Below are 115,343 nucleotides of genomic sequence, written 5' to 3' on the forward strand. Positions count from 1 at the left end.
ATGGTATCCCTCGATGCTTTATGGAACGAATTAAAAACTACTTATCAAAGAGATTTATCTCCTGCGAGTTACAATACTTGGATTGAAACTGCAACACCTCGTTCATTAGACAATCATCAATTTGTCTTAGAGGTTCCAAGTAAGATTCACAAAGAATATTGGGAAAAAAATCTAGCTACAAAAATTGTTGAAGTTGGCTATATGCTGACTGAAGATGAAATTATTCCACGTTTTGTCACTGGGGATGAGCTTGAACAAGAAGAAATCATTACTGAAAAAATGGAGAAGCCCACCATGGCTGCGCCAATCAAAAAAGCCATGTTAAATCCTAAATATACTTTTGATACATTTGTCATTGGTAAAGGAAATCAAATGGCACATGCTGCAGCATTAGTTGTAGCAGAAGATCCTGGATCAATTTACAATCCACTTTTCTTTTATGGTGGTGTTGGTTTAGGGAAGACTCACTTGATGCATGCGATTGGTCACCAAATGCTGTTAAGCCAGCCAAATGCAAAAGTAAAATACGTAAGCAGTGAAACTTTTGCGAATGATTTTATCAATTCGATCCAAAATAAAACTGCCGAAGAATTTCGTCAAGAATACCGAAATGTTGATTTACTATTAGTAGATGACATTCAATTTTTTGCAGAAAAAGAGGCTACTCAGGAGGAATTTTTTCATACATTTAATGCACTTTACAACGAGGGCAAGCAGATCGTCTTAACAAGTGATCGTTTGCCCAATGAAATTCCAAAACTGCAAGAACGACTAGTTTCGCGCTTTGCTTGGGGACTTTCTGTCGATATTACACCTCCAGATCTTGAAACTAGAACAGCTATTTTACGTAAAAAAGCTGCTGCCGAACAATTAGAAATTCCAGATGACACTTTAAGTTATATCGCAGGCCAAATTGATTCAAATATTCGGGAACTTGAAGGTGCTTTGGTTCGAGTTCAAGCCTTCGCTGCAATTAATAGCGCAGATATTTCAACTAGCTTGGCCGCTGATGCTTTAAAAACGTTAAAATCTGGAAAAGGTCATTCTCAATTGACTATTTTACAAATCCAAGAAGAAGTTGCTAAGTATTATCATGTCCAGCTAAAAGATCTAAAAGGAAAGAAACGTGTCAAGTCTATCGTTGTCCCACGTCAAATTGCGATGTATCTTGCACGTGAACTCACAGATAGCTCATTACCAAAAATCGGTGCTGAATTTGGTGGGAAAGATCATACAACTGTCATCCATGCACATGAAAAAATCCAACATTTAATGGATTCCAGCATGAGCATGCAAAATGAAGTTTCAGAAATCAAAAATTTCTTACTTAATTAGCTTGTGGATAAAGATAAAAGTTTTACTTTTTTTATCCACAGTTTGTCCACAGCGATTTTTTCTACGGACTATTATGTTTTTAATAGTTTTCCACAAAATTAACATGCCCTATTACTTTTATTATTTTAATTAACTAATAATAAATTAACTACGCAAAAGGAGATTCATCATGAAAGTTACTTTAAATCGAGCTAGCTTTATGCAAGAGCTACAAACTGTTCAAAGAGCTATTTCAAGTAAGACGACCATCCCAATTTTAACTGGGGTCAAAATTACGTTAACTGATGAAGGTTTAACGTTAACAGGGAGCAATGCAGATATCTCAATTGAAACACTTTTATCTGTTGAAAATGAAAAGGCTCAGATGCAAATTGAATCTACAGGTTCAATTGTTTTACAAGCACGCTTTTTTAGCGAGATTATTCGTCGTTTACCGGAAGAAAACTTTACTTTAGAAGTTTTAGAAAACAAGCAGGTAGCAATTACTTCTGGTAAAGCCAACTTTACTGTTAATGGATTAGATGCAGATAATTACCCACATTTACCAGTTATCGAAAGCCACAACCAAATGAAATTACCTGTTCATGTATTAAATAAATTGATCAATGAAACAGTTTTTGCTGTTTCTCAACATGAAAGTCGCCCAATTTTAACTGGAGTACATTTAATTTTATCGGATGAATCATTATTAGCAGTTGCTACAGATTCACATCGCTTGAGCCAACGTGTTATTCCAGTAGATCAAACAGCTGACCATTTTGATATTGTTATTCCTGGTAAAAGTTTGACTGAACTTTCTCGCTCGTTAACCAATGAAGAAGAAATTGTTGAAATTAGTATCATGGAAAACCAAGTGCTTTTTAAAACTGAAACAATGTTCTTCTATTCTCGTTTACTAGAAGGAAATTATCCTGATACTAATCGTTTAATTCCATCAAGCTTTAATACGGAAGTTGAATTCTCAGTACCAAGCTTATTAGCTGCGATTGAACGTGCTTCATTGTTGTCTCACGAAGGCCGCAATAACATTGTTCGTTTATCAATTAATTCAGATTCAGTTGTGTTATACGGAAACTCGCCTGAAATTGGTAAAGTAGAAGAAAGCCTAAATTATACGGCTAGCAGTGGAGATCCATTAGAAATTTCATTTAATCCAGACTACATGAAAGCTGCTCTACGTGCATTTGGAGATATGAGTATCAAAGTTAAATTCATTTCAGCTATCCGTCCGTTCACATTAGAACCTGCTGAAGAAGGTGTTCAATTTATTCAGTTGATCACGCCGGTTCGGACAAATTAATCTTTTTTTCATCCTTTTGAAAAATACTTTGAAAAAAATCAAAAAAATAAATTTTGAAACAGAAGGCCCTAAAATCAATTTTAAGGCTTTCTGTTTCTTTTTATTCAAAAGACCTTTTTAGAATCAAATCTTCTTATATTTGAAAATATGTAGGAAAATTTGTTTTATTCCTCAAAAAAAGGTATAATAATGCTATGTTTAATAATGAAAATGAGGGATGGATATTGAAACAACAAGTCATTTTAGAAACAGAATTTATGACGTTGGGCCAAATGTTGAAAGAAACTACTGTTATTGGCAGTGGTGGCCAAGCAAAATGGTATTTAGCTGAAAATACTGTTTTAGTTGACGGTGAACCAGAAAACCGTCGAGGAAGAAAACTTTATCCCGGAATGATGATTGAAGTTCCAGATGTAGGAACTTTTTTTATGGTAAAAAAAGGAAAAGTGAATAATGAGGCTGAATAAGCTACACCTTAAAAATTATAGAAACTATGATGAATTGACTATGGATTTTTCCAAGAATTTGATTATTTTTTTAGGTGAAAATGCTCAAGGAAAGACGAATTTGTTAGAAAGTATTTATGTACTTGCTATGACACGAAGTCATCGTACAACTAGTGAACAAGAACTAATTGGCTGGGAACAAGAACAAGCACTTGTTCAAGGTGAAATTAGTAAAGGTTCTTCTAAACTTCCTTTAGAGATTTTATTATCTAAAAAAGGGCGTAAAACCAAGATTAATCATATTGAGCAAAAAAAATTAAGTAGTTATGTTGGGCAACTAAATGTCATTTTATTTGCACCAGAAGATTTATCATTAGTAAAAGGTAGTCCTCAAGTACGTCGAAAATTTTTAGATATGGAATTAGGTCAAATTAATCCTATTTATCTATATAATTTGGTTCAATATCAGTCAATTTTGAAACAACGAAATCAATATTTAAAGCAATTAAGCGAAAAAAAGCAGTCAGATTTGCTTTATCTAGATATTTTATCGGAACAATTAGCAGATTTTGGAAGTAAAGTGTTGAAAGCTAGAAGCCAGTTTATTAAAAAGTTAGAGTTTTGGGCTAATTCACTACATCAACAAATCACGCATCAAAAAGAGCACCTTAAAATTGAATATGTGACGACGCTTAATTCTTTGGAGAGCCAATCGCAAGAGCAAATTCAAAAACAATTTTTAGAAGAATTAGCAAAAAATCAAAAAAAGGATCTATTTCGAGGTACGACAACTGTAGGACCACATCGAGATGACCTTCATTTTTTTATCAATGAAAAAAATGTTCAAGTTTATGGGTCACAAGGACAGCAGAGAACTACTGCTTTAAGTGTTAAATTGGCAGAAATCGATTTGATTAAAGAGGAAACAGGTGAGTACCCAATTTTGCTATTGGATGATGTGATGAGTGAACTAGATGATAACCGCCAATTACATTTGTTGGAGACAATCGAAGGGAAAGTCCAAACCTTTTTAACAACGACAACACTTGATCATGTAAAAAATAAAATGACCGTTGAACCAGAAATATTTTATGTTCAACAGGGAAAAATAAAAGGAGACGAAACTGAATGACGGAAGAAAAAAGTTTAGTGGATCGCGCTAAAGAATATGATGCCAGTCAGATTCAAGTATTAGAAGGACTGGAAGCCGTTCGTAAACGTCCAGGGATGTACATTGGAACAACAAGTTCTGAAGGATTGCACCACTTAGTATGGGAAATCGTTGATAATTCAATTGATGAAGTATTAGCTGGGTTTGCTACTTCTATCCACGTTATTATTGAAAAAGATAATAGTATAACAGTAGTTGATGATGGTCGTGGTATTCCTGTTGATATCCAAGCTAAAACGGGACGTCCAGCTGTGGAAACAGTTTTTACTATCTTGCATGCCGGAGGTAAATTTGGCGGTGGCGGATATAAAGTATCAGGTGGTCTTCATGGTGTAGGATCTTCTGTTGTAAATGCGTTGTCTACGCTATTAGATGTAAAAGTTTATAAAGACGGAAATGTTTATTATCAAGAATATCGTCGAGGTGCTGTTGTCGATGATTTGAAAATTATTGATACAACCGATCGTCACGGAACAACAGTCCATTTTATTCCTGATCCAGAAATCTTCACTGAAACAACTGTTTTTGACTTTAATAAATTAGCAACGCGTATTAGAGAACTAGCTTTCTTAAACCGCGGAATGCATATTTCAATTGAAGATAAGCGTGAAGAAGAACCAGTTATTAAAGAATATCATTATGACGGCGGGATTAAGAGCTACGTTGAATTTTTAAATAGCAGTAAAAATGTTTTGTTCCCAGAACCAGTTTATTTGGAAGGTGAACAGCAAGATATCACAGTTGAAGTATCAATGCAGTATACAGATGGTTATCATTCAAACATTATGAGTTTTGCCAATAATATTCATACATATGAAGGCGGAACACATGAATCTGGATTTAAAACAGCACTGACACGCGTTGTTAATGACTATGCAAGAAAACAAAAATTGATGAAAGAAAATGACGACAATCTAACTGGAGAAGATGTTCGTGAAGGGTTAACAGCTGTTATTTCAATTAAACATCCAGATCCACAATTTGAAGGTCAAACGAAAACAAAATTAGGAAATTCTGAAGTTCGTACTGTAACTGATCGATTGTTCAGCGAACATTTCATGAAATTTTTACTTGAAAATCCAAGTGTTGGACGACAAATCGTTGATAAGGGATTACTTGCATCTAAAGCACGTTTAGCTGCTAAACGCGCACGTGAAGTTACTCGACGTAAAGGCGCACTAGAAATTAGTAATTTGCCAGGAAAATTAGCTGACTGTTCAAGTAATGATCCTGAAAAATGCGAACTATTTATCGTCGAAGGCGATTCTGCTGGAGGATCAGCAAAACAAGGACGTGATCGTCAATTTCAAGCTATTTTACCAATTCGTGGGAAAATTTTAAACGTTGAAAAAGCAAGTATGGATAAAATTTTAGCCAATGAAGAAATTCGTTCACTGTTTACAGCAATGGGAACAGGATTTGGAGCAGATTTTGACGTAGCAAAAGCACGTTATCATAAATTAGTTATTATGACCGATGCCGATGTTGATGGTGCTCATATCAGAACACTGCTATTAACATTGTTTTATCGTTACATGCGTCCAATCGTGGAGGCCGGCTATGTTTATATTGCACAGCCACCTTTGTATGGAGTAAAACAAGGAAAGAAAATCACTTATGTTCAACCAGGTAAAAACGCAGAAGAGGACTTGAAAAATGTTATTGCTTCCTTACCTGCATCGCCTAAACCAAACGTTCAGCGTTATAAAGGTCTAGGGGAAATGGATGATCATCAATTATGGGAAACAACCATGGATCCTGCTAATCGAATGATGGCTCGCGTAACTGTAGACGATGCAATTGCTGCAGACCAGATTTTTGAAATGCTGATGGGAGATCGCGTAGAACCTCGTCGTGCGTTCATTGAAGAAAATGCACATTACGTTAAAAACTTAGATATTTAATCATGAAGGAGGAAAAGAATTGTGAGTGAAAAATTTAGTGAAAACATCCATGATGTCAATCTAACCAATGAAATGAAAGACTCCTTCATCGATTATGCAATGAGTGTTATCGTAGCTCGTGCATTACCTGATGTTCGAGATGGATTGAAACCAGTTCATCGTCGTATCTTGTACGGAATGAATGAATTAGGTGTTACACCAGATAAACCACATAAAAAATCAGCCAGAATTGTTGGGGATGTTATGGGTAAATACCATCCCCACGGTGATAGTGCTATTTATGAATCCATGGTTCGGATGGCTCAGCCATTCAGCTATCGCTATATGCTAGTTGACGGTCACGGAAACTTTGGCTCTGTGGACGGTGACGGAGCTGCCGCAATGCGTTACACGGAAGCCCGAATGAGTAAGATTGCTATGGAAATGCTAAGAGACATTAACAAAAATACAGTTGATTTCCAAAGTAACTATGATGATACGGAAAAGGAACCAGAAGTTCTTCCTGCTCGGTTCCCCAATCTTTTGGTCAATGGGACAACTGGTATTGCGGTAGGTATGGCAACGAACATCCCTCCACATAATTTATCAGAAGTTGTAGCGGCAATTGATTTGTTGATAGAAAATCCGGAAGTTACAACAAATGAGTTAATGGAAGTGTTACCTGGACCAGACTTCCCAACTGGCGGTCTAGTTATGGGTAAATCTGGAATACGCCGTGCCTATGAAACGGGTAAAGGATCAATTACTGTTCGAGCAAAAGTTGAAATCACTGAAATGCCGAATGGCAAAGAAAGAATTTTAGTCACAGAATTACCATACATGGTAAATAAAGCAAAACTAATTGAACGAATTTCTGAACTTCATCGTGATAAACGAATTGAAGGAATTACTGATTTACGGGATGAATCTTCTCGTGAAGGAATGCGTATTGTTATTGATATACGCCGTGATGCTAGTGCTTCTGTTATTTTAAATAACTTATATAAAATGACTTCATTGCAAAACTCGTTTGGATTTAATATGTTAGCAATTGAAAAAGGTGTTCCTAAAGTTTTAAGCTTGAAAGAAATTCTTGAAAACTATGTTGAACATCAGCGTGAAGTAATCACACGTCGTACAATTTTTGATAAAGAAAAAGCTGAAGCACGGGCACATATTTTAGAAGGTTTACGCATTGCGTTAGATCACATTGATGAAATTATTGCTATTATTCGTGGATCAAAATCTGATGATATTGCAAAAGCAACAATGATTGAACGATTTGCTTTGTCAGATCGTCAAGCACAAGCAATTTTAGATATGCGCCTTCGTAGACTAACTGGTTTAGAACGTGAAAAAATTGAAAATGAATATCAAGAATTATTAAAATTGATTGCAGATTTAACTGATATTTTGGCAAGACCTGAACGAATTACTGAAATTATCAAAACAGAACTTGCTGAGTTAAATCAACGGTTTGGTGATAAACGTCGGACAGAACTTTTAGTTGGTGAAGTCTTAAGCTTAGAAGATGAAGATTTAATCGAAGAAGAAGAAATCGTTATTACTTTGACAAATAATGGTTATATCAAACGTGTTGCTAATAATGAATTTAGAGCACAAAGACGTGGCGGACGTGGTGTACAAGGCATGGGTGTTCATAACGATGATTTTGTAAAAAATCTTGTTTCCTGTTCAACACACGACACATTATTATTCTTCACGAACAACGGAAAAGTATATCGTGCAAAAGGATATGAAATTCCAGAATATGGTAGAACTGCCAAGGGAATCCCCGTCATTAATTTACTTGGAATTGATTCTAGTGAAAAAATCCAAGCAATTATTGCTGTAACAGGGAAAGCAGAAGAAGGGCATTATCTATTCTTTACTACTCGTCTAGGAACTGTAAAACGGACAGCAGTGACCGCCTTTTCTAACATTAGAAGTAATGGCTTGATTGCCATTGGCTTAAAAGATGGTGATGAGTTAGTCAATGTCTTATTAACAAATGGCGAATCGAATATTATCATTGGAACGCACAATGGTTACTCAGTTACATTCAAAGAAGAAGCTATCCGTGATATGGGGAGAACTGCTTCTGGTGTAAGGGGAATTCGTTTAAGAGAAGAAGACTATGTTATCGGCGCAGCTTTGATGACAGAAAATCATGAGGTTCTTGTAATTACAGAAAAAGGATATGGAAAACGTACAAAAGTATCTGAATATCCTGTAAAAGGTCGTGGTGGTAAAGGAATTAAAACGGCCAATATTACTGAGAAGAATGGTCCTTTAGCTGGATTAACGACTGTTACTGGTGAAGAAGATATTATGTTGATTACAGATAAAGGCGTCATTATTCGTTTTAATGTGTCAACTGTCTCTCAAACTGGTCGTTCAACATTAGGCGTTCGTTTAATGAAAATGGAAGCTGATACAAAAGTTGTAACAATGGCGGCAGTTGAACCTGAAGCGACTGAAGAAGTAACAGAAGTAAATTCAGAAATTGATGCAGAAGAAACAACAGAGGAATAAAAATTTTTTTGAAAACAATCTATAATAAGAGTACCTTAAATTTTAAGGTGCTCTTATTTTTTTGTTGCGCAAAAGACGTAATGCGTGTATAATCAAAGATTGTGAGTAGTCTAATTATATTAGAAAACTCTCCTTGCTCTTGGAATAACAAGAGCCTAAAGTCCATAGGGAGGTGAAATCAATGGAAAATACGAAATATGAAATTATGTATATTATTCGTCCAAACATTGATGAAGAAGCAAAAACTGCTTTAATCGAACGTTTCGATACAATCTTAAAAGATAACGGAGCTGAAGTTATCGAATCTAAAGATTGGGAAAAACGCCGTTTAGCTTATGAAATTAACGGTTACCGTGAAGGTATCTATCACATCGTTAAAGTGTCTTCTCCATCAAATGCAAGTGCAATCAATGAATTTGATCGTCTTGCTAAAATCAACGACGATATCGTTCGTCACATGATTGTTAAAGAAGAAGCTTAATTTGTTTCACATGGAACAAAGGAAAACGATGAGAGGAGATGACTATTTTGATTAATAATGTTGTACTAGTTGGACGTCTGACTAAAGATCCGGATTTACGATACACATCAAACGGAACTGCAGTAGCAACGTTTACTCTGGCCGTAAATCGTAATTTTACAAACCAAAGTGGAAATCGAGAGGCTGACTTTATTAACTGCGTTATTTGGCGTAAATCAGCAGAAACAATGGCTAACTATGCACGTAAAGGTACACTTTTAGGTGTTACTGGTCGTATTCAAACACGTTCTTATGATAATCAACAAGGACAAAAAGTCTATGTTACAGAAGTAGTAGCTGATAACTTCCAATTATTGGAATCTCGTTCTGCATCAGAAAATCGTCAACAAAGTGGCGGTTTCCAAAGCTCAAACCAATCAACAAACACATTTGGTGGAAACAATAACTTTAATCAAACATCTCAATCATCCAACGGTATGCCTGATTTTGATCGTGACACAACTGATCCATTTGGTTCAAGTTCAACGATTGACATTTCAGATGATGATTTACCATTCTAAACGAATTGATAGGAGGGAAATAGAATGGCACAACAAAGAAGAGGCGGACGTAAACGTCGTAAAGTAGACTATATTGCTGCTAATCATATTGAATATATCGATTATAAAGATATCGAATTACTAAAAAGATTTATCTCAGAACGCGGTAAAATTTTGCCACGTCGTGTAACTGGTACAGGCGCTAAAAACCAACGTAAACTTACTGTTGCAATTAAACGTGCTCGTATTATGGGCTTACTACCTTTCGTTAGTGAAGACTAATAAATTGTAAAAAAAGAAGCAACAATCCTTTGGGATTGTTGCTTCTTTTTTATATAAAGGCAGAATTATAGTTTCTTTTTTTTGTTTAGGGAGCAGATATAGATGTTAGTCGCTTGTATTGACCAAAATATGGTAAAATTGAACTAATTATTAGTGGGAGGGAGAATATGGAAGATGAAAATTTAAACTTTACCCCCAGACCATTCTTCTTTTTTTTGTTTATTCTAATAGAAGTTTTGGTTATTCTAGTGTTTCCATTTCGATTAATTAGTGCATTAATTGTATTTATCATGAATGCACTTTGTTTCCGTTATTGGTTAAAGATGAGTCGATGGTTAGTTTTAAGAAACCGAGAGAAAATTCAACAAGCATCGACTGTGGCAGAAACTAATCTCGCATATGTTTCAGAGATTATGCCTGTAGGAGTAATCGCTTACCAACCAACGACACAAAAAATCGAATGGTTAAATCCTTTTGCTCTAGATATAAAAGATAAGAGTGCATTATCGGAAACTGAATTATTAGATGCCTTTTTTTCTGCTAAAGAAAAAAAGAAAAATCAATTATATTTAGCAGACAAAACCTTTCAGTTTGATCTAGATACGGTCAAAGGAGTTATCTACTTCAGTGATGTCACACAAAATCAATTATTAAAATTGCATCAAACAAATATACAGCCCGTAATCGGAATTTTATCAATTGATAACTATGCAGATGCAATTGATAAATTAGATGATAAAGAGATTTCTTATCTAAATTCATTTGTTACCACATTGATTTCTGATTGGATGGATGAATATCATATTTTTTATAAGAGAATAAATGCAGAGCGTTTCTTCTTTTTTGCACAAATGATTGATTTGAAAAAGATGATGGAAAAGAAATTTGACTTATTAGACCGGCTGAGAGCTGAAGCAGAAAAACAAAATTTACCGATTACGCTAAGTATGGGCGTTGCTTACGGGCAAAAAACGCTAGAAGAAATTGGCGACGAAGCACAGAATAATTTAGATATTGCTTTAGTTCGCGGGGGCGATCAAGTTGTTGTAAAAGAAGTCCAAGAAGGATCAAAACCAACTTACTATGGTGGTAAGTCAGCGAAAAATGTAAAAAGAACAAGAGTAAGATCTCGTGCAATGAGTACTGCGTTACGGAAAATATTTACAGAAACAAATGATGTGTTTATTATGGGCCATCGTTTTCCAGATATGGACGCTTTAGGTTCTGCTTTTGGTGTCAGTTGTTTGGCGCGCTTCAATCAGAAAAAAGCATACGTTGTGATTAATGAAGATGAAATTATTCCAGATGTTTCTAGGTGTTTAGAAGAAATTCACAAGCATCCAGAGCTAGAAGCTCAAATAATTTCGCCAGAGCGAGCGATGGAGATCAAACAAGACAATGACTTATTAGTTATGGTAGATTATCATAAACCATCATTATCAATCTCACAGAGCCTGTATGACCAATTTGATAAGATTGTGATCATTGACCATCATCGACGTGGAGAAGAATTTCCAAATAAACCATTATTAACTTACATTGAATCATCTGCGTCATCAGCCTCAGAATTGGTAACAGAATTGATTCAATATCAAAGTACGAGAACCAATAGACTTGATCGTTTTGAAGCAACACTTTTACTCGCTGGGATGACCGTAGACACGAATAGTTTTAATGTGAGAACTACGGCTCGAACATTTGATGTGGCAAGTTATTTGAGGTCTTGCGGAGCAGATGCGTCATTAGTACAATATTTATTAAGCTCTGATTTAGATACTTATTTAGAAATCAGCGATCTAATTGCTCACAGTGAGTATGTTACAAAAGATATTGTGGTAACAGCAGGAACAAATGAGAAAGAGTATAATAGTGTTATTGCCGCTAAAACAGCTGATACGTTGCTGTCAATGATTGATATTAATGCTGCCTTTGTTATCACTAAGCGAACAGATGGTTTGATCGGAATTAGCGCAAGAAGCAGTGGAACAATCAATGTCCAACTCATCATGGAGTCTTTAGGTGGTGGAGGTCATTTTACCAATGCAGCAACACAATTGGAAAATACAACAGTTGAAGAAACAAAAGAGCGGTTATTAGCAGCAATTCATGAGAATATAAATCAAATATATGACAAGGAGTAGGCCAAATGAAAGTAATTTTCTTGCAAGATGTAAAAGGAAAAGGCAAAAAAGGGGACGTCAAAGAAGTTCCAACTGGATATGCACAAAACTATCTATTGAAAAATAATTTAGCTAAGGAAGCTAATAAAGGTAGCATTAGTCAATTAGCTGGACAAAAAAAGGCACAAGAAAAGCATGAAGCCGAAATTTTAGCTGAAGCAAAAAAATTAAAAGATTTTCTTGAAAAAGAAGACACAGTTGTTGAAATTAAAGCAAAAGCTGGTGAAGACAGTCGTTTGTTTGGATCAATCCCATCAAAACAAATTGCAGAAGGATTGAACAAACAATATAAAGTAAAAATCGATAAACGAAAAATAGAATTGGAAACACCAATCAGAGCTTTAGGCTACACAAACGTACCAGTTAAGTTGCATCATGATGTAACTGCGACGATTAAAGTACATGTTGTGCAAGAATAAGAGTACAAAGAGATTGTGACGCAAAACGTTTAACTCTGACAAATAGTGAGGAGTTGTTTTGGAACACTGTTTATTCGGAAAAAGGAGGTATGACAAGATTTTTGTCACACCTCTTTTCTTATGCGGTGTACATTTCAGTTATTTTCTTGTAAAATGAAGCAACCGAAGACAAGGAGCGATAAGTATGAGTGAAGTGTGGCAGGATCGAATTCCACCGCAAAATATTGAAGCGGAACAAGCAGTCTTAGGCTCTGTTTTTCTTGATGCAGAAACGATCATTGATGCCATGGAATACATAGAGCCAAAAGATTTTTATCGTCGTGGTCATCAAATTATTTTTGAAACAATGATTGAGTTGAATGATCGAAATGAAGCGATAGATGTTGTAACTGTGAAGGATCGATTAGAGCAAGGAAATCTTTTAGAAGATGCTGGGGGATTAAGTTACCTCTCAGAACTTGCTTTGGCGGTCCCTACAGCTGCAAATGTGGCTTACTATGCCAAAATTGTTGAAGAAAAATCTCTGTTGCGAAATTTAATCCAAACAGCAACTGGAATTGTAACTAAGGGCTTTGAACAAGGTGAAGAAGTTCAGTCGATTTTGGACGACGCAGAACGAAGTATTTTAGAAGTATCTGAAAAAAGAAATCGTAGTGGTTTTTTATCAATTGCTGAAGTTTTGAACTCCACAATTGAAAATATTGATCAGCTAGCACAAAATAATGAAGAAATTACCGGGTTACCGACAGGGTATCAAGGGTTAGATAAAATGACTGCAGGTTTTCAAGCAGAAGAATTAATTATCATTGCCGCTCGTCCAGCGGTAGGTAAAACAGCTTTTGCTCTGAACATTGCTCAAAATGTTGGAACAAAAACAGATCGTGCTGTAGCAATTTTTAGTTTAGAAATGGGTGCGGAATCATTAGTAAATCGTATGCTTTGTGCAGAAGGATCCATTGAGGCTAGTCATTTACGAACAGGTCAATTATCAGAGGAAGAGTGGTCAAACTTAATTGTTGCTATGGGAAGTTTATCACGAGCCAATATTTATATTGATGATACTCCTGGTATCAAGATTTCTGAAATTCGTGCGAAATGTAGAAAACTAGCACAAGAAAAAGGAAATTTAGGATTGATTTTGATTGATTACTTACAATTGATTGAAGGGAGTGGGCGAGAAAATCGTCAACAAGAAGTGTCTGATATTTCGCGTCAGTTGAAAAAATTGGCAAAAGAGTTAAAAGTACCTGTAATTGCGTTATCCCAACTTTCACGTGGTGTAGAACAGAGACAAGACAAACGTCCAGTTCTTAGTGATATTCGGGAATCTGGATCTATTGAGCAAGATGCCGATATCGTAGCGTTCTTATATCGTGATGATTATTATGATCGTGAAAGCGGAGAAGACGGAGAAGCGACAGAACCACAAAATGATAATGTAATCGAAGTAATCATTGAGAAAAACCGGAGTGGTGCACGTGGGACTGTTGAGCTACTATTTATTAAAGAATATAATAAGTTTTCTTCACTCTCACCGAGGGAAGAATTCTAATAAATTTTTTTGAAAAAAGTTTGTTTTTATTGTGTAGACAGTAAAGCCAAGCTTTTTTTATTATGGAAATTTTTTAAATAATTTGCAAAACGTTCGTAAATAAACCGTTTTTACAAAAAAAAATAAAATATCATTCGAATTTTGTTTGAATATATAGGCATAACTTGGTACAATAGTTCAGGATCAAATAATATAAAATGAGGTGTTCGAATGTCATCTGTAGTAGTAGTAGGTACACAATGGGGCGATGAAGGGAAAGGAAAAATCACTGACTTTCTTAGTGAGAACGCAGAAGTAATCGCACGTTACCAAGGTGGCGATAATGCAGGACACACAATTAAATTTAGTGGTGTTACGTATAAACTGCATTTAATTCCTTCTGGGATTTTTTACAAAGATAAAATCAGTGTGATTGGGAATGGTGTTGTTGTTAATCCTAAATCTTTAGTAAAAGAGCTTGCCTATCTACACGAAAAAGATATTACGACGGACAATTTAAGAATTTCTGACCGTGCACATGTCATCTTGCCATATCACATTAAATTGGATCAATTGCAAGAAGATGCTAAAGGTGAGAATAAAATTGGAACAACGATCAAAGGAATCGGACCTGCATATATGGACAAAGCAGCACGTGTAGGGATTCGAATTGCAGATTTATTAGATAAAGAAATTTTTGAAGAACGTTTACGCATGAATTTGGAAGACAAAAACCGTCAATTTGTTAAAATGTTTGACTCTGAGCCAATTTCATTTGATGAGATTTTTGAAGAATACTATGAATATGGGCAACAAATTAAACAATATGTGACAGACACTTCAGTCATTTTAAATGATGCGTTAGATGCTGGAAAGCGTGTGTTATTCGAAGGTGCACAAGGAGTTATGTTGGATATTGATCAAGGAACTTATCCGTTTGTTACTTCATCTAATCCAGTTGCTGGAGGCGTAACAATTGGTAGTGGTGTTGGCCCATCTAAAATCAACAAAGTGGTTGGTGTATGTAAAGCTTATACTTCACGTGTAGGTGATGGTCCTTTCCCAACTGAATTATTTGATGAAACTGGTGAACAAATTCGTAAAATCGGTCGCGAATATGGTACAACAACTGGTCGACCACGTCGTGTTGGTTGGTTCGATACGGTTGTTATGCGTCATTCAAAACGTGTATCGGGGATTACAAACCTTTCACTTAACTCTATTGATGTGTTAAGTGGCTTAGACACAGTAAAAATCTGTACAGCTTATGAGTTAGATGGAGAGTTAATCTATCATTACCCAGCTAGCTTGAAAGAATTAAAACGTTGCAAGCCTGTATATGAAGAATTACCAGGCTGGTCTGAAGATATTACAAGTTGTAAAACATTGGCAGAATTACCAGAAAATGCTCGTAATTATGTGAGACGTATCTCAGAGCTTGTAGGCGTGCGTATTTCTACTTTCTCAGTTGGACCAGATAGAAACCAAACAAACATCTTAGAAAGCGTATGGGCGCAAATCTAGGACGTTTCAGCCCACATAGATAACTGAATCAGGACATTTCTTTTAGAAGTGAGTTATCATCTTGGGGAAACTTTTTAATAAAAAACAGCTGAAACTTGAAGTAACCTTGAATTTATTCATGTTGCTTCAAGTTTTTTTGTAAATACTGGCCATAAATTCCTTTTGATTGCAAGACGTTTGTTATAATGTAGTAGTTAGGCGGGTTAAGAATAAAAAGGAGTTGAATAATGTGTATCAAATAGTGACTGATTCTTGTTGTGATTTACCTTATCAGGTATTAGAAGAAATAAATGTCGATTTTTTATCAATGAAGATTCAGCTAAATGGCGAAGAATTAATTGACGACTTGGGAAAAACTTTTGATTATGAAAAATATATGAATGAATTAAAAGGCGAAGCAATGCCAACAACTTCTCAAATAAATGTGGGGGGCTATTTAGAATTTTTCCGATCATATGTTGAAAAAAAGATTCCTGTCCTTTATGTTGCTTTTTCTAGCTCAATGAGTGGCTCTTATAGTAGTGCAATGCAAGCTGTTGAGTTATTGAAGGAAGAGTATGAAAATCCAGAAATTTATGTTTTTGATACGAAAGCAGCTAGTGTTGGCGAAGGACTGTTGGTTTTAGCGGCAGCTCGATTAAAAGAAGAAGGCAAGCCACTTAAAGAAGTTTTAGAGTGGTTGAATAATAATTATTTAAAAGTGCGTTCTTGGGTAACTGTCGATGATTTAAAACATCTTGAGCGTGGGGGAAGAATTTCTAAGACAAGTGCAACCTTAGGAAGCATTCTAAGTGTAAAACCGATCATTACCGTTGATGAAGCTGGACGTTTAACAAATGTTGACAAAGTTCGTGGAAGAAATAAATCCATTCAAAAAATTGTTGATGAAACGGTCCAATCAATCGTAGCACCTCTTGAACAAACCATTTATATTGCATACGCTGGTGATTTAGAAAGTGCCGAAAAAGCTAAGAAACAATTAGAAGAAAAAATCCAAGTAAAAAACATTGTACTTTACCCCTTAGGACCAACGATTGCTAGCCATACTGGTTATGGTTGTATTGCTATCTTTTCAATGGGAACGAGTCGTTAATCAATATCAATAATCCATAACAAAAAAGCGTAGGACGGTTAAGTTGTCTCTACGCTTTTTGTGTTTATTTTATGAGAACAATGCATCCATACTTTTCTTAATATCAGGATTTTCTAAAAACTCATCGTAGGTTGTATCTGCACGATCAATTACACCTTTATCAGAAACAGCAATGATGCGGTTTGCTAGTGTTTGAATGAATTGGTGGTCATGGGAAGCAAATAGGATAGAACCAGTGAAAGCCATCAATCCATCGTTTAAAGCAGTAATTGATTCTAAATCTAAATGATTTGTCGGGTCGTCGAGTACTAAGACATTCGCTTTTGAAAGCATCATTTTTGAAAGCATACAACGAACTTTTTCACCACCAGATAAAACGTTAACTGGTTTTAGGACTTCTTCTCCAGAAAAGAGCATTCGACCTAAGAAACTTCTCAAGAATGTATTGTCATCTTCTTCTTTGCTTGCATACTGACGTAACCAGTCAAGAATCGTTAAGTCATTATTGAATTCTTTTGTAGTATCTTTTGCTAAATAAGAATGACTTGTTGTAACACCCCAGCGAACAGTACCAGTATCAGGCTTGATTTCACCCATGATTACTTTAAATAAGGTAGTGGTTGTAATATCATTATCTGCTATGAAAGCAACTTTATCTTCTTTATTCAAAGTAAATGATATATCTTTTAAGATTTGCTTACCATCAATGGTTACACTCACATTATCTACTTGTAAAAGATCATTTCCAATTTCACGTTCAGGTTTAAATCCAACAAATGGATAGCGTCTTGAAGATGGTTGAATATCATCTAAAGTAATTTTTTCTAACATTTTTTTACGTGAAGTTGCTTGTTTTGATTTTGAAGCATTTGCACTGAAACGCGCAATAAATTCTTGTAGCTCTTTGATCTGTTCTTCTTTTTTTGCATTTGCATTTGCTTGGAGTTTTGTTGCAAGTTGGCTAGATTCTAACCAAAAATCATAGTTACCGACGTAAAGTTTGATTTTGCCGAAGTCTAAATCTGCCATGTGTGTACAAACTTTGTTTAAGAAGTGGCGGTCATGGGATACTACGATTACAGTATTTTCAAATTCAATTAAAAATTCTTCTAACCAATTGATTGATTGGATATCCAGCCCATTGGTAGGTTCGTCAAGTAGTAATACATCAGGTTTACCAAAAAGTGTTTGCGCTAGTAAAACTTTGACTTTTTGACCAGCCGTTAATTCACTCATTGATTGATGATGTAATTCTTCAGGGATATTTAATCCTTGCAATAAAACTGCTGCTTCGGGTTCAGCTTCCCAACCATTTAGCTCAGCAAACTCTCCCTCTAATTCTGCGGCACGAATACCGTCAGCATCGGAAAAGTCTTCTTTCATATATAAAGCATCTTTTTCTTTCATTACTTCATATAATCGTTTATGACCCATAATAACAGTTTCTAAAACAGTATATTCTTCATAATCAAAATGATTTTGTTTCAATACTGCCATACGTTCATCAGGGCCTAAAGTAACGTTCCCAGTTGACGGTTGTAAATCTCCAGACAAAACTTTAAGGAAAGTTGATTTACCTGCTCCATTTGCACCAATCAATCCATAACAATTTCCGGGAGTGAATTTAATATTAACGTCATCAAATAGTTTGCGATCTGAAAAGTGCAAACTTACATCATTTACAGTAATCAATTTTTTTCCTCACTTATATCTATAGTAGTTTTGACGAATTTGAGTCTTATAGAATTATAAAGGGGAAAGGTAAAAGTTTCAAGGTAATACCAATTTTAATTGTGTTTCACGTGGAACGTAAAAAAATTGATCAAAAATTTTTTTGTCAGATAGACAGCATAAATTTTGACGTATATCGAAAGAGTGTTTAGTATTAGTTATGTAAATAAAAGAAAGAAGGTATGAAAATGAATGAAAATAGAAGATCGGTTGATTGGGGCTCCTTGCTGTTAGGGGTTTTGTTTGTGATTGTATCGCTATTATCATTTCAAGATCCTGTCGGAAATTTAGTGGCTATTGTTATGGTGTTTGCAGTGTTTGCTTTTTTAAAGGGAATTTTTGAAATTATTGGACGTAATCGATTGAAAGAGTTAACTGGTTATAAAGCAAAAATGCCTTTAGTAGTTGGGATTATTGATATTTTAATTGGGATTTTTTTCCTGTTTAATGTAAATGCAGGTGTGATGGCTTTACCATTTGTATTTGCTGTTTGGTTCATCATTGATTCGATATTTGCTTTATTTGTTACTGATTTGGCAAAAAATATTAGTACAGGATATTATTGGTTTACAGTTATTATCAATATTTTAGGAATCTTCTTAGGAATTGTGTTACTATTTAACCCAATTTCTTCAGCATTGACTTTGAGTTTTTTAGTTGGTTTTTACTTCATGATGTTTGGAATCACTCATATTGTTTATGCATTTAGATAATAAATGAAAAAATAGCGTATGCTTTTTGAGCATACGCTATTTTTTATAGTTTTATAGATTTTCGTAAATTTCATGAAGGACGGGCATGTCGTGTACTTCGTATTTTTGTTTAAAACTTTCAATTTCTTCAGCTGAATAGAGACGAGGATCCAAATGTAAATCTTCAACTGGTAGTGGACGTTTGTCTGAAATTTTGACATCAATGACGACTGGACGAGTTGATTTTGCTGCAGCATCAAATGCAGGGCGCAATTGTGAAAATTCAGTGATTGTGAAACCATCAGCACCTAGCGCTTCCCCTACTTTTCCGAAGTCAGCACCTTCCAAAAAGACACCAAATTTATTTTGTTCAGAATCTTCTTGCTCAGCTTCGATAAAACCAAAGGATTCATTTGAAAAAACAACATTGATAATAGGTAATTGATATTTTACTTGAGTAATAATATCTTGCATGACCATTGCAAAGCCACCATCACCACTAAGTGTAAAAACTTGTTGTTCAGGATAACTTAATTTTGCAGCAAGCCCGGCCGGAACAGCGTAACCCATCGTGGCAAACCAACCAGATGTTGTATGTTTTTGTTGACCATTTAAATCTAATAAACGAATAGATTGGATTGTGGTATTACCGACATCTGTTACAAAAATAGCTGATTCTTCTGCAATACGATTGATTTCATTGTACACAGCTTCGGGACGGATTGGCTTATCAGCTTTAGTTGCGAACGATTGAAGCCAATTTACCCAATTTTCTTTATTTTTTTGGTTAGCAAGCAACCAGTTATCTGAAGGTCGTGCTTCTCCAAGTTCAACCAACGTTTGCAATGTTGTGACGGCATCACCTAAAATGGCTAGCGAAGTTTGGTGCCGACGACCAAATTTTGAAGCATCAATGTCTACTTGGACAAATTTTGCATCAGGATTAAAGAAGTATTGGGCGAAAGGAAAATCACTTCCTACGAAGAAAATTAAATCTGCTTCAGCCAAAGCTTCGTTTGCAGGCTTGGTAGCAACACGACCAGCAAAACCAAGAAAATTAGGATAGCTATCTGGAACAATACCTTTTCCTAAAACAGAAGAAACAACAGGCATTGAAAAATGTTCTGAGAAAGCTTTGATCTGTTCAAATCCTCCACGAGTTCCTTGCCCAATATAAAGCACAGGCTTTTTCGCTTCGCTGATGTATGGTAAAGCTTTGATTACTTCATCTTTTTTTGGTAATAAAACATTATTTTGATAGGTGGAGGCTGTACTGAATTCTTGTTCTTCAATAGTTGCATAACCAAAATCAACAGGAATAGTTACCACAGCTACACCATTGTATTTGTAAGCAGCTTTAATTGCTTCATCAGCTACATGAGGGAGACTTTCTGGTGTCATTACTGTTCGGTTATAAACACTAACATCAGCAAACATAGGGTTTTCATTTAATTCTTGGAAAGCATTATAATTCATTGCACTTGAAGCGACTTGTCCAAGAAAGGCGACTACTGGTACATGATCCATTTGTGCGTCGTACAGTCCGTTGATTAAGTGTGTTGCCCCAGGACCAGCTGAGCCAAATACAGCCCCAACTTTACCAGTTAGTTTAGCGTCAGCTGCAGCTGCTAGTGCACCTACCTCTTCGTGACGAACTTGAATATATTTAATAGAGTGTTTTTCTTGATATAAAGCATCCATGATGGAATTAAAGGAACCACCAGGGATACCATAGATATGATCAATGCCCCAACTTTCTAAAACTTTGACCATAGCTACGCCTGAATTAATTGTTGACATATGATGTATCACTCCTTTTGCTTTGTTAGACACAGTATAACTCTTTCTTTGTTTTGTCCCAACTAATTCGTTTTTTCACATAATAAGTCGTGATAGGTGTCGAAAAACTCTTTTTTTTAGTATGATGAATAAGTAAATGAGAAAGGAGAAATCAATGGTTACCTGGTTATTAGGATTGGATTCATGGCAACAAGCATTAGTCGGAACAGGATTCACTTATTTTATGACAGCGCTAGGCGCAGCACTTGTATTTTTCTTTAAAGAGATTAAGAAAGAGTTATTGAATTTGATGTTGGGATTTGCTTCGGGGATAATGATTGCTGCTAGTTTTTGGTCATTGTTAGATCCAGCAATTTCAAAAGCAGAAGAAAATGGCGACATTGCCTGGTTGGTCGTAAGTATTGGATTTGGTTTAGGTGGCGTTTTTCTTTACATAGCAGATAAGACGTTGCCTCACATGCACTTTGGTCCAAAACATGAAGTAGAAGGGTTTCAAACACATTTGAAACGAACAATTTTATTGGTTTTTTCGATTACACTACACAATATTCCAGAGGGATTGGCAGTAGGGGTGGCATTTGGCGCAGCAGCCAATGCTAGTGATCCTAAGGCAGCAACGTTGGCGGCCATTTCGGTTGCTTTAGGAATAGGTATTCAAAACTTCCCCGAAGGTGCAGCAGTATCGATTCCATTGAGACAAGAAGGATTAAGTCGAAGAAAAGCGTTCTGGTATGGGCAGGCTTCAGGTGTGGTTGAACCAATAGCAGGTGTGCTAGGTGCACTGCTTGTAACGAAAGTATCACTATTGTTGCCTTATGCATTGGCTTTTGCCGCAGGCGCGATGATTTACGTTGTTGTAGAAGAGTTAATTCCAGAGGCACAACAAACATTATCAAGCAGACGACACTTTGCTGTATTTGGTGTCATGCTTGGATTTATGATTATGATGATTTTAGATGTAGCATTAGGATAAAATGAATGTAACGGCAGTTTTGCTCAAAGAAACAACCAGAGAAAATTTTTCTCTGGTTGTTTTCTGTTAAATAATGAATCATAAAATTGCAGCATTTTTAGTGATTGCTCGAAAGGGTCCTGTAAGCTATAGCCATTTTTTTCGTGCAATAACTAGTAGTATCGTCTATTGTTACCGGACGTTCCTGTAATCAATCGAACTAGCCAAATAGCAATAGCCAATGGGATAAGTAATTTGATTGCAAACCACAAGAATCCGCTTAATAAACCAACAAAAAGACTGATGATAGAGCTAGCGATGATTAGAAAAAGAATTAACAAGAATACTTTTCCAAGTATATTTTTTTGTCCCATGAACTATTCCCTCATTTCATATGTTTTTTTCTATATAGAAAGTTTAACAAATTTTTACTTTTTTCACGTCCAACTAAAGACTGATTATTTCATCAGACTTCAGATGATTATCTTTTGCTTTTTTTGAATGTTTCCATATAAAATAAGCGAAAGGAGAGAAAATTATGACAAAGAATCGTTTAGAAGCATTTACAGATGCAGTTATTGCAATTATTATGACCATCTTAGTTTTAGAATTACATCAGCCTGGTTCGGATACGTGGTCGGCGTTGATTGGACTCGAACATAAAATTTTAATTTATGTTATCAGTTTCTTTACACTGGTTATTTATTGGAATAACCACCATCATTTGTTTTTAGTGGTCAAAAAAATCAACGGACAGGTATTGTGGCGAAATAGTATCTTTATTTTTTCTTTATCGTTATTCCCTTTTGCGACTGCTTGGATCAGTGAATACATAAATAGTCTCGTGCCTGAGCTTATTTATGGTTTAGTCACATTGTTTGCTAATGTTACCTATTATTTTTTAGCGAGAGAACTTGCTAAAGTAAATAAAAAAGAAAGCATCGTGAAAGAACTGTTGATTGACTATCGGAAATCTTATCTATCTATTGGACTGAATATTTTAGGGTTATTATTGGGGTGGTTAGTCGCTCCTATTGCAGTTTTGATCGTGAATGTATTGATATTATTGATGTGGATTATTCCAATAAAAAAAGTGGAACAGTATTTTCGATGAAAAGAAAGGTGTGGGACAATAGTCTTACACCTTTCTTTTGTGGATTAAATAAAAGAACCAGAGTTTTCCACAGTGGATAACTCTGGAAGAATGACAAAATTCAGAAGTAAATATGCGTTATTTGTAAATGATTGAATAACGTTTCTTTACAGCATACAAGTGATAGACAGTTGGCAACAAGAGAATAAATAAGGGGATATATCAGCATTTCGCATACCATTAGGGGGTATTTAGATTGAGGATTAAACTAAGGTACTAAACACTAGAAAGGCTTAGTTGAAAGGGTACCAGGCTAGTAGAGAGGAGGGAACTGTTTTCTTATATTGAGATAGATGAGTTACAATAAACAAAAAGGAAGAAAATAATGAATAATTTACGTAAATTACGATTAGAACACCAATTAACCATTCGAGAGTTAGCTGATATTTTAGTTTGTGACTTCTCTTTGTATTCAAAATATGAACGTGATGAGCGGAGTATTCCGATTAAATATTTGGTCATATTATCAGATTTTTATGATACGAATAGTGATTTCTTACTGGGACGAACAGATTATCCTAAAAAACTTCCATCGTCTAAAGAACCATCTGAATATGATCGTACATAGAATTATTGATAAAATATAGCCAACCAAAATTTGATATATCAAATTTTGGTTGAGACGAGATAAGAAGAAAGTCAAAAATAGATAAAACAAAATAATAGTTTGATTTTTTATTTTTCATCAAATAGTGGAGAATTTTTATTAGATGTGTTGTTCCTTGAATGTTAAGTGGTGTAGAAATGACTTATAGTGGAAGTAAGTAATGATTCAACTGTTCGCTGAGTCAAAAAAGTGAGCGCAACAAAGCGTACATTGCCAAACTATTCTTCAAGGAGTACATTGATAGTAGAAATAGGAAAGAAAATAAAAGAATTAAGACAATCAAAAGAAATGACGCAAAAAGAATTAGCAGAAATCTTGAATGTCACACCTCAAGCAGTATCTAAGTTGGAGCAAAACGTTAAGTAATCCGTATCTTCAAATACGTTTAAGACTTAGTCGTTAGATGTTTCCGTTACTGATACTTCAGGTAATACTAAGCAGACACTTTTTGATTCTCTTTTTTCAAAAATGAAAAGGGGTAAGCAGATGGAAAATTCTCAAAACACGAATATAGAGCAAGTTTCAACTGATACAAAAGTCCTGATTTTTGATTTAAGTGGTAGTTTTATGAGTGATAAAGGCTTGTTACAGACACAAATTTTGAATAGTAAATTACAGTCACTAATGAATAAAAGTGGAAAAAAAGTCATAGTAGACACCTATGAATCTAGTCAAATAAATAAGTACGGAGAACAAGCAGATGTTATTCTATTGACACCGTCATTTAGTTTTGCGCAAAAAGACATTGAAAAACAATTTCCTAAAATTCCTGTGATTGAAATATCAAAGAGAGACTATGGTTTGCTGAATATTGAAAATATTTATCAAGAGATTCTCAACGTAGTTAAATAGAAAACAACTAAGTAAAAGAAAAGGCAGCCTTTGAGTAAACGACTCAGAGGCTGCTCTTTTTGCGAAGGGTTAGATCAGAGATGCAATACAATAAATAGTAAATTTACTAAAAGATAAATGACAAGCAGTGCTCTGCTTAACACCGTTTCTCTCTTTTTTTTGATTTTTAAGTGGTAGTAGGTTCCAAATGTCATCAGACAAATAAGAAACATTAGATACTTCGTTAGTAACATAAAATTACAACTTTTTGATTGGACTTTGAGTCGTTGTCTTTAAATTAGCAATTGGGAACTCATCGGTAAGAGTAATTCGGATTCCTCCTTTAGCTGAGCCAACACTAATCCATTTTTTCCTATCATTGTTACCATCTCTAAATCTTGATGCTAGAATGGTAGCTCCTACTAGTCCAATAAGAGCCCCCGCAGGTCCACCGGCAAGGGCACCACCTAATGTGCCATTTACTTGTAATAATGTTGCACTCGCACCTAGATTATCACGTAAACTTACCATAGCTGTTTTATTAGAAGCGAAAGCATTGTATCCACCGGAGAAAAATACTTCTGAAAAGGAGGCTCTACCATTGATATATACAGTAGATTCTGCATTATCATATTTATTGATTAAATAAAGAAGTTGATCTCTAGTCAAATCGAGTGTACCAGACTGGCGTAGTTGACTAGCCCGTAGATTATTAAACTCTTGCTCAAATCCAATCCATTGTTTATTCGATTCTCTAGTTATTGAATAGCTGTCTATGCTAGTTTCTGTTGCATATGTAGTAGTAATAGGTGACAAAATTATTGATGAAAAACTGAAACACATAACCATTGTAATTATCATTTTTTTCATTTAAACGTCCCTCGTTCTTTAACAACTAATTTTATGCTGATAAATAGGCCCAATTATCTACCAAGTTGGGTGGTGTTCTTTTTTATTATTAACTAAAAAAATGTTTATTTCATCCGTAAAAAATGTATCTTTTTTTCTCTATTTACGTATGCCATGTATTGAAGCGTGATAAAATATGACGTATTAAATGATTCTAAGGGGAGGGATGGGCAGCGAGACCAACTAATTTTTTGAACCACATTTTTGAAAAAGTGCACTGAGAGAAAAAGAGATATTGAGGTGTAAATAATGAAAGTAATTTTATTTGATGATCAAGAGTTATTTTCAAAAGGAGTAGAGGAAGTTCTTACACAAGAAGTCGCTAGTTTTCGTACATTTCCCACTTCTAGTAATATTATAGCCACAGTACATAGAGAGAACCCAGATGTTGTTTTGATGGACATCCATATGGAAGGAAAGGATGGATTTGAAGAAGGAAAGAAGCTAGTAGAATCAAATTCAGAATCGAAAGTGGTTTTTTTAACAGAGTATCCATTTAATCAATGCTATGAAGAAATGATTAGTATCGGTGCAGCTGCTGTTATTTCTAAGAGAAGCTCCAGAGAAGATTTTATTACAAAATTAAGGCTAGTTATAAAAGGGAACAGAATTTTTCCCAAGAAAGAACTTATGGTGGAAAGCTTAACTGCTAAAGAAAACAAAATCTTACAAATGATTACGGATGGCAAGACGCAAAAAGAAGTCGCTATTCAGTTGTACATGAGTCAAAGGACAATATCCACGCATATGCAACATATCTTAAATAAATTAGGTGTTCATTCTACCGTGTCAGCAGTTGTTAAAGCGCTTGAGCTAGGTGTTGTGAAAATTAAATCAGAAAAAAATCAGTAATAGTATTTTACCATCCGTTTTTGTTGTTACTTTTAAATATTTTTGAGAACCTAAATTCGAATAACAAATCTGATATACTAAAATATGGAAGCGGAAACAAATTATTGCTATAACTCAAAAGGGACTGATTTTATGAAGAAAGTTTTTTCTCGCGTATTTATTAAAGACACTGCTGGGGATTTTTTAATAATTAGAGATAGAGCAGATGTTTGGAATTTTCCAGGTGGTAAAAAAGAAATTGGCGAAACCACAATGGAATGTGCTATCCGTGAAGTATATGAGGAAACTGCCTTACGAATTTCTCAAGTAGAAGAAGTTTATCAAGCGGACTTCCTTTTTGAAGGGGTGGAATGGGAAGGACATTTCTATTTTGCTCATCAGGTTTCGGGGCGTCCAACATTAAATGAGCCTAATAAAATTAAAGGTGTACAATTTATTTCTGAGCTAAGTTCTGTTGAATTTTCTCCTAGTTTAGCTTCGTTATTTCGATGGCTTTCTAAACAAGATGATTTAAAGACAGAACATACAATTTGGTGTTAAAAAAGACGCAGTTACTTTATGTTTAACTTTTTAAGGATGTTATCCTCCTGACTGCATAGTCAGGTTTTTTTATTTTTATAGTAAATAAGTCACTCTATTTTTATCTTAGAAGAAAAGATGGTACGCTTGTTTTACTCGATAGAAGGCAAGGAGGAGCGACATGTTTTTAGCAATAAACGAAATCAGGTATTCAAAGTTAAGATATGCTTTGGTAATTGGAGTTATGTTTTTGATTGCTTATCTAGTATTTTTTTTAACAGGATTAGCATATGGATTAGCTCAGGACAATCGGACAGCAATAGATAATTGGCAAGCAGACGATATATTATTAGCAGATGAAGCTAATAATAATTTAAATATGTCGATGATTCCATTAACGAAATTTGAGGAGGTCAAGGCAGAAGAAAAGGCCTACCTAACACAGACTGCGGGTGTGATACAGAAAGAAAAAGGGAAAGAAAAAATTGATGTTACTTTTTTTGGAATTAATCAAGATCAATTTTTAGCTCCAAAAATCAGTGATGGGAGAATGTTCCATTCCGATGATGAAACAGTTGCGGATAGTAGTGTAAAAGAGCAGTATGAGCTGAGTTTAGGTGACACAGTTCAACTTGCGGGCAGTGATAAAAAATTAAAAATTGTAGGATTCACGAAGAATGCAAAGTTTAGTGTTGCCCCAGTTTTGTATACAACAGTGGGGGCTTATCAAGAAATTCGTTTTGAAACACAGGGCAGTCAAACTAGTGAAAAAACGAGAGTCAATGCGATTGTTACGAGAGGAAACGTAAGTAAAATTCCAGACGATCTAAAAAAAATAAGTATTAAGACATTCATAAATGATTTGCCTGGATATAGCGCACAAGTCCTAACTTTTGGCTTTATGATTGGCTTTTTAATTGTGATTGCTGCTATTGTGATTGGGATCTTTATCTATGTTTTGACTATGCAAAAAGCGGATGTTTTTGGTGTCATGAAAGCACAAGGAATTTCTAGTCGATACATTGCTAATTCAGTGATTGTTCAGACTTTTTTACTTGCAATTATCGGGGTGGCAACGGGATTAGTGGGAACGTTGGGGACAAGTTTACTGTTACCTGAAGCTGTGCCATTTCAAGTAAATCTTCTGTTCTTTTTAAGTATCAGTATTTTGATGATTGTGATAGCAGTTTTGGGTGCTTTGTTCTCTGTCAGAACAATTGTGAAAATTGATCCATTAAAAGCTATCGGATAGGAGAAAATAATGAAAGCAATTGAATTTAAACAAGTAAAAAAATCATTTAAAGATGGTGATTCTGTTATTGAGGCTTTAAAGGAAACGAATTTTTCAGTTGAAAAAGGAGAATTTGTGGCAATTATTGGCCCTTCTGGTTCTGGCAAAAGTACACTCTTAACAATTGCTGGGGGGCTACAGGCTCCTTCTGCTGGGCAAGTGCTGATTAACGATCGACCGTTTAGTGAAGAAAAAGAAAAGCAACGTGCAGCTTTACGCTTTAAAGAAATTGGATTTATCTTACAGGCATCTAATTTGGTTCCTTTTTTAACTGTAAAAAAACAATTAAAATTGGTCGATAAAGTTAGTAAAGAAAACCGACTAGATAATGGGATTAAGTTGTTAGAACAGTTAGGCGTAGGTAAGTTGCTTGATAAATATCCTGAAGAATTATCAGGAGGAGAGCGTCAGCGTGTAGCAATTGCACGTGCATTGTACCATGACCCAACAATTATTTTGGCAGATGAACCAACAGCAAGTCTTGACTCAGAGAAAGCTTATGAAGTAGTAAAAATATTAGCTGAAGAAACCAAAGAAAAACAAAAAGCAACGATTATGGTGACTCATGATACTCGTTTGATTGAACATTGTGATCGCGTGTTGGTGATGAAAGATGGTCAACTAACAGAGCAGAAGGAGTAATTAATTCCCGAATGCTAACAAAAGCTTGTTTTTAAAATAGAAAGAGCCTAGGAATCATTTTTCCTAGGCTCTTTCTATTTTTTAGTTACGAAGAGAGATCTGTTGAGTAAATTTCAGCAAAATAACGTACATACGCATAAAATAGGGAAGGCTACTTGGTATTTATTATTATTTATACAATTGAAATTCTCGAACAAAAGATACGCTCAACTCTTCAAATTTTTTAACGCCAACCCAAATCAGGGGCGACATCTTTTACAATGGATTCAAGCAAATGAACGTTGTATTCAACTCCCAGAGTGTTTGGAATAGTTACAAGAACAGTATCCGCTTCTTTGATTGCTTCGTCTTCCGCTAATTCTTTTACGATTTGATCTGGCTCGCCAGCAAACGTTTTACCAAAAATTGTTGGATTTTGATGATAAGCTAAGAAACCAACTTGATCGTATTTAGAATCATCATTTCCACCAAATAAACGACGATCTAAGTCACTTGTAATTGGCTGAATGGAACGAGTAACGAGCGTTCTTGGTTCAAAATCATGACCCGCTTCTTTCCAAGCTTCTTTGTATGCACGTAGTTGTTTTGCTTGTTGAACGTGGAAAGGTTCATTTGATTCGTTATTAACAAGTGTTGATGATTGAAGATTCATTCCGTGTTTAGCCGCCCAAATGGCTGTTTCTTGTGAGCCTGCTCCCCACCAAATCCGTTTTTCTAAACCTTCTGAATAAGGTTCAATACGCAATTTTCCTGGTGCTTGTGGGAACATTGGCATTGGATTTGGTTCAGCAAAACGTTCACCTTTCAATAACTCTAAAAATTCAAGTGTTCGTTCACGTGTAACTTCTTTGATTTCTTCTTCGCTGTAATCATAACCAAAGTATTTCCAACCATCGAGAACTTGTTCAGGTGAACCACGACCGACGCCTAATTGCACTCGTCCTTGGGTAATGATATCTGTTAATCCAGCATTTTCTGCCATGTAGTAAGGATTTTCGTAACGCATGTCGATTAATCCTGTTCCAATCTCGATTTTACTTGTTTGTGCACCAATTGCAGAAAGTAGTGGGAATGGTGAGCCAATTTGTGGTGCAAAATGATGGACGCGGAACCAAGCACCATCAATGCCGAGTTTTTCTGCTTCGACAGCTAGCTCAATTGATTGTAGATAAGCATCTTGAGCGGTTTTTACTAAAGAACCTTGATCCATCCAATGACCGAAACTTAAAAAGCCAATGTTTTTCATAATTGAAATCCTCCTTAACCTTGAATAATTTCACTTACTTTTAATAAGTTGAATTTATTCTACTACTTTTTATTTTAAAAGGCGAATAATTGTTCCGGCTGTGATTCTCAAATGAAAAGAAGCGATTCTCCCTAGTATTTACTTTACAGTGAAAAAGGAAAAAGTCAGCCTTTAATTAGCTGACTTTTGATAATCTATAGTAAAAAATAAAAGTAAGAAATTTATTTGATTTTTTTAGCAGAAACCAGTAGCATCATTGGACGTCTTAATTCATCTTTCATTCCGGGAACACTATCCAATAAATGTTTGTCTGGTATTGGTTCTACAATTGCGGTAATGCTCAATCCATGTTTGATTAATGTATTTAAATAAGTTGTCAGTGTTTTATGGTATTTGGTGACAGTTTCTCCCAAAAATACTGCTTTACGCTGATTTTCCAGAAAATAATTGTCAACAGGCCAATGATCAGGTGTCCCATCTTCGTTATAGATCCAGTCTTGATTCCCATATGCGGTAAAAACAGGGTGTTCTACCGAAAATATGAACTCACCATTTACACGAAGAAAAGAAGAAATTTTTGAGCAAATTCGATCAAAATCAGGGGTATAGTGAAGTGCCAATGAACTGATAATGATGTCGAAACTTTCAGGTTTAAAATCTAAGTCTTCCATTGCAATCTGTTGATACTCAATATTGGCAAGGTGTGTTCGTTCGCGTGCCCCAGCTAACATTTTTGTTGAAATATCTGTCCCAATTACTTTATCTGCACCGCGTTCTGCAGCGTAGATACAGTGCCAACCAAAACCACAGCCAATATCTAAAACAGTTTTCCCTTGAAAGTCTGGCAGCATTTTTTTTAATTCATGCCATTCGCCAGCAGCACTGAGTCCAGCTACGGATCTTGGAAAATGGCTGTATTTATCAAAAAAGCGATTATTATCGTAAATATTTTCTTTCAATTATGTTCACTCCTAAAATGTAATCAATTGTTGTGTGCTTGCTGTAATTAATCTTCACCCATTCATGCCAAAGGCTCATAATTTTTTTACAATGATAAGGGGTCCTTTTTTACGAATATTTTAAGTAAGCTTACAATAGCAGCAACATTTAGTCCAGAATTTTCAAAGTGAATGTTTGTTTTTCCAAACTGTTTTTATATAGAAAAAGCGGTTTGTTCAATTTTTTCTATTAGCAAGTTTTGCTGTTGCAGAATCCTCAAATAATTATATAAAGATTGAATTACCAGAGCTTAGTAAAAGATGTTAAAAATCAATTTCAGAAATAAAAGAAGCAACTGTGATAAAAGTATGATTATAAAAAAATAAAGAGCCAACAAACATTGATTTAACAATGTTTGTTGGCTCTTTTTATTATTCCCACTCAATATGAGTAGCTTCCTAAAAATGCTGTTATATCAGCATTTTTTCAGTCTATTCTTCATTTAGGTAGGGAAATGGTAGGGTTAGATTTTTACTGCTTGATTCCCGTTAAAGTTTGTTAGATTAGATTTTGTTGCGTAAGTAAATTTGATATTTCCGGTCATTTGTTCGGCAATTCCTTCATCATTACGGCTCCACAGATGAGCATAGTGTTTCAAAGTAATCTCAGGGCTAGAATGACCTAGCCGTTGAGATACGACTAGAATATCTGCATTGAACTCATTAATTAAATAACTGACGTGAGAATGTCGTAACCCCTTTCCTTGAATTATCGGAACTTTAGCTAATTTGGCATAGCGCTGAATAATTCGCTGAACAGTTGAACGATAGAGCGGGAGGTCGGTATAGCTAAGGATAAATTGTTCTACACCATGTTTTTTTTGAACAACTTTCCACTTTTTTAGCACTTCAATTGTATCATCGTCCAAAGAAATGATTCGCAGACCGCTTTCAGTTTTTGTGTAGGGTTTCCGAATAAAATCTTTTTGATTTGTCATTTCCAAGGTGTGATGAACTCTCAATTTTTTACGTTTAAAATCCACGCCATTCCAATTAAGTGCTAATCCCTCGCTCACACGTAGCCCAGTCATGTAATATAGCCAAATCATTACAAAACACATATGTTCGTAGAAATCATCTTTATAGATTTTTGCCAAAACTTTTTCAAATTCTTCTTTTGTCCAGTAGGGAACGATTGATTTTCCTTTTGGAATTGCTTTTGTTCTTTTGGAAATATTTTCTTTCAAAAATTGCAAGGTGACCGCATAGTCTATTGATTTACGAAACATACCATACATAAGTGAGCTGTAAGCTTGTGAGTATCCGCTATCGTTCAATAACCAAATTCGATAATTTTCGCAATCTCGCACATTGATTTCACGAAGTTTTTTATCACCAAATAATTCAGTAATCTGAACTAATCCACACTCACGCGAACTCCAAGTACTTTTTTGTACACTAGCTTTGTAGTGTGGAATGTAAGACTGTTCCATAAATTCTTTGTAAGTTAAATCATAATTCGCAAACCCATTTACAACCATGTATTCATTTTTGATACGCATGACTTCTTTGTGTGCTTCACGAGCTGATGAAAATCGTTTACCTAGAGAGTCTTTTGTTCCTTTCTTCTGAATCCTCTTTCCAGTTATTTGATCTGTTCCTAATTCAACTAGATAGAAAAAGCGACCATTTTTATCTTGATATACACAAGGGTATTTTGTTTTCATAGTTATTCCTCCTGTGAAAGAGGAACACCTATAATTTCTTCAATTACTTGTCGGGGGACAACCCCAACTCTTTTATTATTATAATATGGATATCCCTGAGTTACCATTTTTGTTTTCGCTTGGCGGATTATTGTAGCTGCTTGATGTGTTTTAAATCCAAGCGCTTCTAAATCTTTTCGACAAATTGTATTCTTCATTTTATACACTCACTTTCAAAGAAAACACTAGCATTGAGTAATAGTGTTACTTTCTTATTTTTGTATAATGAACGGTGCTTTCTTGAAAATCCATTACTTGTTCAGGACTTCCAAACTCATTTAAAGCATTGTAAAAAAATGGACGTCTAGCTATATATTCGCTTGTGTAGAGTACGTCTTGGTTCGTGGAATCATAAGGTTTCTTCACTATCTTTTTAGTAACAATTGGTAGTCTGAGATTCCGTGACTTGAAAAAAGCTTTTTTCTTATGCTCTTTCAATTCCAACTCTTTATCGAAATATTTGCTGATATAGCGCCCACGATTTTCGATACTATCCACATCGATCTTGTTGATCCTGACGAAACCGCGACCCCAAATCGTGGTTAAGCGGTCAAAAGAGACAAAAGGAAAGCCAAACAAGATAATATGGTAGTGAATAGCACCGCGTTGTTGCTTTTCCCACGTGGCGAGATACTTCAAATTTGCTTTTTTAGTTTTATAGAGGTCGTAATTCAGTCGTTTGATAAATTTTTTAAATTCATTATTTGCATACTCAATGTCTTGAATGTTTTCTTTGAAAGTGAGGGTTAAAAATTTCGTTTGATTGTCAAAATTCGTGTCTACAAGGCGGGCAATCTCAAATCGCATACTTTGATAATGCTTCTGTTTGCGTTTTAAACTGTCATATTGTCCTTGAGCGGATAGTTCATCATAGTTTTTTCTTTTTTCAATAGTAGTCTCATCTTCATAAAGCCAAGCTAATTGTTGTTTTCGTTCTGAATTTACTTCATTTTCTATCGTTTTACATTTTGGGGTAATGATTGCTTCATAATCATAAATTTCAATATACGTGGGAGTTTCAATGATTTTCTGATTATAAGCTTGCAAAAATCATCACTCCTTGTTGCATATTCAATTGTCAAAGAGCAGTCGATTTTCTCCTGATGTTGTTCTATAAATCAAGTTAAGTAGGAAGAAAGCCTACGCCTTTCTTCCAGAGCAATCATCCATCGTGTGGTTGATTTTCGAGCGGAAAGCGGCTTGAGCTTTGATGGCTCTACCGCTTCCGTCGAAACCACCCGCTGGAAGGCTGCTCTTGGGTGGATAGTGATTCTTCAAGTTGAGCCAAGCGTTGTTCTAATGTTTGATAACTTCTTTCCAATTGTTGGTACTTTTTTGTTAATGCTTGAAATAACACCTCTTTATTTGCCAACTTAACTTCAATTTGATTGATGATTTCAGTTAGTAATTCACTATGATTCATGGTATCTAAATGGTGTTTCTGATCAAAAAATTTTCGTAAAGAAGAGTCTCTACCCAATATAGGGATCAGTTCTATTACTTTTTGAAATTTTTGAATTTCTTCTAGTGAAAACATTCTGGTTTTACGGTGATTGATTGTTCTTTTGGTTTTTGTGTGACTGGCAAAACGAATATAATCATAGTGAAATTGGTAATCGCACTCTTTTTGAATAAAATTTGCCCATTTGTTTAAGGTCGAGAGGGAATTCAGCCCCTCTACTTTTTTAAGCACGTCATGGGCGGTGAAGTACTCAGTCATTTGTTTGGAACTAGTGTGGCTTTATCGGCTGTAGCAGTTAGTCCATAGCTAACAAATTGTCCGTTTACACGACCCCAAGGAGTAATCATAAGATTATCAAATCGAACGATTGCCATACCTTTTTCATCTAATGCTTCTTTCGTGATTACAGGAGCTTCACTTTTAACTTTGACACTGATTTTTTCAAATCGGAGTTTTGGAAGTACACATTCATACGTCCAACCCAACACCTCGCCGTCTTTTTGCCAACGGGAGACCTGGACTACTTGATATTCATTTTCAAGCTTTTCTTTTGGTAAAGTTAAATCATTAATTTTTACTGCCATTTCATATCCCTCGCTTTCTTTTAGTACGTTTTTTAGTACAAATATAGTCTAATGGAGCTAGAAATATTTGTCAATATTTTTTAGTACAAAAATTAGTACAAAAATATTTTACTCTTAGTGCATTATTTGTTATGATTATTTTGATAAAAAATTGGCTTTTAACCATTGAGGAGATTGAGCTTTATGAAACCAAACAAAAAAAAAGTAGGCGAAAGAATTCGAGAAATTAGGACAAATCTAGGCTACAGTATGGACGAATTTGGAAGTTTATTAGGTGATTCTCCACGAAGTTCTGTCAACAATTGGGAAAAAGGGGTCAGTATTCCTAAAAGAGATAAACTAGAAAAAATTGCGATATTAGGGAATATGTTACCAGATCAAATATTGTATGGTCGAGCAGATGAATATTTATATGATTTAATTGATAGCAGTTTCAATGTTAAATTCAGTGATAATATTCTTTATGAAATTTTTGAAAGTGTTCCGCCTGAAAAGCGATCTTATGATGATTTGATGTGGTTAGCCGTTGCAAAATATTTTATTGATAATGGTACATATGGAAAAGTTGTTGGAAAATTCAATTATAGTTCAATGCTAGGTATACCGAACCTTTATACAGGAAGCTATCAAAATGAATTTATTGAACAACGTGAAGATTATAAACAACAAGAAGTTAAATACTATGTATATGCAGATCCGGGAAAAAATATATTACACATTATGCCATTTGTTCTTAATGAGAAGAATATAGAACTGCTTTATGAATGTCCTGAATTATTAGAACAAAAAGCAGATCATGAAGTATTTACTGCAAATTTTGAACAAATTGGGCTTACCTTAAAAGATTCAACTATTATCTATTATGGAATCGATAAACAAAAATTGGAAGCTAAAACTCAGGCCTATAAATATGATGAAGCGGCTGATTTATATAGAGTAACTCAACTACCGGAAACTTTACCAATGTTTGATGATGAAATCCGAAAGCAAATTTCTATTTTAAAAAGTAAATAATTGCATACAAAAAGAAGTCAACAGTGTTTTATAACTGTTGGCTTCTTTGTTTTGCTATTCAGCTTATAAGCTAGACCGGAATAAAACATATTATAAGTCTAAACTTTAACTTTTTCTCTAGTTTTTAACTTTTCAAGTTGTTTCTCTAAACTATCAGTTCGTTGTAGAAAATCATTGAGAAAGATTTTGAATATTTGAGCATTTGCATGATATTTTCGAATGATATTTTTTTTATTAATTGTTTCTTTTTCAAAATCAAAAAATTCGTTTAATACTCCTAGTGTTGATGTCCATGATTGAAGTTGTTCAAGCGTTATTTCTAGCGCATTGATATCTTGTTGAGTAATGGTTTTAATCGGTTGGTTCTTCTTTGTTAGTAATTCTTTATTTTCTTTTTCCGATCTCATAAGGGTTCCTCCTGCTATTTTACAAAAACCATGTCTATACGAACAACAGTCTGAATTTATTATACTATACCATGTTTATATAGACAACACAGGGAGGAAATATAAATGAACGAAAATGAAGGTGGTAGAAAAGTGGAAGTGCTGATCAACGATTTATTAGCAGAACGTCAAATGTCTTTAAGAGAACTCGCAAGATTGTCGGGAATTGAGCCTTCAAATTTAAGCAATTTGGCAAATGGAAAAAGACAAAAAATTTATTTAGAACACATTGAAAGAATTGCGGATGCATTGGAGATTGATGATATATCGAGGATTATCAAATTAACTAAGAAATGACAATCAATAGGGGATGATAAGGGTGCCATATGAAAAAGGTGGAAGAGCAGATAAGGATGGTAACAGATTTGAAATAAGATGGGTAGTATATCAATTGTTACAAATTTTAGAAGAGAAAATTGAATACGTTATTTTAGAAGCACTTGGTGATGATGAAAAAGGAGTAGATATATGGGTTGGGAAAAAAAATGGAATAAAGGAAGGTCAACAATGTAAAGGGAGAAATGGAAGTAAAGAATATTGGGATTATGCGAGTATCAATGCTAAAGGTATCTTCGATCATTGGAAATATCATTTAGATAGAGATGACGCAAATACAGTTTCTCTCATTTCTCCTTTAACCTTTACTTTTTTAGAAGATTTGATTGAAAGAGCAAGGAGTAGTGGTGGAGATCCAGATAATTTTTATTCAGGACAAATACGTACTTCTAGTAAAAAATTCATTAATTTTTTCGATAATTTTTGTAAAGCAATGTCTATAAATAAAGATATAAAGTCAGAACTAGCTAAAGGTATTTCTTATTTAAATAGAATTTTTTATCGACAAACTCCAGATGCTAGTTTAAAAGAAACTATTTTAGATAAAATACGTTATCTTTTAATAGGAAATGAAGAAGAAATATATAATTTATTCATTTCTTGGATAGTTGAAGGTGATATTTTAGGGAAAGAAATTAACTATTCTAATATATATTCATTTCTTGAAAGTAAAAAAATACAATTAAGAAATTTAACTTCGGATAAGCGAATACTACCTAGAATTAAAGAATTAAATGTGGAATATGAAAAAGGATTCTCAAAAATTGATGACACATTGATTATTAGAGATGAATTTTCGCTATGTAGAAGAAGGATAGATGCAGGAGAATCTATTATAATACATGGAAGAGCTGGTCGTGGGAAAAGTGGCTGTACAGTAGATATTATAAATTATTGTCAAGAGAAAGAGATACCCTATTTAGCAATTAAATTAGACAAGCGAATTCCTAAAGGAACTGCTGAAAATTGGGGGAAAGAGATAGGTTTACCCGCATCTATTGCACATTGTATGCATAGTATTTCAAAAAACAAACATGCTGTTATTATTTTAGATCAGTTGGATGCGTTACGTTGGACACAGGCTCATTCTAGGGAGTCACTACTAGTATGTGAACAAATTATAGATCAAGTGCTGAAATTAAATTCTGAAAGAAAGCACAATATTTCTGTTGTTTTTGTTTGTCGCACCTACGATTTGGATAATGATAATAATATTAGTTTATTATTTAGAGAGTCAGATACGGAAGTTAATTCAATTAAATGGAACAAAATACAAATCAATGATTTAAGCGAGGAAATTGTTCGTCCTATTATTGGAGAAAGATATAATCAAATAACGAATAAGTTGAAGGAAGTATTAAAGATACCCAGCAATCTTTATATATGGAAGCAATTAGATCCTAGAAAAAATTATGCCGAATGTTCTTCTACTAGTAACTTAGTATCAGAATGGTGGAATCAAATATCTGAAAAGTGCTCTATTTCAGGGCTTGATGAAATAGAATTAAATAAAATAAAGTCAGAAATAGTAAGTTGGTTAGAAAAAAATGGTAGAATATATTTTCCTTTGAAAGCACTTAATATAAGTAAATCGTATATAGATTTTTTAGCATCAAATTCTTTTTTTGTTATTCAAGGTAATAAAGTATCCTTTGCCCATCAATCTATTTTAGATTGCTTTCTTGCCGATGAATTAGTAAAAAGATATTTTGATGGAGAGAGTATTATAGACCTAATTGGGCCTAAGGATAAACAGACTCCAAGTAAGAGATATCAAATTCAAATGTTTTTAGAAATGCTGTTGGAATATGATAGTTGGGATTTTTTAGAAGTAGGACAAAAAATTTTTGAAACTGATAAAATCAGATATTTTATAAAATTTGTTTTTTTAGAAATATTGAATCAAGTAGAATTTTTAGATGAAAATATACAAAGGTTTATTCTTGATAAATGTGAAGACAAATTATATGAAAAACATTTTACTAGAAGTGTTTTTATGACTAAACCCCAATATGTTAGGTTATTGCAAAAAGAAGGTTTTTTGGATAAATGGTTTGAAGATTCTGAAAGAAAAGAAATAGTATTTAACTTATTAGAAAGCATATCTCCAGAATACAGTTCAGAAGATATATTATTTATTGAAAAGAATGCTTTTAAATCAGAAGAAGATGACAATCGATTTGTAAGGTGTTTCCCATTTGATTTGAATGAAGATACAGATGAGTTATTTGAATTAAGAATGAAATTCTATGAAAAATATCCAGAAAAATCAGAAGCTTATATTGATATAAGAAAAATGATGAAAAATACGGAAATGAGAACTATAAGAATATTGGAATTTTTTCTTAAAAATAAGCTTAATAAACATGAGAAAAGTATCTACAGATATGAAGAAGAATTTCTTGATAGTGTGTCTGAAATAATTATAAGCAATGGCATGGAGATTATTGATTTATTAGTTCCATATATTCCAGCCCAAAAAGATAGGATATTAACTATTGGTGAATGGTCAGGTCGTTATGAGCATAACAATGGGCTGGAAAGATCCTGTATTCAGATTGTAAAAAAAGCAAATGCAAATATTATTTCTTCTGATCCCTCAATATTTTGGGAATATTATCAGAAATTTATGGGACAGGGATTTTATTTATTTAATGAAATTCTTTTAGATGGATTTGTACAATTGCCTAAATCATATAGTGACGTAGTAATAGAATACTTAATTCAGGATTTTGATAATAATATCTTTGTATTAACAGATGGAAGTAAGGGTGAATTAGCACTTGCTAAAAAAGTATTAGTTAAGCATGCTGAGCACTGTAGCCAAGAAATTTTTAGTAAATTAGAGAATAAAATTTTGAAGTATTTTCCTTCGAATGCGAAAGAGCGTTATAAAAGAAGGATTGAATATAATAAAGAAGAAAACGGTATGCGAGTTTATTGGAATTTTTGTGGAGACTTACAAAAGGAACTTTTAGAGGTTTTACCCACTAATCGTATGAGTAATCAAGCTATTGATATGATTAAGGTTTTAAAACGAAAATTTTCTGATGGTACAAATTATTACACACAGCATGGAATTCAATCAGGTAGTGTAGTATCTCCAATTTCTGGGAAAAAACTTGGTGAGAAACAGTGGTTAGCAATTTTAAAAAGTAAAAAGATTAAGGGTCGTGATCGCTCATTTTGGAATGATGATTTTGTAGACAACACTATTAATGGATTTTCTAGTAGTTTTAGAAGTGTAGTATCAGAAGATCCTAAGAGATTCATAGAGTTGGTTATTCATCATAAAGAAGGAATTTTTGTTGAGTATATCGATGCATTGTTTAGTGGAGTTGCTTTTAGTGGGAATATTGAAGAGGTACCAGTTGAGCTTTTAGAAAAACTGATTTTAACTTTTTCATATGATTATACCTCATATAGGGCAAATGATATTTGTGAGATTATAAGTAAAAAAAGTAATAATGTTTGGTCTTCAAGTATCATAGATATTATTGTGGATATAGCAATTAATCATAGAAATCCTGAAATTGGGCAAGTAAATGTAACTACTTATGATGATAAAGAAATGAAAAGTTTTAATATGCTACAAAGTAATTCAATTAATTGTGTAAGAGGTTCTGCTGCTCAAACTATAGGGAGATTGTTGTGGGATCATGAGACTTTATTTGGTTCATTTAAAACAGCGATCGAATCATTAGTCTCCGATCAAAATCCAGCAGTGAAATTAGCATCTTTATATGCTCTATGGCCATCCTATAATATTGATAGAGATTGGGCGTCAGCCCAAATTTTGGATTTGTATGAACAAGATTGTAAATTCGCTGGCTTTTCTGAAACAAAAGATATGCTATTTTATTTATATCCTAAATATCGTGAACGAGTATTATCAATTATTATGAGTTGCTATGAATCAGAAGATAAAGATATTCTTAAAATGGGATCATATTGTCTTTGTGAAATGTATATTCTTCACAATGAATTTGAAAATATATTAGACAATATTGATATTATGAGTGAAGAGCAAGCTAAGTGCATTCTTGAAATGGCAAATCTTTATTTTAATAAGGATGGATTTAATAATATTGCCAAAGAAATAATTTTAAATTTTAAAAATAGTGAATTAGATTTAGAAGTACCGTTCTCGTCTCTTTTCTATAATAATCGTATTGATTTGAATAGAGACAAAGAATTTTTGCTTGAAATAATGGACTCAAATATGAGTGGTAGAACGGTACATGGTTTTGTACGTTATCTAGAACAAGAATCAAAATCAATAATTGATTATAAAGATATTGTTCTCTCAATGAGTTATCAGATAATAGAAAATAGGAATATTAATAATTATGTTTGGGGTATTGACAATGAAATCTCTAAATTAATAATCGGATTATACGATGAAACTTCCGGTTCATCATTAGATGAAATGAAAATAGTAGCAGAGGAATGCCTTAATCTGTGGGATTTAATGTTTGAGAAACAAATTGGTTCTATTAGGAGTTTGAGTCAAAAAATAATGGAAAGATAGTTACAATATCGTTCTGATTCACGCATATTTTTTGGGTACGTCTTTAGGTACGATGGTCTTAAATGTGGTGAAATCCATTAAAACCGTATCTGTTGAAAAGTTGCTCAACCTATTGCTATTAAAAGGTTATCCAACTCCTTCAAAAACTATGTCACAGAATCAGGTCTTAAAAAGTAGAGAACAAAAGAAAAATCCCTTGTCAAACGTTAATCTGACAAGGGATTTTTGGTAGGGAAAATGGTAGGGAACCATATCATTTTTAATGAAAATCAAGCTATTTAGCAACTGAAGAATGTTGATTTATAGGCGTTCCCCATCCATATTATGTTAGCTCTTTATTCCCACTCCACAGTTGCAGGTGGCTTAGAAGTAATATCGTACACGATGCGGTTTACGTGTGCGACTTCATTTACGATGCGAACAGAGATTTTTTGCAAGACATCCCAAGGAATACGAGCAAAGTCAGCTGTCATTCCATCAATCGAAGTAACTGCACGGATACCGACTGTGTAATCATACGTACGGCCATCACCCATAACACCAACTGAACGAATACCAGGTAAGACAGTAAAGTATTGCCAGATGTCACGATCAAGACCAGCTGCTGCGATTTCTTCACGCAAGATAGCATCTGATTCACGAACGATTTCTAATTTGTCTTCGCTGATTTCACCTAAGACACGGATACCAAGACCAGGTCCAGGGAATGGTTGACGCCAAACGATTGAGTCAGGCATTCCAAGTTGAGTTCCTAATTCACGTACTTCGTCTTTGAAGAGTGTATTTAAAGGTTCGATTAATTCGAATTGCATATCTTCAGGTAGTCCACCAACATTATGGTGAGATTTGATTGTTTGAGCTGTTTCAGTACCACTTTCGATAACGTCTGTATAAAGTGTTCCTTGTGCCAAGAAAGAAATACCTTCTTCGCCAGCTAATTTTGTTGCTTCATCATCAAAAACATAAACAAATTCATTACCAATGATTTTGCGCTTTTGTTCAGGATCAGAAACACCTTTTAGTTTGTTTAAGAAACGATCACGTGCATCTACTTTGATGATGTTTAGGCCGAATTTTCCACCTAAGCTTTCCATTACTTGATCTGCTTCATTTTTGCGTAACAAACCATGGTCAACAAAAATTGATGTTAATTGGTCGCCAATCGCTTTTTGTAAAAGGACACCAACAACACTTGAGTCAACTCCGCCAGAAAGGCCAAGCAAGACTTTTTTGTCGCCAACTTGTTCACGGATTTTTTCAACTTGCATATCAATGAAGCTATCCATTGACCAGTTACCTTGGCAATGGCAGACATCGAAGGCAAAGTGACGTAATAATTCGATTCCGTATTCAGAATGACGTACTTCAGCATGGAATTGGATACCATAAAAGTTACGTGTAGTATCTTGAATAGAAGCGATAGGACAGTCTTTGCTTGTACCGACAACTTCAAAACCTTCAGGAACTTTCGTTACTAAGTCGCCATGACTCATCCAAACCGTTTGTTCTTTTGGTGTATCAGTGAATAACACCGCATCATCTGTTGTAACTTCCAATAAGGCTTTTCCGTATTCACGGTTTTTAGCAGGTTCAACTTTCCCACCAAGATTGTACGTAATCAACTGCATTCCGTAACAAATTCCTAATACAGGTATACCTAAATTGAAAATCTCAGGATCAATACTAAAAGCACCTTCGTCATAAACACTGTTTGGTCCACCAGAAAGGATAATTCCTTTTGGATTCATAGCTTTAACTTCTTCTGCAGTAATTCGGTGGCTCAATAATTCAGAAAAGACCCCTAAATCACGGATGCGTCGTGTAATCAATTGATTATACTGGCTACCATAATCTAACACGATAATCTTTTCAACGTTCGTCATATCGGCAACGTTTGTCACATTTATTACCCCTATCCATTTAAATTTATCTCAAAATAGTTTTACTATTTTAAAATGCTAATATTTGCGCATGAAAATCGAATCGATGATATGATTTTCAGTTTTATGGAGAATTATATCTGCTCTACCACGTGTAGGCAAGATATATTCCTCTAAATTTTTCAAATTCACATTTTTCCAGACTTCTTTGGCCATTTGAAAGGCGTCTTCACGATCACCGATTGCAAAACGATAATAATAATTCTCAGGATTTTGAAAAGCTGTGTCTAACAGCGCAGCAAAACGATCGAGATACCATTTTTCAATCAAATCAGGTTCGGCATCAACAAAAACAGAAAAATCAAAAAAGTCACTAACGTAAATTTGTTGGTTAGCTGGGAGTTGTAAGGTATTGATTCCTTCAACGATTAAAATATCTGGTTGCTGGATCACTTCATACTCGTCGGGAATAATATCATAAACATCATGAGAGTAGATAGGAACTTTCAACTCGTCTTTTCCAGACTTTACTTGATTTAAAAAATCAATGAGCATTTCCATGTCATAGCTTTCAGGAAATCCTTTGCGATCCATGATTCCTTTTTCACGCAAGACCTTATTAGGATACAAAAAACCATCAGTCGTAATCAATTGAACGTTTCGTCGTTTTAGCGTACGAGACAAGATTGTTTGCAACAAACGTGCAGTTGTACTTTTTCCAACAGCAACGCTCCCCGCAATGCCAATAATGAAAGGCGACACAGGTACATATTTATGGAGAAAGAGTCCTTTACTTAATGATAAAGATTCAAATTCTTTCATATAAAGATGAATGAGGTGCGTTAAAGGAACATAAATATCTTGAACATCTTGCATCGAGATTCGATCATTCAAGCTTTTGATGCTGTCTAATTCCGCTTGTGTCAGTGGTGCTTGTCCATTACGATAAAATTCTTGCCATTCTTCCCTTGCAATACGATAGTAGTTCATTGGGTCGTTCATAATAGCCTCCTGCGTTCTCTCCCGTCAATGGATTTATTCTAACATAAAATAGTGCTAAACCCTACCTCTTATAAAGGGAATGAGAAGACTTTTTCACGAATTTGAAAACATGGCTTTATCCAATAGGTTCGATTTGCTAAAATCAAAGAAAGAAACGAGTTAAATGAACTGATTTTGAATGGATAGTACTTGTTTGTTTTTGAAGAAAAAGGTAGACTATGTGCAGCATAATAGAAGAAGGATGGAAAAGATGACAGATCATTATTATACAGAGCGTCCCAATGTTGCCCATGACTTTGAGCAATGGTCGTTTGAGTTAAAAGGAAAATTATTTCACTTTGTGACAGATGCCGGGGTATTTTCACGTGAAACGGTAGACTATGGTTCGCGTGTGTTAATCGACGCGTTTGATTGGGAAGAAATTCCAGCTGAAGGAAACGTGTTAGATGTTGGCTGTGGTTATGGACCAATTGGGTTAGCCATTGCGTATGCTAGCCAACGTACGATTGAAATGATTGACATTAATTTACGCGCAGTGGAATTAGCACAAGGAAATGCGAATCGTAATCAACTGGCGAACGTAGACATTCATCAATCAAATATTTACGAAGATGTGCATCAAGAAAAGTACGCAGCGATTATTAGCAATCCGCCTATTCGTGCTGGAAAAAAAGTTGTTCACGAAATTTTGACAGGCGCCTATCCACTTTTAGAAACAGGTGGCACGTTGACAATTGTCATTCAGAAAAAACAGGGCGCACCAAGTGCACAAAAGAAAATGGAAGAAACTTTTGGCAACGCAACAATCGTTACCAAAGACAAAGGTTATTACATTATTAAAAGTGTAAAAGAATAAGTTTGGCCATCAATTTTTATTGCAATAGATATTCGAGTGTGGAATATCTATTGCAATTTTTTTGTTTGCAAAATTATTTTCATTTTAAGAAAGTGCTATCAATTAACTATTTTTTTAGAAAAGGTTTTGTTACACTGATTAAAAGTTCAAGTTGAGGGGGAGAAAAAGTGAAGTTAACAATTAGAGATATTGCTGAGATGGCTGGTGTATCAGTTACAACTGTTTCGCAAATTTTGAATAATAAAGGAAGTCGCTTTAGTGACAAAACTAGAAAAAAAGTTTTGAACATTGTTAATGAACATCATTATAAGCCAGATTATTTTGCTTCAAATGTAATCAACCGTCATTCAAAAACAATTGGAATGATTGTTCCAGATGTAACAGACTTTTTTTTCTCAAAACTAATTGAAGGTGTCGAAAGCTATTTAAATCCACTTGGGTATGTAATTATGTTGTGTAATTCAAGACACAAGCAAGAAAATGAAATCAAATATTTACGTGAATTAGCGCATCGTTCAGTCGATGGGATTTTATTAGCTACACCAAACGTTTTACCAGAGGCTTATGCTTTAGACAGTGGATTTTATAAAAATATGCCGATTATCTTGATTGATCGTGGTTTAAATCGTCGAGATAGTGGCCGCTTAATTGTTAAAGAATATGAGGGAGCGTATCAAGCTGTTTCATTATTTATCAAAGAAGGGCACACAAAAATTGGCATGTTAAAGGAAACAACTGGCTACTATCAACTAGAAGAACGGTTTAATGGCTATCGACATGCACTAAAAGATCATGGAATATCGTTTAATGGGAAATTCGTTGAGCATGGCGAACTAACGGTTCAAGGTGGGTATGACGCAACTAAAAGATTATTGGAACACAAAGATATCACAGCGATTTTTTGTGGAAATGATGCAATGGCAATCGGTTGTTATCAAGCTATTCATGAAATGGGTAAAAAAATTCCGGATGATATTTCTGTCATCGGTTTTGATGGATTAAAATTATCTGAGTACATGATTCCACAATTAACGACGGTGCGACAACCTAGTTTTGATATTGGATTTTATGCGGCTCGTTTTCTAATCGATACGATTGAATTCCCTCAACGCAAAGTTCCGAACAAAGTCTTCGAGACAAAATTAATTATTCGTGAGAGCGTAAAAGCATTGACAAATGGCTAAGTGGGCGGTATATTGCTTATGTAAGTGTTTACAAATGCAAGGCAAAGCCTTTTGCATTTTTAGTAAACCAGTTTACTAAAGTGGTTTACCTTTTATAAAAATAATGTATAATACCGAATGAAGGCTAGGAGGATCAAGCGATGCGAATGGTAGATTTGATTGAAAAAAAGAGGGATGGAAAAACCTTAACAAAGAATGAGATTGATTACATAATTACTAATTATACAAACAATCAAATTCCAGATTATCAGCTCAGCGCATTATTGATGGCAATCTTTTATCAAGATATGACTGATGAAGAAATTACAAACATGACTTTAGCAATGGCAAATTCTGGTGATGTGATCGACTTGACTTCATTGAATGGTATTAAAGTAGATAAACATTCTACGGGTGGAGTTGGAGATACAACTACTTTGATCTTAGCACCGTTAGTTGCAAGTGTGGGTGTAACTGTGGCGAAAATGTCAGGACGTGGGCTTGGTTATACTGGCGGAACGTTAGACAAATTAGAAGCAATTCCTGGATTTAAAATTGAACTTTCAGATGAAGAATTCATTCGAATTGTTAATGAAAGTCAAGTTGCTGTTATTGGACAATCAGGGAATTTAGCCCCAGCGGATAAAAAGCTCTACGCTTTACGTGACGTAACGGCGACTGTAGATTCAATTCCTTTAATTGCTAGCTCAATTATGAGTAAGAAAATTGCAGCTGGTGCGGATGCAATTGTTCTAGATGTAACAACTGGTGACGGTGCCTTCATGAAAAACATTGAGGATGCGAGACGCCTCGCAAAAACAATGACAAGTATTGGCAAACTTGCTAATCGTCAAACGATTGCCGTAATTTCTGATATGTCCGAGCCATTAGGTGAGGCAATCGGTAACAGTTTAGAAGTAGTTGAGGCAATTGAAACATTGCAAGGGAATGGTCCAGAAGACTTAATCGAAATGTGTTACGTATTGGGTAGTCAAATGGTTGTTTTAGCTAAGAAAGCTGACTCTGTAGAAGAGGCTCGTGTAATGCTACAAGAAGCGTTAACTTCAGGTAAAGCCTTAGAAAAATTCAAGGAAATGATTCAAAACCAAGGCGGAGATATTCGCGTGGTTGAAAAACCAGAACTGCTTCTGACAGCACGATATCAAGTAGAACTTCCCGCAAAATCTGCTGGGTTAGTTTCTAAAATCGTTGCTAACGAATTGGGTATCGCGGCGATGATGCTGGGTGCCGGTCGTAAAACGAAAGAAGATGCGATTGATCACGCAGTTGGTTTGAAATTGCATAAAAAAATTGGCGATTCAGTACAAGAAGGCGAATCTTTATTAACTATCTATAGTAATACAGAAGATCTTTCTCAAGTTGTCGAATTATTATATCAAAACATTGAAATCAGTGATTCAGCTAAAAAACCAATTTTAGTACACGATATTATTACTGAGTAGGAAGGAAGAAAAAAATGGAATTAAATCGAATGATTGACCACACAATTTTAAAGGCAGATGCGACAGAGGAAGATGTGTTACGCATCATTGAAGAAGCAAAAAAATATCATTTTTATTCTGTATGTATCAATCCAACTTGGGTTTCATTAGCAAAAGAACAGTTAAAAGGTGAACCTGTTGCAGTCTGTACAGTAATCGGCTTTCCTTTAGGAGCAAATACTTCTGCTGTTAAAGCCTATGAAACGACAGATGCAATCAATAATGGTGCTGACGAAGTGGATATGGTCATCAATATTGGTGCATTGAAATCAAAACAGTTCAATAAAGTTCAACAAGATATTGAGGCAGTAGTCGAAGCGGCAAAAGATCGCGCACTTGTTAAAGTAATTATTGAGACAGCACTGTTAACAAATGAAGAAATCGTCAAAGCTTGTGAACTTGCAAAAATTGCAGGAGCAGACTTTGTTAAGACATCGACTGGGTTTTCAACTGGTGGCGCTAAAGTAGAAGATATACGTTTAATGCGCGCAACTGTTGGTCCTGAAATGGGCGTGAAAGCTTCTGGTGGTATCCACAATGAAGAAGAAGCTGTAGCAATGGTTGAAGCAGGAGCAACACGAATTGGTACGAGTGCTGGAGTTGCTATTATCTCTGGCTCAGTTGGTGAAGGATACTAAAATGAGTGAAGTGGCAAAACAAGAATGGATTGACATTGCTGTAACAGCATTGGAAAAAGCATATGTCCCATATTCACATTTCCCAGTTGGTGCGTGTTTAGTAACAGATACAGAAAAGACGTATCAAGGCGTAAATATTGAGAATGCTTCTTTTGGATTAACCAATTGTGCTGAACGAACGGCATTTTTTAAAGCTGTGTCAGAAGGCGAAAAACAATTTTCTCATTTGGTTATTGCTGGTCACACGCCAGAACCAATTTCACCATGTGGGGCTTGTCGACAAGTAATGGCAGAATTTTGCTCACCAGAAATGCCAGTTACGTTGGTTGGCGATGATGGTGTGACAAAGACAATGACGGTTAGAGAACTACTACCGTATGCATTCACAGAAAAAGATTTATAACCTATGTTCATTCAGTCAGCTGACTGTTGAAAAAACAATTATTTTAGGGGGCTTTACAGAAATGAAAAAAGCAAAATTATTTGGTTTGGGTGCCGTAGCATTAACAGCTGGATTACTTCTAACTGCATGTGGCAATGGCAATAGCGGAACAGATTCAACTGATGGTGGAAGTGGAAGCTCATCAGCAGGAACAACTGCAGCATTAATCACAGATACAGGCGGTGTCGACGACCGTTCATTCAACCAGTCAGCTTGGGAAGGTCTAGAAGCTTGGGGTAAAGAACACAAGCTTTCACGTGGAAACGATGGCTACCAGTATTTCCAATCTTCAAATGAATCAGATTATATTCCAAATATCGACCAAGCTTTAACAGCAGGATTCCAAACAATCTTTGGAATTGGGTATAAATTACAACCTGCCATTAAAGAACAAGCAACAAATAATCCTGAAACAAACTTTGTTATTATCGATGATGTTATTGATGGCTTAGACAACGTAGTTTCTGCAACATTTAAAGACAACGAAGCTTCTTACTTAGCAGGGATTGCTGCAGCTTACACAACTGAAACAAATGTTGTTGGTTTCATTGGCGGAGTAAAAGGTGAAGTTATCGACCGTTTTGATGCTGGATTTACAGCCGGTGTTGAAGCAGGGGCGAAAGAATTAGGTAAAAAAATTGACGTGAAAAACCAATATGCTGGTGATTTCTCTGCACCAGACAAAGGTCGTTCAATTGCACAAGGTATGTACGCACAAAATGCAGACATTATCTTCCATGCTTCAGGCGGAACTGGTAATGGTGTATTCCAAGAAGCAAAATCATTAAATGAATCTGGCGACAAAAAAGTTTGGGTAATCGGTGTTGACCGTGACCAATCAGACGAAGGCGGCTACACATTAAACGGCGAAGATAAAAACTTCACATTAACATCTACACTTAAAGGTGTGGGCACTGTTGTTGAAGACTTAGCTCAAAAATCTGCAGATGGTGACTTCCCTGGTGGAGAACATACTGTTTATGGCTTGAAAGAAGACGGTGTTGGCTTAACAAAAGGTCAACTTTCTGATGAAGCACAAAAAGCAGTTGATGCTGCTAAAGAAAAAATCATTGCAGGCGATGTAAAAGTTCCTGAAGTTCCAGAAAGCAAATAATAATTTTTCTATAGCCTTGTTAGACAACTGTTTGACAGGGCTATGGTTCAATTTTAGTAGTTGTTTGTTTATTCAAGTGGTCAAAATTTGACTGTTTGAATAAGGGAACACCCCCTGAAGTGAATTTACTTCAATTTGCGAGGACGGATTTCCGATAGTCAGAAATCTTTACTCATCGTTGCCCTAGATAGAAATCGTTAGGATGTGAAAAATGTGGTTCAAGAAAATATTGTCATCGAAATGCGGAATATTACCAAGCAGTTTGGAACATTCAAAGCAAATGACAACATCAATTTGCAAGTAAAAGCTGGGGAGATCCATGCGTTACTTGGAGAAAACGGTGCTGGCAAGTCAACATTAATGAACGTTTTATCTGGCCTTTTAGAACCAACATCAGGAGAAATTTTGATGCATGGGAAAAAGGTTCAAATCACAAGCCCAACTAAAGCCAACCAATTAGGGATTGGAATGGTTCACCAACATTTTATGTTAGTTGATGCGTTCACTGTTACTGAAAACATAATTTTAGGTAGCGAGCCAAGTCGGATGGGAATTGTTGATCGCAAAAAAGCACGTGAAGAAATTCAAAAAGTATCAGAACAATATGGACTGTCAGTTAATCCAGATGCTTACGTTCGTGATATTTCTGTTGGAATGGAACAACGTGTCGAGATTTTAAAAACACTTTATCGTGGTGCAGATGTCTTGATTTTTGATGAACCAACAGCTGTTTTGACACCACAAGAAATTGATGAACTAATTTTGATTATGAAAGAATTAGTTAAAGAAGGTAAATCTATTATTTTGATTACCCATAAATTAGATGAGATTAAAGCCGTAGCTGATCGCTGTACAGTTATCAGACGAGGTCAAGGAATTGGAACTGTCAATGTAAAAGATGTTAGTTCACAGCAACTTGCTGATATGATGGTTGGCCGAACGGTTTCATTTAAAACGGATAAAAAAGAAGCTCGCCCTCAAGAAGTTGTCCTAGCGATTGAAGATTTAGTTGTAAATGAAAATCGTGGATTAGAAGCAGTAAAAAGCTTAAATCTAGAAGTTCGTGCAGGAGAAGTTTTAGGAATTGCAGGAATTGATGGCAATGGTCAATCTGAGTTGATTCAAGCATTAACTGGTTTGCGAAAAGTTGAAAGTGGAAGTATTCGCTTAAAGGGTGAAGAAATTAGTAATAAACGTCCAAGAAAAATTACGGAGTCTGGCGTCGGCCATGTCCCAGAAGATCGCCATAAATATGGTTTAGTTCTAGACATGACGTTATCTGAAAATATTGCTCTTCAAACATATTATCAATCTCCTTATAGCAAAGTTGGACTATTAAATTATTCAGTTATCAATGAACATGCGAGAGAATTGATTGATGAGTATGATGTTCGTACGACGAATGAATTAGTTCCAGCTAAGGCGCTATCTGGTGGGAATCAACAAAAAGCAATTATTGCACGCGAAATTGATCGCGACCCAGATTTATTGATTGTTGCGAATCCAACACGTGGACTAGATGTAGGAGCCATTGAATTTATCCATAAACGTTTGATCGAACAACGAGATAAGTTCAAAGCAGTATTGTTAGTTAGTTTCGAATTAGAAGAAATTTTAAATGTGTCTGATCGAATTGCTGTGCTTCACCAAGGTAAAATCGTTGGGGTTGTTGATCCAAAAGAAACATCTGAAAATGAATTAGGTCTATTAATGGCGGGCTATTCTTTAGAAGAAGCAAGAAAAGAGTTAGAAAAGGCGGGTGGCGCACATGAATGATCGTAGCGAAAAACTCCGTAATTTACTTGTACCTATTTTTTCAGTAATTTTAGGATTAATTTTAGGTGCATTATTAATGGCAGCTTTTGGATATAACCCAATTCAAGGATACTCTTCTATGTTGGAAGCTGCGCTAGGTTCACAACGAAGTATTGGTGAAACTTTACGACAAGCAACACCGCTCATTTTTACAGCGTTAGGATTTTCAGTGGCGAATTCAGCGGGTTTCTTTAATATCGGGCTTTCTGGACAAGCGCTATGTGGCTGGATTGTTAGTGTGTGGTTTGCGTTGGCCTTTCCAGATCTGCCGAAGGTGATTTTGCTTCCAGCTTGTGTCATCTTAGGTGCTTTGGCAGGGGCGATGGCTGCGGCAATTCCCGGATTATTACGCGCGTTCTTTGGAACCAGTGAAGTAATCGTCACAATTATGATGAATTATATTTTATTGTATTTAAGCACTTATGCTTTACATGATGTGATGCCAGAAAGTTATCGTTCAAGTTTAGACTCATCCAATTTAATTAGTCAAAATGCTTCATTAAGAGTTCCTTGGTTAACCCAAATGTTTGGCGGTTCTCGGGTAAACGCTGGTTTGTTCTTAGCTCTAATTGCTTTGTTCCTTGTGTGGTTACTTATGAAAAAGACAACTTTGGGATATGAAATTCGTTCAGTTGGTCTAAATCCTTTTGCGTCAGAATATGCAGGAATGAGTAGCAAACGAACAATTGTTTTATCAATGGTTATTTCTGGTACACTTGCAGGATTAGGGGGCGTTGTTGAAGGTTTGGGAACGTACCAAAACTTTTTTGTTCAAACAACTTCTTTAGCAATTGGCTTTGACGGAATGGCAGTATCTTTACTGGGCTCTGGTTCAGCAATTGGTGTGTTGCTATCAGCAATTTTATTCAGTATTTTAAAAATCGGTGGTTTGGGAATGCAAACAGGTGCCGGTGTGCCATTTGAAATCGTGAATGTATCAATTGCATTGATTATCTTCTTTATTGGTATTAACTTCTTAATCCGTTTTATTATGGCAAAATTTTTCCAAGGTAAAAAACAAGTAGCTGTAGTTGAAACAATTGAATCTAAATCAACGCATCAAGATCAAGAAGGAGGGAATTTATAATGACAGCTGTAGAATTGATTGCTTTAATCCTTACGTCAACATTAGTTTATTCCACACCTTTGATTTTGACATCGTTAGGTGGAACATTTTCTGAACGAAGCGGAATCGTTAACGTTGGTTTAGAAGGAATTATGGTAATGGGCGCTTTCAGCTCAATCGTATTCAATTTAACGATGAGTCCATCTTTAGGCGCGATGACACCTTGGATTGCCATTCTAGTTGGTGGGATAGTTGGTGTTTTATTTTCATTACTTCATGCAGTGGCAACAGTTAGTCTTCGTGCAGACCACATTATTAGTGGTACGGTAATCAACTTGATGGCACCTGCGTTAGGTGTGTTCTTAGTTAAAGCGTGGTATGGAAAAGGACAAACAGATAATATCACACGAAACTTAGGTTATTTCTCATTTCCTGGGTTATCAAAAATTCCTGTGATTGGTCCAATTTTCTTTAAAAATACATTCTTACCAGCCTATTGTGCTATTTTAATTGCTGTAATTGCTTGGTTTGTCATTTTTAAAACAAGATTTGGTTTACGTCTGCGTTCTGTCGGAGAAAATCCACAAGCTGCAGATACTTTAGGCATCAATGTTTATGCGATGCGTTATTCAGGCGTTTTGCTTTCAGGTTTATTAGGCGGTATGGGTGGTGCAGTATTTGCTCAATCAATCTCAGGTAATTTCTCTGCGGGAACGATTGTTGGCCAAGGTTTCATTTCGATGGCAGCAATGATTTTTGGTAAGTGGAATCCTTTGGGTGTAATGGGTGCATCATTATTCTTTGGTTTTGCACAAAGTTTGAGTATTATAGGAGCACAGCTTCCAGTGATTTCTTCCATTCCACCAGTGTTATTACAAATTGCACCTTACTTGTTAACAATTATCGTCTTAGTTGTTTTCTTAGGACAAGCATCTGGTCCGAAAGCAAATGGGAAGAACTATATCAAATCCAAATAATTTTTAGTTAATAAAAAGGGTGGGACTATGGGAAGTGTTTCTTCGTCTCGCCTTTTTTGTTTAGTTTAAAGTAGAAAAGATGAAAAGAAAGAAGGAATCGAAATGTTTAAACGCGTACACTTAATTGTAATGGATTCAGTCGGAATTGGTGAAGCACCTGATGCAGACAAATTTAATGATGTTGGATCAGATACGCTAGGTCATATTGCAAAAGAAGCAGGTTTAACAATTCCTCACTTAGAAAACTTAGGCTTAGGTGCAATTCGCCCATTAGAAGGAGTAAAGACTGTAACAGATCATCAAGGCTATGCAACAAAATTAGAAGAAGTTTCTGTTGGTAAAGATACGATGACAGGTCACTGGGAAATTATGGGCTTGAATATCAAGACACCATTTCGGGTATTTCCCAATGGATTTCCTGATGAATTATTACAACAAATTGAAGAATTCTCTGGACGAAAAATTGTTTGTAACAAACCTTATAGTGGAACAGCTGTAATTGATGATTATGGTGAACATCAAATGAAGACAGGTGACTTGATTGTTTATACGTCTGCAGATCCTGTTTTGCAAATTGCTGCACATGAAGAAATTATTCCTTTGGAAGAGTTGTATCGTATTTGCCAATTTGTTCGTGATATTACGAAAGATGATCCATACATGATTGGAAGAATTATCGCACGTCCTTATATTGGAGAACCAGGAAACTTTACTCGAACAAGTAACCGTCATGACTATGCTCTTGATCCATTTGGACATACAGTTTTAGACTCATTAAAAGAAGCTGGTAAAGATGTGATTGCTGTTGGCAAAATTAATGACATCTTCAACGGCCAAGGAATCACTCAATCTGTCCGTACTAAAAGTAATATGGATGGTGTAGATCAACTATTAAATGTGATGAAGCAGGATTTCAACGGACTAAGCTTTACTAATTTAGTAGACTTTGATGCTTTATTTGGTCATCGTCGTGATGTTGTTGGTTACGCACATGCAATTGAAGAATTTGATTTACGCATTCCGGAGTTACTTGATGCAATGAATGATGATGATTTATTGTTGATCACAGCAGACCACGGAAATGATCCAACATTCCCAGGAACAGATCATACGCGTGAATATGTACCATTATTGGCTTATAGTAAAAAAATGAATGAACAAGGAAGCTTACCACAAGGGTACTATGCAGATATCTCAGCAACGATTGCTGAAAACTTTGAAGTACCAGCAACTGAAAATGGTGAAAGCTTCTTGAAATTGCTGAAATAATAGTTACTAAAAACCATAACTTAGGAGAAAAAGAATGAAAAAATTAAGCGAAATGTTACAAGAAACAACTCAATTCATCCTTGATCAAGGAGTAAAAGAAATTGAATTTGGTATGATTCTTGGCTCAGGTCTTGGTGAGTTGGCAGATGAAATTGAAGATGCAATTAAGATTCCATATGACAAAATTCCTTTCTTCCCAGTTTCAACAGTTGTTGGACATGCGGGACAACTAGTTTACGGTACATTATCAGGCAAAAAAGTCTTAGCAATGCAAGGACGTTTTCATTTTTATGAAGGGCATTCCATGCAAACAGTTACTTATCCAGTCCGAGTAATGGGCGCTCTTGGTGCACATTCAGTGATCGTAACAAATGCTTGCGGTGGTGTAAATGAATCTTTTGTACCAGGTGATTTGATGTTGATCAGTGATCATATTAATTTTACAGGCACTAATCCGTTGATTGGACCAAATGAAGATGAAATCGGCCCACGTTTCCCGGATATGAGTCAAGCTTACACACCTGCGTATCGAGAATCTGCAAAAGAAGTTGCTAACAAGTTAGGGTTAGACTTAAAAGAAGGTGTCTACATGGGTTATTCAGGTCCAACTTATGAAACGCCAGCAGAAATTAAAATGTCACGTGTCATGGGTGCTGATGCAGTTGGAATGTCGACTGTACCGGAAGTAATCGTTGCGGCACATGGTGGATTAAAGGTGTTGGGTATTTCTTGTATCACAAACTTAGCGGCAGGAATGCAAGCAAATTTAAACCACGAAGAAGTAGTGGAAACAACGGAACGTGTTAAACAATCATTTAAAGCTTTAGTGAAAGAAACCCTGGCAGTATTATAAAAAGAGTAGTAGTTGAAAATGAAGGAGAGATAAACTAAATGAGTGTTCATATCGAAGCAAAACAAGGCGAAATTGCTGATAAGATTTTACTTCCAGGAGACCCACTACGTGCAAAATATATTGCAGAAACTTTTTTAGAAAATCCGGTTTGTTATAATCAAGTTCGTGGAATGTTAGGTTATACAGGAGAATATAAAGGTGAGCGTGTTTCTGTACAAGGTACAGGGATGGGGATGCCTTCAGCGACTATTTATGCGCATGAACTAATTAATTCTTATGGCGTGAAAAAATTGATTCGCGTTGGGACTTGTGGTGCGTTATCAAAAGATGTTCATGTGAGAGATTTAGTGATTGCTCAAGGTGCAGCAACAAGTTCATCTATGATTGAAAAGAATTTTCATCAATTCCATTTTCCACCAATTGGTGATTTCGATTTACTATTAAAAGCTTACGAATTTGCTAAAAGAAAAGGGTACACGACTCATGTAGGAAATGTTTTGTCAGAAGATACCTTTTATAAAGATGATTTAACTGAAACACTAAAGCTAGCTGAACTTGGCGTTTTGGGTGTTGAGATGGAAGCTGCAGCACTTTACTATTTGGGTGCAAAATATAAAGTGCAAACATTAGGAATTATGACAGTTAGTGATCATTTGATTACTGGAGAAGAAACAACGGCACAAGAACGTCAAACAACGTTTAATGAAATGATTGAAGTCGGTTTAGAGACAGCAATCGCAAAATAATTGTAGAAAAAGCTTGGAACGACTATTATTAATGTTGGTTCCAGGCTTTTTTAATAGGTAAGGAGGAAAAGAAAAATGGAAAACTTTCGCTTTGATGTAGCAACAGATATTCGTTTTGGTAAAGATCGTTGGGACGAATTACCAGAGGTCTTAAATCAGTTTGGAAAAAATATTTTACTTGTTTATGGTGGAGGAAGTATTAAAAAAAATGGTGTTTATCAAAATATTATGAGTCGTCTGCAAGAACATGATTTCAATGTGACAGAACTAAGTGGGGTAGAACCAAATCCTCGTATTGAAACAGTTAGAAAAGGGATTGCTCTTTGTCATGAAAATCAAATTGATGTAATTCTTCCAGTCGGCGGAGGTTCAACAATTGATTGCGCTAAAGTGATTGGTGCTGGCGTTTTCTATGAGGGAGATCCATGGGATTTAGTCATCAAAAAAGCAAACGTCGGGAAAGTATTACCATTAGTAACAGTTTTAACACTTGCGGCAACCGGAAGCGAAATGAATCGAGGAGCGGTCATTTCAAATCCCAAAACAAATCAAAAACTAGGTCTAGGTGGTTGGGAAATGTTACCCAAAGTTTCATTTCTTGATCCAACAACGACATTCACTGTACCAAAGAATCAAACGGCGGCAGGCTCAGCAGATATTTTCAGTCATCTAACTGAAAATTATTTTAAGCGGACCGCTGGAACAGATATTCAAGATTTCGTTGCAGAAGGAATTTTTAGAACAGTCATTAAAAATTGCCCAATTGCATTGAAGTATCCAGATGATTATGATGCACGAGCAAACTTAATGTGGGCTAGTACCTTAGCTCTAAATGGATTAACTGGTAATGGAAAGACGGGTGCGTGGTCCTGCCATCCAATTGAACATGAATTAAGTGCATTTTATGATATTACGCATGGCGTTGGCTTGGCTATTTTGACGCCACGCTGGATGAATTATGCATTGAATGAAGAAACTGAAGAAAAATTTGCACAATTTGCTCGTAACGTGTGGGGAATTCAAGAGTCAGTAAATCATCTTGCTGCAAAAGAAGGAATTCAAAAAACATATGATTACTTTAAAGCATGCGGCATACCTATGACTTTGCCTGAGGTAGGGATTGATGAAACCAAATTTTCTTTGATGGCAGAACAAGCTGTTAAGCACAGTCAAATTGCTACAGATGCGTATGTTCCATTGGATGAACAAGCAGTCGAAAAAATTTTGCGCGAGTGTTTGACAGAATCTAATTATTTATAAGTAAAAAAGGAGTGGCGATTTTATCGCCACTCCTTTTTTTGCTTATAATCAATGAAAATTATAAGTAGTATTTTTTAGCAACAGTTAGATCATCATTCAATTCATAAACAAGTGGTTGACCTGTTGGAATTTCAAGATCCATAATGTCTTCGTCAGAGATTCCTTCGATATGTTTTGCTAAAGCGCGTAATGAGTTACCATGTGCAGCTACTAAAACAGTTTTGTCGTCTAGTAATGCTGGAGCAATATGATCTTGCCAGAATGGTAAAGCACGTTCCAAAGTAACTTTTAAGTTTTCGCCACCAGGAATATCGCGTTTGTCTAACATAGCGTAACGACGTTCGTTTGCAGCTGAACCTTCGTCAGTTTCGTCCAATAATGGAGGAAGAGTGTCGTAAGAACGGCGCCAAATATGAACTTGTTCATCACCATATTTTTCAGCAGTTTCTTTTTTGTTCAAGCCTTGTAATTTACCATAATGACGTTCGTTTAAGCGCCATGATTTTACTTGAGGTACCCAAAGTTGATCTGAGTATTCTAAGATAAGGTTACAAGTTTTGATGGCACGAGTTAAAACAGAAGTGTAAGCAATATCAAATTCGATTCCAGCTTCTTTGATTTTGCGTCCGCCTTCTTTTGCTTCTTCGATACCTTCTGGTGCTAAGTTTACATCAGCCCAACCAGTAAATTGGTTTAAAGCGTTCCATTCACTAAGACCGTGACGAGAAAAAACTAATTTTGGCATGTTGTGTGCTCCTTTTTAAAATGTATTTATTTCTGAAAATTTCAGTTCTTGTTTATTGTACAATTTTTTTGAAAAGATTTCCATTGAAAATGATAGAAGATTGAATTCAGATACACAAAAAAATAAGTAATCTTCGGAAAGATTACTTATTTTTAATTAATTATATAATTGCTCAATATCTTTTTCTGGAAGATTTATATATTTATAGCAAGTTCCAACTGAAACACCACATTTTGATGAAATAAATTGAATTGTTTCTTTCTTCTCATAATAAAGGCGACGAATTTTTTTGATGGTTTTGGCATCAATTTTAGGACGGCCGCCAATTTTCCCTTTTTTACGTGCTTCATTCAAGCCAATTAAAGTGCGTTCTTTAATCAATGAGCATTCCATCGTAGCTAGACCTTCCATTAATTGAAAGTAAACCTTGCCCATTGGTTTACGAGTATCGATTTCTTCAGCGATACTTACTAAATGGAGCCCACGATCGTTAAAAAGTTTTGTGAATTCCGTTAATTGTCTTGTTGATTTGCCAAGACGATGAAGTTGGCAAATGACAAGAGTATCTCCTTGTTGCATTTGTTCAATGACGGATTGTAATTTGATCATTGTCTCAGCATCTTTTGCTTCGTACGTTTCATGGAAAATTTCCTGACAACCAAAGGTAGATAGTTGTTCAACCTGAGTTGTTAAATCAACATCGTTTATGGTTGTGCGTGCATAACCAATAATTTTCATGATGATTCCTTTCTAGCGGTGAATTTTAAACAGAATACAATAGTAAAAATTTAGCATAAAGCCCACTAAAAAGATAGTATTTTAGTGGATTTTATCTAGAAGCTTTATCTGAAAATACTATGCTTTAGGGGCATGTGGTGTATCCAAAATTTTCACACCATTTTCGGATCCGACAACTACTTTTGAAACAAGATTCAAGAATAAGCCATGCTCAACAACACCAACGAGATTATCTAAGTAGTCAGCAAGTATTTCTGGTTGTTCAATAGTTTGAAGGTGTAAATCAATAATGAAATGACCACTATCAGTTTTAAGTGTTTCACCATCAGCTGTTTTTCGTAAAACTGGATGAAAATCTTTTGCTTCAAATAGACGTAATAGTTGTTGCGAACCATAAGGGATAACTTCAACAGGAAGAGGGAAATCACCAAGGTTTTCGACTAATTTTGATTCATCAACGATCCAAATCGTTTCTTTTGAATAAGTAGCAACGATTTTTTCGAATAGTAAGGCTGCACCTCCACCTTTAATCCCTTGGAAATCAGTACTAATTTCATCTGCGCCATCAATTGTTAAGTCAACCTCAACAACATCATCAATACTCTTTAATGGAATGCCAAGTTTCTCAGCTTGTTCTTTCGTAGCGTTTGATGTTGTTACACCTATGATATTTAAGCCTTCTTCTCGCATACGACGACCAAGTTCTTCTACCATATAGTAAGCAGTAGATCCTGTTCCAAGACCAACGATCATACCATCTTTGACAAATTTTGCGGCTTCGATACCAGCTTGTTGTTTTAGATTCATGTTTGCTTTTCCCCTTTTTTGAGTTTGAGCTTTCCTGCTTATTTTAGCGTTTATTTTAGTAAAAAGATACCTTTCTTTGGTACCAATTTGAATGATTTTCAAAAAAAATATGGAACAAGTTGACATGGGTTTTCATTCGTGCTATTCTAACGAAGGTGCTTTATCTACAGGTCTCTGTAAAGAGACGTGCTGACTGTTTATCAAAGCATATTTGATAAAGATGCAGACATTGCATTTATTTTTTATCGCAAAAAAAGAACCACCTGGATGTGTGGAACTAGATGCGAATGAGGGAAGGAGGAAACAAGGAATGCCTACAATTAACCAATTAGTACGTAAACCTCGTAAATCAAAGGTGGAAAAATCAAATTCACCTGCTTTGAACAAAGGATATAACAGCTTTAAGAAAACTCAAACTAACGTGAACTCTCCTCAAAAACGTGGGGTAGCAACTCGTGTGGGAACTATGACACCTAAAAAACCGAACTCAGCTTTGCGTAAATATGCTCGTGTTCGTTTGTCAAACTTGATTGAAGTTACTGCTTATATCCCAGGGATTGGTCATAATTTACAAGAACATAGCGTTGTATTATTACGCGGTGGACGTGTAAAAGACTTACCAGGGGTACGTTACCACATCGTTCGTGGTGCACTAGATACTGCTGGTGTTAACGATCGTAAACAAAGCCGTTCTAAATACGGTACTAAGAAACCTAAAGCTTAATTTTAATTAATTAGCCAAACAAACAATTAAACTTTACTTCTATATAAAAGGAGTAAATACTAAGAACTATATTTCGGAAGGAGGAGTTACGGATGCCACGTAAAGGTCCTGTTGCAAAACGTGATGTTTTACCAGATCCTATTTATAACTCAAAATTAGTAACTCGCTTAATCAACCGTGTAATGGTTGATGGAAAACGCGGGATTGCAGCTAACATTATCTATAATGCCTTTGATTTAATCAAAGAATCTACAGGTAACGATCCATTAGAAGTGTTTGAACAAGCAATGAAAAATGTAATGCCTGTTCTTGAAGTTAAAGCACGTCGTGTTGGGGGTTCAAACTATCAAGTACCAGTTGAAGTTCGCCCTGAACGTCGTACAACTCTAGGTCTTCGTTGGGTAGTAAACTACGCTCGCTTGCGCGGTGAACACACAATGGAAGAACGTCTAGCTAAAGAAATCATGGACGCTGCAAACAACACAGGTGCTTCTGTTAAAAAACGTGAAGACACTCATAAAATGGCAGATGCTAACCGTGCGTTTGCTCACTACCGCTGGTAAGATTCTCTCTGTTTGGTCGGCTTTGTGCCGACCTCAGAAGATATCCTTATTTTTAGCAACTAGATAGTAAAGAGAGGAGAAACAAGGAGAATGACCAGAGAATTTTCTTTAGATAATACTCGTAATATCGGTATCATGGCCCATATTGATGCTGGTAAAACAACTGCTACTGAACGTATCTTGTACTATACTGGTAAAATCCATAAAATTGGTGAAACTCATGAAGGAGCTTCACAAATGGACTGGATGGAACAAGAACAAGAACGTGGAATTACGATCACTTCTGCTGCAACAACTGCACAATGGAAGGGTCACCGAATCAACATCATCGACACACCAGGACACGTAGACTTCACTGTTGAAGTTGAACGTTCATTGCGTGTACTTGATGGTGCTGTTACAGTCCTTGATGCACAATCAGGTGTAGAACCTCAAACTGAAACAGTTTGGCGTCAAGCTACAACTTATGGTGTACCTCGTATTGTATTTGCAAACAAAATGGATAAAATTGGTGCTGACTTCTTATACTCAGTATCAACTTTACATGACCGCTTGCAAGCAAATGCTCACCCAATTCAATTACCAATTGGTGCTGAAGATGACTTCACAGGAATTATTGACCTTGTAACAATGAAGGCTGAAATCTATACAAATGATTTAGGTACTGAAATTGAAGAACGAGAAATTCCAGAAGAATATCGTGAATTAGCTGAAGAATGGCGTGAAAAATTGGTTGAAGCAGTTGCTGAAACTGATGAAGAACTTACTTTAAAATACTTAGAAGGTGAAGAAATCACTGAAGCTGAGTTAAAAGAAGGTATTCGTCGCGCAACACTTGGCGTAGACTTCTACCCAGTATTATGTGGTTCAGCATTTAAGAACAAAGGGGTTCAATTATTATTGGACGCTGTTCTTGACTACTTACCATCACCATTAGATATTCCTGCTATTAAAGGGATTGATCCTAAAACTGACGAAGAAGTTTTACGTCCTGCAGACGATGAAGCTCCTTTCTCAGCATTAGCATTTAAAGTTATGACTGACCCATTCGTAGGTCGTCTAACTTTCTTCCGTGTGTACTCTGGTGTCTTGAAATCAGGTTCATACGTACAAAATGCAACAAAAGGCAAACGCGAACGTGTTGGTCGTATCTTACAGATGCATGCTAACTCACGTTCAGAAATCTCTGAAGTTTACGCTGGAGATATCGCTGCTGCTGTTGGTTTGAAAGATACAACAACTGGGGACACTCTTTGTGATGAAAAGAATTTAGTAATTCTTGAATCAATGGAATTCCCAGAACCAGTTATCCAAGTCGCTATTGAACCTAAATCAAAAGCTGACCAAGATAAAATGGGTGTTGCTCTTCAAAAACTATCTGAAGAAGATCCTACTTTCCGCGCTGAAACAAACGTGGAAACAGGCGAAACTATTATCGCTGGTATGGGTGAACTTCACTTAGACATTATCGTAGACCGTATGCGTCGCGAATTTAAAGTTGAAGCTAACGTAGGTGCTCCTCAAGTATCTTACCGTGAAACTTTCCGTTCTGGCACTCAAGCCGAAGGTAAGTTTGTACGTCAGTCTGGTGGTAAAGGTCAATACGGTCACGTATGGGTTGAATTTACTCCAAACGAAGAAGGCGGCGGCTTTGAATTTGAAAATGCAATCGTTGGTGGGGTTGTTCCTCGTGAATATATCCCAGCTGTTGAAACAGGTTTGAAAGATGCTATGGAAAATGGTGTCTTAGCTGGGTATCCATTAGTTGATATCAAAGCAAAACTTTACGATGGTTCATACCATGATGTCGATTCAAATGAAACTGCCTTCCGTGTTGCTGCTTCTATGGCATTGCGTGCGGCAGCTAAGAAAGCTAATCCAGTTATCCTTGAACCAATCATGGGTGTTGAAGTAGTTATTCCAGAAGATTACTTAGGTGATGTTATGGGACACGTTACTGCACGTCGTGGTCGCGTTGAAGGTATGGAAGCTCGCGCTGGCGGACAACAAGTTGTTCGTGCTATGGTCCCTCTTGCTGAAATGTTTGGTTATGCTACAACTCTTCGTTCAGCTACTCAAGGTCGTGGTACATTTACTATGACATTTGACCACTACGAAGATGTACCAAAATCAGTTCAAGAAGAAATCATTAAGAAAAACGGCGGAAAAGCTGAATAATTTCTTAAAAACTTGATAATCACGTAAAGAGATTATCTAAAGAGACTATATTTTTAATATAGTTTCGTGTAAAATAACTATCGATGATATGGGCATGTGATGTACGTTGAGTACATCATGTTCCTATCAGATAAATAAAAAATTATATTGTATTTTGGGAGGACATTTTAAAATGGCAAAAGAAAAATTTGACCGTTCTAAACCACACGTTAACATTGGTACTATTGGCCACGTTGACCATGGTAAAACTACATTAACAGCTGCAATCACAACTGTACTATCTAAGAAAAACGGCGGCCAAGCTATGGCTTACGATCAAATCGATGGTGCTCCAGAAGAACGCGAACGCGGAATCACTATTTCAACAGCTCACGTTGAGTATGAAACTGACGCACGTCACTACGCTCACGTTGACTGCCCAGGACACGCGGACTACGTTAAAAACATGATCACTGGTGCTGCTCAAATGGATGGAGCTATCTTAGTAGTTTCTGCTGCTGATGGCCCTATGCCTCAAACTCGTGAACACATCCTATTGTCACGTCAAGTTGGTGTTCCTTACATCGTTGTATTCTTGAACAAAGTTGACATGGTTGACGACGAAGAATTATTAGAATTAGTTGAAATGGAAGTTCGTGACTTATTAACAGAATACGAATTCCCTGGTGATGATGTTCCTGTTGTTGCTGGTTCAGCTTTAAAAGCTCTAGAAGGCGACGCTTCATACGAAGAAAAAATCCTTGAATTAATGGCTGCAGTTGACGAATATATCCCAACTCCAGAACGTGAAAACGACAAACCATTCATGATGCCAGTTGAAGATGTATTCTCAATTACTGGTCGTGGTACTGTTGCAACTGGTCGTGTTGAACGTGGACAAGTTCGCGTTGGAGACGAAGTTGAAGTTGTTGGTATTGCTGAAGAAACTTCAAAAACAACTGTAACTGGTGTTGAAATGTTCCGTAAATTATTGGATTACGCTGAAGCAGGCGATAACATTGGTGCATTATTACGTGGTGTTTCACGTGACGATATCCAACGTGGTCAAGTTTTAGCTAAACCAGGTACAATTACACCTCATACAAAATTCTCTGCAGAAGTATATGTGTTGACTAAAGAAGAAGGTGGACGTCATACTCCATTCTTCACTAACTACCGTCCACAATTCTACTTCCGTACAACAGATGTAACTGGTGTTGTTGAATTACCAGAAGGAACTGAAATGGTTATGCCTGGCGACAACGTAACTATGGAAGTTGAATTAATTCACCCAATCGCTATCGAAAACGGTACTAAATTCTCAATCCGTGAAGGCGGACGTACAGTTGGTGCCGGTGTCGTTACTGAAATCAAAGCTTAATTTTTTAAGCCTAATTAATGCAACATTATATTCGGACCTAAAAGCTCGAAGCAATCATTATTTAGTGGTTGTTTCGAGCTTTTTCTTTTCTTTATGAAAAAATATGAAAATAAATTGAATTTCCAAAGAAAAAGTCTTGCGTTGTGTGTTTGAATATACTATAATTACAAAGGTGCGTTTACCTTGGTGAATTGCACAGACGGAATCAATTTGATTCTTGTCGGCTAAGAAACGAGAGGTTGCGACACGCCCGGACGCTTTGCCACGAACGAGCGTGACGGAAATTTTCGTGGAGCTATGTCTACTTTTCAAAATAGGCGAAGGAGGGAACAAGATGGCAAAACAAAAAATTCGTATCCGTTTAAAAGCGTATGAACACCGTATTTTAGATCAATCAGCGGATAAAATTGTAGAAACTGCAAAAAGAACTGGAGCTAGTGTATCTGGTCCAATTCCATTACCAACAGAACGTAGTCTTTACACTGTTATTCGTGCGACTCATAAATACAAAGATTCTCGCGAACAATTCGAAATGCGTACTCACAAACGTCTAATTGACATTGTGAACCCAACACCAAAAACTGTTGATGCTTTGATGAAGCTAGACTTACCATCTGGTGTAAACATCGAAATCAAACTATAAAAAAACTAAATTAATGGAGGTGTACTCATGACCAAAGGAATCTTAGGGAAAAAAGTGGGAATGACACAAATCTTCACTGAATCTGGTGAATTAATTCCAGTAACTGTTGTAGAAGCTACTCCAAACGTAGTACTACAAGTGAAAACAATGGAAACTGATGGCTACGAAGCTATTCAAGTTGGTTACCAAGATATGCGTGAAGTTTTATCAAACAAACCTGCGAAAGGTCATGTTGCAAAAGCAAACACGGCTCCTAAGCGCTTCATTCGTGAATTCAAAAATGTTGAGCTAGGAGAATATGAAGTAGGAAAAGAAGTTACAGTAGATGTTTTCCAAGCAGGAGACATTATTGATGTAACAGGTACTACGAAAGGTAAAGGATTCCAAGGGGTTATCAAACGTCACGGCCAAAGCCGCGGACCAATGGCTCACGGTTCTCGTTACCATCGTCGTCCTGGGTCAATGGGTCCAGTTGCACCTAACCGTGTATTCAAAAATAAACGTCTTGCTGGCCGTATGGGTGGCAACCGCGTGACAATCCAAAACTTGGAAGTTGTACGCGTTGATGCAGAAAGAAACGTAATCTTAATTAAAGGTAACGTTCCTGGAGCTAAAAAATCACTAATCACTATCAAATCAGCTGTGAAAGCTAAATAATAGTAGGAAGAAAGGAGGAACTAAGGAATGCCGAATGTAGCATTATTCAAACAAGATGGTAGCCAAAACGGTGAAATCACACTTAACGAAGAAATTTTCGGAATCGAACCTAATGAAAGTGTTGTTTACGATGCAATCGTTATGCAACGTGCTTCATTAAGACAAGGAACACATGCGGTTAAAAATCGTAGTGCTGTTCGCGGCGGTGGACGTAAACCATGGCGTCAAAAAGGAACAGGTCGTGCTCGTCAAGGATCTATCCGCTCACCACAATGGCGTGGAGGTGGCGTAGTTTTCGGACCAACACCACGTTCTTATAGCTACAAACTTCCTAAAAAAGTTCGTCGTTTAGCAATGAAATCTGTTTTATCAGAAAAAGTTGCTTCAAATAACTTGGTTGTTGTTGACGCATTAAGCTTTGACGCACCAAAAACAAAAGAATTTAAAGAAGTTCTTGCTAACTTATCTGTAGACGCTAAAGTATTAGTAGTTTTAGAAACTGGCAATGAGTTCGCTGCTTTATCTGCACGTAACTTATCAAACGTTTCTGTAGTAACTTCTGATAATGTTAGTGTTCTAGACGTTGTTTCTAACGTGAAAGTATTAGCAACACAAACTGCTCTTACTCAAATTGAGGAGGTGCTTGCATAATGAACTTACTAGACGTAATTAAACGCCCAGTGATCACTGAAAAATCTATGCTTGCTATGGATGATAAAAAGTATACTTTCGAAGTTGACACTCGCGTAAACAAAACTTTAGTAAAACAAGCGGTTGAAGCTGCTTTTGACGTTAAAGTCAAAAACGTGAACATCGTGAACGTTCGTGCGAAATTCAAGCGTATGGGCAAACATGCGGGATACACTAAAAAACGTCGCAAAGCGATTGTTACATTAACAGAAGATTCAAAAGAAATTCAATTATTCGAAGCTGCTGAATAAGCACTATCTTGAAAACTTATTATAAATAGGAGGGAAAAACGTGGCGATTAAAAAGTACAAACCTACCTCAAATGGTCGTCGTAACATGACAGGTTCTGATTTTGCTGAAATCACAACATCAACACCTGAAAAAACATTGTTACAACCATTGAAAAACCATGCTGGTCGTAATAACAACGGTCGCATCACTGTACGTCATCAAGGCGGCGGACACAAACGTCAATACCGCGTAATCGACTTCAAACGTAACAAAGATAACGTTGTTGCTACTGTTCAAACGATCGAATATGATCCAAACCGTTCAGCAAATATCGCGTTAGTACACTACGAAGATGGAGTGAAAGCTTACATCTTAGCACCAAAAGGACTACAAGTTGGAATGAAACTTGTTTCAGGTCCAGATGCAGATATCAAAGTTGGGAATGCTCTTCCTTTAGCAAACATTCCAGTTGGTACTGTTATCCATAACATCGAAATGAAACCTGGTAAAGGTGGACAATTGATTCGTTCTGCTGGTACAAGTGCTCAAGTACTTGGTAAAGAAGGCAAATACGTATTGATCCGCTTAAACTCTGGTGAAGTTCGTATGATTTTAGCTGCATGCCGTGCAACAATCGGTTCTGTAGGTAATGAACAACATGAACTTATTAACATCGGTAAAGCTGGACGCTCTCGTTGGATGCGTAAACGCCCAACAGTACGTGGTAGCGTAATGAACCCTAACGATCACCCACACGGTGGTGGTGAAGGTAAAGCTCCGATCGGACGTAAAGCACCAGTTTCTCCTTGGGGTCAACCAGCTCTTGGTTACAAAACTCGTAACAAGAAAGCCCAATCAGATAAACTTATCGTACGTCGTCGCAAGACTAAATAATTTCTTTGACCATGTGTCGCACATTTTGAGAGGAGGTTCACCATGGGTCGTAGTTTAAAGAAGGGACCTTTCGTCGATGAGCATTTAATGAAAAAAGTTGAAGCTCAAGCGGGGGTTGAAAAGAAAAAAGTTATCAAAACTTGGTCACGTCGATCAACAGTATTCCCAAGTTTTGTTGGATATACCATCGCAGTTTATGATGGACGTAAACATGTACCAGTTTACATCCAAGAAGACATGGTAGGACACAAATTAGGTGAATTTGCACCAACAAGAACTTATCGTGGCCACGCTGCAGACGATAAGAAAACTAAACGCTAATTTGAGGGGAGGATAAATCCAAATGGCAGAACAAATCACATCAGCTAAAGCAACTGCAAAAACAGTTCGCACTTCACCTCGAAAAGCCCGTTTAGTAATTGACCTTATCAGAGGTAAAAGTGTTGCGGATGCAATTTCAATTTTGAAATTCACACCGAACAAATCTGCTGGAATCATCGAGAAAGTCTTGATGTCAGCAGTTGCAAATGCAGAAAATAATTTTGACTTAGACGTTGAAAATTTAGTAGTATCTGAAGCTTTTATTAACGAAGGACCAACAATGAAACGTTTCCGTCCACGTGCAAAAGGGTCAGCTTCTCCAATCAACAAACGTACAAGTCATATTACAGTAGTCGTATCAGAAAAATAAGGAGGGATAATCAGTGGGTCAAAAAGTACATCCAATTGGAATGCGTGTAGGCATCATCCGCGACTGGGATGCTAAATGGTATGCTGAAAAAGAGTATGCTGAATTCTTACACGAAGATCTAAGAATCCGTAAATTTATTTCAACTAAACTTGCTGATGCCGCTGTGTCAACTGTTGAAATCGAACGTGCTGCAAATCGCGTAAATATTTCAATCCACACAGCTAAGCCAGGTATGGTTATTGGTAAAGGCGGTTCTGAAGTTGAAAGCCTAAGAAAAGAATTAAACAAATTAACTGGTAAAAGAATTCACATCAACATCGTGGAAATCAAAAAACCAGATTTAGATGCTAAATTAGTGGGCGAAGGAATTGCACGTCAATTAGAAAACCGTGTAGCTTTCCGTCGTGCACAAAAACAAGCTATCCAACGTTCAATGCGCGCAGGCGCTAAAGGAATCAAGACTCAAGTATCTGGACGCTTAAACGGTGCTGATATTGCACGTTCAGAAGGATACTCAGAAGGAACTGTTCCTCTTCATACATTGCGTGCGGATATCGATTATGCATGGGAAGAAGCAGATACAACATACGGAAAACTAGGAGTTAAAGTGTGGATCTATCGTGGAGAAATTCTTCCAACTAAAAAAAACACTGAGAAAGGAGGGAAATAATCATGTTAGTACCTAAACGTGTAAAACACCGTCGTGAATTCCGCGGAAAAATGCGTGGTGAAGCTAAAGGTGGTAAAGAAATCGCATTTGGTGAATATGGCTTACAAGCTGTTGATTCACATTGGATTACAAACCGACAAATCGAAGCTTCTCGTATCGCAATGACTCGTTACATGAAACGTGGTGGGAAAGTATGGATTAAAATTTTCCCTCACAAATCTTATACTGCCAAAGCAATTGGGGTACGTATGGGTTCTGGTAAAGGGGCACCTGAAGGATGGGTTGCACCAGTAAAACGTGGTAAAATCATGTTTGAAATTGCAGGCGTTCCTGAAGAAGTAGCTCGTGAAGCGTTACGTCTAGCTTCTCACAAATTACCAATGAAAACTAAGATCGTAAAACGTGAGGAAATGGGTGGTGAATCGAATGAAGGTTAAAGAAATCAGAGAATTAACCACTGCCGAAATGCTTGATCAAGAAAAACAATTGAAAGAAGAATTGTTTAATCTTAGATTCCAATTAGCAACAGGTCAATTAGAAAACACTGCACGTATTAAAGAAGTACGTAAATCGATTGCACGCATCAAAACTGTATTGCGTGAACAAGCTAAGTAATTACGGAAGGAGGCCATTAAGCGTATGACTGAAGAAAGAAATCAACGCAAGGTTTATCAAGGTCGTGTAGTTTCAGACAAAATGGATAAAACAATTACCGTTGCTGTCGAAACTAAGAAAAATCACCCTATCTATGGCAAACGCATGAACTATTCTAAGAAATACAAAGTGCATGATGAAAACAACACTGCCAAAGTTGGAGATATCGTGAGAATTATGGAAACTCGTCCATTATCAGCTACAAAACGTTTCCGTTTACTAGAAGTAGTCGAAGAAGCAGTTATTATCTAATAACACGAGATTTTCCTATATAGATTGAATGCAAAATCTGAAAGGAGGATACACAACGTGATCCAAGCAGAAAGTCGTTTAAAAGTCGCTGACAATTCAGGCGCACGTGAAATTTTGACGATCAAAGTCCTTGGTGGATCTGGTCGTAAAACTGCTAATATCGGTGATGTTATCGTTGCTACGGTTAAACAAGCAACGCCAGGTGGGGTTGTCAAAAAAGGTGACGTCGTTAAAGCCGTTATCGTTCGAACAAAATCAGGAGCTCGTCGTACAGACGGTTCATACATTAAGTTTGATGAAAATGCTGCAGTGATTATTCGTGATGATAAAAGCCCTCGTGGAACACGTATCTTTGGGCCAGTTGCACGTGAACTACGTGAAAACAACTTCATGAAGATCGTTTCACTAGCACCAGAAGTTTTATAATCTTGAGACACTTATCAAAGGAGGTGCGAAACAGTTATGTTTGTTAAAAAAGGCGATAAAGTTAAAGTTATCACTGGAAAAGACAAAAATAAAGAAGGCGTTGTATTAGCAGCGTTTCCTAAAAAAGATAAAGTCATTGTCGAAGGTGTGAATATTGTCAAAAAACACCAAAAACCTTCTCAGGCTGCTCCTCAAGGTGGTATTGTTGAGATGGAAGCTCCAGTTCATGTTTCTAACGTGATGGTGATCGACTCTACTGGTGTAGCTGGCCGAGTTGGCTACAAAGAAGTAGATGGCAAAAAAGTCCGTGTTTCTAAAAAAACCGGTGAAGTTCTAGATAAATAATAATTTTAAGGAAGGAGGGTCTTACTGAATGAACCGCCTAAAAGAAAAATATCTTAAAGAAATTACTCCATCATTGATGGAAAAATTCGACTATAGCTCTGTTATGCAAACACCTAAAGTTGAAAAAATCGTCATCAACATGGGTGTTGGTGATGCGGTATCAAACGCTAAAAACTTAGACAAAGCAGTTGAAGAATTAACTTTAATCACTGGACAAAAACCAATGATTACTAAAGCTAAAAAATCAATCGCTGGATTCCGTTTACGTGAAGGAATGCCAATTGGTGCAAAAGTCACTTTGCGCGGAGAAAGAATGTATGAATTCTTAGACAAATTGGTTTCAGTTTCACTACCACGTGTACGTGACTTCCATGGTGTAAGTAAAAAAGCCTTTGACGGTCGTGGAAACTATACTTTAGGTATTAAAGAACAATTGATCTTCCCAGAAGTAGATTATGATTTAGTAGATAAAGTACGTGGTATGGACATCGTTATTGTAACAACAGCTAACTCAGATGAAGAATCTCGTGAGTTGTTAACACAATTAGGTATGCCATTCCAAAAATAATTAAAGGAGGCGAACTACGTGGCTAAAAAATCAATGATTGCTAAAAACAAACGTCCTGCAAAACATTCAACACAAGCTTATACTCGTTGCGAACGTTGCGGACGTCCACATTCAGTTTATCGTAAGTTCCATCTTTGCCGTATTTGCTTCCGCGAACTTGCCTATAAAGGTCAAATTCCCGGCGTGAAGAAAGCTAGCTGGTAAAAAGTAAATTCGCATAAGAAGGAGGTAATTAGTTCAATGGTCATGACAGATCCAATTGCAGATTTTCTAACTCGTATCCGTAATGCAAACATGGTTAAACATGAGTCTTTAGAAGTACCTGCATCAAAAATCAAACGTGACATCGCTGAAATCTTGAAACGTGAAGGTTTCGTCCGTGATGTTGAATATATCGAAGATGACAAACAAGGCGTAATCCGTGTTTTCCTAAAATTTGGTAAAAACGGTGAACGTGTTATCACAAACTTAAAACGTATTTCTAAACCAGGATTGCGTGCTTATGTCAAAGCTGACGAAGTACCAAAAGTATTGAATGGTTTAGGTATCGCAATTATTTCGACTTCTGACGGTGTTATCACTGACAAAGAAGCTCGTGAAAAAAATGTCGGCGGCGAAGTTATCGCTTACGTATGGTAATTAAGTAGAATCTACAAGGAGGTGTCTTTAAGTGAGCCGTATCGGAAATAAAATCGTAGTCATTCCTGCAGGAGTAACTGTTACTCAAGATGGAAATGATATTACAGTTAAAGGACCTAAAGGTGAATTAACACGTACTTTTTCTTCAGATATTACTATGAATATTGAAGGAAACGAAGTTACTTTCACTCGTCCAAACGACAGTAAAGAAATGAAAACAATCCACGGAACAACTCGTGCTAACTTCAACAACATGGTTGTCGGTGTTAGTGAAGGTTTCCAAAAAGCATTAGAACTTATCGGGGTTGGGTACCGTGCACAATTACAAGGTTCAAAACTTGTATTGAACGTTGGTTACTCTCATCCAGTAGAAATTACACCACCAGCTGGTGTTACAGTTGAAGTTCCTGCCAATACACAAGTGATTGTTAAAGGTGCGAACAAAGAAGCAGTTGGCGAATTAGCTGCGAACATTCGTGGTACTCGTCCTCCAGAACCTTATAAAGGTAAAGGTATTCGCTATGTTGGTGAATATGTACGCCGTAAAGAAGGTAAAACTGGTAAATAATCGTAATTTATTTAAATTACGATTCGCGGCCTAATGGCTAGCATTATTAAAGAGGTGACAATTGTGATTACAAAACCAGATAAGAATAAAACACGTCAAAAGAGACATCGTCGTGTACGTAATAATATCTCTGGTACTGCTGAGCGCCCACGCTTGAACGTTTTCCGTTCTAACAAAAACATCTACGCGCAATTAATTGATGACGTAGCGGGTGTGACGCTAGCAAGTGCCTCTACCTTGGATAAAGAAATTTCAGGTGGAACAAAAACAGAAACAGCTACTGCTGTGGGTAAATTAGTTGCTGAACGCGCAGCTGAAAAAGGCATTAAAGTAGTAGTCTTTGACCGTGGTGGATACCTTTACCATGGCCGTGTGCAAGCTTTAGCTGAAGCTGCTCGCGAAAATGGACTAGAATTTTAGAAGAAGGAGGAATACCATTCATGGTTTACATTGATCCAAAACATTTGGAATTAGAAGACCGCGTTGTTGCAATCAACCGTGTAACAAAAGTTGTTAAAGGTGGACGTCGTCTACGTTTTGCTGCTTTAGTTGTTGTCGGTGACAAAAACGGACACGTAGGTTTCGGTACTGGTAAAGCTCAAGAAGTACCAGAAGCAATCCGTAAAGCAATTGAAGATGCGAAGAAAAACTTAGTTGAAGTACCAATGGTCGGTTCAACAATCCCACACGAAGTTATCGGTACTTTTAGTGGTGGTAGAATCCTAATGAAACCTGCTGTAGAAGGTTCTGGGGTTGCTGCTGGTGGACCAGTTCGTGCCGTATTAGAGTTAGCAGGGGTAGCTGATATCACTTCTAAATCATTAGGCTCAAATACACCAATCAACGTTGTTCGCGCAACTGTTGAAGGTTTGAAACAATTGAAACGTGCTGAAGAAGTTGCAGAACTTCGTGGCAAATCAGTTGAAGAAATTATCGGATAAGGAGGACAAAAATAATGGCTGAATTAAAAGTTACTTTAAAACGCAGTATTATCGGACGTCCTCAAAACCAACGTGACACTGTCAAAGCGTTGGGTCTTACAAAGATTAACAGTTCAGTGGTTAAGCCTTCTAATGAAGCTATTAAAGGTATGATCAATACTGTTTCTCACCTAGTGGACGTTGAAGAAGTCTAATAATTAAGAACTAGATTATTTAAGGAGGTGCCAAACCTATGAAACTTCATGAATTAAAACCTGCAGAGGGTTCACGCCAAGTACGCAATCGTGTTGGTCGTGGTACTTCATCTGGTAACGGAAAAACTTCTGGACGCGGACAAAAAGGTCAAAAAGCTCGTTCAGGCGGTGGTGTACGTTTAGGATTCGAAGGTGGACAAACTCCATTATTCCGTCGTTTACCAAAACGCGGTTTTACTAACGTAAATCGTAAAGAATATGCTGTCATCAACTTAGATGTTTTGAACCGTTTTGAAGATGGTGCAGAAGTAACACCTGTTGCTTTAGTTGAAGCTGGAATCGTTAAAAACGAAAAAGCTGGAATTAAAGTATTAGCTAACGGTGAATTAACTAAAAAATTAACTGTTAAAGCAGCTAAATTCTCGAAAGCAGCTCAAGACGCTATTGAAGCGGCTGGTGGTTCAATCGAGGTGATCTAATGTTTAAACTATTAAAAGATGCTTTTAAAGTAAGAGACATTCGATCTAAAATTTTCTTTACTGTATTTGTACTATTTGTTTTCCGTCTGGGTGCCCACATTACGGTACCAGGCGTGAATGCTAGTACATTACAAAATCTTTCTTCTTTACCATTTTTCAACATGTTGAACTTGGTAAGTGGTAGTGCAATGCAAAACTTTTCTATTTTCTCAATGGGGGTTTCACCATACATTACTGCTTCAATCGTCATTCAATTATTACAAATGGACATTGTTCCTCGTTTTGTTGAGTGGTCGAAACAAGGAGAAGTCGGTCGTAAGAAATTAAATCAAGCAACTCGCTATTTAACATTAGTTTTGGCTTTTGTTCAATCAGTAGGGATTACCGCTGGATTTAATCAATATGCTCAATTAGGTTTTGTAAGCAATCCAAACGTGTCTACATATGTAACGATTGGTTTAATTTTAACTGCCGGTACAATGTTTGTTACATGGTTAGGGGAGCAAATTACAGAAAAAGGAATTGGGAACGGCGTATCAATGATTATTTTCGCAGGGATCATTTCTCGATTGCCTGATAGTATCAAAGAAATTTATGAAGATTATTTTGTAAATATTGATTCTTCTGATATTTGGAAATCTGCAATTTTTATTGCCGTTTTACTTGTCGCGGTTTTATTGATCGTGACATTTGTAACATTTTTCCAACAAGCTGAACGCAAGATTCCAATTCAATATACGAAGCGTGTGGCAGGTGCGCCAACAAGTAGTTATTTGCCATTAAAAGTAAATGCAGCTGGTGTTATTCCAGTTATTTTTGCTAGTTCGTTTATTGCAACCCCTAATGCTGTTTTACAAGCTTTAAGTGGTAGATTTGGGTCTGAAAATTGGTATAAAATCATGATGCAAATTTTCAACTATAATACGGTGCCTGGTGCAACAATTTATACTGTTTTGATTATTGCATTTACATTCTTCTACGCTTTTGTTCAAGTTAACCCTGAGAAATTAGCGGAAAACTTACAAAAACAAGGAAGTTATATACCTAGCGTGCGCCCTGGTAAGGGGACTGAGGAGTATGTCTCAAGCTTATTAATGCGATTAAGCACAGTTGGTGCAATCTTCCTTGGACTTGTGGCTTTATTACCAATTATCGCTCAGATGATTTGGGATTTACCACAATCTATTGGGTTAGGTGGTACAAGCTTACTGATTGTCATTGGTGTAGCTTTAGAAACTGCGAAACAGTTAGAAGGCTTAATGCTGAAACGCAAGTATGTTGGCTTTATCGAATAAGTAAGAAAGCGTGTTGAGGTTTCTCCTCAACACACGTTCTCACATTTATTAGGAGGGAAAGCAATGAACCTCATTTTAATGGGGCTACCAGGTGCGGGTAAAGGAACACAAGCTGAGAAGATTATTGATGCTTATGGTATTCCTCATATCTCAACTGGAGACATGTTTCGTGCGGCTATCCAAAATGAAACAGCTCTAGGCTTGGAAGCAAAGTCTTATATGGATAAAGGTGCATTAGTTCCTGATGAAGTAACAAATGGAATCGTGAAAGAGCGCCTAGCAGAATCTGATACAGAGAAAGGCTTCTTATTAGATGGCTTTCCTCGTACAATTGAGCAGGCTGAAGCTCTGGATGCAATGCTAAAAGATTTAAATAAAAAAATTGATGCTGTCATTGATATCCATGTTGGTGAAGAAGTTTTGGTTGAGCGATTAGCTGGCCGTTTCATCTGCAGCAATTGTGGAGCAACTTATCACAAAATTTTCAATCCTACAAAAGTTGAAGATACATGTGATCGTTGTGGGGGGCATGAATTCTATCAAAGAGAAGATGATAAACCTGAGACGGTTAAAAATCGTCTGGCTATCAACATCAAAAATAGTGAACCAATCCTTGCTTTTTATAAAGAACATGGTTTGCTTCATACTATTGATGGTGATCGTGAAATCGATGCTGTATTTACTGATGTACAAAAAATCATTGAAAAATAGCATGATTGCCCGTAGCCAACTTGCTTTATGCAGTTACTCTTGTAAAGTTCAATAAATTATGATAGAATATGTCAGTCCGACTTCTAGAGATTCCTCTAGATGATCCATTTTGAGAATTTTGAGGTGGGAACTGCAGTTTCCGCCATTTTATCGTGTGAAAATGCGAAACAAGTACAAGGAGGTACTGTGCGTGGCAAAAGAAGATATGATTGAAGTCGAAGGTACAGTCGTCGAAACTTTGCCGAATGCAATGTTTAAAGTTGAACTAGAAAACGGACACCAAGTTCTTGCTACTGTTTCAGGTAAAATTCGTATGCATTACATCCGTATCTTACCTGGTGACAAAGTAACGGTTGAATTGTCTCCATACGATTTAAGCCGTGGCCGTATCACTTATCGCTTTAAATAATTGTACTCCGTAAAACTACAGGAGGTATTATCATGAAAGTAAGACCATCAGTAAAACCAATGTGTGAACATTGTAAAGTAATTCGTCGTAAAGGACGCGTTATGGTGATTTGCCCAGCAAATCCAAAACATAAACAACGTCAAGGATAATTGGAGGTGTAACAAGTATGGCTCGTATTGCAGGAGTAGATATTCCTCGTGATAAACGTGTAGTAGTTTCACTTACTTATATCTATGGTATTGGTAACACTACTGCTCAAAAAATCTTGGCTGATGCTGGTGTATCTGAAGATGTTCGTGTTCGTGATTTAACGAATGAACAAACAGATGCTATCCGTGCTGAAGTTGATAAATTAAAAGTTGAAGGTGATCTTCGTCGTGAAGTGAACTTAAACATCAAACGTTTGATGGAAATCGGTTCATACCGTGGTATCCGTCACCGCCGTGGTTTGCCAGTTCGTGGACAAAACACAAAAAACAATGCACGTACTCGTAAAGGTCCAGCTCGTTCTATCGCTGGCAAGAAAAAATAATTCTTAAGTGAAGGAGGTTAGAACTTCATGGCAGCAAAAAAAGTGAATCGTAAACGCCGTGTGAAAAAGAATGTAGAAGCAGGGATTGCACATATCCACTCTACTTTCAACAACACAATCATCATGATCACTGATACTCACGGAAATGCATTAGCGTGGTCATCAGCTGGTTCATTAGGTTTCAAAGGAAGCAAAAAATCAACTCCTTTTGCCGCTCAAATGGCAGCAGAAACTGCTACTAAAGCAGCAATGGAACACGGATTAAAAACTGTTGAAGTGACAGTTAAAGGACCTGGTTCTGGACGTGAAGCAGCAATTCGTTCATTACAAGCAACAGGTTTAGAAGTGACTGCAATTCGTGACGTGACTCCAGTTCCTCATAATGGTGCCCGCCCTCCAAAACGCCGTCGTGTTTAATGAGTGCCGCTCATTTTGAGTTTCTATAGTAACGTCATTGAACAAGACACTTTTCGTTTTGAAAGGGGTAAAGATAAGAATGATTGAGTTCGAAAAACCAAGAATCGCAAAAATTGATGAAGAAAAAGATTATGGCAAGTTCATCGTTGAACCTCTTGAAAGAGGGTATGGGACTACTTTAGGGAATTCCCTACGTCGTATTTTATTATCTTCTTTGCCAGGTGCTGCCATCACTAATATTCAAATCGATGGTGTACTGCATGAATTCTCTACTATTAAAGGTGTTAGAGAAGACGTCACTCAAATCATCTTGAACATTAAAGGCTTAGCGCTTAAAATGTATGGCCAAGAAGAAAAAACCCTTGAAATCGATATTACCGGACCTGCTACAGTAACTGCTGGCGATATTATCGTTGATAGTGATGTAGAGATTCTGAACAAAGATATGTATATCTGTAGTGTCTCTGAAGGAGCTACGTTCCATGCTCGCTTAACTGTGAAACCTGGACGTGGTTATGTTCAAGCAGATGAAAATAAAAAAGAAGATATGCCAATCGGTGTTCTTCCAGTCGATTCAATCTACACACCAGTTCGTCGTGTGAACTATCAAGTAGAAAACACACGTGTTGGACACCGTGAAGATTTTGATAAATTGACGATGGAGATTTGGACAGATGGTTCAATTGAACCATTGGAAGCAATGAGTTTATCTGCAAAAATCATGACTGAACATCTAGATATTTTTGTGAATTTAACTGATGAAGCAAAAAATGCTGAAATCATGGTCGAAAAAGAAGAGACACAAAAAGAAAAAATGTTGGAAATGACAATTGAAGAATTAGACTTATCTGTTCGCTCTTATAATTGTTTGAAACGTGCAGGAATTAATACTGTACAAGAACTTACGAATAAATCTGAGCCAGAAATGATCAAAGTCCGTAATTTGGGCCGTAAATCATTGGAAGAAGTTAAGGCAAAATTGCATGACTTAGGTTTAGGTTTACGTAAAGAAGATTAAAACCTTTTACGAAGGAGGGAAACCAACGTGAGTTATCGTAAACTAGGACGCACATCTAGTCAACGTAAAGCGATGTTGCGTGATTTAACAACTGATTTATTAATCAACGAACGTATTGTGACAACTGAAGCTCGTGCGAAAGAAGTTCGCTCAACTGCAGAAAAAATGATCACTTTAGGTAAGCGTGGAGATTTGCATGCTCGTCGTCAAGCGGCTACTTTTGTACGTAATGAAGTTGCTAGCGTGCGCGAAGAAAACGAAGACATCGTTATTGAATCAGCTTTACAAAAATTATTCAATGACATTGCACCTCGTTATGCAGAACGTCAAGGTGGCTATACTCGTATCTTGAAAACAGAACCAAGACGCGGTGATGGTGCACCAATGGTTATCTTAGAACTTGTCTAAAATCACACTAATAACATCACTTTATAGATGATTCTTTTAGAGTGTTATGATGTTGGAGCTTTGCTCCGAGTCTAGCTCAGCGCTACTCCCCAAGTTTTTAGCTTGGGGAGTATGCACTCATCATAAAGTGTTTTTTTGTACCTTTAATTAACTGTCTTGACAGGTTTTATTGAAGGTACAAAAAAACATTTTATTCAAACAATAAATAATTGAAAATTTAGTTTTTTTTTGATAGTGTTAGAAAGAACTTTAGGATGAAGAAGGAGTAAGCATGGAGCCAATTATTGATTTGAAAAATATAAATTACACATATCAGCCTGATGACCTTCGACCAGCGTTAAAAGATGTTTCTTTTACAATTAACAAAGGAGAATGGGTTGCAATTATTGGGCACAATGGTTCTGGAAAATCAACTCTTGCTAAAACGATTAATGGTTTGATTTTACCAGAGTCTGGTACAGTAGCAGTAGAACAGCAAACACTTAATGAAGAAAATATTTGGACGATTCGACAAATGGTTGGGATGGTATTTCAAAATCCAGATAATCAATTTGTTGGTTCAACTGTGGAAGATGATGTTGCTTTTGGATTGGAAAATCAAGGTATTCCTCGTGAAGAAATGCTCGTACGTGTAAAAGATGCATTAGAAAAAGTTCGTATGAGTGAGTTTGCAACTCGAGAACCTGCTCGCTTGTCTGGTGGACAAAAACAACGTGTAGCAATTGCTGGCGTAGTTGCTTTACGACCAGATATTATTATTTTAGATGAAGCAACTAGTATGCTTGATCCTGAAGGTCGAGAAGAAGTTATTTCAACTATCAAAAAAATTAAAGAAGAAAGCCAATTAACTGTCATTTCTATTACGCATGATATTGATGAAGCTGCAAATGCGAATCGTATTTTAGTAATGCGTGAAGGTGAACTAGTTGGCGAAGGAACACCAGAAGAAATTTTTTCTGCCGGTCCAGATTTGATTCGTCTAGGACTAGACTTACCATTCCCTGAAAAATTAAAAAGTGCGTTAAAAGTGCGTGGAATCACTGTTCCTGATGAATACATGACGGAAGAAAGGATGGTGAATTGGTTATGGACATCCATTTTGAAAAAGTAAGTTTTACTTATCAACCCAATACACCATTTGAACAAAGAGCATTATTTGACATTGATCTGTTAATCAAAGAAGGAAGTTATACTGCGTTAGTTGGGCACACAGGCAGTGGAAAGTCGACATTATTACAACACTTGAATGCTTTGGTTAAACCAACGAGTGGTTCTGTACAAATTGGTGATCGAAAAATAACTCCTGAAACGGATAACAAGAATCTAAAACCAATTCGTAAAAAAGTGGGAATTGTATTCCAGTTTCCAGAAGCACAATTATTTGAAGAAACAGTTGCTAGAGATATCGCATTTGGACCAAAAAACTTTGGCGTAGGTGAAGAAGAAGCGTTAGAAATTGCTAAGGCATCCTTAATTCAAGTTGGTTTAGATGAAACATACTTGAATCGCTCACCTTTTGAACTTTCTGGTGGACAAATGCGTCGAGTTGCCATTGCAGGAGTTCTTGCAATGAAACCTGAAGTGTTGGTTTTGGATGAGCCTACTGCGGGTTTGGATCCTCAAGGAAGAAAAGAAATGATGGAGATGTTTTGGCAACTTCATAAGGAACAAAATATTACTATTGTATTAGTCACTCATTTAATGGATGATGTGGCTAACTATGCAGACTTTGTTTATGTTTTGGAAAAAGGGAAAATCGTTAAAAGTGGTGAACCAAGGAAAGTCTTTCAAGATTTAAATTGGTTAAAAGAAAAACAACTGGGTGTGCCTACTGCAACGGAATTTTCAGAGCTATTGAGTGAAAAAGGAATTGAAATGGCTAAGCTACCTTTAACAGCTGAGGAATTAGCGGATGAAATTGTACGCTTGTCTGGAGGAAATGCTCATGATGAATAAATTGATTTTTGGGCGGTATATGCCAGGTGATTCATTCATTCACAGATTAGATCCTCGAGCAAAGTTATTAGCTAGTTTTTATTTTATTGGGATCATCTTTTTAGCAAATAATTGGCAAACATATCTTTTATTGGCAATGTTTACTTTATTTGCTGTTTCATTATCAAAAGTGGATATGAAATTTTTCATCCGTGGTATTCGCCCATTGATTTGGTTAATTTTATTTACTGTTGCACTACAAGTTTTATTTACAAGCGGAGGCGAAGTTTATTGGCACTGGGGAATTTTTAATATCACTCAGTTTGGTGTATTGAATGGACTCTTTATTTTTTGCCGATTTGTTTTGATTATTTTTATGTCAACATTACTTACTTTGACAACTCCACCGTTAGAATTATCTGATGCAATTGAATATTTATTGCGTCCGCTAAAAGTTGTTCGTTTTCCAGTCCATGAAATCTCGCTGATGTTATCCATTGCATTGCGTTTTGTTCCAACATTAATGGATGAGACGGAAAAAATTATGAATGCGCAACGCGCACGTGGTGTTGATTTCGGCGAAGGTAGCTTAGTTCAAAAAATGAAGGCAATTATTCCTTTATTGATTCCTTTATTTGTAAGTAGCTTTAATCGAGCGGAAGATTTAGCAACTGCTATGGAAGCTCGAGGTTATCAAGGGGGCGAAGGACGCACGAAGTATCGAGTGCTTCATTGGCACAATCAAGATACTCTGGTTATGATCGCCTTTGGTTTATTAACAGTTATTTTAGTATTTTTACGTGGTTGATAAAAATCAGTAAATTAATTATTATATGAAAAAAGAGAGGCGCCGTGACGATGTCACAGCCTCTTTTTTATGGGAAGATAAGGAGAGAAAAAATGGTACGTTACAAAGCAATCATTGCGTACGATGGTACAAATTTTCATGGTTTTCAAAAGCAACCAAATGGTCGAACTGTTCAAGAAGAGTTGGAGAAAACATTAAAAAAAATGGCAAATGGACAAAGCATTACAGTTTTTGGTTCTGGTCGAACGGATTCTGGTGTTCATGCAGTTGGACAAGTTATTCACTTTGATTATCCGCAAGAACGACCTTTAGAACGTATGCGATTTGCTCTAGATACTCAATCGCCAGAAGATATTGCAGTTAAGAAAGTGGAAATTGTTCCCGAAGATTTTCATGCACGTTATATGGTTCATGAAAAAACGTATCAATTTCGAGTAGATATTGGTAAACCAAGAAGCCCGTTTCGTCGACATTACGCGAGTTACTATCCTTATCCATTAGACTTGGAGAAGATTGAACGAGCTTTGCCAGATTTAATTGGAACGCATGACTTCACTTCATTTTGTGCTGCAGGAAGTTCCATTGAAGATAAAACGCGGACGATTTATGAAGCAACAATGCAAGTAAATGATGCAGGAGACGAACTGCTATTTACATTTAGAGGGAACGGATTTCTGTACAAAATGATTCGTATTTTGGTAGGTACATTATTGAAAATTGGAAATGGTCGAATACCAGAAGATGCAATTCCAGAAATTATTGCAAAAAAAGATCGCAATTTAGCAGGTCCAACGGCACATCCAGAGGGCTTGTACTTGTACGAAGTGAAATATGAATAAATAGTATTACACTTCGTTAAACAGTTAATAGTACACTAAAAAGCACACCAAACAACTTTGTTTGGTGTGCTTTTTTTATCTAAATGATTTATTTAAGAGAATCTGTGCCATCTAAAATTCTTTTTCGAGCTAAAAGATAAGAATAAAGAGCAAAGAGTAAGATACAAATTACGAATAACATACTTCCGAGCTTAAATCCTTTTGGCAAGTAGCTAAAAGTAATCGTATGTTTGCCTTTTGGAACTTTGACCATTACAAAAGCATTTTGGAAACTTTCAATAGCGACAGCCTTTCCGTCAACTTTTGCTTGCCAACCTTCATCATAAGGAATTGTTGTTACAAGCATGGCGTCTTGGTCTGAATTAACTGTGCCCGTGGCTTTACGACCTGAAGTGGTTAAATCGACACCTTTATTTTTAATCTGATTCATCGCAGCTTGATAGGCAATAAGATTTAGTCCAACCACTTCTGGTTCCATGAAGCTGACTTCTTTTGTTCCATAAAAACTAGCTGTAAAAGTTACTGTAGTATCAGTAGGGTAGTAACCTAGATCGTAATATTGACCAGAAATATTGATTTGTGTTTGTCTTGAAGTTCCATTTACCGTAATAGTTGCGCTCGAACTTTCTAACTGAGCGTAGTTCGTTGGGAATAAACTTAAGTAAGCTTGTGTATTTGCAGGAACTTGAACTTCCCAAGTTAATTCTTTTGCTTGGTTACTGGTTATTTCAGAGTAAGTGACACCAGTTGTTGTATTTGTGATTTTCGTATTCGTTTGTTTTTTCAACGTAGGCTTATAGAAAGAGTAATAATCTTCTTGTAAACCAGAAAGTTCATTGATTAAGTTTGTTTGACTTGTTAAATTATCAGTTGCTGGTTGCTCGACGTCATCAATTGTCAATGGAGCAGTGAAAGCAAGTGGTAGAGCATTAATATTTTCATAGAGTGTGTAATCACCACTTTGTCCAACTTGATTGAAGCCGTATTTGCTAAATGTATTTTCGTTTTTGCTGATGTTATATTTAATACCAGTAAACCCATCCATTAGCAATGTATTATTTGCATAGCGAATATTTAGATTGGTACCGCGTGAACGAAAGCCAAGTCGATCAAGATAAGAAGAAGAGTTACGATTACGGATGGAAGAAAACATACTGATACCACTATATCCATAGTTTAATGAATCATTGGCAGAAACAGGATCTAAATTTTCTAATCGATAAAATGTATCGGATTCTTTTTTCGTTTTTGTTACTAGCTCTTGGATGTTCGGATAAGGATCTGTAAATAAACTGCGTGAAGCATAGTTCCAATCGTCTAAAATACCATGAATCATGCTGTTCGTATTGACTATCGCCTCAGAAGACATTAGAAGTAATAATAAAATGCTTAACTGTTTCATAGGGATTTTTTTGAGTTGGAAAAATCCAACAGCAATAGCATAAAGAACTAAAAAGACAACTGTTAAAATAAAGGACGTTGTCGTTACATAAGTGTAACTTTCAGCTGGCTTAAGCGCCCAAGAAATTGAGAAAATAGCAGCTAAGATAAGTGTGATGCCGACAAAAAGTCCGTGATCGTTCTGTTCCAATTTTTCCCAACCATAACCGGCAAGCAAAATGACCAGAAAAGAAAACAAGTAGGCGTAACGGAATAAGAACATATTCGGTGCATGCATACCATGCCAGAATAGATTTAATGGAACTAGATAAAAACTTGCGATTAAAATTATGAACAAACTTCCAAACAAAAGTTTATTTTTTAATTGGATTTTTCGACTAACAAAGTAAAAAATACAAAGAACTAGTGGAAATAATCCCGCGTAGACAAATGGAATTGATCCATATTTCGTTGTGTCATAGACGCCAATCATGTTTTTCATTGCTAGATCTAAGAAAGAAGTTGCTTCTGTTTTTAAAGCAGTTATTTGGCTCAGCTCTTCACCATTAGATCGTAAATCAAGTATAGCAGGTAAGATGATGATCATTGATGCCCCACCAGCTAATAACGAAGTAATTCCATAAGGTAGAATGGTTTTCTTGTATTTGGACCAGTTGGTAAAAAGTCTCGCAAAGAAATAAAGAAAAGAAAAGACACCAATCATGAAGCCCATATAAAAGCTAGACAAAAATAGTAATAAGTAACTAACAAATAAGACAAGCGGTTTTTTTAAATCCATCACACGATGAATACCTAAGATGATTAATGGTAGGTATACGAAGGCATCTAACCACATAATGATTTCTGAGTGCGCGGTGACAAAAGAAATCAACGCATAGCTGATACTTAACGCCACTTGCCCCCAGCGTGGGATTTTAAAAGTTCTTCCTAAAAACCAAAAAGCTAAACCAGCACTGGCTACTTTGATTAAGGTTAAAAAGTAAAGTGCATCAGGCATGTATTGATTTGGAAAAAAGAAAACTAAGGGTGTAAAAATACCTCCAAGATAGTAGGAGATCAAGGATAAGTAATTTAAACCTAATGAAGCGTTCCACGTGTAGAAAATACTTTGTTTTCCAAAAAGCATATTGCGGAAGCTGGCATGGAAATTCGAAAATTGTGAGAATGCATCACTCGCTAAAATACTTCTGCTACTACCAGGATAAATTCCAATACTTAAATAAATAAGTGCCAGAATAATTAGTGGAATGAAAAAGCTAGCAGCCATGTATGGCCAATTTTCTTTGAAGAATAGTTTATAATTTTTTTTCATTTTATCTTTCACCAAATTTCTATGAAGTTGTTTTAAGTTTATCATACTCAGGTTTTTCTCCACCAAAAATGAGCCTAATTTTCATTAAAAAATAAAAAAATGAAATAAATAACGATGGTAAGTTTAAAAAACCTAGGAATTTACGATTTTTTAAAAAATAAACAAATCAATATTTTAGTTAATTTTACAAGCTTTTTTCTATTGACAGCGTTTGTATATAAGCGTATATTTTAGTTGTAAAAAAAACATATATTACTCGCTTGCATTAGAGGCAAGTGGCACATAAAAAAGAACTTAGAACAGCTATCTCAATGGATAATTGCTCTAAGTTCTTTTTCTTTTGGAAAAATGTGTTTTAGCTGAATCATATATGTAAGAACGGTTTAAGAGGTTGTGCTTAAAGCACAACTTCTTTTTTGAGGAATCAATAATAATCTTGGACATAAATCCAAGAAAAAAACCGTTCATACGATGAACGGTTCGCAGTCCTGATTCAATTAAACGCGTTCAACTTTTCCTGATTTCAAAGCACGAGTTGACACCCAAACTTTTTTAGGTTTACCGTCGATCATAACGCGAACTTTTTGTAAGTTAGGTTTAACAGTACGTTTTGTTGAGTTCATAGCGTGTGAACGGTTGTTTCCACTTGAAGTCTTGCGACCTGTAAAGTAACAAACTTTAGCCATGTAAATTTCCTCCTTTGCCTTGATATTGGAGCAATAGAATAATTAAGCTCATACCAAACTAACTTATCATATAAGAAGGCAATTTGCAAGCATATTTATCGAGTTATAATTGACATTTCCGCATAATAATTGTAAATTATACAGGGTTGCTAATAAACATTTTGAGGGTTTTAAGGTACTTTGAAAGTAACTGCCTTTTATTTCACGTTATGCTATGATAAAATATTATAGAAGAAAAATGGGCTATTTGTGCCCGTTAAGGAGGCTTATTCATGGCTGTAAAAATTCAAACTTCAGCTGGAACCATTGAAATTACCAATGATGTGATTGCAACAGTTGTTGGTGGCGCTGCAACGGACGTTTTTGGTGTTGTTGGTATGGCCAGCAAAAATCAAATTAAAGATAATATTACTGAGATTTTGCGCAAAGAAAACTATTCTCGTGGAGTAGTTGTTCGTCAAGAAGAAAATGGTATTGCAGTTGATGTATATACAATTATTAGTTATGGAACAAAAATTTCTGAGGTTTCACGTAATGTTCAGGAAAAAGTAAAATACAACTTAGAGGCATTATTAGGTGTAACAGCCAATTCAGTTAATGTCTTTGTACAAGGTGTTCGTGTACTGCCAGACTAGGCAGGAGACTTGCTAGTAACTCAGCAGTCGATCTGAAGGAGGATTATCCAGGTGAGTGTAACAGAAATCAGTGCAAGCCAGTTCCAAGAAATGGTTCAGGCCGGTGCGAATCGTCTGCAAGCAAATGCAGAATATGTCAATTCATTAAATGTCTTTCCAGTACCAGATGGAGATACTGGAACAAATATGAACTTATCAATGACTAGTGGCGCAAAAGCCGTAGTCGACTCAACTTCTGAAAAAGTTGGCGAATTAGCCGCTGTGCTTTCTAAAGGACTTCTTATGGGAGCTCGAGGAAACTCAGGAGTTATTTTGTCTCAACTATTTCGTGGGTTTTCAAAACAAATCCCAGAAGTAGAAACATTGAATGCAACAAACTTAGCAGCAGCTTTCACACATGGGGTCGAAACTGCTTATAAAGCAGTAATGAAACCAGTTGAAGGAACGATTTTAACTGTTGCCAGAGAAGCAGCCAAAGCAGGTGAAAAGAAAGCAAAATCTACGGATGACGTAATCGAAGTAATGACTGCTGTTGTTAAAGGTGGAAAACGCGCATTAGCGAAAACACCTGATTTATTACCTGTATTAAAAGAAGTTGGAGTAGTAGATAGTGGCGGTCAGGGTTTGTTATTTGTATATGAAGGTTTCTTGAGTGCATTAAATGGTGAATTCCAAGTCGATGACATCTATGAACCATCTCCTGCAGAAATGGATGAAATGGTTAATGCAGAACATCACCGTAGTGTACAAGGACAATTGGCAACGGAAGATATCCATTTTGGTTATTGTACAGAAATCATGGTTAAAATTGGCGAAGGTCCAACTGTTGACAGCCAGTTTGATTATGAAGGCTTCCGTAACTACTTGGACGGACTTGGTGATTCATTATTAGTTGTAAATGATGATGAGATCATCAAAGTGCACGTTCATACAGAGCATCCAGGTGAAGTAATGAATTATGGTCAAAAATTCGGTTCATTGATTAAAGTAAAAGTGGATAACATGCGTCTACAACACGAAACAATTTTAGAACATGATGAAGATGTCCAAGAATTTACAGAAGAAAAAGTACGTGTTCCTTATGGCGTGGTAGCTATCGCAGCAGGCCAAGGAATCCAAGAACTTTTTGAAAGTCTAGGTGCCAACTATGTGATTAGCGGTGGGCAAACAATGAATCCAAGTACAGAAGATATTTTGAAAGCAATTAAAGATGTTAATGCTGATCAAGTAATTGTTTTACCAAATAACAAAAATATTTTCATGGCTGCAGATCAAGCAGCTGAAGTTGCCGAAATTCCTGTAGCAGTTGTTCCGTCACGAACAATCTCTCAAGGCTTGACAGCGATGTTATCATTCAACGATCAAGTTTCATTAGAGGAAAACAAAGCAACGATGACTGATGTATTAAGTAGTGTCATAAGTGGTCAAGTAACACATGCTATCAGAAATACTTCAATTGATGGAGTAGAGATTGTCGAAGGCGACTTTTTAGGAATGATTGATGGAAAAATCGTTATTTCAAATCCTGATATTGTGGATACTTCTTTAACTACTTTAAAACAAATGATTAATGAAGATACTGAAATTGTGACAATCCTTGCTGGTGAAGGCGGTACAGTCGCACAGGCAGAGGAGTTGGCAGCAACGCTAACAGAAAAATATCCTGATTTAGAAATCGAGATTCACCAAGGAGACCAACCAGTCTATCCTTATCTGTTTTCTGCTGAATAGGAAAGTTTGTCACAAAGCCATCATTTCATGGTGCAGAAAGTATGAAGGACCTCGGTTTTCGATTAACTTTGATCGAAAACCAAAGTCCTTTTTTTGTTAAGAAAGGAGTGAAGTCGATGCGAGCGTTAACGGATCCAGTTACTGTGCTAGCTGGTGTAGGACAAAAAAGAGCAGAGAGTCTAGCTAGTTTAGGTATACATACAATTGAAGATTTGCTGACGTACTATCCTTTTCGTTATGAAGATATACAAGAAAGAAATTTAACAGAAATCCAAGATCAAGAAAAAGTGACGTTAAAAGGATTGGTTGTTTCACCACCCGTATTGAGTCGCTTTGGATACAAAAAAAGTCGATTGCAGTTTCGAATGATGCAAGATCATGCTGTTTTTAATGTTTCTTTTTTTAACCAGCCTTATCTTAAAGATAAAATTATTTTGTCTGAAGAAATTGCAGTGTATGGTAAATGGGATTCAAAAAGAAAAGCACTAAGCGGGATGAAAGTTCTTGGCTCGCAGACGTTAGATGATTTTTCACCAATTTACCATGTCAATAAGTCAATCAGACAAACAACGTTGGTTGATTTGATCAAAAAAGGGTTCGACGAGTATGGTGACTTAGTTGAGGAAAATCTTCCGTATACATTAGTGGAGAAGTATCGTTTGCTTGATCGTCAAACGGCAGTTAGAAGCATGCACTTTCCCAAAAATCATGAAGAAAATCATCAAGCCAAGCGCCGAGTTGTTTTTGAAGAATTTTTCTTATTCCAAATGCAGCTGCAAGGACTTAAACATGCAGAAAAATCTGAAAAAAATGGAATCGAAGTTTTATATGATGTTCAAAAGCTCAAAGAATTCACTCAAAGTTTGCCATTTGAATTAACTGATGCTCAAAAACGAGTAACAAATGAAATTTGTCGTGACTTACGGAGTCCTCAACATATGCAACGTCTCTTGCAAGGGGATGTTGGTAGCGGAAAAACAGTGGTAGCAGCAATTGCATTGTACGCAGCTGTTACAGCAGGGTTCCAAGGTGCGCTGATGGTTCCAACTGAAATTTTAGCCCAGCAGCACATGGAAAGTTTTGTACAATTGTTTTCAGATAAGCTTTCTGTTGCCCTGTTAACGGGTTCAACAAAAGCAAAAGAAAGACGTGAACTATTAGAGCGTTTGGAAAGTGGCAAAATAGATGTGGTGATTGGTACCCATGCATTGATTCAAGAAGGTGTAGAATTTAAGAACCTTGGACTAGTTATCACGGATGAACAACATCGTTTCGGTGTTAACCAACGAAAGGTTTTACGAGAAAAAGGATGGCGACCAGATGTTTTATTTATGACAGCGACACCGATTCCGAGAACGCTTGCTATTACTGCTTATGGTGAAATGGATGTATCCATTATTGATGAACTTCCTGCAGGGCGAATACCGATTGAAACTAGATGGATTCGTACGCCGCAATTAGATAGTGTCTTAGAGTGGACCAGAAAAGAGTTAGGCAAAGGACATCAAATGTATGTAATCTGTCCGTTGATTGAAGAATCCGAAGCACTAGATGTTAAAAATGCTGTAGAAATTTATGAAAAACTCAATGATTTATTCGCGCCAGAGTACGAAGTAGGTTTATTACATGGAAAAATGAAGAATCAAGAAAAAGAAAGAATCATGGAAGACTTTAAAGAAAATCAAACACAAATTTTGGTTTCTACCACAGTAATCGAGGTTGGGGTGAATGTTCCAAATGCAACGGTTATGCTAATCATGGATGCAGATCGTTTTGGTTTGGCACAGCTGCATCAATTGCGTGGTCGAGTTGGTCGTGGAAGTGACGCTTCATTTTGTATTTTAGTTGCTAACCCGAAAAACGAAATGGGTGTGGAACGGATGAAAATTATGACGGAAACGAATAATGGTTTTGTTTTAAGTGAAAAAGATTTAGAATTACGAGGACCAGGTGAAGTTTTTGGTTTCCGTCAATCTGGGTTACCACAATTTGCAATTGCAGACTTGGTAGCAGACGGAAATATTTTAGAAGTAGCTCGGGATGAAGCCACACAAATTTGGCAGAAGGCTAATTGGCAAATTTTGCCAGAATATCGAGTATTAGTCCAAAGCTTACAATTAGAAAGTCAAGACAATCGTTATTTTGATTAGCGGATGTGCTATACTTTGAAATGATGAACGAAAGAGGAGTGAAGACAATGAGAATTGCGGTAGATGCAATGGGCGGTGATCATGCACCACAAGCAATTGTGGAAGGTGTTGCTTTAGCTCAACAAGATTTCCCAGAAGTTGAATTTTTATTGTATGGGAAAGAGTCAGAAATCAAAAAATATTTAACAAATGAAAAAAATATTACAATTATTCATACAGATGAAAAAATTAGTAGTGATGACGAGCCAGTGAAAGCAATCCGTCGTAAAAAAACGGCCTCAATGGTTCTTGCTGCACAAGCTGTTAAAAATGGCGAAGCAGATGCGGTTTTTTCAGCAGGAAATACGGGTGCGCTACTTGCCGCTGGTTTATTTATCGTTGGCCGAATCAAAAATGTTGAACGTCCTGGCTTGATGTCAACCTTACCAGTCATTGGAAAAGAAAATGCGGGCTTTGATATGTTAGATTTAGGTGCGAATGCTGAAAATAAACCAGAACACTTACTCCAATATGGGATTTTAGGTTCATTTTACGCACGAAAAGTTCGTGGAATCGGACGTCCTCGCGTAGCCTTATTGAATAATGGAACAGAAGCGACAAAAGGTAGTGAGTTAACGAAACGTGCTTATGAGTTATTGCAAAATGAAACAAGCTTGAACTTCATTGGAAATGTAGAAGCACGTGAATTGTTGAATGGTGTTGCTGATGTGGTTGTGACAGATGGTTTTACTGGAAATGCTGTTTTGAAATCAATTGAGGGAACAGCATTAAATATGATGGATTTATTGAAATCTGCAATTTTGAATGAAGGAATCAAAGGGAAGATGGGCGCTTTATTATTAAAAGATGGGTTACGTTCATTAAAATCTGAGATGGATTATTCAAAACATGGCGGTGCGGTTTTATTTGGATTAAAAGCTCCTGTGATCAAAACACATGGCGCAACTGGACCAGACGCCGTTCGTTATACGATTCGTCAAATCCATACAATGTTAGAAACGAACGTTGTTGGACAGTTAGTTGAGCAATTTGAAAGCTCTGCAGATTAATTATCATTTAATGTAAACGATGTGAAATATGAGATAATGAAAAAAAGGTAGACATTTTCAAAAAATGTCAGTAAAATTAGCCTTGGTTAAGGCAGTTGTCTCGATTGTTGGAGGTGAAAACATTGACTCGTGAAGAAATATTTAATAAAGTAGCGAAAATTATTTCAAACCACTTTGAAATGGATACAGATAAAGTTACAGATGACTTGAATATCAAGGATGATTTGAAAGCTGACTCAATTAGTATCATGGAATTTGTTTTGGAGCTTGAAGACGAATTTGGAACAGAAATTTCGGATGAAGACGCAGAACAAATTGAAACGGTGGGCGGCGCAGTAAATTATATCTCAGAACATCTAAAATAAGTTAAACCCACGTATAACCAAAAGACCTAAAAATCTTCGTTGATTTTCAGGTCTTTTTCTTTTATTTTAAAAGCACCTTTTTTAATCTAATGCAAATGGTAGCGGTTGTAGTAGATTTAGTTTTCAGACAATTCAGGCAACAATTTCAATTGTGCTTGCAAAGTAAAACGGTTTTCTATATAATTATTAAGAAAATATTATACTTCGTTAAGAATAGGATTGGTTTAAATGATTTTATTCTGTGTGAGTATTATTTTATTAACGAAAAACTTCCATCTAGGGAGCAGAGAGGGGTATTCGATTGTCGGATAATCAATTATTAGATGTTCAGAACCTACACACAGGCTTCCGTATCAAAGATGAATTTTACGATGCAGTAGACGACGTTTCTTTTACTTTAGATAAAAACGAAATCTTAGCAATCGTTGGAGAATCTGGTTGCGGAAAAAGTACATTAGCCACTACTATTATGGGGCTGTTGGATCCTAACAATACCAAGATTACAGGAGAAATTTTATATAATGATTTAAATCTAATTGATTTGAATGAAACACTTTATAACAAGATTCGTGGAAATGATATTGGAATGATTTTCCAAGACCCATTGTCAGCGTTGAATCCTCTAATGAGAATTGAAGACCAAATTAAAGAAGGTCTTTCTTATCATACAAAGATGAATGCAGAAGAGCGTCAAGCAAGAGCACTTGAATTGTTAGATCAAGTGGGGATTCCTAATCCGACTCGAGTGGGACGTCAATATCCGCATGAATTATCTGGTGGGATGCGTCAACGTGTAATTATTGCGATTGCGATTGCATGTAAACCGCCAATTGTCATTGCTGATGAACCAACAACAGCGTTAGACGTGACAATTCAAGCACAGATTCTTGATTTATTAAAAGACTTACAAGAAGAAACAAAAACAGGAATTATTTTGATTACCCATGACTTAGGTGTTGTGGCTGAAATGGCAGATCGCGTAGCTGTTATGTACGGTGGACAATTCGTTGAGGTTGCTGAAGTTGAAGAATTGTTTGAAAATCCAAAACATCCATATACACGTTCATTATTGAATTCAATTCCTCAAGAAGGACAACATGAAGAAGAACTACATGTGATTGAAGGAGTTGTTCCTTCATTGAAAAATATGCCACGTCGGGGTTGTCGTTTCGCTCCACGGATTCCATGGATTCCAGAAAGTGATCATGAGAAAGACCCAATTCTTCATGAAGTAGCACCGAACCATCTCGTTCGTTGCTCATGCTATAAGCATTTTCATTTTAGAGACGAAAAAGGAGAGGTGTAGATGACAGAATTAATCACAATTAATGATTTAAAAGTTCACTATCCGATTCGCAGCGGTTTTTTCAATCGAGTAAATGATTATGTTTATGCTGTAGATGGCGTCGATTTCGTTATTGAAAAAGGAAAGACGTATGGTTTAGTTGGAGAATCTGGTTCAGGAAAATCAACGACGGGTAAGGCGATTGTTGGGCTAGAAAAAGTGACGGATGGTCAAATCATTTATCAAGGAACAGATGTAACAAAACGTAGTAATCGCAAGAAAATCGAATACAACAAAGATGTTCAAATGATTTTCCAAGATTCAATGTCTAGCTTAAACCCTAAAAAGCGGGTATTAGATATTATTGCGGAACCAATTCGTAATTTTGAACGTTTAAGTGATCAAGAAGAAAAGAAAAAAGTAAAAAGTTTACTTGACATTGTTGGGATGCCAGAGGATGCGTTATACAAATATCCACATGAGTTTTCTGGTGGTCAGCGTCAACGTTTAGGTGTTGCTCGTGCCGTAGCAACAAATCCAAAATTGATTGTAGCGGATGAACCAGTTTCAGCGCTTGATTTATCTGTACAAGCGCAAGTTTTGAACTTTATGAAACGAATCCAACAAGAATTTGGACTTAGTTATCTATTTATTTCTCATGACTTAGGTGTTGTTAAACACATGTGTGATAATATCGCTATCATGTATAAAGGCCGTTTCGTTGAAATCGGAACAAGGGAAGATATCTACAATGACCCACGTCACATCTATACAAAACGTTTACTGTCTGCAATTCCTCGAATCGATGTTGAGAATCGCGAATTGCATAAAGAGAATCGCCGAAGAGTTGAACAAGAATACATCAATAGTCAAAAAGATTATTACGATTCAACTGGCCGGGTGTACGATTTGCGTGCATTATCAACTACTCATAAAGTAGCGTTAAAAGATGGAGGTGCTAGCTAATGTGGAAAACAATCCTACGTCGTGTGTTATTGATGATTCCTCAAGTTATTATTCTTAGTGTTTTAATTTTCATGTTGGCAAAAGCGATGCCAGGTGATCCATTTACTGGATTAATCAATCCAAACCAAGATCCAGCTGTGATTGAGCAAATGCGACAAGCTGCTGGGTTAAATGATCCGTGGTACGAACAATATTTCCGTTGGATTGGAAACGCATTGCATGGAGATTTTGGTCAAAGTTTCTTATACAAACGTTCAGTTGCTGACTTGATTGGTGAGCGTATCGTCAATACGTTGTACTTATCTATTTTGACAGTTATTTTAACGTATTTGATTGCTGTACCGTTAGGAATGTTAGCAGGTCGTTACCAAAATTCGATTTTAGACAAAGTCGTAGTTATCTATAACTTCTTCAGCTTTGCTGTACCATTGTTTATTTTCGGTCTAATCATGTTATTCATTTTTGGTTACCGTCTAGGTTGGTTCCCAACAAGTGGTTCACAGACTTTAGGACTAAGTGGCGGATTCTTTGCTCAGTTTGCCGATCGAATGAAATATATTTTATTACCATCAATCACGCAAGCATTTTTGGCTACGGCGGTTACGATTCAGTATCTTCGAAGTGAAGTAATTGATTCAAAATCATTAGACTTTGTAAGAACAGCACGTTCGAAAGGTGTACCAACTAAGAAAGTCTTCAGTCGTCATATCTTTAGAAATGCTGCTTTACCAATGGCGTCACAGATGGGGTACGAAATTACTTCATTGATTGCTGGTTCAGTGGTTATCGAGAAGATTTTTGGTTATCCAGGTGTTGGTAAGTTATTTATTGATGCTATTGGCCAACGTGATTATGCTGTTATTACTTCTTTAGTATTGATTTTAGGGATTGCAACATTAGTGGGGACCTTGCTTTCAGATATTATCATGAGTATTGTTGATCCACGTATTAGAATCCAATAAAAATCAATCAAAAAAGGAGGATGAGTCAAATGAGTGAAAAGAAAGATGTCGTAGCGCAAGAAAGTGTCCCACCAATGGGCCTGCGCATGATTGCACGTGAATTTAAAAAAGACAAAATAGCCATGTTTTCATTGGGCTTGTTAGTTCTTTTATTATTGTTTGTCTTTATTGGCGCTATTTTAACAGATCAAGATAAAGTAATGTATGTAAGTATTTTTGATAAATACGCTGAACCTGGAGCGATTTCTACTCAAGGTCATAAGTTCTTGCTTGGCGCAGATGAAGGTGGCCGAGATGTATTCGGTCAATTAGTGATTGGGGCTAGAAACTCTGTTTTAATTGGTTTTGCGATTACGATCATTACTTCGATCATCGGGGTAGGATTAGGAATCATTTCTGGGTATTACGGTGGAATGATTGATAATATATTGATGCGAATCGTTGATTTCGTCATGATTTTACCAATTATGCTGATTATTATCGTATTTGTTTCAATTATTCCTAAATACAATGTTTGGTCATTCATTTTTATCATGAGTGCATTCTACTGGGTAGCGAAAGCGCGACTCTTTAGAAGTAAAACATTATCAGAAGCAAGACGTGATTACGTCAGTGCATCGAAAACAATGGGAACAAGTGATTTTAAAATCATGTTCCGTGAAATTATGCCCAATTTAAGTTCATTGATTATTACCAACTTAACGATGAACTTTGCAGCAAATATTGGAATTGAAACTACTTTGACTTTCTTAGGATTTGGATTACCTACGAATGTACCAAGTTTAGGAACTTTAATTGGTTACGCAAGTAGTGGTGAAGTGTTAGTAAATCGTCAATGGATCTGGTTACCCGCGTCAATGCTAATTCTAGTTTTGATGTTGTGTATAAACTATGTTGGTCAAGCATTTAAGCGTTCTGCTGATGCGCGTCAACGTTTAGGATAGAACGAAATAAGGGGGATATAGGAATGAAGAAAACGATTTTTGGAGTAGTAACATTGTTATCTGTCGTAACACTAGCAGCTTGTGGCGGCGGCAGCGGTACTGATTCTTCTGGAAATGCTTCAGGAGATAAAGGGGATAGCCAAGCTTTATCATTCCCACTTGCAACAAAAAATGATAAAGATGCAATTGAAGATGGTGAGTTAGAAGCCGCAGTTGCAACAGATAGTCAATTCGCTGGGTTGTTCCAATGGGAATTCTATCAAGATGCGTTTGATGCGGCATTCATGGCACCATCACATGAAGCATTATTCTCAAATGATACAGATTTCAAAATCACTGATGATGGAGCAGCTACTTTAGACTTAGACCAAGATAAAAAAGTTGCGACAATCAAACTGAAAGACAATGTGAAGTGGTCTGACGGAGTGGACGTTACGGCGGATGACGTAATTTTCTCTTACGAAATCATTGGTCACAAAGACTATACAGGTATTCGTTATGACGATACTTTCCGTAATGTAATTGGTATGGAAGAATATCATGATGGCAAAGCAGATACGATTTCTGGAATCAAAAAAGTAGATGACAAAACAGTTGAAATTGAATATAAAAAAGTTGAGCCAAGTATGTTACAAGCCGGCGGTGGTGTTTACTCATATGCTGCTCCAAAACATACACTTGAAGGCGTAGCAATCAAAGACATGGAATCAAGTGATCAAGTTCGTAAACACCCTGTAACTTTTGGTCCTTATTACATGAGTAATATTGTTGCTGGTGAATCAGTAGAATACTTGCCAAATGAGTACTATTGGAATGGCAAACCAAAATTGAAAAAAATCACAATGAAGTCAGTGCAAACAGCTAGTGCAACAGAAGCATTGAACTCTAAGTTGTATGACATGATTTTCCAAATGCCAACAGATACTTACGAAACATATAAAGATATTGAAGGCTATACAAACTTAGGTCGTGAACAAACTTCATACACTTACCTTGGATTTAAATTAGGTAAATGGAACAACGAAGAAAGCACAGTTGAATACGATCCTAATTCAAAAATGGCTGACAAATCATTACGTCAAGCAATGGGTTACGCTTTAGATAATGACTCTGTTGGTAGCAAATTCTACGCTGGTTTAAGAAGCAACGCAACGTCATTGATTCCTCCAGTGTTCGAATCTTACCATGATTCTAAACTAAAAGGTTATACACAAGATATTGATAAAGCAAACAAATTATTAGATGACGCAGGATTCAAAGATGTTGATGGCGATGGTATTCGCGAAGACAAAGATGGCAAAGAATTCACAATCAAATTTGCTTCAATGTCAGGTGGCGAAACAGCACAACCATTAGCTGACTACTATGTACAACAATGGAAACAAATTGGTTTAAATGTTGAATACACAACTGGACGTCTAATTGAGTTTAACTCATTCTATGACAAACTAAAAAATGATGATCCTGAAATTGATGTTTATCAAGCAGCTTGGAATACAGGAACTGATCCAAATCCAAGTGGACTATGGGGACCAAATGCAGCATTCAACTACACTCGTTACGAATCTGAAGAAAACACAAAATTAATTGATGCAATCAATTCAAGTGATGCGTTTGATGCAGATTTCCAAAAAGAAGCATACCAAAAATGGCAAGAATATGCGTTTAAAGAAGCTTTTGCAATTCCAACATTATTCCGTAATGAAGTCTTACCTGTGAATGATCGCGTAAAAGACTGGAACTGGGCATACGACGAACGTAATCCTTGGGCAGAAGTTTCTGTAACAGATGCTTCACGCTAATCAAAATTTTTAACAGAAACTATTTTCGTTTATAATTTTACAATGAATAAGGTCAACCACTTGCTGGTTGACCTTATTTTTTGTTGGATACTAAAAGGAAAAAAGAGTGACAGATTAGAACAAAGCTGTTCAAAAATTTAAGCAACCTTTTCTAAAAAATCCCAATTAGTAAAGCAACCTGTTTTGAACGACAGCCTTTTTCTTAAAGCTTTCTTACTTTTTAGTCAAACATTTCAAAATTATCAAAAAACCAGTATAATAAGGAAGTATGAAAAATATCCTATAAAAGGAATGTGGAAAATGGACAATCAGCTGACAAAAGAACTTAAAGAAAAATATACAATCGTTTTTCACGATCTAAATTTACTTGAACAAGCTTTTACCCATTCATCCTATGTGAATGAGCATCGCAATCTACACCTATCAGACAATGAACGTTTAGAATTTTTGGGAGATGCAGTGTTAGAGTTAATGGTTTCTCAGTACTTGTATCGCTTGTATCCCGATTTACCAGAAGGAAAATTAACAAAAATGCGTGCAGCAATCGTTCGTGAAGACAGTTTATCAAAATTCGCAAAAGAATGTCATTTTGATCAACACGTCATGTTAGGTAAAGGTGAAGAAAACTCTGGTGGACGAACACGTCCTGCGTTATTATGTGACCTATTTGAAGCTTTTCTAGGTGCTTTATATTTGGACCAAGGCTTCGAAGTAGCGCACGCATTCATCAAGCAAGTTATCTTCCCAAAAGTCAAAGCAGGTGCTTTTTCACATGAGATGGATCACAAAACCAAATTGCAAGAAGTCTTGCAAAAATCAGGGGATGTTTTTATTGAATATCGCTTGATTAAAGAAGAAGGACCAGCCCATGAACGTATTTTTTGGATTGAAGTCTATGTTGATGATCAATTGATTGGTACGGGCCAAGGAAAATCAAAAAAATTAGCAGAACAAGCTGCCGCTGAAAATGCATTAGCAGCCTTGGAAGAGTAAGTGAGGGAAAGCTTTCGTGTATTTGAAACGAATTGAAATCGCTGGATTCAAGTCATTCGCTGATAAAACAGTGATTGACTTCGAAAACAGTGTCACAGCAGTTGTTGGTCCCAATGGTAGCGGAAAAAGTAACATCACGGAAGCCATTCGTTGGGTCTTAGGTGAACAATCAGCAAAAAGTTTACGTGGTGGAAAAATGCCAGATATTATTTTTGCAGGTTCAGATTCTCGTAAACAACTAAACGTAGCAGAAGTAACGGTCATTTTAGATAATGAAGACCATTATCTACCATTGGAATACAATGAAATAAGTGTGACACGTCGCTACCGTCGAACAGGAGAAAGCGATTTTTTTATCAATAAACAATCTTGTCGGTTGAAAGATATCCAAGAGTTGTTTTTAGATTCTGGCTTAGGAAAAGAATCTTTTTCAATTATCTCACAGGGAAAAGTTGAAGCGATTTTTAGTAGCAAACCGGAAGATCGCCGTGGAATCTTTGAAGAAGCAGCGGGTGTTTTAAAGTATAAACAACGTAAGAAAAAAGCAGAACAAAAGCTTTTTGAAACAGAAGATAACCTTAGCCGAGTTCAAGATATTATCTATGAATTAGAAGAACAGCTAACTCCTTTAGCTACTCAAAGTAAGGCAGCAAAGGAGTTTTTACGCTTAAAAGAAGAATTGACCGAAACAGATATTGCTCTAATGATTGCAGAAATCAAAGCGGCAAGAACTGAGTGGACCCAACGAGAAGCTGAACTAAAGCAATTTAATCAAGAGTTAGCGACCGTAACCGAGCAAATCCAGGAGCGTGAATCAACTCTGGCAACTTGGCGTAAACAAAGTGCGCAAGCTGATCGTTTGATTGAAAAGAATCAGCAAAAATTACTTGCTTTGTCAGAAAGCCTAAAGCAAACAGAAGGACAAAAAGATGTTTTATTGGAACGCTCAAAGCATACCAAACAAAGTACACAAGAATATCAAGCATCTTTAGCGGAAGCACAGAAAAAAGTTCAACACTTTGAAAAACAACAAGCTAGTTTAACAAAAGATGTTGATAAAAAAGAAGCGGAAATCCAGCAAGCAGAAGCACAATTGATGGTAACCCAACAGGAACTTGAAAAATATCAAAAGTCGACAAAAGAATTATTAGCCGAATTACGCGATCAATATGTCGATTTAATGCAAGAACAAGCAGCTGTCGGAAATGAATTGAAATACTTAGAACGTCAGTATCAGCAAGAGACAGCAAAGAGCCAACAAACATTGGCAAAGCAAACAGAAGTTCAAGCAACTGTCGCAGAATTGTCGGCAAAAAAAGCAGAATTAGTGGAACAACAAACAAAACTGACTCAATCATCAGAAGAAACAAAAACAAAAGTGACAGCTATTCAGACAGAAGGAAAGAAATTCCAAGAACAGTTGAATACTGAACACCCAAAAATGTATCAATTGATGAATCAGGTGCAACAATTACGTGCACGACAAAAGAGTTTACAAGAAATCCAAGAAAACTATTTTGGCTTTTATCAAGGTGTACGTTTAGTGTTACAACACAAGCAACAATTATCTGGCGTTGTAGGTGCAGTCGCAGAACTAATTGATGTTCCAGCTGATTTCACTTTAGCAATCGAAACCGCATTAGGGGGAGCTGCACAACATATTATTGTTGAAAATGAAGTGGATGCAAGACAAGCAATCACTTATTTGAAACAACAAAAAGGTGGACGTGCAACTTTCTTGCCATTGACAACGATTAAACCACGTCAATTACCTGCTCATGTTGCGGCACAAGCAGCTACTATCGAGGGCTTTTTAGGCGTAGCAAGTGAACGAGTGACTTACCCAGATGCAGTCCAATCAGTAGTGAATAATTTATTGGGAACGATCCTTTTAGCAAAAGACCTAGCTAGTGCTAATACGATTGCACAAACGATTCATTATCAATATCGTGTGGTTTCTTTAGAGGGAGACGTTATGAACGCAGGTGGTTCAATGACAGGCGGAGCCAATAAGCGTGGAAACCAAGGAAGTTTATTCGCTCAAAATCAAGAATTGAAACAATTGACTAGTGAGTTTGACCAAGCAAATCAAGAACTACAAGTTCAAGAAAAGAAAGTTCAAGCTTTACAAGAAAAAGTTACAACACTTAGTGAAGAATACGAAGCTGCACGAAGTGTTATGGAACAGTTGCGTTTCGAAGAACAAGAAGTTGCAAATAAACTTCAAAATATCTCAAATGATTTAACACGTTTTGAAAAAGAACAACAGATTTCTAATTTTGAGACACGTGAGTTAAATCAATTTATCGAAACTTATGAAAAACAACGTACAGAATTAGTAACGAAGCAACAAGAATTGGAAGAACAACGCACGAAAATTGACGAAGAAATCAAATCTTTAAGTCAAGAAAGCGATCAAATGGAAGCTCGTCGCGCGCAAATCCAAGGACAAAAAGCCCAAGAGCAAGCGGATCTTGCCGTATTAAAAGAACAGTTCAATCACTTGCAGATCCAGTTACGTGGTGCACGTGTCCAAAAAACAGAGGCAATGGAACGCCAGACAAGTTTAGAACAACAGCTAGCTGCGTTAACGGCAAACTTTTCTGATCATGAGTTGACAGAAGAAAGCTTAGACGAAAAAATTCGTGAATTATCTGTGCAACGTGAACAGCTACAAGCTGAACTTCAGGAAGTGAAAGCAACCCGTGACACAACGCAAAAAGAAATTGACCAGCTAGCAGAAGTATTGGCACAACAAAACCAAGAACACAAAGTTCGCTTGACTGAGCAATCAAAACTTGAAGTGAAAAAAGATCGTGCAGAGATGCTACTAGATCAGCACGTTACGTATTTAGAAACAGAATATCAAATGACTTTTGAGAAAGCTGTGATCGATTATCAACCAACAGCAGATGTTTCCGGTAGCAAAGAAAAAGTAGCGACATTGAAACGAAGTATTGAAGCACTAGGACCAGTTAACTTGAATGCCATTGAGCAATATGAACAAGTGAATGAACGTTATACCTTTTTATCTACTCAAAGAGATGATTTGCTTTCTGCGAAAAATCAGTTATTTGATACAATGGATGAAATGGATGATGAAGTTCGCACTCGTTTCAAAGAAGTTTTTGAAGCAATCCGCAAAGAATTCAAAGTGGTCTTTCCGAATATGTTTGGCGGTGGACGAGCAGAACTTGTCTTGACTGATCCCACTGATTTATTAAAAACAGGAATTGAAATCGAAGTTCAACCTCCAGGTAAAAAACTACAAAGTCTAAGTCTACTTTCTGGTGGAGAGCGCGCATTGACGGCAATTGCTTTGCTATTTTCAATCATTCGTGTGCGTCCGGTACCGTTTTGTATTCTTGATGAAGTAGAAGCAGCTTTAGATGAGGCAAACGTGACACGTTTTGGGAACTATTTGCGTAATTTCCAAAATGATACCCAATTTATTGTGGTCACCCACCGTAAAGGAACAATGGAAGCTGCGAATGTTTTGTATGGCGTAACGATGCAAGAATCAGGTGTTTCAAAAATCGTTTCTGTCCGTATGGAAGATCTTAAAGAAGATGAGAATCTTGTTGTGAAAGAGTAGGAAGTAAATATGATTAAATTAGTTGCCATTGATTTAGATGGAACATTACTAAACGAAGAAAAACAAATTTCTGTTAGAAATAAAGAAATTTTGGCGCAAGCAAAAAATCAAGGAGTTAAAATTGTTTTGTGTACAGGTCGTCCACTGGCGGCTATGGCACATTATTTAACGGAATTGGATTTGCTTGATTCAGGTGACTATAGCATTACGTTTAATGGTGGGCTTGTTCAAAAAAATGACACAGGCGAAATCATGGCGAAAAAAGTAATGACTATTGCAGACGTTGAGCAATTGACCCAGTTAGCACAAGCGTTGTCTTTGCCACTAGATGTGTTATCTGATGGGATTGTTTATCAGTTACCAACAGCTCCTGAAAAACAATCGCTTTATAATGTGCTGAATAAAGTTTTGGATTTCCGTCCGGGAACTTTGCTGGATGTTAAGAAAGCGGATGTTTTGAACAAAGCAGTTATTGCTTATGCACAAGAAGAATTAGATCCAAAAATTCAAGAAATTCCAAATGTGTTCCATGAACAATTTGAAATCATCAAGACACGTAGTATGCTGCTAGAATTTATGCCAAAAGGTGTTACTAAAGCGTATGGAATTTCTTTATTAGCAGAAGAGCTAGGAATCACCCAAGCAGAAGTCATGGCAATTGGTGATGAAGAAAATGATTTACCAATGATCGAATATGCAGGAATGGGTGTCGCAATGGCAAATGCTGTTCCTTTAGTTAAAGAAAGTGCAGACTATTTGACTGCAAGTAATGATGATGACGGTGTTGCACAAGCAATTGAAAAATTTGTTTTAGTATAGGGGGGAATCAAATGGGATTTTTTGACAAAATTAAGCGAGCGTTTACTGGTGAAGAGCAACCAGAAGAAGTCGTTGAAGTCCAAGAAAAGTATGACAAAGGATTAGAAAAAACGAGAAAAACTTTTGGCGAGCGAATGAATGAATTGTTTGCTAATTTCCGAACAGTTGATGAAGATTTCTTTGAAGAATTAGAAGAAACATTGATTGGCGCGGACGTTGGTTTTGAAACAGCAATTCAAATTACAGAGTCTTTACGTCAAGAAGTGAAGTTACGTAATGCGAAGAAACCAGCAGAAGTTCAAAATGCCATCATTGAAAAACTGGTTGATTTGTACGAACAAGAAGGTCTTAATGAAGTGAATGAGTTGAATATCCAACCAGAAGGACTGACGGTAATGCTTTTTGTTGGTGTGAATGGTGTGGGTAAAACGACAAGCATTGGGAAACTTGCACATCAATACAAAAATGAAGGCAAAAAAGTTTTGATGGCAGCAGCTGATACATTCCGTGCGGGAGCGATTGACCAATTAGTAGTCTGGGGTGAACGCGCTGGTGTGGAAGTCGTTCACGGAAATGCTGGTGGCGATCCAGCAGCAGTTGTTTATGATGCATTGGAACGTGCCAAAGCAGAAGAAGCAGATGTTTTACTTGTTGATACAGCTGGACGCTTGCAAAACAAAGTAAATTTGATGAAAGAGTTAGAAAAAATCAAACGTGTGATTCAACGTGAACTACCAGATGCACCACATGAAACATTATTGGTATTAGATGCAACAACAGGGCAAAATGCAATGGTTCAAGCAAAACAATTTAAAGAAACAACAGATGTAACTGGGCTAGTTTTGACTAAATTAGATGGAACTGCTAAAGGTGGAATTGTGTTAGCTATCAGAAATGAATTGCATTTACCAGTAAAATTAGTTGGATTAGGTGAAGGAATAGATGATCTAGAACCGTTTGATCCAAATGATTTTGTTGTTGGATTGTTTAAAGGATTACTGAAAGAAGAATAATCAATTAACTTATGAACAAATCATGGGAACATGACGTTTTAAATGTAAGAAGTATGCCGGAAAAAGACTGGTATACTTCTTTTTTTGTGCAGTTTTTCATAATCTCCTCATTTTAAGGCAAGATCGTTCTTTTTCTGATTGTTTTTTACTATAATGTCAATGTATGAAGTGGAGGACATGTAATGATGAACTTTAAAAAATTATTAGAACATTCAAGTGCGATACCGTTTATCGATCAAGCTCGATTTGGAATTGAACGTGAAGGACAACGGGTAACACATGACGGAAAGTTAGCAAGAACAGATCATCCAGCTATTTTTGGTGATCGCACGTATCATCCATATATTCAAACTGATTTTAGTGAGACTCAAGTGGAAATGATTACACCAGTAACAGATTCCATTGATGAACTTTTTCAATATTTAGATGCAATTTATGATGTGACTTCTCGGTCAATGTCAGATGAGGAAATGATTTGGCCACTAAGTATGCCACCTGCTTTGCCACAAAAAGATGAGGAAATCATGATTGCCAAACTAGCAACGTTTGAAGATGTTTTGTATCGTCGCTATTTAGCAAAAGAATATGGTAAACGAAAACAAATGGTCAGTGGCATTCATTTTAATTTTGAATTTGGTGAGGAATTAATTCGTTCTCTGTTTGTTCAGCAAACAGAGATTCAAGAGTTTGCAGCTTTTAAAACAGAAGTGTATTTAAAAGTAGCAAGAAACTTTTTGCGCTATCGCTGGTTGATTACGTATTTATATGGAGCTTCTCCATTAAGCGAGGCAAATTATTTCGTTGATGAGCTACATCCTCATGAACCTGTTCGTAGTATTCGAAATAGTGAATATGGCTACACTAATCATTCAAATGTAAAAGTTTCTTATGCCTCAATGGAGCAGTACTTAGCAGATATTGAACAAATGATTGAAGAAGGCAAGTTATCTGAAGAAAAAGAATTCTATGCACCTGTACGTTTCCGTGGAGGTAAAAGAGTTGCGGACGTTGCAAAGATGGGTGTACGTTATATCGAGTTGCGAAATATTGATTTGAACCCGTATCATCATTTAGGAATTAGTAAAGAACAAGTCCAGTTTTTACAATTATTTTTAGTATTTATGCTCTGGGCACCCGAAGGATCATCTGTCGACGAGTGGGTGGAAGAAGGAACGCTTTACAACAATCGAGTTGCTTTGGAAGGACCATTGGATCAAACCGCGATGTACGAGGAAGGCCTGATGCTCTTTACGCAAATGAAAGAGATGGTTCAAGCTTTGCAACATGAAGAATTGTTACCTACAATTGACAAATTAGCTGAACGTTTAAATAACCCGTCTCAGACGATTGCTGCCCAATTATACACAAAAGCACAAAGTGATAGCCAAAAAGCTGTTGCAGTTGCCTTAGGCAGAAAATACGATGCTGAAAGCCATGAGCGACCATATCAATTGGCGGGCTTTCGTGAGATGGAACTATCCACACAAATTTTCCTATTTGATGCAATTCAAAAAGGGATTCAAGTGAAAGTGATTGACGAAGCAGATCAGTTTTTACGTTTGCAATTTGAAAATCATGTCGAATACGTTAAAAATGCGAATATGACAAGTAAAGATAGTTACATTGTGCCTTTGATTATGGAAAATAAAACGGTGACCAAAAAAATTCTAGCAGAAGCAGGTTTCCGTGTTCCTGCTGGCGCGGAGTTTACTTCGATGGCTGAAGCAAAACGTGCCTATTCTCGTTTTGCAAAGGAAGCATTTGTCATTAAACCAAAGTCAACAAATTACGGATTAGGTATCACAATTTTTAAAGAGGGCGCGAGTGAAGAAGATTATCACAAAGGGTTAGAAATTGCTTTTCGGGAAGATACCTCCGTTTTAGTAGAGGAATTTTTACCTGGAACAGAATATCGTTTTTTTGTGATTGATGGACAAGTTCAAGCAATTTTACTTCGGATACCTGCAAACGTTATTGGCAACGGCGAGCAAACTGTGACGGAATTAGTTGCTAAAAAAAATCAAGATCCTTTACGTGGGACAAATCATCGTGCACCATTAGAATTAATTCAGTTGGGTGATCTTGAACAATTGATGTTGAAAGAACAAGGATTAACAATTGATTCTATTCCTGCGAAAGATCAAATCGTTTATTTACGTGAAAATTCCAATATCAGTACTGGTGGAGATTCAATTGATGTAACAGCTGAGTTTTCTGATGCGTACAAAGAAATTGCAGTCGCAGCCGTTACGGCGTTGGGGGCAAAAGTCAGCGGAATCGATTTGATTATTCCAGACAAAGAAATTGATCCGTCAACAGATGAGAAGGCTTATGGTATCATCGAAGCCAATTTTAATCCTGCAATGCACATGCATGTTTATCCATTTTCTGGGACAGGACGACGATTAACTTTAGCGGTGTTGAAACTTTTGTATCCGGAAGTCTGGGCGTTGAACCATTGGAACGAGGAAGAAAAATAAGTTGATTTAAATAAAGTAAAAAGCTCGTGTAAAATTCGTTAATGAATTTACACGAGCTTTTTGCTTTATTAGTGGAATAATTTGTCCCAAAGACTTTTTTTCGGTTTTTCTGATTGTTCAGGTTCTTGAACTTTTGGATATTTTTTTTCAATATCAATGACGGGCTCATTGACCGCTTCTTTAGCAGCTAAAATCAGACCAAGACTATCGTCATCATTTTTAACAAAATCATTGATAACTGTGAAACGAACTTTTTGTTTTGTTGCCAATTGGATATAGCGTGCTTGAAGGTCTTCAGGCATACTGCCATTTAATAAAATTTGTTCATCTGGGTATTTTTCAAGTTCCTTAGTGAAGTTTGCTTGATTCTCAGCTTTTTTCATTTCACCAATGGTCATACTGACATAGCAACGCTCACGAAAAGTTCCTAGATATTTATGTTGTTCATCTGGGTTGACCAAAGGTGTCCCGTAACGACCTTTGTCCAAGTGACTTTGCAATTCATCTTGTGGCAAAAGAAGCCCTCCTTTATAGCGATTGATACAGCGATTATAACACAAATTACTTGAAATAAGATAAATGGTAAAAAAGCGGTTGCTTTTGCTCAACTTCTCACTTAGAATAAGAATGAAAATCATTCTCAATTAGAAAAGAGGGATTTTATGCGTTATCGCTGGTTGATTGCCAGCTTAGTGGGACTCAGTTTTCTTTCACTATTGATAGGAGTGTCATCGGTCCAATTAACAGAATTTTTTCAGGCAGATACACAAAGTGCGCAATTATTTCTTATTAGTCGTTTGCCTCGTACCATTTGTATTGTGCTAGTGGGAGCTACAAGTAGTATTTGTGGGTTGATTATGCAGCACTTGACTCAGAATAAATTTGTTTCACCAACGACTGCTGGAACAATGGACAGTGCACGCTTAGGAATTTTGATTGTAATGCTTTTTCTACCGAATGCGTCGATTGTCACACGTTCAGCAACGGCTTTTGCATTTGCTTTTTTAGGGACAGGATTGTTTCTTTATTTTGCAAGAATGATTCCACAAAAAAATCAGTTGATGCTGCCATTGATTGGTGTGATGTGGGGCAATATTATTGGTTCCATCGCAACTTTTTTTGCTTACCAATATCAGTTGGTGCAAAATATGTCTTCGTGGTTACAAGGAAATTTTTCTACCATTCTGCGTGGCAATTATGAACTGCTTTATCTAACGATTCCTTTGTTAGGAATTATTTATTATTTTGCGTATCAATTTACGATCGTTGGATTGGGTGAGTCATTTGCGGTGAATCTTGGTATGAATTATCACAAAATGCAGTTGTTAGGTGTCGGATTAGTTTCTTTAGCTAGTGCAGTCGTGTTAATTATGGTTGGAACAATGCCGTTTTTAGGCGTTATTGTTCCCAATTTAGTGGCGAGAATGTATGGGGATCAAGTCCATCAAACTTTAGGAATAACTGCATTATTCGGAAGTATTTTTTTATTAATTTGCGATATTTTGGCTCGCGTTCTAATTTATCCTTATGAAATTCCAGTGAGTGTCATTGTTGGAATAATTGGCGGAATTATTTTCCTCTTTTTATTAGTGAAGGGGGAGAAACGATGAAAAACAATATACGCTGGCGTTTATTGTTATTAGTTGGTGTGGTGTGCTTGGTTACGATAAGTTATTTAATCATCAACACTTATGGAAACTGGTCGTTTGCTTGGGCATTAAGAAGTAAAAAAATTGGTGCTTTTTTCTTGGTTTCATTAGCAGTGAGTGGAGCAACAATTAGCTTTCAAACAATCAGTCAAAATCAATTTTTGACCCCGTCCGTTTTGGGACTAGATTCGTTGTATGTACTTGTTCAAACAATTTTATTTTTCTTGTTAGGTGGCGTGACGATGCTACAGCAAACAGGTCTTGTCTTTTTTTTGCTGACAATTAGTCTAATGGTTGGCTTGAGTTTGAGTTTATTCTATTTTTTATTAAAAAAAATGCAAGCTAGTTTATTTTTATTATTGATGACTGGGATGGTCTTAGGAACGTTGTTTGGCAGCATGAGTACGTTTTTACAAGTCATAATGGATCCTAATGAATATGATTTGTTACAAGGTCGGCTGTTCGCAAGTTTTGGGAATATTCAGAGTCAATATCTCTTGCCAGCCACTTGTTTGATTGTTGCTGGCTGGTGTCTGCTGTTTTATTTGCATCGTTTTCTAGATGTTATTCACTTGGGAAGAGAAAAAGCGATGAACTTAGGTGTAGATGTTGCACGATTACAATTTCTTGTGCTGTTTGTGGTTAGCTTACTGACGGGAACAGCGACAGCGTTAGTAGGTCCTATGACCTTTTTAGGGTTTATCGTAGCAAATGTTAGTTACCGGTTATTTGCAACATATCAACACAAAGTTTTATTTGTCGGTAGTTTTTTAGTGGCAATGCTGTTACTGACAGGTGGGCAGTTGCTTGTTGAACAACTTTTTGGTTGGAACACAACAATTAGTGTAGTGATTGAATTTCTGGGGGGGAGTTACTTTTTACTAAAATTAATTCGTGAAAGGAAGCAAGCAGGATGATTGATTTAGCTGGTGTGAAGAAAGCTTATCAAGGAAAGTCAGTGGTAGATAATATCAACTTGACGATTCAAGAACAACAATTAACGGCTTTTATTGGACCAAATGGCGCGGGAAAATCAACTTTGCTTTCCTTGGTTAGCCGTTTAGTTCCTAAAGATACAGGTGAAATTTATTTAGATCATAATGAAGTGCGGACGTGGAAGTCAAATGAATTAGCGAAAAAATTAGCCATTTTACGTCAATCAAATGAATTGAATTTACAAATTACAGTTAGAGAATTGGTTGAATTTGGTCGGTTTCCTTATACAAAAGGACGCTTGACACAAGAAGACCATCAACTTGTGGAAGAAGCGCTCAAACATCTGGGGTTAACTAAGCTAACCGATCAATTCGTTCATACCTTATCTGGCGGACAACTTCAGCGTGCATATATTGCGATGGTCTTAGCTCAAGATACCGATTATATCTTGCTGGATGAACCGTTGAATAACTTAGATATGAATTTTGCAGTTCAAATCATGCAAATTTTAAAAAAATTGGTGACCGAGCTTGGCAAAACAGTCGTAATTGTCCTACATGATATTAATTTTGCGGCTAGTTATGCAGATGAAATTGTGGCAATGAAAGAAGGACAATTGTTTACGCAAGGAAAAACCAATGAGATTATCCAAAAAGCTGTACTCGATGAATTATATGAAATGGACATTCGAATTTGCGAAATTGAAGGTCGTAGATTCTGTCTTTATTTCTAAAAATAAATGTTAGGAGAACAAGGAATGAAAAAATGGATGTTTAGTTTCGTGGTTGTTGCATCATTGTTAACAGCTTGTGGAACAGGGAATAAATCAGAAGAAACAACAGCAACAAAAACTGCTAGTAGCGAAGAAACAACGCTGACAGTCAAAGACAGCAATGGTGAGGTAAATGTAACCAAGAATCCTCAGAAAGTTGTCGTTTTTGACAATGGGTCACTAGATACACTTGACGCATTAGGCGTAGGCGACCATGTTGTTGGTGCTGCAACGCAAAATTTACCTGCTTATTTATCAAGTTACAAAGAAGTTGAATCTGCTGGTGGAATCAAAGAACCAGATTTAGAAAAAATCAATCAAATGAAGCCAGACCTGATTATTATTTCTGGTCGTCAAAGTGATTTTCAAGAAGAACTAAGTAAAATCGCACCGACTTTATTTTTATCAGTTGATACGGAAAAACCATGGGAATCAATTCAACAAAATGTCTTAACGCTAGGTGAAATTTTTGATAAAGAATCTGAAGCGAAGAAACAAATCAAAGAACTATCTACTGAAATCAAAAAGACAGCAGACAAAGCAAGTGACCTTGATAAAAAAGCATTAGTTGTTTTAGTTAACGAAGGCCAACTATCTGCTTATGGTTCTGGTTCACGTTTCGGATTTGTACATGATGTTTTTGGCTTCCCGCAAGCAGATAATGAAATTGAACCTTCAACACACGGTCAAAGTGTTTCATTTGAATATGTGTTAGAAAAAAATCCAGACTTATTATTTGTAATTGATCGTACCAAAGCAATTGGTGGAGATGACAGCCAAAATAATTTGGCAGAAAATGAATTGATTGCACAAACGAATGCAGGTAAAAATGGACAAATCATTTCACTACAACCAGATGTATGGTATTTGAGCGGTGGCGGATTAGAGTCAATGAAATTGATGTTAGAGGATGTAAATCAAGCATTTGAATAAAGATGAAAGAAAAAACCAAGGCAAAACGATTATTCGTTTTGCCTTGGTTTTTTGCTATTTTCATACTCAGTCCGTAAAATCAGTTGGTAACAGGCATTCGCTATCAATCTCGTAAGGACTGATTCGCGGCGGTTCATCGATTAAAAAAGTTGCGAGCCAGTGTAAGAACATCGTTCATCGCCTCCTTTAGGGTAAATCTATCATAAGTGATTCACCTTAAAGGAAGCTTAACTTACCTTACGCATAGTATTCTGCAAGTGGTTGGTATTGAACGATATTCATTTTACGATAAAAGTCGGCAGGTAAATGACTCCAGCGTTTTAATAATTGATAAAAATAACTTGCTTCAGCTTTGATTTTATATTCACTTAACGTCAAACCAAAGGACTTTTGTTGTTTCTTTGCCTGTGTTTCGTAAAATTGAAGAGCCGTTTCTTTGTCCTCATTGACAAAAAGAGTTTTGACTTCAATATATGATCCTTCAATGTTCTGAGTTTCTTCAATAAAATAAATATTTTTGATTTGCTCGCTCATAATGGTTCCTCCAAATACTTGATTTGCTTTGATAAGAAAACTATAACTAAGAGATATTAACAAACTGTGAACAAATCATTATTCTTTTTCAACTAGTTATTAAAACTTTCTTGTTTTGCTTTTCCATCTTGTTCTTTTAAGGAAGGTCTAAGGATAGTTAGGTAAATACTTGCTTCTTACAGCAAATTTCGCTACAGTAATTAGAAAACTAGAGATTGGTGCGTGTTGCAAATGGAATTAAAAGTAAACCGAAACTTGATTTTTGCTGAACATCAACAAATAGAAACAGCACGACTATGGTTGCGTCCCGTTTCAATTATGGATGCAAAAGACATGTTTGAATACGCGAATGATGAAGAGACGACTCGTTTTGTTTTTGTTCGCCATCAAACACTAGAAGAGACAAGAATTTCCATCGCCAATTATTTTATGAATGAACCACTGGGAAAGTACGCCATCGAAGTCAAAGAAACGGGTAAGATGGTTGGCACCATTGATTTGAGAATCGAAGACGTTGCGGCAGTTGCTGAGTTAGGCTACGTACTGAACAAAAACTATTGGGGAAATGGATATATTGCAGAAGCAGCGGAAGCTTTACTTGATTTGGGCTTTACCAAGTTAGATCTCGTACGCATTTTTGCTTATCATGATGTTGAAAATCCAAACTCTGGTCGCGTAATGGAAAAACTTGGGATGAAACAAGAAGGAATGATTCCTGATGCGCGACGTTGGAAAGAAAAAGTAATTTCGGTTATATTAAGAGGCATTACGAAAAGCGAATGGGCAGCAGCTCATCAATGAATGAGAGGGGAACAAGCATGGAATTAATAGTGACGAAGGAAGCACAAAGCTGGTTAGAAAAACATCGGGAAAAAGATGAACAAATTTTGCTGGATTTAGAAAATGGTGACGGGCCGTTTTCTGATAGTCGGATTACTTGTCAATTAGATACAGCTTTTCGTTTGATTTTTCTCAAGAAAGAGTCAACGGCTGATCTTAGTTTGTATTCGATTTTGGCAGATACGCCCCTAGGGACAATTCGTATCAAGAAAAGTGCCGAGATGTATTTAGATGATCCAACAACTTTAGCTTTAGAACCAACTTATCAAAGTTTACAATTGAAAGGGCCAAGTGGTTTATTAAAAGGGAACTTACCAGTCGTTCGAAAAGCTTGAAAAATTTCAAATAAGAAGGTAACAAAAAATGGGGAAATTGGCAGTAATTAGTGATTTACACGTAGATATCAATAAATTTGGCGAGTCGCAAATGAATGATTTGTGGCAAGTGTTACAAAAAAAGGAAATCACTCGCCTGCATTTAGCCGGTGACATTGCCAATAAGGTCAATCAGGCTTTGGCAGTTGTTGATTTTTTTGCAATGAAAGGATTGCCGACGACGTTTAACTTTGGGAATCATGAACTAGCAGACGTGACGGGTGAACCAATGATGAATCATTTCCCAGATGACCATTTTTTGAATGAACGTTACCTTGCATTAAATGATCACACAGTTCTACTTGGAATGAATGGCTGGTATGATTATCAGTTTTCTGAGCTAACGGATGAGGAACAAATTTTGCGGATGAAGCGATTGTACTGGTATGACCGAATGATCGAACGAGAAGGAACCGATTTGGAAGTCAATGAGCAAGTGCTTGTAGCAACCAAGCAACTCCTTGAAACACTTACGCAAAAAAAATTAGATGTCATATTGGCTACGCATTTTGTGCCCAAAAAAGAATTTATTGTATATCAATCTGCGCCTTATGAACGTTGGAATAAATTAAATGCTTTTTTGGGTTCTGCTTCAATGGGGCAACTTTTGGATCAATATACCAATGTAAAACAAGTTGTTTTTGGGCATACCCATCGTCGATTTGAAGACCAGGTCATTCAAGGAACGAAATATAGTTGTCGGCCATTTGGTTATTATTATGAATGGCAACTGACAAGGCAATTTGTGTTACAAGAAAAGCTGGTAGAAAAATATAATCCAATGAAATTGCGTGGTGTTTTACGTGATCATTATCCAGCCTTTTTGGCCTATCAAAAAAAGCATTTGCAAGAAGAGTTTGAGCGAGCACTAACAATTATTGATTATTAATTGGATAACTAAAAAGGATGGGACAAGTAGTTGCTTTGTTCCATCCTTTTTAGTTATAAATATGAACAAAACTGCTACCTTCATTGAAATGTGTCAATTGTTCGCATACTTTTTTGCAATGCTAGCTTGTTTCTAGCGCAATGATTCTGTTAAGGATGAATGTACGCCAAGAAAGTGAAGCTAATTTGGAAAGGTGGGACTGTTTATATTGAAAAATCAACGCATTTGATTCAAAAAAAAACTCACAATGAAAAATTTCATCGTGAGTTTTTTTATAGATAAGATTAAGCCATAAATAATGCTTTGTATAAGAATACTGCAACGATCCCAGCGCAGATAGGTGCAACGACTGGTACCCAAGCATAGCTCCATTGTGATGAGCCTTTGTGTTTCAATGGTAAAATTGCATGTAGCAAACGAGGACCAAGGTCACGAGCTGGATTTAATCCAGGACCAGTAGGACCACCTAGTGAAGCTACAAGTGTCCAAACAAGGAAACCAAGTGCTAAGTGAGCAGTTCCAAGATTATCTTGGAAGAAAGGTGCTTTGGTAATTCCTAAAGCGCCAAAGAATAAAACAAATGAACCAAAGAATTCGTTAACGAAACCGTTGAATTTAGAACCAACACTATTGATAGTTGAGAAAGTTCCTAACACGTGGTTTACGTCTTCTGTTTGATCGTAGTAAGGTTTGTAACAAGCAACAACGACTAACTGTCCAATGATTGCTCCAAGGAATTGTGCGCCAATATAAGGTGCAACTTCTGCCCAAGGGAATAATCCGTTCATTGCTAGAGAAATAGTAAACGCAGGATTGATGTGGTTTCCACTGATTCCACCAAATACCATTGCAGGAATCATAACCCCACAGCCGTAACCGACAGCGATCAACATCCAGTCACTACCATAACCTTTTGTACCTTTTAAATCTACATTTGCTACAGCGCCATTACCTAAAATAATCAATAAAGCTGTACCCAACATTTCCGCCGCAAGACGAGTCATTAATGAGTAATCCATATATACCTCCAAAAATTTATAAAAGTGCAAAAAAAAAGAAACATCAACACAAAAGCAGGTGCGGTGTCTCGTGCTAGTCATTCTTCGAGGTCGTAATAAGTGCAATCAATCAAAAGAAAAAATGATTTCGACCAACTTGAACAAGCTAACCCTTTTTTTAGAAAAAAAGTCCCCTACAACTCACCAACTTCACTTTTAAATATACCAAAGAAAACTTATTTATTTTTTCAAAAGATGCTTCTTAGAAACAACACGTTTTGAAACTTTCAGAAAAAGATTGTTAGTAAAATGAAAATCAGACGTAAGGAGTGTATTACATGAAATTTTTTCAAGAGTTTTTCATTATTCTTTTTTTCTCTGTCTTAGGCGAGGGAATACGAGTGTTTGCCCATCTACCAATTCCGGGAAGTATTTTAGGTATTATCTTTTTGTTTTTAGCATTTGAAATGAAATTAGTAGACCCTGAAAAAATTGGGGCAACTGGTGATTTTTTATTGAATAATCTGACCATTTTATTTGTACCTGCTGGCGTGGGATTATTGGAATATTATGATGATATTGCGACTATCTGGCCTA

General features: G+C 36.4%; 121 protein-coding genes (1 of these 121 running past the window's edge). 100 read left to right on the forward strand and 21 right to left on the reverse strand.

From position 1 onward, the window contains the following. The 14 genes from dnaA to IGJ66_RS00070 all read left to right on the forward strand — a co-directional run bounded on the left by dnaA (position 1) and on the right by IGJ66_RS00070 (position 16,719). The gene (gene dnaA / locus IGJ66_RS00005; protein ID WP_067483664.1) at positions 1–1,335 is read left to right on the forward strand and encodes a chromosomal replication initiator protein DnaA; all 1,335 of its coding nucleotides are present in this window, start codon (positions 1–3) and stop codon (positions 1,333–1,335) included. Positions 1,336–1,504: 169 nt separating this feature from the next. Beyond that, positions 1,505–2,635: a DNA polymerase III subunit beta gene (gene dnaN / locus IGJ66_RS00010; protein ID WP_067483663.1), complete on the forward strand. Its 1,131-nt coding sequence runs from the start codon at positions 1,505–1,507 to the stop codon at positions 2,633–2,635. Positions 2,636–2,859: 224 nt separating this feature from the next. Next, positions 2,860–3,102, forward strand: coding sequence for a S4 domain-containing protein YaaA (gene yaaA, locus IGJ66_RS00015; RefSeq protein ID WP_067483660.1), 243 nt, complete (start codon positions 2,860–2,862; stop codon positions 3,100–3,102). Beyond that, positions 3,089–4,213, forward strand: coding sequence for a DNA replication/repair protein RecF (recF, locus tag IGJ66_RS00020; RefSeq protein ID WP_075491781.1), 1,125 nt, complete (start codon positions 3,089–3,091; stop codon positions 4,211–4,213). The genes yaaA and recF overlap by 14 nt, the downstream gene beginning before the upstream one ends. Beyond that, the gene (gene gyrB / locus IGJ66_RS00025; RefSeq protein ID WP_067483656.1) at positions 4,210–6,156 is read left to right on the forward strand and encodes a DNA topoisomerase (ATP-hydrolyzing) subunit B; all 1,947 of its coding nucleotides are present in this window, start codon (positions 4,210–4,212) and stop codon (positions 6,154–6,156) included. The genes recF and gyrB overlap by 4 nt, the downstream gene beginning before the upstream one ends. A gap of 21 nt (positions 6,157–6,177) precedes the next feature. Next, positions 6,178–8,670: a DNA gyrase subunit A gene (gene gyrA, locus IGJ66_RS00030; protein WP_095803320.1), complete on the forward strand. Its 2,493-nt coding sequence runs from the start codon at positions 6,178–6,180 to the stop codon at positions 8,668–8,670. A 181-nt stretch (positions 8,671–8,851) separates the two neighbouring features. Further along, positions 8,852–9,151, forward strand: coding sequence for a 30S ribosomal protein S6 (rpsF, locus tag IGJ66_RS00035; protein WP_067483652.1), 300 nt, complete (start codon positions 8,852–8,854; stop codon positions 9,149–9,151). Between the two features lie 47 nt (positions 9,152–9,198). Further along, positions 9,199–9,711, forward strand: a complete 513-nt coding sequence (gene ssb / locus IGJ66_RS00040; protein ID WP_067483650.1) for a single-stranded DNA-binding protein — start codon at positions 9,199–9,201, stop codon at positions 9,709–9,711. A gap of 24 nt (positions 9,712–9,735) precedes the next feature. Beyond that, entirely contained in the window at positions 9,736–9,972 is a 237-nt protein-coding gene (gene rpsR / locus IGJ66_RS00045) for a 30S ribosomal protein S18 (protein WP_016623165.1), read from the forward strand. Positions 9,973–10,139: 167 nt separating this feature from the next. Continuing rightward, the gene (locus IGJ66_RS00050) at positions 10,140–12,113 is read left to right on the forward strand and encodes a DHH family phosphoesterase (RefSeq protein WP_067483648.1); all 1,974 of its coding nucleotides are present in this window, start codon (positions 10,140–10,142) and stop codon (positions 12,111–12,113) included. 5 nt (positions 12,114–12,118) lie between these two features. Then, the gene (gene rplI / locus IGJ66_RS00055; RefSeq protein ID WP_067483646.1) at positions 12,119–12,571 is read left to right on the forward strand and encodes a 50S ribosomal protein L9; all 453 of its coding nucleotides are present in this window, start codon (positions 12,119–12,121) and stop codon (positions 12,569–12,571) included. Between the two features lie 184 nt (positions 12,572–12,755). Next, on the forward strand, positions 12,756–14,123 hold the full coding sequence (gene dnaB / locus IGJ66_RS00060; protein WP_075491787.1) for a replicative DNA helicase: 1,368 nt from the start codon (positions 12,756–12,758) through the stop codon (positions 14,121–14,123). Between the two features lie 210 nt (positions 14,124–14,333). Further along, a complete protein-coding gene (locus tag IGJ66_RS00065) occupies positions 14,334–15,626 on the forward strand; it encodes an adenylosuccinate synthase (protein WP_067483642.1) in 1,293 nt (430 codons plus the stop codon). 229 nt (positions 15,627–15,855) lie between these two features. Then, on the forward strand, positions 15,856–16,719 hold the full coding sequence (locus IGJ66_RS00070; RefSeq protein ID WP_430616664.1) for a DegV family protein: 864 nt from the start codon (positions 15,856–15,858) through the stop codon (positions 16,717–16,719). Between the two features lie 69 nt (positions 16,720–16,788). Here the strand turns inward: IGJ66_RS00070 and IGJ66_RS00075 are convergent, their stop codons facing one another. Next, positions 16,789–18,411 (reverse strand): ABC-F family ATP-binding cassette domain-containing protein, encoded by a 1,623-nt coding sequence (locus IGJ66_RS00075; RefSeq protein WP_071869223.1) that lies wholly within the window; start codon positions 18,409–18,411, stop codon positions 16,789–16,791. A 227-nt stretch (positions 18,412–18,638) separates the two neighbouring features. Between IGJ66_RS00075 and IGJ66_RS00080 the strand changes: the two genes are divergently transcribed. Continuing rightward, positions 18,639–19,163, forward strand: a complete 525-nt coding sequence (locus IGJ66_RS00080; protein WP_067483636.1) for an HdeD family acid-resistance protein — start codon at positions 18,639–18,641, stop codon at positions 19,161–19,163. A gap of 51 nt (positions 19,164–19,214) precedes the next feature. Here IGJ66_RS00080 and spxB read toward each other — a convergent pair whose 3' ends face one another. Further along, entirely contained in the window at positions 19,215–20,942 is a 1,728-nt protein-coding gene (gene spxB, locus IGJ66_RS00085; protein ID WP_071869222.1) for a pyruvate oxidase, read from the reverse strand. 154 nt (positions 20,943–21,096) lie between these two features. On the opposite strand from spxB, the gene IGJ66_RS00090 reads away from it, so the two are divergent. The 5 genes from IGJ66_RS00090 to IGJ66_RS00110 all read left to right on the forward strand — a co-directional run bounded on the left by IGJ66_RS00090 (position 21,097) and on the right by IGJ66_RS00110 (position 24,506). Next, a complete protein-coding gene (locus tag IGJ66_RS00090; RefSeq protein WP_067483631.1) occupies positions 21,097–21,915 on the forward strand; it encodes a ZIP family metal transporter in 819 nt (272 codons plus the stop codon). Between the two features lie 517 nt (positions 21,916–22,432). After that, positions 22,433–23,008: a TMEM175 family protein gene (locus IGJ66_RS00095; RefSeq protein WP_067483626.1), complete on the forward strand. Its 576-nt coding sequence runs from the start codon at positions 22,433–22,435 to the stop codon at positions 23,006–23,008. Between the two features lie 364 nt (positions 23,009–23,372). After that, positions 23,373–23,615, forward strand: a complete 243-nt coding sequence (locus IGJ66_RS00100; RefSeq protein ID WP_067483624.1) for a helix-turn-helix domain-containing protein — start codon at positions 23,373–23,375, stop codon at positions 23,613–23,615. A gap of 276 nt (positions 23,616–23,891) precedes the next feature. Then, positions 23,892–24,020, forward strand: a complete 129-nt coding sequence (locus IGJ66_RS00105; protein WP_231885402.1) for a helix-turn-helix transcriptional regulator — start codon at positions 23,892–23,894, stop codon at positions 24,018–24,020. A gap of 120 nt (positions 24,021–24,140) precedes the next feature. Further along, entirely contained in the window at positions 24,141–24,506 is a 366-nt protein-coding gene (locus IGJ66_RS00110) for a hypothetical protein (protein WP_071869221.1), read from the forward strand. Between the two features lie 237 nt (positions 24,507–24,743). On the opposite strand, the gene IGJ66_RS00115 is transcribed toward IGJ66_RS00110, so the two are convergent. Then, positions 24,744–25,355, reverse strand: a complete 612-nt coding sequence (locus IGJ66_RS00115) for a hypothetical protein (protein ID WP_430616665.1) — start codon at positions 25,353–25,355, stop codon at positions 24,744–24,746. Between the two features lie 288 nt (positions 25,356–25,643). Between IGJ66_RS00115 and IGJ66_RS00120 the strand changes: the two genes are divergently transcribed. The 4 genes from IGJ66_RS00120 to IGJ66_RS00135 all read left to right on the forward strand — a co-directional run bounded on the left by IGJ66_RS00120 (position 25,644) and on the right by IGJ66_RS00135 (position 28,698). Beyond that, positions 25,644–26,246, forward strand: coding sequence for a response regulator transcription factor (locus IGJ66_RS00120; protein WP_270375926.1), 603 nt, complete (start codon positions 25,644–25,646; stop codon positions 26,244–26,246). Between the two features lie 132 nt (positions 26,247–26,378). Further along, positions 26,379–26,786, forward strand: coding sequence for an NUDIX hydrolase (locus IGJ66_RS00125; RefSeq protein WP_067483616.1), 408 nt, complete (start codon positions 26,379–26,381; stop codon positions 26,784–26,786). Between the two features lie 160 nt (positions 26,787–26,946). Further along, positions 26,947–28,017, forward strand: a complete 1,071-nt coding sequence (locus tag IGJ66_RS00130; protein WP_067483614.1) for an ABC transporter permease — start codon at positions 26,947–26,949, stop codon at positions 28,015–28,017. 9 nt (positions 28,018–28,026) lie between these two features. Beyond that, positions 28,027–28,698: an ABC transporter ATP-binding protein gene (locus IGJ66_RS00135; protein WP_067483612.1), complete on the forward strand. Its 672-nt coding sequence runs from the start codon at positions 28,027–28,029 to the stop codon at positions 28,696–28,698. Positions 28,699–28,921: 223 nt separating this feature from the next. Here IGJ66_RS00135 and IGJ66_RS00140 read toward each other — a convergent pair whose 3' ends face one another. The 7 genes from IGJ66_RS00140 to IGJ66_RS00170 all read right to left on the reverse strand — a co-directional run bounded on the left by IGJ66_RS00140 (position 28,922) and on the right by IGJ66_RS00170 (position 34,694). Then, a complete protein-coding gene (locus IGJ66_RS00140; RefSeq protein WP_067483610.1) occupies positions 28,922–29,944 on the reverse strand; it encodes an LLM class flavin-dependent oxidoreductase in 1,023 nt (340 codons plus the stop codon). 221 nt (positions 29,945–30,165) lie between these two features. Further along, positions 30,166–30,903: a class I SAM-dependent methyltransferase gene (locus IGJ66_RS00145; protein ID WP_271026979.1), complete on the reverse strand. Its 738-nt coding sequence runs from the start codon at positions 30,901–30,903 to the stop codon at positions 30,166–30,168. 503 nt (positions 30,904–31,406) lie between these two features. Next, a complete protein-coding gene (locus IGJ66_RS00150; protein ID WP_033592534.1) occupies positions 31,407–32,609 on the reverse strand; it encodes a tyrosine-type recombinase/integrase in 1,203 nt (400 codons plus the stop codon). Positions 32,610–32,611: 2 nt separating this feature from the next. Next, positions 32,612–32,806, reverse strand: a complete 195-nt coding sequence (locus tag IGJ66_RS00155; protein WP_033592536.1) for a DUF3173 domain-containing protein — start codon at positions 32,804–32,806, stop codon at positions 32,612–32,614. Between the two features lie 46 nt (positions 32,807–32,852). Then, entirely contained in the window at positions 32,853–33,695 is an 843-nt protein-coding gene (locus tag IGJ66_RS00160; protein ID WP_067483606.1) for a rolling circle replication-associated protein, read from the reverse strand. Between the two features lie 169 nt (positions 33,696–33,864). Continuing rightward, positions 33,865–34,368 (reverse strand): hypothetical protein, encoded by a 504-nt coding sequence (locus IGJ66_RS00165; RefSeq protein WP_033592540.1) that lies wholly within the window; start codon positions 34,366–34,368, stop codon positions 33,865–33,867. Further along, complete coding sequence (locus tag IGJ66_RS00170) at positions 34,365–34,694, reverse strand: hypothetical protein (protein WP_067483604.1); 330 nt, start codon at positions 34,692–34,694, stop codon at positions 34,365–34,367. The genes IGJ66_RS00165 and IGJ66_RS00170 overlap by 4 nt, the downstream gene beginning before the upstream one ends. A 183-nt stretch (positions 34,695–34,877) precedes the next feature. On the opposite strand from IGJ66_RS00170, the gene IGJ66_RS00175 reads away from it, so the two are divergent. Continuing rightward, the gene (locus tag IGJ66_RS00175) at positions 34,878–35,708 is read left to right on the forward strand and encodes a helix-turn-helix domain-containing protein (protein ID WP_430616666.1); all 831 of its coding nucleotides are present in this window, start codon (positions 34,878–34,880) and stop codon (positions 35,706–35,708) included. A 98-nt stretch (positions 35,709–35,806) separates the two neighbouring features. On the opposite strand, the gene IGJ66_RS00180 is transcribed toward IGJ66_RS00175, so the two are convergent. Beyond that, complete coding sequence (locus tag IGJ66_RS00180) at positions 35,807–36,115, reverse strand: hypothetical protein (RefSeq protein ID WP_430616667.1); 309 nt, start codon at positions 36,113–36,115, stop codon at positions 35,807–35,809. A gap of 105 nt (positions 36,116–36,220) precedes the next feature. On the opposite strand from IGJ66_RS00180, the gene IGJ66_RS00185 reads away from it, so the two are divergent. Beyond that, positions 36,221–36,451: a helix-turn-helix domain-containing protein gene (locus tag IGJ66_RS00185; protein ID WP_067483600.1), complete on the forward strand. Its 231-nt coding sequence runs from the start codon at positions 36,221–36,223 to the stop codon at positions 36,449–36,451. 22 nt (positions 36,452–36,473) lie between these two features. After that, positions 36,474–41,021, forward strand: a complete 4,548-nt coding sequence (locus tag IGJ66_RS00190) for a hypothetical protein (protein WP_430616668.1) — start codon at positions 36,474–36,476, stop codon at positions 41,019–41,021. Between the two features lie 335 nt (positions 41,022–41,356). On the opposite strand, the gene guaA is transcribed toward IGJ66_RS00190, so the two are convergent. Both guaA and coaA read right to left on the reverse strand, forming a co-directional pair. After that, a complete protein-coding gene (guaA, locus tag IGJ66_RS00195) occupies positions 41,357–42,922 on the reverse strand; it encodes a glutamine-hydrolyzing GMP synthase (protein ID WP_270346033.1) in 1,566 nt (521 codons plus the stop codon). Positions 42,923–42,979: 57 nt separating this feature from the next. Then, on the reverse strand, positions 42,980–43,903 hold the full coding sequence (gene coaA / locus IGJ66_RS00200; protein ID WP_067483584.1) for a type I pantothenate kinase: 924 nt from the start codon (positions 43,901–43,903) through the stop codon (positions 42,980–42,982). A gap of 250 nt (positions 43,904–44,153) precedes the next feature. On the opposite strand from coaA, the gene IGJ66_RS00205 reads away from it, so the two are divergent. From IGJ66_RS00205 to IGJ66_RS00265, 13 genes are all read left to right on the forward strand, one after another. Continuing rightward, the gene (locus IGJ66_RS00205) at positions 44,154–44,759 is read left to right on the forward strand and encodes a class I SAM-dependent methyltransferase (RefSeq protein WP_067483583.1); all 606 of its coding nucleotides are present in this window, start codon (positions 44,154–44,156) and stop codon (positions 44,757–44,759) included. A 167-nt stretch (positions 44,760–44,926) separates the two neighbouring features. Continuing rightward, the gene (locus IGJ66_RS00210; RefSeq protein WP_067483582.1) at positions 44,927–45,943 is read left to right on the forward strand and encodes a LacI family DNA-binding transcriptional regulator; all 1,017 of its coding nucleotides are present in this window, start codon (positions 44,927–44,929) and stop codon (positions 45,941–45,943) included. Between the two features lie 140 nt (positions 45,944–46,083). Then, positions 46,084–47,385 carry a pyrimidine-nucleoside phosphorylase gene (locus IGJ66_RS00215; protein ID WP_071868760.1) on the forward strand — a complete coding sequence of 434 codons (1,302 nt, stop codon included), beginning with the start codon at positions 46,084–46,086 and terminating at the stop codon, positions 47,383–47,385. A 14-nt stretch (positions 47,386–47,399) separates the two neighbouring features. Next, positions 47,400–48,062, forward strand: a complete 663-nt coding sequence (deoC, locus tag IGJ66_RS00220) for a deoxyribose-phosphate aldolase (protein WP_071868759.1) — start codon at positions 47,400–47,402, stop codon at positions 48,060–48,062. Between the two features lies 1 nt (position 48,063). Beyond that, positions 48,064–48,465, forward strand: coding sequence for a cytidine deaminase (locus IGJ66_RS00225; RefSeq protein ID WP_067483577.1), 402 nt, complete (start codon positions 48,064–48,066; stop codon positions 48,463–48,465). A gap of 61 nt (positions 48,466–48,526) precedes the next feature. Beyond that, complete coding sequence (locus IGJ66_RS00230; RefSeq protein WP_067483707.1) at positions 48,527–49,618, forward strand: BMP family lipoprotein; 1,092 nt, start codon at positions 48,527–48,529, stop codon at positions 49,616–49,618. 213 nt (positions 49,619–49,831) lie between these two features. Then, entirely contained in the window at positions 49,832–51,394 is a 1,563-nt protein-coding gene (locus IGJ66_RS00235; protein ID WP_270607867.1) for an ABC transporter ATP-binding protein, read from the forward strand. Beyond that, complete coding sequence (locus IGJ66_RS00240) at positions 51,387–52,520, forward strand: ABC transporter permease (RefSeq protein WP_067483573.1); 1,134 nt, start codon at positions 51,387–51,389, stop codon at positions 52,518–52,520. Before IGJ66_RS00235 ends, IGJ66_RS00240 begins: the two co-directional genes overlap by 8 nt. Further along, positions 52,520–53,476, forward strand: coding sequence for an ABC transporter permease (locus tag IGJ66_RS00245; protein ID WP_067483571.1), 957 nt, complete (start codon positions 52,520–52,522; stop codon positions 53,474–53,476). Before IGJ66_RS00240 ends, IGJ66_RS00245 begins: the two co-directional genes overlap by 1 nt. Positions 53,477–53,578: 102 nt before the next feature. Beyond that, entirely contained in the window at positions 53,579–54,745 is a 1,167-nt protein-coding gene (deoB, locus tag IGJ66_RS00250; protein WP_067483569.1) for a phosphopentomutase, read from the forward strand. 34 nt (positions 54,746–54,779) lie between these two features. Further along, positions 54,780–55,598: a purine-nucleoside phosphorylase gene (locus IGJ66_RS00255; protein WP_067483566.1), complete on the forward strand. Its 819-nt coding sequence runs from the start codon at positions 54,780–54,782 to the stop codon at positions 55,596–55,598. Positions 55,599–55,636: 38 nt separating this feature from the next. Next, the gene (deoD, locus tag IGJ66_RS00260) at positions 55,637–56,344 is read left to right on the forward strand and encodes a purine-nucleoside phosphorylase (protein WP_270607870.1); all 708 of its coding nucleotides are present in this window, start codon (positions 55,637–55,639) and stop codon (positions 56,342–56,344) included. Positions 56,345–56,419: 75 nt separating this feature from the next. Further along, positions 56,420–57,604: an iron-containing alcohol dehydrogenase gene (locus IGJ66_RS00265; RefSeq protein WP_271026976.1), complete on the forward strand. Its 1,185-nt coding sequence runs from the start codon at positions 56,420–56,422 to the stop codon at positions 57,602–57,604. 58 nt (positions 57,605–57,662) lie between these two features. Here the strand turns inward: IGJ66_RS00265 and gpmA are convergent, their stop codons facing one another. From gpmA to rpiA, 3 genes are all read right to left on the reverse strand, one after another. Further along, positions 57,663–58,349, reverse strand: coding sequence for a 2,3-diphosphoglycerate-dependent phosphoglycerate mutase (gpmA, locus tag IGJ66_RS00270; RefSeq protein WP_067483560.1), 687 nt, complete (start codon positions 58,347–58,349; stop codon positions 57,663–57,665). Between the two features lie 156 nt (positions 58,350–58,505). Continuing rightward, on the reverse strand, positions 58,506–59,087 hold the full coding sequence (locus tag IGJ66_RS00275; RefSeq protein WP_067483558.1) for a recombinase family protein: 582 nt from the start codon (positions 59,085–59,087) through the stop codon (positions 58,506–58,508). A gap of 117 nt (positions 59,088–59,204) precedes the next feature. Then, positions 59,205–59,894 (reverse strand): ribose-5-phosphate isomerase RpiA, encoded by a 690-nt coding sequence (rpiA, locus tag IGJ66_RS00280; protein ID WP_270346035.1) that lies wholly within the window; start codon positions 59,892–59,894, stop codon positions 59,205–59,207. A gap of 310 nt (positions 59,895–60,204) precedes the next feature. Between rpiA and rpsL the strand changes: the two genes are divergently transcribed. The 37 genes from rpsL to truA all read left to right on the forward strand — a co-directional run bounded on the left by rpsL (position 60,205) and on the right by truA (position 82,633). After that, positions 60,205–60,618 carry a 30S ribosomal protein S12 gene (gene rpsL / locus IGJ66_RS00285; protein ID WP_002294318.1) on the forward strand — a complete coding sequence of 138 codons (414 nt, stop codon included), beginning with the start codon at positions 60,205–60,207 and terminating at the stop codon, positions 60,616–60,618. A gap of 92 nt (positions 60,619–60,710) precedes the next feature. After that, positions 60,711–61,181 (forward strand): 30S ribosomal protein S7, encoded by a 471-nt coding sequence (rpsG, locus tag IGJ66_RS00290; protein ID WP_067483554.1) that lies wholly within the window; start codon positions 60,711–60,713, stop codon positions 61,179–61,181. Positions 61,182–61,271: 90 nt separating this feature from the next. Further along, the gene (fusA, locus tag IGJ66_RS00295) at positions 61,272–63,359 is read left to right on the forward strand and encodes an elongation factor G (protein WP_067483552.1); all 2,088 of its coding nucleotides are present in this window, start codon (positions 61,272–61,274) and stop codon (positions 63,357–63,359) included. A 172-nt stretch (positions 63,360–63,531) separates the two neighbouring features. Next, complete coding sequence (tuf, locus tag IGJ66_RS00300) at positions 63,532–64,719, forward strand: elongation factor Tu (protein WP_067483550.1); 1,188 nt, start codon at positions 63,532–63,534, stop codon at positions 64,717–64,719. A gap of 334 nt (positions 64,720–65,053) precedes the next feature. After that, the gene (gene rpsJ, locus IGJ66_RS00305; RefSeq protein ID WP_005880808.1) at positions 65,054–65,362 is read left to right on the forward strand and encodes a 30S ribosomal protein S10; all 309 of its coding nucleotides are present in this window, start codon (positions 65,054–65,056) and stop codon (positions 65,360–65,362) included. A 27-nt stretch (positions 65,363–65,389) separates the two neighbouring features. Next, entirely contained in the window at positions 65,390–66,019 is a 630-nt protein-coding gene (gene rplC / locus IGJ66_RS00310; protein WP_067483548.1) for a 50S ribosomal protein L3, read from the forward strand. A gap of 27 nt (positions 66,020–66,046) precedes the next feature. Next, positions 66,047–66,670, forward strand: a complete 624-nt coding sequence (gene rplD, locus IGJ66_RS00315) for a 50S ribosomal protein L4 (RefSeq protein ID WP_067483547.1) — start codon at positions 66,047–66,049, stop codon at positions 66,668–66,670. Next, on the forward strand, positions 66,670–66,960 hold the full coding sequence (rplW, locus tag IGJ66_RS00320) for a 50S ribosomal protein L23 (protein ID WP_067483546.1): 291 nt from the start codon (positions 66,670–66,672) through the stop codon (positions 66,958–66,960). Before rplD ends, rplW begins: the two co-directional genes overlap by 1 nt. A gap of 40 nt (positions 66,961–67,000) precedes the next feature. Further along, positions 67,001–67,834 carry a 50S ribosomal protein L2 gene (rplB, locus tag IGJ66_RS00325; RefSeq protein WP_067483545.1) on the forward strand — a complete coding sequence of 278 codons (834 nt, stop codon included), beginning with the start codon at positions 67,001–67,003 and terminating at the stop codon, positions 67,832–67,834. Positions 67,835–67,876: 42 nt separating this feature from the next. Continuing rightward, positions 67,877–68,155, forward strand: a complete 279-nt coding sequence (rpsS, locus tag IGJ66_RS00330; RefSeq protein ID WP_002288655.1) for a 30S ribosomal protein S19 — start codon at positions 67,877–67,879, stop codon at positions 68,153–68,155. Positions 68,156–68,177: 22 nt separating this feature from the next. Next, positions 68,178–68,525, forward strand: a complete 348-nt coding sequence (gene rplV, locus IGJ66_RS00335) for a 50S ribosomal protein L22 (RefSeq protein ID WP_067483544.1) — start codon at positions 68,178–68,180, stop codon at positions 68,523–68,525. Positions 68,526–68,538: 13 nt separating this feature from the next. Next, positions 68,539–69,195, forward strand: coding sequence for a 30S ribosomal protein S3 (gene rpsC, locus IGJ66_RS00340; RefSeq protein ID WP_067483543.1), 657 nt, complete (start codon positions 68,539–68,541; stop codon positions 69,193–69,195). 2 nt (positions 69,196–69,197) lie between these two features. After that, positions 69,198–69,632, forward strand: a complete 435-nt coding sequence (gene rplP, locus IGJ66_RS00345; RefSeq protein ID WP_067483541.1) for a 50S ribosomal protein L16 — start codon at positions 69,198–69,200, stop codon at positions 69,630–69,632. Then, the gene (gene rpmC / locus IGJ66_RS00350; RefSeq protein ID WP_002288664.1) at positions 69,622–69,810 is read left to right on the forward strand and encodes a 50S ribosomal protein L29; all 189 of its coding nucleotides are present in this window, start codon (positions 69,622–69,624) and stop codon (positions 69,808–69,810) included. Before rplP ends, rpmC begins: the two co-directional genes overlap by 11 nt. Before the next feature lie 24 nt (positions 69,811–69,834). Further along, positions 69,835–70,101, forward strand: a complete 267-nt coding sequence (gene rpsQ, locus IGJ66_RS00355) for a 30S ribosomal protein S17 (RefSeq protein ID WP_067483538.1) — start codon at positions 69,835–69,837, stop codon at positions 70,099–70,101. Positions 70,102–70,158: 57 nt separating this feature from the next. Continuing rightward, a complete protein-coding gene (rplN, locus tag IGJ66_RS00360) occupies positions 70,159–70,527 on the forward strand; it encodes a 50S ribosomal protein L14 (protein ID WP_002288669.1) in 369 nt (122 codons plus the stop codon). A gap of 36 nt (positions 70,528–70,563) precedes the next feature. After that, positions 70,564–70,872 carry a 50S ribosomal protein L24 gene (gene rplX, locus IGJ66_RS00365; RefSeq protein ID WP_067483536.1) on the forward strand — a complete coding sequence of 103 codons (309 nt, stop codon included), beginning with the start codon at positions 70,564–70,566 and terminating at the stop codon, positions 70,870–70,872. Between the two features lie 28 nt (positions 70,873–70,900). Further along, the gene (rplE, locus tag IGJ66_RS00370) at positions 70,901–71,440 is read left to right on the forward strand and encodes a 50S ribosomal protein L5 (RefSeq protein WP_067483534.1); all 540 of its coding nucleotides are present in this window, start codon (positions 70,901–70,903) and stop codon (positions 71,438–71,440) included. An 18-nt stretch (positions 71,441–71,458) separates the two neighbouring features. Beyond that, on the forward strand, positions 71,459–71,644 hold the full coding sequence (locus IGJ66_RS00375; RefSeq protein ID WP_002356214.1) for a type Z 30S ribosomal protein S14: 186 nt from the start codon (positions 71,459–71,461) through the stop codon (positions 71,642–71,644). Positions 71,645–71,680: 36 nt separating this feature from the next. Continuing rightward, positions 71,681–72,079 (forward strand): 30S ribosomal protein S8, encoded by a 399-nt coding sequence (rpsH, locus tag IGJ66_RS00380; protein WP_067483532.1) that lies wholly within the window; start codon positions 71,681–71,683, stop codon positions 72,077–72,079. A 31-nt stretch (positions 72,080–72,110) separates the two neighbouring features. Further along, positions 72,111–72,647, forward strand: coding sequence for a 50S ribosomal protein L6 (gene rplF, locus IGJ66_RS00385; protein WP_067483530.1), 537 nt, complete (start codon positions 72,111–72,113; stop codon positions 72,645–72,647). A gap of 63 nt (positions 72,648–72,710) precedes the next feature. Beyond that, on the forward strand, positions 72,711–73,067 hold the full coding sequence (gene rplR, locus IGJ66_RS00390) for a 50S ribosomal protein L18 (RefSeq protein WP_075491300.1): 357 nt from the start codon (positions 72,711–72,713) through the stop codon (positions 73,065–73,067). Between the two features lie 20 nt (positions 73,068–73,087). After that, positions 73,088–73,588 carry a 30S ribosomal protein S5 gene (gene rpsE / locus IGJ66_RS00395; protein WP_067483528.1) on the forward strand — a complete coding sequence of 167 codons (501 nt, stop codon included), beginning with the start codon at positions 73,088–73,090 and terminating at the stop codon, positions 73,586–73,588. Positions 73,589–73,602: 14 nt separating this feature from the next. Beyond that, positions 73,603–73,782, forward strand: coding sequence for a 50S ribosomal protein L30 (gene rpmD / locus IGJ66_RS00400; protein ID WP_002290455.1), 180 nt, complete (start codon positions 73,603–73,605; stop codon positions 73,780–73,782). Between the two features lie 38 nt (positions 73,783–73,820). After that, the gene (gene rplO, locus IGJ66_RS00405; RefSeq protein ID WP_067483526.1) at positions 73,821–74,261 is read left to right on the forward strand and encodes a 50S ribosomal protein L15; all 441 of its coding nucleotides are present in this window, start codon (positions 73,821–73,823) and stop codon (positions 74,259–74,261) included. After that, positions 74,261–75,556, forward strand: a complete 1,296-nt coding sequence (gene secY / locus IGJ66_RS00410) for a preprotein translocase subunit SecY (RefSeq protein ID WP_067483524.1) — start codon at positions 74,261–74,263, stop codon at positions 75,554–75,556. Before rplO ends, secY begins: the two co-directional genes overlap by 1 nt. A 63-nt stretch (positions 75,557–75,619) precedes the next feature. Then, complete coding sequence (locus IGJ66_RS00415) at positions 75,620–76,267, forward strand: adenylate kinase (protein ID WP_067483522.1); 648 nt, start codon at positions 75,620–75,622, stop codon at positions 76,265–76,267. A gap of 190 nt (positions 76,268–76,457) precedes the next feature. After that, complete coding sequence (gene infA, locus IGJ66_RS00420; RefSeq protein ID WP_010767960.1) at positions 76,458–76,676, forward strand: translation initiation factor IF-1; 219 nt, start codon at positions 76,458–76,460, stop codon at positions 76,674–76,676. 32 nt (positions 76,677–76,708) lie between these two features. Next, positions 76,709–76,825: a 50S ribosomal protein L36 gene (gene rpmJ / locus IGJ66_RS00425; protein WP_002288710.1), complete on the forward strand. Its 117-nt coding sequence runs from the start codon at positions 76,709–76,711 to the stop codon at positions 76,823–76,825. Positions 76,826–76,842: 17 nt separating this feature from the next. Then, positions 76,843–77,208, forward strand: a complete 366-nt coding sequence (rpsM, locus tag IGJ66_RS00430) for a 30S ribosomal protein S13 (RefSeq protein ID WP_067483520.1) — start codon at positions 76,843–76,845, stop codon at positions 77,206–77,208. A 27-nt stretch (positions 77,209–77,235) separates the two neighbouring features. Then, on the forward strand, positions 77,236–77,625 hold the full coding sequence (gene rpsK / locus IGJ66_RS00435) for a 30S ribosomal protein S11 (RefSeq protein WP_067483518.1): 390 nt from the start codon (positions 77,236–77,238) through the stop codon (positions 77,623–77,625). A 79-nt stretch (positions 77,626–77,704) separates the two neighbouring features. Further along, positions 77,705–78,643 (forward strand): DNA-directed RNA polymerase subunit alpha, encoded by a 939-nt coding sequence (locus IGJ66_RS00440; RefSeq protein ID WP_002288715.1) that lies wholly within the window; start codon positions 77,705–77,707, stop codon positions 78,641–78,643. Between the two features lie 27 nt (positions 78,644–78,670). Further along, the gene (rplQ, locus tag IGJ66_RS00445) at positions 78,671–79,051 is read left to right on the forward strand and encodes a 50S ribosomal protein L17 (protein ID WP_067483516.1); all 381 of its coding nucleotides are present in this window, start codon (positions 78,671–78,673) and stop codon (positions 79,049–79,051) included. Positions 79,052–79,322: 271 nt separating this feature from the next. After that, the gene (locus tag IGJ66_RS00450; protein WP_067483514.1) at positions 79,323–80,162 is read left to right on the forward strand and encodes an energy-coupling factor ABC transporter ATP-binding protein; all 840 of its coding nucleotides are present in this window, start codon (positions 79,323–79,325) and stop codon (positions 80,160–80,162) included. Then, positions 80,138–81,007 (forward strand): energy-coupling factor ABC transporter ATP-binding protein, encoded by an 870-nt coding sequence (locus IGJ66_RS00455; RefSeq protein WP_071868757.1) that lies wholly within the window; start codon positions 80,138–80,140, stop codon positions 81,005–81,007. Before IGJ66_RS00450 ends, IGJ66_RS00455 begins: the two co-directional genes overlap by 25 nt. After that, the gene (locus tag IGJ66_RS00460; protein ID WP_067483511.1) at positions 80,997–81,794 is read left to right on the forward strand and encodes an energy-coupling factor transporter transmembrane component T family protein; all 798 of its coding nucleotides are present in this window, start codon (positions 80,997–80,999) and stop codon (positions 81,792–81,794) included. Before IGJ66_RS00455 ends, IGJ66_RS00460 begins: the two co-directional genes overlap by 11 nt. Positions 81,795–81,886: 92 nt before the next feature. Next, a complete protein-coding gene (gene truA / locus IGJ66_RS00465; RefSeq protein WP_067483509.1) occupies positions 81,887–82,633 on the forward strand; it encodes a tRNA pseudouridine(38-40) synthase TruA in 747 nt (248 codons plus the stop codon). Between the two features lie 88 nt (positions 82,634–82,721). On the opposite strand, the gene IGJ66_RS00470 is transcribed toward truA, so the two are convergent. After that, a complete protein-coding gene (locus tag IGJ66_RS00470) occupies positions 82,722–85,346 on the reverse strand; it encodes a YfhO family protein (protein ID WP_071868762.1) in 2,625 nt (874 codons plus the stop codon). Between the two features lie 497 nt (positions 85,347–85,843). Next, the gene (gene rpmB, locus IGJ66_RS00475) at positions 85,844–86,032 is read right to left on the reverse strand and encodes a 50S ribosomal protein L28 (RefSeq protein ID WP_067483507.1); all 189 of its coding nucleotides are present in this window, start codon (positions 86,030–86,032) and stop codon (positions 85,844–85,846) included. A gap of 272 nt (positions 86,033–86,304) precedes the next feature. Here rpmB and IGJ66_RS00480 point away from each other — a divergent pair, with 272 nt between their 5' ends. The 15 genes from IGJ66_RS00480 to gshAB all read left to right on the forward strand — a co-directional run bounded on the left by IGJ66_RS00480 (position 86,305) and on the right by gshAB (position 106,821). Then, positions 86,305–86,667, forward strand: a complete 363-nt coding sequence (locus tag IGJ66_RS00480; RefSeq protein WP_067483505.1) for an Asp23/Gls24 family envelope stress response protein — start codon at positions 86,305–86,307, stop codon at positions 86,665–86,667. Between the two features lie 51 nt (positions 86,668–86,718). Next, on the forward strand, positions 86,719–88,398 hold the full coding sequence (locus IGJ66_RS00485; protein ID WP_067483503.1) for a DAK2 domain-containing protein: 1,680 nt from the start codon (positions 86,719–86,721) through the stop codon (positions 88,396–88,398). A 116-nt stretch (positions 88,399–88,514) separates the two neighbouring features. Continuing rightward, entirely contained in the window at positions 88,515–90,548 is a 2,034-nt protein-coding gene (gene recG, locus IGJ66_RS00490; RefSeq protein ID WP_067483501.1) for an ATP-dependent DNA helicase RecG, read from the forward strand. 47 nt (positions 90,549–90,595) lie between these two features. Further along, positions 90,596–91,597 (forward strand): phosphate acyltransferase PlsX, encoded by a 1,002-nt coding sequence (gene plsX / locus IGJ66_RS00495; RefSeq protein WP_067483499.1) that lies wholly within the window; start codon positions 90,596–90,598, stop codon positions 91,595–91,597. Positions 91,598–91,719: 122 nt separating this feature from the next. Next, positions 91,720–91,962: an acyl carrier protein gene (gene acpP, locus IGJ66_RS00500; RefSeq protein ID WP_067483497.1), complete on the forward strand. Its 243-nt coding sequence runs from the start codon at positions 91,720–91,722 to the stop codon at positions 91,960–91,962. A gap of 301 nt (positions 91,963–92,263) precedes the next feature. Continuing rightward, positions 92,264–93,268, forward strand: a complete 1,005-nt coding sequence (locus IGJ66_RS00505) for an ABC transporter ATP-binding protein (protein WP_067483495.1) — start codon at positions 92,264–92,266, stop codon at positions 93,266–93,268. Further along, the gene (locus tag IGJ66_RS00510) at positions 93,269–94,213 is read left to right on the forward strand and encodes an ABC transporter ATP-binding protein (protein ID WP_067483493.1); all 945 of its coding nucleotides are present in this window, start codon (positions 93,269–93,271) and stop codon (positions 94,211–94,213) included. Then, positions 94,213–95,175: an oligopeptide ABC transporter permease gene (gene opp4B, locus IGJ66_RS00515; protein ID WP_067483491.1), complete on the forward strand. Its 963-nt coding sequence runs from the start codon at positions 94,213–94,215 to the stop codon at positions 95,173–95,175. Before IGJ66_RS00510 ends, opp4B begins: the two co-directional genes overlap by 1 nt. Before the next feature lie 29 nt (positions 95,176–95,204). Beyond that, on the forward strand, positions 95,205–96,119 hold the full coding sequence (locus tag IGJ66_RS00520; RefSeq protein ID WP_067483489.1) for an ABC transporter permease: 915 nt from the start codon (positions 95,205–95,207) through the stop codon (positions 96,117–96,119). 23 nt (positions 96,120–96,142) lie between these two features. Then, positions 96,143–97,921 carry an oligopeptide ABC transporter substrate-binding protein gene (locus IGJ66_RS00525; protein ID WP_067483487.1) on the forward strand — a complete coding sequence of 593 codons (1,779 nt, stop codon included), beginning with the start codon at positions 96,143–96,145 and terminating at the stop codon, positions 97,919–97,921. 300 nt (positions 97,922–98,221) lie between these two features. Then, positions 98,222–98,914 (forward strand): ribonuclease III, encoded by a 693-nt coding sequence (rnc, locus tag IGJ66_RS00530; protein ID WP_067483701.1) that lies wholly within the window; start codon positions 98,222–98,224, stop codon positions 98,912–98,914. Positions 98,915–98,930: 16 nt separating this feature from the next. Then, on the forward strand, positions 98,931–102,509 hold the full coding sequence (gene smc, locus IGJ66_RS00535; RefSeq protein WP_430616669.1) for a chromosome segregation protein SMC: 3,579 nt from the start codon (positions 98,931–98,933) through the stop codon (positions 102,507–102,509). A 9-nt stretch (positions 102,510–102,518) separates the two neighbouring features. After that, positions 102,519–103,328 (forward strand): Cof-type HAD-IIB family hydrolase, encoded by an 810-nt coding sequence (locus IGJ66_RS00540; protein ID WP_430616670.1) that lies wholly within the window; start codon positions 102,519–102,521, stop codon positions 103,326–103,328. 11 nt (positions 103,329–103,339) lie between these two features. Further along, a complete protein-coding gene (ftsY, locus tag IGJ66_RS00545; RefSeq protein ID WP_067483481.1) occupies positions 103,340–104,341 on the forward strand; it encodes a signal recognition particle-docking protein FtsY in 1,002 nt (333 codons plus the stop codon). 182 nt (positions 104,342–104,523) lie between these two features. Beyond that, the gene (gene gshAB / locus IGJ66_RS00550) at positions 104,524–106,821 is read left to right on the forward strand and encodes a bifunctional glutamate--cysteine ligase GshA/glutathione synthetase GshB (RefSeq protein ID WP_430616671.1); all 2,298 of its coding nucleotides are present in this window, start codon (positions 104,524–104,526) and stop codon (positions 106,819–106,821) included. 68 nt (positions 106,822–106,889) lie between these two features. Here the strand turns inward: gshAB and IGJ66_RS00555 are convergent, their stop codons facing one another. Continuing rightward, complete coding sequence (locus IGJ66_RS00555; protein WP_067483477.1) at positions 106,890–107,336, reverse strand: YueI family protein; 447 nt, start codon at positions 107,334–107,336, stop codon at positions 106,890–106,892. Between the two features lie 147 nt (positions 107,337–107,483). Between IGJ66_RS00555 and IGJ66_RS00560 the strand changes: the two genes are divergently transcribed. From IGJ66_RS00560 to IGJ66_RS00575, 4 genes are read left to right on the forward strand one after another with little or no spacing between them, the layout of a single operon-like run. Continuing rightward, positions 107,484–108,431: an ABC transporter permease gene (locus IGJ66_RS00560; RefSeq protein ID WP_075491305.1), complete on the forward strand. Its 948-nt coding sequence runs from the start codon at positions 107,484–107,486 to the stop codon at positions 108,429–108,431. Next, complete coding sequence (locus IGJ66_RS00565) at positions 108,428–109,387, forward strand: iron chelate uptake ABC transporter family permease subunit (RefSeq protein ID WP_071868750.1); 960 nt, start codon at positions 108,428–108,430, stop codon at positions 109,385–109,387. Before IGJ66_RS00560 ends, IGJ66_RS00565 begins: the two co-directional genes overlap by 4 nt. Then, the gene (locus IGJ66_RS00570; RefSeq protein ID WP_270607888.1) at positions 109,384–110,139 is read left to right on the forward strand and encodes an ABC transporter ATP-binding protein; all 756 of its coding nucleotides are present in this window, start codon (positions 109,384–109,386) and stop codon (positions 110,137–110,139) included. Before IGJ66_RS00565 ends, IGJ66_RS00570 begins: the two co-directional genes overlap by 4 nt. 24 nt (positions 110,140–110,163) lie before the next feature. Beyond that, positions 110,164–111,111, forward strand: coding sequence for a siderophore ABC transporter substrate-binding protein (locus IGJ66_RS00575; protein ID WP_430616672.1), 948 nt, complete (start codon positions 110,164–110,166; stop codon positions 111,109–111,111). Between the two features lie 237 nt (positions 111,112–111,348). Here the strand turns inward: IGJ66_RS00575 and IGJ66_RS00580 are convergent, their stop codons facing one another. Further along, the gene (locus IGJ66_RS00580) at positions 111,349–111,645 is read right to left on the reverse strand and encodes a hypothetical protein (protein ID WP_067483467.1); all 297 of its coding nucleotides are present in this window, start codon (positions 111,643–111,645) and stop codon (positions 111,349–111,351) included. A 231-nt stretch (positions 111,646–111,876) separates the two neighbouring features. Between IGJ66_RS00580 and IGJ66_RS00585 the strand changes: the two genes are divergently transcribed. The 3 genes from IGJ66_RS00585 to IGJ66_RS00595 are packed head-to-tail and all read left to right on the forward strand — an operon-like array spanning position 111,877 to position 113,748. Then, positions 111,877–112,446 carry a GNAT family N-acetyltransferase gene (locus IGJ66_RS00585; RefSeq protein WP_067483700.1) on the forward strand — a complete coding sequence of 190 codons (570 nt, stop codon included), beginning with the start codon at positions 111,877–111,879 and terminating at the stop codon, positions 112,444–112,446. A 17-nt stretch (positions 112,447–112,463) separates the two neighbouring features. Next, positions 112,464–112,820, forward strand: coding sequence for an iron-sulfur cluster biosynthesis family protein (locus tag IGJ66_RS00590; protein ID WP_071868748.1), 357 nt, complete (start codon positions 112,464–112,466; stop codon positions 112,818–112,820). Positions 112,821–112,848: 28 nt separating this feature from the next. Then, complete coding sequence (locus IGJ66_RS00595; protein WP_430616673.1) at positions 112,849–113,748, forward strand: metallophosphoesterase; 900 nt, start codon at positions 112,849–112,851, stop codon at positions 113,746–113,748. A 284-nt stretch (positions 113,749–114,032) separates the two neighbouring features. On the opposite strand, the gene IGJ66_RS00600 is transcribed toward IGJ66_RS00595, so the two are convergent. Then, positions 114,033–114,767: an MIP/aquaporin family protein gene (locus IGJ66_RS00600; protein WP_067483461.1), complete on the reverse strand. Its 735-nt coding sequence runs from the start codon at positions 114,765–114,767 to the stop codon at positions 114,033–114,035. Positions 114,768–115,084: 317 nt separating this feature from the next. Here IGJ66_RS00600 and IGJ66_RS00605 point away from each other — a divergent pair, with 317 nt between their 5' ends. Then, on the forward strand, positions 115,085–115,343 hold the 5' portion of the coding sequence (locus IGJ66_RS00605; protein WP_067483459.1) for a CidA/LrgA family protein. The gene runs 143 nt beyond the window's last position; only the first 259 of its 402 coding nucleotides appear in the window; its start codon is at positions 115,085–115,087; its stop codon lies off the right edge, out of view.

This window comes from Enterococcus sp. DIV0176, from assembly GCF_050528535.1.
Lineage (GTDB): Bacteria > Bacillota > Bacilli > Lactobacillales > Enterococcaceae > Enterococcus_B > Enterococcus_B thailandicus.

What these genes read in the sequence shown, in the direction of transcription:
- dnaA (WP_067483664.1), top strand. Translation starts at nt 1, where the DNA reads ATGGTATCCCTCGATGCTTTATGGAACGAATTAAAAACTACTTATCAA.
- dnaN (WP_067483663.1), top strand. Translation starts at nt 1,505, where the DNA reads ATGAAAGTTACTTTAAATCGAGCTAGCTTTATGCAAGAGCTACAAACT.
- recF (WP_075491781.1), top strand. Translation starts at nt 3,089, where the DNA reads ATGAGGCTGAATAAGCTACACCTTAAAAATTATAGAAACTATGATGAA.
- gyrB (WP_067483656.1), top strand. Translation starts at nt 4,210, where the DNA reads ATGACGGAAGAAAAAAGTTTAGTGGATCGCGCTAAAGAATATGATGCC.
- rpsF (WP_067483652.1), top strand. Translation starts at nt 8,852, where the DNA reads ATGGAAAATACGAAATATGAAATTATGTATATTATTCGTCCAAACATT.
- rpsR (WP_016623165.1), top strand. Translation starts at nt 9,736, where the DNA reads ATGGCACAACAAAGAAGAGGCGGACGTAAACGTCGTAAAGTAGACTAT.
- IGJ66_RS00050 (WP_067483648.1), top strand. Translation starts at nt 10,140, where the DNA reads ATGGAAGATGAAAATTTAAACTTTACCCCCAGACCATTCTTCTTTTTT.
- rplI (WP_067483646.1), top strand. Translation starts at nt 12,119, where the DNA reads ATGAAAGTAATTTTCTTGCAAGATGTAAAAGGAAAAGGCAAAAAAGGG.
- dnaB (WP_075491787.1), top strand. Translation starts at nt 12,756, where the DNA reads ATGAGTGAAGTGTGGCAGGATCGAATTCCACCGCAAAATATTGAAGCG.
- IGJ66_RS00065 (WP_067483642.1), top strand. Translation starts at nt 14,334, where the DNA reads ATGTCATCTGTAGTAGTAGTAGGTACACAATGGGGCGATGAAGGGAAA.
- IGJ66_RS00080 (WP_067483636.1), top strand. Translation starts at nt 18,639, where the DNA reads ATGAATGAAAATAGAAGATCGGTTGATTGGGGCTCCTTGCTGTTAGGG.
- spxB (WP_071869222.1), bottom strand. Translation starts at nt 20,942, where the DNA reads ATGTCAACAATTAATTCAGGCGTAGCTATGGTCAAAGTTTTAGAAAGT.
- IGJ66_RS00090 (WP_067483631.1), top strand. Translation starts at nt 21,097, where the DNA reads ATGGTTACCTGGTTATTAGGATTGGATTCATGGCAACAAGCATTAGTC.
- IGJ66_RS00095 (WP_067483626.1), top strand. Translation starts at nt 22,433, where the DNA reads ATGACAAAGAATCGTTTAGAAGCATTTACAGATGCAGTTATTGCAATT.
- IGJ66_RS00100 (WP_067483624.1), top strand. Translation starts at nt 23,373, where the DNA reads ATGAATAATTTACGTAAATTACGATTAGAACACCAATTAACCATTCGA.
- IGJ66_RS00110 (WP_071869221.1), top strand. Translation starts at nt 24,141, where the DNA reads ATGGAAAATTCTCAAAACACGAATATAGAGCAAGTTTCAACTGATACA.
- IGJ66_RS00115 (WP_430616665.1), bottom strand. Translation starts at nt 25,355, where the DNA reads ATGAAAAAAATGATAATTACAATGGTTATGTGTTTCAGTTTTTCATCA.
- IGJ66_RS00120 (WP_270375926.1), top strand. Translation starts at nt 25,644, where the DNA reads ATGAAAGTAATTTTATTTGATGATCAAGAGTTATTTTCAAAAGGAGTA.
- IGJ66_RS00125 (WP_067483616.1), top strand. Translation starts at nt 26,379, where the DNA reads ATGAAGAAAGTTTTTTCTCGCGTATTTATTAAAGACACTGCTGGGGAT.
- IGJ66_RS00130 (WP_067483614.1), top strand. Translation starts at nt 26,947, where the DNA reads ATGTTTTTAGCAATAAACGAAATCAGGTATTCAAAGTTAAGATATGCT.
- IGJ66_RS00135 (WP_067483612.1), top strand. Translation starts at nt 28,027, where the DNA reads ATGAAAGCAATTGAATTTAAACAAGTAAAAAAATCATTTAAAGATGGT.
- IGJ66_RS00140 (WP_067483610.1), bottom strand. Translation starts at nt 29,944, where the DNA reads ATGAAAAACATTGGCTTTTTAAGTTTCGGTCATTGGATGGATCAAGGT.
- IGJ66_RS00150 (WP_033592534.1), bottom strand. Translation starts at nt 32,609, where the DNA reads ATGAAAACAAAATACCCTTGTGTATATCAAGATAAAAATGGTCGCTTT.
- IGJ66_RS00155 (WP_033592536.1), bottom strand. Translation starts at nt 32,806, where the DNA reads ATGAAGAATACAATTTGTCGAAAAGATTTAGAAGCGCTTGGATTTAAA.
- IGJ66_RS00165 (WP_033592540.1), bottom strand. Translation starts at nt 34,368, where the DNA reads ATGACTGAGTACTTCACCGCCCATGACGTGCTTAAAAAAGTAGAGGGG.
- IGJ66_RS00170 (WP_067483604.1), bottom strand. Translation starts at nt 34,694, where the DNA reads ATGGCAGTAAAAATTAATGATTTAACTTTACCAAAAGAAAAGCTTGAA.
- IGJ66_RS00175 (WP_430616666.1), top strand. Translation starts at nt 34,878, where the DNA reads ATGAAACCAAACAAAAAAAAAGTAGGCGAAAGAATTCGAGAAATTAGG.
- IGJ66_RS00180 (WP_430616667.1), bottom strand. Translation starts at nt 36,115, where the DNA reads ATGAGATCGGAAAAAGAAAATAAAGAATTACTAACAAAGAAGAACCAA.
- IGJ66_RS00185 (WP_067483600.1), top strand. Translation starts at nt 36,221, where the DNA reads ATGAACGAAAATGAAGGTGGTAGAAAAGTGGAAGTGCTGATCAACGAT.
- coaA (WP_067483584.1), bottom strand. Translation starts at nt 43,903, where the DNA reads ATGAACGACCCAATGAACTACTATCGTATTGCAAGGGAAGAATGGCAA.
- IGJ66_RS00205 (WP_067483583.1), top strand. Translation starts at nt 44,154, where the DNA reads ATGACAGATCATTATTATACAGAGCGTCCCAATGTTGCCCATGACTTT.
- IGJ66_RS00215 (WP_071868760.1), top strand. Translation starts at nt 46,084, where the DNA reads ATGCGAATGGTAGATTTGATTGAAAAAAAGAGGGATGGAAAAACCTTA.
- deoC (WP_071868759.1), top strand. Translation starts at nt 47,400, where the DNA reads ATGGAATTAAATCGAATGATTGACCACACAATTTTAAAGGCAGATGCG.
- IGJ66_RS00225 (WP_067483577.1), top strand. Translation starts at nt 48,064, where the DNA reads ATGAGTGAAGTGGCAAAACAAGAATGGATTGACATTGCTGTAACAGCA.
- IGJ66_RS00230 (WP_067483707.1), top strand. Translation starts at nt 48,527, where the DNA reads ATGAAAAAAGCAAAATTATTTGGTTTGGGTGCCGTAGCATTAACAGCT.
- IGJ66_RS00240 (WP_067483573.1), top strand. Translation starts at nt 51,387, where the DNA reads ATGAATGATCGTAGCGAAAAACTCCGTAATTTACTTGTACCTATTTTT.
- IGJ66_RS00245 (WP_067483571.1), top strand. Translation starts at nt 52,520, where the DNA reads ATGACAGCTGTAGAATTGATTGCTTTAATCCTTACGTCAACATTAGTT.
- deoB (WP_067483569.1), top strand. Translation starts at nt 53,579, where the DNA reads ATGTTTAAACGCGTACACTTAATTGTAATGGATTCAGTCGGAATTGGT.
- IGJ66_RS00255 (WP_067483566.1), top strand. Translation starts at nt 54,780, where the DNA reads ATGAAAAAATTAAGCGAAATGTTACAAGAAACAACTCAATTCATCCTT.
- deoD (WP_270607870.1), top strand. Translation starts at nt 55,637, where the DNA reads ATGAGTGTTCATATCGAAGCAAAACAAGGCGAAATTGCTGATAAGATT.
- IGJ66_RS00265 (WP_271026976.1), top strand. Translation starts at nt 56,420, where the DNA reads ATGGAAAACTTTCGCTTTGATGTAGCAACAGATATTCGTTTTGGTAAA.
- gpmA (WP_067483560.1), bottom strand. Translation starts at nt 58,349, where the DNA reads ATGCCAAAATTAGTTTTTTCTCGTCACGGTCTTAGTGAATGGAACGCT.
- IGJ66_RS00275 (WP_067483558.1), bottom strand. Translation starts at nt 59,087, where the DNA reads ATGAAAATTATTGGTTATGCACGCACAACCATAAACGATGTTGATTTA.
- rpiA (WP_270346035.1), bottom strand. Translation starts at nt 59,894, where the DNA reads ATGAATCTAAAACAACAAGCTGGTATCGAAGCCGCAAAATTTGTCAAA.
- rpsL (WP_002294318.1), top strand. Translation starts at nt 60,205, where the DNA reads ATGCCTACAATTAACCAATTAGTACGTAAACCTCGTAAATCAAAGGTG.
- rpsG (WP_067483554.1), top strand. Translation starts at nt 60,711, where the DNA reads ATGCCACGTAAAGGTCCTGTTGCAAAACGTGATGTTTTACCAGATCCT.
- fusA (WP_067483552.1), top strand. Translation starts at nt 61,272, where the DNA reads ATGACCAGAGAATTTTCTTTAGATAATACTCGTAATATCGGTATCATG.
- tuf (WP_067483550.1), top strand. Translation starts at nt 63,532, where the DNA reads ATGGCAAAAGAAAAATTTGACCGTTCTAAACCACACGTTAACATTGGT.
- rpsJ (WP_005880808.1), top strand. Translation starts at nt 65,054, where the DNA reads ATGGCAAAACAAAAAATTCGTATCCGTTTAAAAGCGTATGAACACCGT.
- rplC (WP_067483548.1), top strand. Translation starts at nt 65,390, where the DNA reads ATGACCAAAGGAATCTTAGGGAAAAAAGTGGGAATGACACAAATCTTC.
- rplD (WP_067483547.1), top strand. Translation starts at nt 66,047, where the DNA reads ATGCCGAATGTAGCATTATTCAAACAAGATGGTAGCCAAAACGGTGAA.
- rplW (WP_067483546.1), top strand. Translation starts at nt 66,670, where the DNA reads ATGAACTTACTAGACGTAATTAAACGCCCAGTGATCACTGAAAAATCT.
- rpsS (WP_002288655.1), top strand. Translation starts at nt 67,877, where the DNA reads ATGGGTCGTAGTTTAAAGAAGGGACCTTTCGTCGATGAGCATTTAATG.
- rplV (WP_067483544.1), top strand. Translation starts at nt 68,178, where the DNA reads ATGGCAGAACAAATCACATCAGCTAAAGCAACTGCAAAAACAGTTCGC.
- rplP (WP_067483541.1), top strand. Translation starts at nt 69,198, where the DNA reads ATGTTAGTACCTAAACGTGTAAAACACCGTCGTGAATTCCGCGGAAAA.
- rpmC (WP_002288664.1), top strand. Translation starts at nt 69,622, where the DNA reads ATGAAGGTTAAAGAAATCAGAGAATTAACCACTGCCGAAATGCTTGAT.
- rpsQ (WP_067483538.1), top strand. Translation starts at nt 69,835, where the DNA reads ATGACTGAAGAAAGAAATCAACGCAAGGTTTATCAAGGTCGTGTAGTT.
- rplX (WP_067483536.1), top strand. Translation starts at nt 70,564, where the DNA reads ATGTTTGTTAAAAAAGGCGATAAAGTTAAAGTTATCACTGGAAAAGAC.
- rplE (WP_067483534.1), top strand. Translation starts at nt 70,901, where the DNA reads ATGAACCGCCTAAAAGAAAAATATCTTAAAGAAATTACTCCATCATTG.
- rpsH (WP_067483532.1), top strand. Translation starts at nt 71,681, where the DNA reads ATGGTCATGACAGATCCAATTGCAGATTTTCTAACTCGTATCCGTAAT.
- rpsE (WP_067483528.1), top strand. Translation starts at nt 73,088, where the DNA reads ATGGTTTACATTGATCCAAAACATTTGGAATTAGAAGACCGCGTTGTT.
- rpmD (WP_002290455.1), top strand. Translation starts at nt 73,603, where the DNA reads ATGGCTGAATTAAAAGTTACTTTAAAACGCAGTATTATCGGACGTCCT.
- rplO (WP_067483526.1), top strand. Translation starts at nt 73,821, where the DNA reads ATGAAACTTCATGAATTAAAACCTGCAGAGGGTTCACGCCAAGTACGC.
- secY (WP_067483524.1), top strand. Translation starts at nt 74,261, where the DNA reads ATGTTTAAACTATTAAAAGATGCTTTTAAAGTAAGAGACATTCGATCT.
- IGJ66_RS00415 (WP_067483522.1), top strand. Translation starts at nt 75,620, where the DNA reads ATGAACCTCATTTTAATGGGGCTACCAGGTGCGGGTAAAGGAACACAA.
- rpmJ (WP_002288710.1), top strand. Translation starts at nt 76,709, where the DNA reads ATGAAAGTAAGACCATCAGTAAAACCAATGTGTGAACATTGTAAAGTA.
- rpsM (WP_067483520.1), top strand. Translation starts at nt 76,843, where the DNA reads ATGGCTCGTATTGCAGGAGTAGATATTCCTCGTGATAAACGTGTAGTA.
- rpsK (WP_067483518.1), top strand. Translation starts at nt 77,236, where the DNA reads ATGGCAGCAAAAAAAGTGAATCGTAAACGCCGTGTGAAAAAGAATGTA.
- IGJ66_RS00440 (WP_002288715.1), top strand. Translation starts at nt 77,705, where the DNA reads ATGATTGAGTTCGAAAAACCAAGAATCGCAAAAATTGATGAAGAAAAA.
- IGJ66_RS00450 (WP_067483514.1), top strand. Translation starts at nt 79,323, where the DNA reads ATGGAGCCAATTATTGATTTGAAAAATATAAATTACACATATCAGCCT.
- IGJ66_RS00455 (WP_071868757.1), top strand. Translation starts at nt 80,138, where the DNA reads ATGGACATCCATTTTGAAAAAGTAAGTTTTACTTATCAACCCAATACA.
- IGJ66_RS00460 (WP_067483511.1), top strand. Translation starts at nt 80,997, where the DNA reads ATGATGAATAAATTGATTTTTGGGCGGTATATGCCAGGTGATTCATTC.
- truA (WP_067483509.1), top strand. Translation starts at nt 81,887, where the DNA reads ATGGTACGTTACAAAGCAATCATTGCGTACGATGGTACAAATTTTCAT.
- IGJ66_RS00470 (WP_071868762.1), bottom strand. Translation starts at nt 85,346, where the DNA reads ATGAAAAAAAATTATAAACTATTCTTCAAAGAAAATTGGCCATACATG.
- rpmB (WP_067483507.1), bottom strand. Translation starts at nt 86,032, where the DNA reads ATGGCTAAAGTTTGTTACTTTACAGGTCGCAAGACTTCAAGTGGAAAC.
- IGJ66_RS00480 (WP_067483505.1), top strand. Translation starts at nt 86,305, where the DNA reads ATGGCTGTAAAAATTCAAACTTCAGCTGGAACCATTGAAATTACCAAT.
- recG (WP_067483501.1), top strand. Translation starts at nt 88,515, where the DNA reads ATGCGAGCGTTAACGGATCCAGTTACTGTGCTAGCTGGTGTAGGACAA.
- plsX (WP_067483499.1), top strand. Translation starts at nt 90,596, where the DNA reads ATGAGAATTGCGGTAGATGCAATGGGCGGTGATCATGCACCACAAGCA.
- IGJ66_RS00510 (WP_067483493.1), top strand. Translation starts at nt 93,269, where the DNA reads ATGACAGAATTAATCACAATTAATGATTTAAAAGTTCACTATCCGATT.
- opp4B (WP_067483491.1), top strand. Translation starts at nt 94,213, where the DNA reads ATGTGGAAAACAATCCTACGTCGTGTGTTATTGATGATTCCTCAAGTT.
- IGJ66_RS00520 (WP_067483489.1), top strand. Translation starts at nt 95,205, where the DNA reads ATGAGTGAAAAGAAAGATGTCGTAGCGCAAGAAAGTGTCCCACCAATG.
- IGJ66_RS00525 (WP_067483487.1), top strand. Translation starts at nt 96,143, where the DNA reads ATGAAGAAAACGATTTTTGGAGTAGTAACATTGTTATCTGTCGTAACA.
- rnc (WP_067483701.1), top strand. Translation starts at nt 98,222, where the DNA reads ATGGACAATCAGCTGACAAAAGAACTTAAAGAAAAATATACAATCGTT.
- IGJ66_RS00540 (WP_430616670.1), top strand. Translation starts at nt 102,519, where the DNA reads ATGATTAAATTAGTTGCCATTGATTTAGATGGAACATTACTAAACGAA.
- ftsY (WP_067483481.1), top strand. Translation starts at nt 103,340, where the DNA reads ATGGGATTTTTTGACAAAATTAAGCGAGCGTTTACTGGTGAAGAGCAA.
- gshAB (WP_430616671.1), top strand. Translation starts at nt 104,524, where the DNA reads ATGATGAACTTTAAAAAATTATTAGAACATTCAAGTGCGATACCGTTT.
- IGJ66_RS00560 (WP_075491305.1), top strand. Translation starts at nt 107,484, where the DNA reads ATGCGTTATCGCTGGTTGATTGCCAGCTTAGTGGGACTCAGTTTTCTT.
- IGJ66_RS00565 (WP_071868750.1), top strand. Translation starts at nt 108,428, where the DNA reads ATGAAAAACAATATACGCTGGCGTTTATTGTTATTAGTTGGTGTGGTG.
- IGJ66_RS00570 (WP_270607888.1), top strand. Translation starts at nt 109,384, where the DNA reads ATGATTGATTTAGCTGGTGTGAAGAAAGCTTATCAAGGAAAGTCAGTG.
- IGJ66_RS00575 (WP_430616672.1), top strand. Translation starts at nt 110,164, where the DNA reads ATGAAAAAATGGATGTTTAGTTTCGTGGTTGTTGCATCATTGTTAACA.
- IGJ66_RS00580 (WP_067483467.1), bottom strand. Translation starts at nt 111,645, where the DNA reads ATGAGCGAGCAAATCAAAAATATTTATTTTATTGAAGAAACTCAGAAC.
- IGJ66_RS00585 (WP_067483700.1), top strand. Translation starts at nt 111,877, where the DNA reads ATGGAATTAAAAGTAAACCGAAACTTGATTTTTGCTGAACATCAACAA.
- IGJ66_RS00590 (WP_071868748.1), top strand. Translation starts at nt 112,464, where the DNA reads ATGGAATTAATAGTGACGAAGGAAGCACAAAGCTGGTTAGAAAAACAT.
- IGJ66_RS00595 (WP_430616673.1), top strand. Translation starts at nt 112,849, where the DNA reads ATGGGGAAATTGGCAGTAATTAGTGATTTACACGTAGATATCAATAAA.
- IGJ66_RS00600 (WP_067483461.1), bottom strand. Translation starts at nt 114,767, where the DNA reads ATGGATTACTCATTAATGACTCGTCTTGCGGCGGAAATGTTGGGTACA.